We start from the raw sequence: 115,343 nt of genomic DNA, 5'->3' as shown, positions 1-115,343 counted from the left end.
CCTCCGTTGGTGGAGAACGTGAATCCGAGCGCATCATCAAACCCAGAAGCGTCACCCACGCGCAGCGGACTGGAGCTGGACAGCGAAACCACATGCCCACCGGTCAACGTATACACACCTACCGCCGGCTGATCAGCGTCGAGCTTGATATTCGAATCGGCATCCGAATAATCAACGCCATCGCCGGTCACCTTCAGGCTATATCCCGAATTACCGTCGCCCAGCGTCAATCTGATGCGATGCACCAGCATGCCACGGTCTTCGTCACTGAGTGCATTGATGCCTCGAGTAAGGCTGACTTCCACCGAACTGTCTTGTACCGGCACTGAATCAACGGCCAAAGACACCGTATTCGCGCCGGATTCCTTCACTGCATCCTTCAGCCAGCTTGGTGCATTGCCCAATACTTCACGTACCGCCTGAGTACGCCAATTGCGCCAGCTCAGCCAACGCACGTCCGGCACTAATTGTTTGCCGGAGGAAGCCACCTGATAGACGGAAACCTGTCGGAACACCTGATCGAAATCCGCAGTGGAAATCACCACTCCGTTTTCCAGCGAGGAAATACGCCACTGCCCTTTGCGCTTGATCAACGTGTACGACAGTTTTCGAGATTGCGTATCATGCACTGGCGTATACGAACCGTGTGAATCCAGTGTGCCTACCACTTGCACGTTCACTTCTACGATGAGCGAGCTTTCCGCGCCTTGCGGAGCGGTCATTGTGTTGGCACGGCGGCGAAAATCAGGAGTGCCGCTGTAAATCACTGCGGAGCCATCACCATTCCATGTGGTAGAGGCTGAGGATGTAAGGAATTCACGGGCCACACGGTACCCATCCGACTGCACGCCAGCCGGCATGGCATCATAAAAACCTTCAACGATGCTTTCTGGCTGCGCATCATCATTGGGCCCTTGTGGATTGGTATACACGCGCTGAGTCTGCTGCTGCACCGGGGCGAGCGTCTGAACGCTGCCGCTGGTCGGTAAGGCGAATGGGCTTGAGCAGGCGGTCAAAACCGCTGTGCATAGAAACGCTGCAATGGAGGCGACGATGGACCGTATGCGCTTGTCTTTCATTCGTCACCATCCTCATCATCGGTTGTATGCGCGCCATTATCCTGAGCGGATGACGCGATGGCTACCGCATTGCTGCGCTCTGCAACCGGACTTTCCGCCACACCGAATCCACCGGAAATCGAGAAATCATCCGGTGCCTCACTAGCGAAAGTGAGGGGAAGATCACCATCTGGCACTCTTCCGTTCAGAGGATCGCGTGGCAGCATCACCAAGAACCATGTGCCCTTTCCCAATGCCGAGCGCACACGAATTGAACCGTGATGCAAGAGCGCATCGGTCATGGAAATAGACAGGCCCAGACCAGTTCCTCCGGTGATGCGGGAGCGAGATGGGTCGCCTCGCCAGAATCGGTCGAACACATGGACCACAGTGTTCGCATCCATGCCTACACCGTAGTCTCGCACGCTGATGACCACGGCCTTGCGATTGGCTGCAATGCGCACATCAATGGGTTTGTCTTCAGCGAAATCAACCGCATTGGCCAAAAGATTGCGAACGATACGGGTCACACGGCGAGCATCGACTTTGGCGAGCACCTGCACATTGGGCAGCATGGCACGAATATCCACATGTTTGGCCGCCGCAATACCAGTCACCTGTTCGACAGCATCGTTCACTGGATCGCGCATATCAGCGTCCACCAAATCCAATGCGGCATAGCCAGCGTCGTATCGGGAGATTTCCAATAGGTCGGCGAGCAAATCCTGGAAACGATTAATCTGACCGGACAGCAGTTCAACCGTGCGCTTCGTTGCCGGATCAAAATCATCTTTTTTCATTTCCAGCAAATCGGAAGCCATACGCATAGTGGTCACTGGGGTACGTAGCTCATGGCTCACATCGGAGACGAACCGTTTCTGCGAGGCACTGGCCTCCTCAAGCTGATCGATTTTCTGATTCAATGAATCAGCCATGCCATTGAACGAACGCTGCAGCACACCAAGCTCATCCTTGCGATTCACTTCTACGCGCGTATCGAGGTTGCCAGATGCCAAGGTTTCCGCCGCATACGCCACATGCTCCACCGGGCGAACGATGCCGCGAATCACCATCCACATCACCACGCCTACCGCTATGGAAAGCAGTGCGCAAACAGCCAGCAGACTGAGCTGAATCTGCGTCAGCGACTGCTGTTGCAGCGCATAGGAGTATACAGCGAAGAATTCCAGATTCCCGGCTACGCCATAGTCCAATACCGTGCCCAGCACGGCACCTGGCGTGTGCCCATTCCATGCATCAGAGGCGCTGGGCAGATTCACCGGCTGATAGAACACATTGCCGTCCACATCGGAGGCCACTGCGGAATGCATATCGGCGGTGATGATGTCCTCATATGTAGGCTCGGTGGAAATAGGAATGATGGAACGCGCAGTGGATTCTCGGCTCCACATATACACGCCCACCAGATTGGAGGCACCGTCGGATTGCAGGTTCGAGGCCAAATCATTGACAAGCTGCTGAATCTGCACCGTGGTGGTGGCATCAGAGGCATCCAAACCGGTTTGCGCCTGCTCCACCATATTGGAGAAATCCGCTTGAGACTGGGATGTGGTTTGCGTAAGCAGTGACGCGCGCACCGAAATCATCGAAACCATAGAGAACACAATGACCACAGACAAGGTGAGCAGCACTGTCAGGGCCACGGTTCGAGCCTGCAGTGAGCGGCGTACTTCGGAACGCCCATGCCTGAGCAACCGTCTGAAGCTGAAACGGAAGCTGTGGTGAGGCATGACCAACGTGGTGCGTGTCTTAGGTGAGGTCTCCGGGGTTTGCAATGGTGCCGAATCAGTCACGATCAGTTCTCAGGAGTCACGTATTTGTAGCCAATACCGCGCACCGTTTGAATGATTTGCGGATTCTCGGGGTCGTCCTCCACCTTGGCGCGCAAACGCTGCACATGCACATTCACCAAACGGGTATCGCCGGAGCTCTCATATCCCCAGACATCATGCAATAGCGTGGAACGGCTAATGGCCTCCCCTGCGGCTTTGGAGAGCACGAACAACAGCTCGAACTCCATTGGCGTCAACCCCAGATCCTTGCCGTCCTTGGTTGCCGTATGCTCCAAGCGATCGATTACGATGCCGCCACGTTCAATATGGTTTGTAGTGGCGTCCTTGGCCGACGAGCCGGATTCCTCGGCTGCTGCGGGGCGCGCAATACGGAAGCGAGCGCGGATTCGAGCAAGTAGTTCGGCCACTTTGAATGGCTTGGGCACGTAATCGTCGGCACCTGCTTCAAGGCCAGCCACAACATCAGTGGTATCCGACTTTGCGGTGAGCATGATGATTGGCACGTTGGAAGTCTCACGAATACGACGGGCCACTTCGGTGCCGTCCAAGCCGGGAAGCATCACGTCAAGAAGAATCAAATCCGGCTTGACTGTGGGGAACATTTCCACAGCACGCAAACCATCCATGCAGGTGACTGTTTGGAATCCCTCATTTTCCAGCACCAGACTGAGCATTTCGCCAATGGCCTGATCGTCGTCAACAATGAAAATGACCGCCATGCTTTGTTCACACTCCTTATCTTGTGCCGCCAACCACACCGCAGGCGTTTACCATTCTGTAATACTCTACTCCTACTCCTTGGTCTCACCTTCGCTATGCAGAATAGGACGTATTTTGGCAAGCCTCTGGCTCACTTCATGCTCATAGCCGCGATCATTGGGATGATAGTATTCCGTACCGCGCAGGATTTCGGGCATGTATTCCTGCGGAGCCACCGCACCAGGCCAATCATGCGCGTACTTGTATCCCTCATGATTGCCCCATTCTTTCATCAGCTTGGTGGGAGCATTCCTGAGATACAGCGGAACAGCACCAATCTTGCCTGCGTCCACATCGGCAAGCGCCTGATTGATGGCATTATAGCTGGCGTTTGATTTTGGTGCGGTAGCTACGGCGATGGTGGCTTCGGCCAGAATAATGCGCGCTTCCGGCATACCGACTAAGGCTACGGCCTGTGCTGCGGCTACGGTGACTTGCAAGATTTGCGGCGCGGCCATACCGACCTCTTCGCTGGCGGCAATCATGATGCGCCGGGCGATGAATCGCGGGTCCTCACCAGCCCTGAGCATACGGGCAAGATAGTGGATAGCCGCATCCGGGTCGCTGCCACGCATGGATTTGATGAATGCGGAAATCACATCGTAATGGTCGTCACCATCTTTGTCGTAACGCACGGTGGCGGTGTCCATTACATTGGCGACTACTTCAGGGGTGATAATCGGCCTGCGCGCGCCTTTTTTGCGGGCTTCGTCTCCGGTGACCGCTCCAGCCGCCGCTTCAAGAATGGTTAATGATTTACGCGCGTCTCCTCCGGCCATGCGCACGATATCCGCAATGGCTTCGTCCGTGGCTTTGACTTCGCCCTTGAGACCGCGCTTATCGGTAAGGGCTCGTTGCACCAGTTCGGTGAGCTGTTCGGGCTCCAATGATTCGAGTTTGACCACCACCGAACGTGACAGCAATGGTTTGATGACCGAGAAACTGGGGTTTTCGGTGGTGGCGCCGATGAAGGTTACATCACGGTTTTCCACGGCTGGCAGTAGAGCATCCTGCTGGGATTTAGAGAAACGGTGCACCTCATCGATGAACAGCACGGTTTCTTGGCCTTTGGCCACCAGCCGTTCATGTGCTCGATTGAGTACGTCGCGCACGTCCTTGACGCCGGAGGTCACTGCGGAAAGTTCCTCGAATACACGGCCGGATTGGACGGCCACGATAGTGGCGAGCGTGGTTTTGCCAACGCCCGGAGGCCCGAAGAGAATCACTGAGCTTGGAGCGGTGAGGCTGCCGCGGCTGGCCGGATTGGCGAGGCGACGCAAGGGGCTGCCCTCCCCCAGCACATGCTTCTGTCCGATGACCTCGTCGATCGTGCGCGGCCTCATGCGTACAGCCAGCGGACGAGTCATCGACTCCGGCGCATCCATCGCTCCAAACAGATCATTCTCAGTCATACTTGCATACTACTCCAGCATTCGAACATGCGTTCGACATTGAATCGGCCTCAGTTACTGACCTTGTAGTCGTAGAAAACCACTTCGCCGGTGTCTTGGGTGGCGTCGAGATCCACGATGCCTTCGATGGCCCAGTCGTGATCGCCATCGGAGTCATCGATAATCTGGCGAACCTTCCACGTATGCTCATCCTGTTCATGGCTGTCGTCCAGCATAAACAGTTTCGGCGAGCGGGCGTTGGCGGAAATGCCCACGTACTCGTGCTCGTCGTAGTAATCGTCGAGCACATCCTCCCATTCGTGCACGCCATAGCCCCAGTCCTTGTCAAGGGCACCGAGCTTGTCCGGATCATCCAAATCCATCAGCTGTACACGGCGGAACAGTGCGTTCCTCACCAGCACGATCAGGCCACGGCGATCTTCCACCACCTGATTCTTCTTGCCGGGCGCAGCCAGGGATGCAGCCGCCTCGGACTGGTCCGCATTGTCACCCGCATTCTCCCATTCATCCACCAGCGAGGAATCAATGGAGCGCACGAGCACACGCAGCCAGGAAATAATATCCTTCAACTGTTCGTCGCGCTTTTCCGGTGGAACCGTGCGAGCAAGCGTACGGTATGCATCGGAAAGATAGCGCAACAGCGTGCCTTCCGAACGGGCAATGTTGTAACGCGCGATGTACCCGGTGAAGTCGGATGCGGTTTCCACCATGTCTCGCACCACCGATTTCGGGCTCAGATAATAATCGTTCGCCCACGGCACATCGTGACGGTACTGGTCGAACGCGGATTCAAGCATGTCTTCCAGCGGCTTCGGATACGTGATTTCCTGCAGCTTATCCATGCGTTCGTCGTAATCGAGACCATCCGCCTTCATGTCTGCGAGCGCCTTGTCTCGAGCCTGACGTTCCTGCGCGCGCAATACCTGCTTCGGGTCTTCCAGCGTGGCTTCGGCCATTGAAATCACGTCCAGCGCATAGGTCTCGGACTCGGGGTCCAGAAGTTCCAACGCAGCGAGCAGGAATGGCGAAAGCGGCTGGTCGAGCGCGAAGTCGTCCGGCATATCCAAGGTCATGTAATAATCCTTGCCACCATCCGAGCGGTCTTCGGTTTCAATCACCTCGGTGTCGAACAGGGTTTGGAAAATCTCGTCGGCACGCTGGTGCAGATGCTCCTTCTGCTCCGGTGTCTGTGCACTGTCGTCGATGAGGTCTTCCACGCGGGCTCGCGCATCGCCACCTTGTGCCACTTCGTTCAAAACCATCGAATGCGTGATCTTCAGATGCGGCACCAAGGTTTCCGGCTCGGCGTCAATGAGTTTGTTGAACGTGTTCTCATTCCACGTCACAAAACCTTCGGGTGCCTTCTTGCGCTTGATCTTCTTGAGTTTCTTCGGGTCTCCCCCAGCCTTGGCGATGGCCTTCTGGTTTTCGATCTCATATTCGGGCGCCTCGGCAATAACCAGACCCTCTGTATCGAAGCCCATACGGCCGGCGCGTCCTGCAATCTGATGGAATTCACGGGCCCTGAGCCTGCGCATCTTGGAGCCATCGAACTTAGTCAATGCGGTCAGCACCACCGAATGAATCGGCACATTAATGCCCACACCAAGCGTATCAGTGCCGCAGATTACCGGCAGAAGGCCTTGCTGGGCGAGCTGTTCGACCAGTCGGCGGTATCGCGGCAACATGCCGGCATGATGAATGCCCACGCCGGTGCGCAGCAGTCGTTGCAGAATCTTGCCGAATGCCGTCGTGAATTTCACGCCTTTAATGGCTTCCGCAATGGCCTGGCGCTGCTCCTTGCTGGATACGCCGGTGGATGCGAGCGCCTGTGCGGTTTCCAGAGCGGCATCCTGAGAGAAATGCACCACGTAAATCGGGGTTTCACCGTTGCGGAAGGCGAGTTCCACGGTTTTCTCAAGCGGGTCGAGCGTGTATTCGTAGCTCAACGGCACCGGGCGCGGCGCATCGGCAATCACATCCACATCCGGGGTGTCGTTCAAATCAGCGAGCTTATCCGCCACGGCATCCACATTGCCGAGTGTGGCGCTCATCAGCAGGAACTGGGTTTGCGGCAGCGTCAAAAGCGGCACTTGCCATGCCCAGCCACGCTCCGGGTCACCGTAGTAATGGAATTCATCCATCGCTACGAGCCCCACATCGGCGTGCGTGCCTTCACGCAACGCCTGATTGGCCAGAATTTCAGCGGTGCAGCAGATAATCGGCGCATCCGCATTGATGTGGCTGTCGCCGGTAATCATGCCCACATTGTCACGGCCAAACACCTCAACCAGATCGAAGAACTTCTCCGAAACCAGCGCCTTAATGGGAGCCGTGTAATACGAACGACGGCCCGTGCACAAAGCGGCAAAATGCATGCCAAGCGCCACCAGGGATTTGCCGGAACCGGTCGGTGTATTCAAAATCACATGGTCTCCGGCAAGGAGGTCCATAATGGCCTCCTCCTGATGCGGCCACGGTTCGATGCCTTTAACATCTGTCACCCAGCCGAAGAACCGCTCGTAAATATCATCGGCGGTAAGGTTACGTTCGCGCTCGTCGCCATCCCATTCAGGCGCCAAACGCCCCAAAGAGCCGTATGCTTGTTCCTTCTCGTCAGTCATAATCCTCTAGTCTAGCTGCCGGCGTACGTCTTCTGGATTTACTCCGGGCTCAAGCGGCGGCCAAGTCATGTTCATATTCTTCAACGTGGTGCGCAACAGTTCGGATACCACAGCTCTTGAATACCAGCGATTATCCGCAGGCACCAGATACCAGGGCGCTGCCGGAGTGCTGGTCTTCTCGAATACTTCCTGCCACGCGGCCATGTAATCATCCCAGCGTTCACGAGCATTCACATCGGAAACGTCGAATTTCCAGTATTTCGTTGGGTCGGTCAAACGGCCCAAGAAATGTTGCTTCTGCTCTTCTCGGCTCACCACCAGGAATATTTTGAGAATCGCGCAACCGGAAACCGCTAAATCCCGTTCGAATTCGTTAATCATGTCGTATCGGGCTCGCCATACGTCTTCCGGATATGTGCCATAGACATGCGGCATCACGATGTCTTCATAGTGGGACCGGTCGAATATGCCAATCCAGCCCGGTTGAGGCAGCTCACGCTCCACACGCCAGAGGAATCCGTGATTCAATTCCTCTTCGGTGGGCTTGCCGAAACCGTGGTAGTGAATGCCCATTGGGTCGCCTTGCCGGAACACATGGCGCACAATGCCGCCTTTGCCGGATGCATCCATGCCTTGCAGCACGATGAGCAGTCTGCGCGGCGAGCCTTTGACACCATTGGCGTACATCAGACGTTGGTAACGGGCGATTTCGGAAGAGCTCAAATCAATGAATCGTTCGCCGTCGAATTTGTCGCCATCGAATCCCGGCGTGGAGTCACCGTCGATATCGGTCACATTCACACCGTGATGGAATAGCAATCGTTGTGCAGGCGGCAGTGACCATACCGCGCTCAATAATTCGCTGGCTTTGGCTGCGTTCGCCATTCGTTCCGCCAACGTGGCGCTTTCCTCGATCATGCCGATCCGGTCTTCGGCAAGTTTGAGCGCTTTATCAATCTGCTTGCCTTGCTTGCCGGCTTTAACGGACTTGCCTGATTTCTTGTCTTCCTTGACCATGCCTTTGATTGTACGTCCGCATACTGCATTTCATCGAGTAATCGACTATTACCGCTTACGGCGTACGCGGAGCAGAAAACCAACGAGCAGAGCCGCCACTGTGCCTACAATCACCGCAGTCAACGCCGGCTGTTGAGCGGCATGCAGCACAGCGAGGTCCGGTCCGGCCGCTTCAGTGCTGTTCTGCCCTGCCGCCACATCGGAGGCTGGATGATTGCCTTTATCCGCATATTGCGCGCTGATCACACTCGGACCGGAAAGAGCTACCTGATCCGCGGTTTCCACTTTGACCACATCACCGTTCGTGTTGAGCGTCACTCGCGCACATAACGCTTTGGCCCAGTTGATGCGCTGCCAGCCCTCTGAAGACTCCCATAACGGATAGCCTGAATCAATTGCAGTGGCTTTCAAAATCGCATTGCGCTGATCGACATGCAGCTGTGGGTAAGCGAGCCGCAGCACGTCTGCTGCACCTCGAGGAGCTTTGAACTCAGCGCCGGCCTGTGCTTTGACTTGCGGGAAAGTGTAGGTCATACGTGCGGTGTAGACACGTACCGCCGAAGCTTGATCTTTCACCGGCTCGGTAGCCACAGGATCCAGGAAATCATTGGTATAACCGGCCGTTGAGTTGGCTTTCACATTGGAGATGCATTCGGTGAGCGTATCGCCATGATGGTCGGCTTTGCAGCGTTCGGTTAGATAATCGCGCAGCTGGCGGGCCGCGGGCACAATCGAAGAGGCGAACTCGTTATGCCAATACTGGCCGTTTTGTGCCGAAGCGCCAATGCGGCCGCCCATGATGTCAAGCGGATAATGCACGCCGAGCACGATGCGATTGTTGCCGGCTTCCGAAGTACGCGCCATGATTTGTGGCGCAAGCTCCGGCAATATGCCGGCGAGTGCTATACCCCACGAATATGCGCCTGTCGTATGCCCGGACGGGTAGGAGCTGTTCTTTTGCAACGTGGAGTAACCGGGAATATGCTCCAGCCATGATGGTGATTCTTTGATATCAAGCGTGGACGGTAGACCAGCCAAATCATTGGTGCCGCCCAACGTGCTTTGCGAACGGTCCAAATACGGCCTCGGGTGCATGGCCGCGCGCTTGGATTGGAAGGTGGAGGCCACATTGAATTTGAACAGGTCAGAAATCTGATTCAGTTTGCCTTGTTTGAATCCTTCGCGCATGTATCGGCCGAGCACGGGGCCGAGCGCATCCGGCAGCGTCTCCTCGCCGTATAGATCCGAGTCGATCAGCGCGCGTTTACGCTGGGCCGTCAGTCCGTTCTTATCGGCATTCTCAGCACCCAAATGATTGATTTCGACCGCCAAATCTTCATCAAGCTTCATGGTTTTGGCATCCAGCACTTTGCCGCCATGTTCGGCATCCACAGGAGCCTGCCAATAGTTTTTCTCATAGTCGGAAAGCAGGGCGACCCAATCAGGATTAGGCAACTGGTCAGCTTGCGCGGTAACGGGTGCCGCTGCCAATGCCAGCGGCAGACATACGGCGATAGCAAAAACGGAGGATAGGTTCCGGAACGTCTTCATACGTTCCAACCTATCCTCCGTTTGGCTACGTAGCTTCAGGCTCGGTAGAACACTCGGTGAACTCTTCGTGCCACCTTAGCCACGGATTAGCGAGGAGCAGCCAATCAGATCTTCGGCTTGCCTCCGAATTTCACATGACCTTTGCCGATGTCGTTGCCGTGCTTGAACACGGTACCGTGATCGGATTGCTCATGCTCGTTCGAGGATAGCTTCGGATCATTGGTCTTGGGACTTGCCGGCTTGCCGTTCTCACGCTCACGCTTGGCTTCCGACTCCGGATGAGTCACGTCATAGCCCTGCTCATACTTGGTCCTACGCCAGTTGCGAATCGAAGCGTTGGTGCCACGGTGGTGTACGTGGTACTTACGCGGCGTACCGCCCAGCGGCAGCTCTTCGACTTCCTTGGCCACTGCAATCTGGTTCACGTTGGAAGCGTCACCAGCAGCAATCGGCGCGACCGGCTCAGGTTCGGCCGGCGCTGCTGTACGCTGCTGCATACGCTCAGGCAGCCATTCGGCAAGCCTGGAGAGCAGCCAGCAGGCGATGAAGTAAACCACCGCAGCCATGACCAGCGTCTGCAGAATATTGAAGTACATCGAGCCAAGTCGGCGAGATTCCTGTAGCAGATCGGTGTACATGATGATGGAACCCAATGCGGTATCCTTCAGCACCACGACCAGCTGAGTGACAGCTGCCGGCAGCATGGCGTAGACGGCCTGCGGCACTTCAATTTCCATCAGCGACTGGGTTTCAGTCAGACCCAAGGCAAGAGAAGCCTCACGCTGACCGCCCGGCAGATTGCCAACGCCGGAGCGCACCAGCTCGGCAACCACGGAACCGTTATAGAGCACCAAGGCCAGCACCACAGCCCAGTAGGAGGGGCTGGGCAGGCCGGCGAAAGCGAACCAGCGCCAGAAGAAAATCATGAGCAACAGCACCGGCACAGCACGGCAGAACTCGACGATAACCGCGGAAACACCGCGCAGCAGAGGGTTCGGCAGCAGTCGGCCGACGCCGAACACCAGACCGAATGCCACAGCACCAATCACTGCGAGTACGGTGGCCTTGATGGTCATCCACAGGCCAGGCAGGTAGAAATCGGTCCATGCTTCTCGCTCGAGTGCGGGTTTCCACAGCTCCCAGCTCAGCTGATTTTCACCGTCCGGCGGATTGTGCAAGCGCATCAGAATCAGGACGAGCACCACGGCGAACGCGAAACCGGCCAGCCAGTTGACAATGCGGATGGTGCGGCGGCCCTTGGGACCAGGAGCGTCGAACAATACGGAATTCGAAGTATCTGCCATGATGTCACCTCCTCACAGCGAGCTTGTTAGACAGGTACGTGGTGAGCATGCCAATCGGAATGATCAGAATCACATAGCCGAATGCGAAGATCAGGAAGATCTGGATAATCACATCCGGACGGAATTCAATCATCTGGCTCATCAGCGATGAAGTTTCAGTGGAAACCGATGCTGCTGCGGCCACGGTGGAGTTCTTCAGCAATGCAATCAGCGTGTTGCCGAGCGGCGCTACGGAACCGCGGAAGGCCTGCGGCAGAATGATTTCGGTGGCGGACTGCATGAAGCCCAAGCCCAGCGCGCGTGCGGCTTCGGCTTGGCCAAGCGGCACGGTGTTGATGCCGGAGCGCAAGGATTCGCACACGAACGCTGCGGTGTAGAGGCTCAAACCGGTTACGGCCAGCCAGAAGAAGTTCGTGGCGAAGGTGTCGGAGAAGCTGAGCTTCAACTGAGCGTAAGCGCCGAGCACCATGAACACCATGATGATGGTCAACGGCAGGTTCTTGAACAGTTCCACATAGGCACCAGCCACAGCTCGCAGCGAAGAAATCGGCGAGATGCGCATCACTACGAGGATGACGCCGAGGATCAGGGAGAACAGCGCGCTCCACAAGGTCAGTTCGATGTTGACCAGGAAGGCGCCCAGCACATCATACTGGGAGAATAGTTCCAGGAATCCGTTCATCAGTTGATCTCCCCCTCATCCGGAGTGGGCGGGTTGTAGCGCACGTCAGGCGTGTAATTGGTGCCCTTGGTGTTGTCGCTGATGGCGTTCTCCCATGAACCGTCCTGAATCATGTCCACGATGGCGTTGTTGATCTTGGTGGCGAATTGCGTATCGCCCTTCTTGATGCCCACGCCATAGTATTCCTGAGTGAACGGCTTGCCGACCACACGCAGCTTGCCACGGGAAGCGGAGGCGAGACCTGCGAGAATGATGTCATCGGTGGTCACAGCGTCCACAATGCCGGAGAACAGTGCAGTAGCGCATTCGGCGTAGCCGGGCTGTTCCATAAGCTGCACTTCGGAAGCGAACTTCTCCTTGACGGTTGCCGCCGAGGTGGAACCGGTCACGGAGCATAGGCGCTTACCATTCAAATCTTCCGGGCCGTTGATGGACTGATCGTCCTTGCGCACCAAAAGATCCTGGCCGGCCACAAAGTATGGGCCCGCGAAGGAGACGGCCTTCTTACGCTCGTCCGTAATGGAGTAGGTGGCGAGAATCATATCCACGTCGCCGTTTTGCAGCATGGCTTCACGCTGCTTGGAAGGGGCTTCCTTCCAGATGATCTCATCCTCGGAGTAGCCGAGCTTTTTAGCGATGTATTTGGCCACGTCCACGTCGAAGCCCACATACGTGCCGGACTTCTTGAAGCCCAGACCCGGCTGGTCGAATTTGATGCCGATGCGGATTTTGCCGGCTTCGTCCTGCCCGCATGCCGCCAAGGACATGGTGCAGGCCAAAGCGCAGGCAGCCGCGATAATGCGCCCGGCTGTGCGCTTGAATCGTTTGCTCAATGTCATGCGTGCACCCTCTTTCAGTGGGTGAGAATCTTCGAGAGGAAGTCCTTGGCACGGTCGGTCTTCGGATGTTCGAAGAACTCGTCCGGAGTGTTTTCCTCCAAGATCTGGCCGTTGGCCATGAACACGATACGGTCGGCGGCCTTGCGGGCAAAGCCCATCTCGTGGGTCACGCAGATCATCGTCATGCCTTCGTGAGCGAGCTCGACCATAACGTCAAGCACTTCGTTCACCATTTCCGGGTCGAGTGCGGAGGTCGGCTCGTCGAACAGCATCACCTTCGGACGCATGGCGAGTGCACGGGCGATGGCCACACGCTGCTGCTGACCACCGGACAGTTGAGACGGCATCTTGTTGGCCTGGCTGGCCACGCCAACGCGGTCGAGCAGGTCCATAGCAAGGCGCTCGGCTTCCTTCTTATCCATGTGACGCACCTTGATTGGGGCAAGGGTCACATTCTCAAGAATCGTCTTGTTGGCAAACAGGTTGAAGGACTGGAACACCATGCCCACTTCAGCGCGCAGGCTGGCGAGCTCCTTGCCTTCCTGAGGCAACGGCTTGCCGTCGATACGAATATCGCCGGAATCAATGGTTTCCAGACGGTTGATGGTGCGGCACATCGTGGACTTACCGGAGCCGGAAGGTCCGACCACCACAAGCACCTCACCCTTGGTCACAGTGAGATTGATGTCTTTCAGGACATGGAGATCGCCGAAGTGCTTCTCCACATGAGTCAGTTCGACCAGCGGTCGTCCTGCAGGTTCATTGCCCGGCACCAGCGGTGTCACAGGGCGCGTTTCTTCTTGTTTCTCTGACATAAGCGGTCAGTATAACCGCATTGTGTTACCGAAATAACACCCATCGGACGAATGGCGTTCATAATGTGAGACAAAATTCGTCAGCACGTGCAACGTCAATAATCGTGAACGTTCACATCGATACTGTGACAAACGCTATGCAATTCACCATAGCTATAGTGTGACTATCTTCTCTTTATCTCAGCCGCGCGGCTTGCCAAGCGCAGAGACGAACTGCACACCGGGAATATCAGCGAAAATCGAGCCGTCCACTACAAGCTTGGATGGGCGGATACCGGAACCCAGGTACAGCTTCGGAATCGAAAGAATGTGCTGATCGACCAACAGCGGCCAGCCATCCGGCAAACCAATCGGCGACATGCCACCGGATTCCATACCAGTGGCCTCCACCGCGGCATCGATTGGAGCGAAGCTCACCTTGGACACCTCCAACGTGTGCTTGACCACACCGTTCAAATCGGCGCGCGTATCAGCCGTTACAAATGCTGCCGCGAACTCAGGCGGCGCTTTACGGGTCTTATGCGTGTGCACCACCACGACGTTGCCGGTGATGGCGAATGGAATACCATACTTCGGGCACCATAGGTCCGTGTCTGATTCCTCATCCGTGTTGATGGTTACACCCAGAATCTTGCTCTCCGGCACCCCAGCCGCCACTAATGCGTTCAGCTTGTCAAACACCGGCTTGGCCAGCAAATCGCCGTCGCGCCAATCCAATATTTCCAACGTCATAAGAATCCCCCTCATTATCAAATGAACTGGGGCCAGAATAACGAAAGCGCCAGCAGCACATGCCACTGGCGCTATTCGCATTAGCTATACAGCGTTATTACTCATGTACCAATCCTCCCACTGTGTGGCAATTCCTCCACGGTGTGGCAATTCCTCCACGATGTGGCAATTCCTCCACGATGTGGCAATTCTTCCACGATGTGGCATTAGCGAACTTGACAACAATCCAAAAAGCCTGAAATTCCGCCATTTTCCAAAACCACACCGTGTGCAGGTTGCCACACCGTGGGAGAATTACCACACCGTGGTGGAATAGTTGGAGCGTTAGGGCCGATATCGTCACAAGCATTCAATGTGGATAACCGAATTACAACACGCCGATAATCGCCCGATAAACACCGATAGTTATCCACATTTTTCTATTTCACGCTTCCCACACATGCCACTCCGCTATCCTGCTCGCATGAGCAACGACGCATATATTCACAATGGGGAAATCAACGATTATGTAAGGCGCAATCTTGCCGAGCAAGCTGCAGCTAAGGCCTATGCTTGTAAGAACTTAATCACACGTATAAGAACAGAACAGCCATTCTGTTTCTCCTTGCACACAGCCCTGGAGTTATACGCCATTGAACGACCGGCCCATTGCAAACTTCCCAGCAGCGATTTCTACATCACGGTACGCAAACAACAGCACCGGTCCAGTATCCGCAACGTAAGCTACCAGACCTGGAGTCAGCCTTATGAAACATATGCTTTTCCCAACGGCTTAGTCTGCATGCATCCCATAGATACGTGGATTCAGTACGCTCAACACCTTAGTCTCACTGAACTCGTAGTTCTCGGCGAAGCAATAATCAGACGATTCGGTTACTCCATCGACAGCTTTCGCTACAAGCTCACGGCCTTTCACCGTGTTACAGGAAGAAAGCGTTGTGAAGAAGCCCTAAAACTCATGCAACAGTCTGACTCCGTGCAGGAGACACGCGCCCGCCTCGCACTGTTGCGCTTTGGTCTGTCGAATCCGGTCATGCATTACAGCATCACCAACCCCCAAGGCAACACATACATTGTTGACATGGCTTACCCGGATCGAAAAGTCGCTATTGAATATGACGGCGATCACCATAGACGCTTCCGAAATCAGTATGTAAGGGATCAAAGAAAACGTCGAGAGCTTCGCGCTTTGGGTTGGATTGTAATTGAGGTGTTCGCAGAAGACTTGAAGAATGAAGCCGGTCAGCGGGCCTTTGCAAATAATGTAGCTTCCGCCTTACAGGTGCCATTAATCGGCACGCCGCAAAAACAATTCTGTGCTTTAGTCGACCCAAAGTTGCGCGTTAACGCACGTCGCGGAGAGCGTCGGCGATACAACGCGCATGCCGGCAAACGGCCATGACTCAATTATCTTGATGCGTATTTCTTTTCTCCTCCGTGTGGCAATTCCTCCACGGTGTGGTATTAGCGAACTTGGCAACAATCCAAAAAGCTTGAAATTCCGCCATTTTCCAAAACCACACCGTGGAAGATTTACCACACCGTGAGAGAATTGCCACACCGTGAGAGAGTTGCCACACGATGGAGGCACAATAAGGCAGTGGATAAGCATTGAAGGCCTATCCCATTGATATAAGTATCTCCAAACAAAAAAGGAGGCTCTCCATATTGGTGGAGAACCTCCTCAGACATCTATTTCAAATCTGAAATCAGTCTTCGTCCGGGTCGTAGTCGACGCCAGTTTCAGCGCGCTGCTCGTCCGTAATCGGAGCCGGGGCGCCGGTCAACGGGTCGCGGCCGCCGCCAGCCTTCGGGAAGGCGATAACGTCGCGGATGGTGTCGGCACCGGCCAGGATGGACACGGTACGATCCCAGCCAAGGGCGATACCCGCGTGCGGCGGAGCGCCGTACTTGAAGGCCTCGAGCAGGAAGCCGAACTTCTCCTGGGCTTCCTCCGGGGAGATGCCCAGCACGTTCAGCACGCGATCCTGAATGTCATCGCGGTGAATGCGCACGGAACCGCCGCCCATCTCCTCACCGTTGCAGACGATGTCGTAGGAGTCGGACATGGCGTGCTCAGGATCCTTGTCGAACTTGTCGATCCAATCCTTGCTCGGCATGGTGAACGGGTGGTGCATGGAGGTCCACTTGGAGTGGCCGACTGCCACGTCATCATCATCCGGGTCGTCGGTGGGCTTGAACAGCGGGAAGTCCACAACCCAGGTGAAGGCGAACTTCTTCGGGTCGAGCAGGCCTTCGCGGCGGGCGAGCTCCACACGGGCGGCACCCAGCAGCAGCTGGGAGGATTCACGAGAACCGGCGGCGAAGAACACGGCATCGCCCGGCTCAGCGCCAACGGCTTCGCGCAGACCAGCGCGCTCTTCCTCGGAGAGGTTCTTGGCCACAGGGCCCTTCAGCTCGCCGTCTTCAGCGAAGACCACGTAGGCGAGACCCTTGGCTCCGCGCTGCTTGGCCCATTCCTGCCATGCGTCGAACTGACGGCGAGGAGTGGAGGCGCCGCCCTTGAAGAGCACGGCACCCACGTACGGAGCCTGGAACACACGGAACGGGGTGTTCTTGAAGTAATCGGTGAGTTCGACCAGCGGGTTGCCGAAACGCAGATCCGGCTTGTCGGAACCGTACTTATCCATAGCTTCCTGCCAGGTGATACGCGGCAGCGGCAGCTGGACTTCGTAGCCAGCGGTCTTCCAGATGGCGGCAATAACCTTCTCGGCCATAGCCATCACGTCTTCCTGATCCACGAAGCTCATCTCCATATCGAGCTGGGTGAACTCAGGCTGACGATCAGCACGGAAGTCCTCATCACGGTAGCAGCGGGCCAGCTGGTAATAACGCTCAACGCCGGAAACCATGAGCAGCTGCTTCAGGAGCTGCGGGGACTGCGGCAGAGCGTACCAAGAGCCCGGCACCAGACGGGCCGGCACCAGGAAGTCGCGAGCGCCTTCCGGAGTGGACTTGATGAAGGTCGGGGTTTCCACCTCGGTGAAGTCCATATCCTCGAGGGCGTGGCGAGCGGCCTTGGCCATGTCGGAACGCAGCTTCAGATTGTGCTGCATGGACGGGCGGCGAAGGTCGAGGTAACGGTACTTCAGACGAACGTCCTCACCCGGCAGCTTGTTCTCGGACTCGTTCTCGAGCGCGGTGGAGACCTGGAACGGCAGGGCGTCGGCCTTGGCCAAAATCTCGATGTTTTCGGCAACGACCTCAATCTTGCCGGTGGCAAGGTGGGTGTTCTCGTTGCCATCCGGGCGCAGGCGCACCTCACCGGTGACCTGAATCACGAACTCGGAGCGGAGCGGACGGGCCACTTCCTCGTCATAGATAACGACCTGCACCAAACCGGTGTTGTCGCGAAGGTCGATGAAGGCCACGCCGCCGTGGTCACGACGACGGTCGACCCAACCGGCGAGGGTGACCTTCTGGCCCACCAAGGCCTCGGTCACGTCAGTGGCATGATGTGTTCTGTAAGCCGTCTGGCTCATTGTCTTGTTTCTCCTCGATTTTTCGCGCGAATTCGTCAGATTTCGACGGTTTGCTGGGCAACCACAGTATCCGGCTCCCACGACGTGCAATCAGCGGCAACCTGCTCACCGGTGACGATGTTCTTGACCTCGTCTCCAGTGGCTTCACCGTTCTCGCTGTCTGCGGCACTGGCCGGGAACCATACGTACGGAATGCCGAGCTTATCCGCATACTTGATCTGCTTACCAAGCTTGGCTGCAGTGGGTGCCACATCGGTAGCGATGCCGCGAGCGCGCAGCTGGGCAGCGATACGATTGGCAGCCGGACGATCTTCCTCATTCCACACAGCCACAAGTACGGCGGCCGGGGATACACGGTTGGCGTGAGCGCCCGCGGTGTGCAGCATGTAACTCACCAGTCGGCTCAAGCCGATGGACAGGCCTACACCCGGGTACTTGCGATTGCCCTGGGAGGCCAGATTGTCGTAACGGCCACCGGAGCAGATGGAGCCGAGAGATGCGGCACCGTCAAGGAAGGTCTCGTAGACGGAACCGGTGTAATAATCCAAGCCACGGGCAATCTTGAGGTCGGCAATCACGGAACCGGGGCGAATCACAGCGGCTTCGTCCACAATCATAGCCAGCGTATCGAGACCCTGACGAGCCAACGCATAGGCTTCCGAATCCTGTGCAATGCCATGTGCGGCGCACAGCGCATCGAACTTTTCCGCCAGTTCCTTGCCATCGGCCGCGGTCAGTTCGGCGAGTTCAAGGCAAGCGCGGGCCTGAGCCTCACTAGCCCCGCAGGACTCGGTGAGCAGTCGGGCCACTTCATCGGCACCGATCTTGTCAAGCTTATCGATTTCGCGCAGCACGCCCTCGATGTCGGTCAAGCCAAGGCCACGGTAGAAACCTTCGGAAAGCTTGCGGTTGTTGGCGTGCACGGTTGCCTTCGGCAGACCGAATGCACGCAGCTCTTCCAATGCGGAAACCATGACCAGCGGCAGCTCGACCTCATAGTGGTCCGGCAGGTCGCCGGCACCAATCACGTCGATATCCGCCTGAACGAACTCACGGAAACGACCTTCCTGCGGACGCTCGCCACGCCATACCTTCTGAATCTGCCAACGCTTGAACGGGAAAGTCAATGCACCCGAGTGCTCGACCACATACCGACTCAGCGGCACGGTCAAATCGAAGTGCAAACCCAAACGCTCCTCAATGGGAGTGTCGGATTCGTGACCGACTTCCTGCAGACGGCTCAGCAGATAAATCTCCTTGCTGGTCTCGCCCTTTTTCAGCAGAGAAGCGCCAGTTTCCACCGCTCTCGTCTCAATGCCGATGAAGCCATTGAGCTCAAAAACCTTACGAAGCGTGTCGATAACACGCTGCTCCACAACACGTTCGGAGGGGAGCCACTCCGGGAATCCTGATATTGATGCACCTTTAGCCACGAAATCAATATAATAGGTGAGGGTTGCGTCAAGCCATGCGATTTTCCAGCATGCGAGGCGCTTCCACTCACTCACACTACGCTTGTAAGGAGCTGGCCATGTCCGACGAGACTGTCACCGAAACCGAAAACACCGCTGCAACCGAAGAGCAGGCAACGACACCCGCACCCGCGGTCAGCGAGGCCAAGCCGACTCCCGCTTCAATGCCGAAGCCGCATGCTCCCTCCCCTGCTGCATTCGCTAAGAAGACCCCGGCCAAGCAGCACACTGCAGCCCCGGCCAACACCTCCGCCTACTCCGAGGAGGATGTCAAGGCAGCCGAGGCATTCGGCCGCGTGGACGATAACGGCACCGTGTTCGTAAAGGACGGCGACGCCGAGCGCGAAGTCGGCCAGTTCCCGGATGTTTCCAAGGAAGAAGCCTTGGCACTGTACGCCCGTCGCTTCCTTGATCTGAAAGCCAAGCTTGACTTGCTCGCCAACCGTCTGACCTCTCCGAACGTCAAGGCTCGCGAGATTGACGAATCTCTCAAGCTTTTGGGCGAAGAGACCAACGAGCCGGCTGTGGTGGGCGATATTGCCGCCCTGAAGGCTCAGTTCGAGGAGCTTAAGGCAGCCGGCGAAGCCAAGAAGACCGCACTGGCCGAGGCCCGCAAGGCCGCTGTTGCCAAGGCTGTTGCCGAGCGCACCGCCATTGTCGAGAAGGCCGAGGCCCTGGCCGCATCCCTGGGCGACAACACCAACTGGCGTTCCACCGCAGACAAGTTCCGCAACCTGTTTGACGAGTGGCAGAACCACCAACGCACCACTATTCGCATTGACAAGCCGGAAGCTGAAGCCTTGTGGAAGCGCTTCTCCGCAGCTCGTACCACATTCAACCAGGCTCGCCGCAAGTGGGCTCAGGCTCGCGACAACGAACGCAACCACGCCAAGGAAGTCAAGGAAGCCATCATTGCCGAAGCCAATGAGCTCAAGGATTCCACCGCTTGGGGCGAGACTTCTCGCAAGTTCAACGATCTGATGGATCGTTGGAAGAAGGCTGGCCGCGCAGGCCGCAACGAGGACGATGAGCTGTGGGCCAAGTTCCGTGAGGCCGCGGACGCGTTCTTCAACGCTCGCCAGGCCGACCGCGACCAGATGAACACCGCAGAGAAGGAGAATCTGGCCAAGAAGGAAGAGCTGCTGGTCCAAGCTGAAGCCCTGGTGCCGGTCAAGACCGATGCCGAGGCCAAGAAGGCTCGTCAGGAGCTGGCCAAGATTCAGGAAGAATGGGATCAGATCGGCTACGTGCCGCGCGAGGATATGCGCCGCATCGAGAACCGTCTAGACGCTGTGGACAAGCAGATCAAGTCCGTTGAGGATGCCGCTTGGAAGCAGTCCGACCCTGAGGCCGATGCCCGTAAGTCCAGCTTCGAAGAGCAGCTAAACGCTCAGCTCGCCGAGCTCGACGCCAAGATCGCCGCTGAGTCCGATCCGAAGAAGAAGGCGAAGCTCGAGGCCGAGAAGGCCACCAAGGAACAGTGGCTGAACGCCATTAAGTAATAGGCAGTAGCCACTACTACTTGCTAAAGTAATGGGCTTCCCTCCACAATGAGGGAAGCCCATTCTCGTTTTACAGGGTCCGTTTTCCCCTTTCTTCTAGGCCCTCATACCGGTTTGTGGCAGTTTTACTGGCGCGAGCGCAGGATGTGCGGCGAGGTACTGCTTCAGTGGCTCACTGTATGGCATATTGAGCTCGCCATAGTTCGTTCCTGCGCGGAAGGCATGGTAATCATCACCACCCTGCAGCAGATATGAGTTAGATGCCGCAATCACCAAATCATCATCAGCAATCGGTTTGCCATCGATGAACAAATCAGTAATATCAACCGCACGATGATTATCATCACCATCAAAACTGGTATTTGCTGGGTGGCTGCCGGCCTTATCCTGGGTCTCCTCCCCCGCTTCGGTTGATTGATATTCCACAAATCGATAACTCACATTTGAGGAAATTCCAATCCACCGACGTTTCAACTGCCCATCCTTGAATCGGAACTGCTCAGCCAAGACATTTTTCAGATCTTTGCCAGTCAAGGTTTCATGTGCGGCTTTGAACTGCAGAGCCATCAGGGAATCCACTTCGCGTACGCTGACCTTACCATTGCCGTCCATGTCAAGTTTCGCAGTGCGCAGGCTGCCATCGTTGGAAAAACCGACTACAGGCAAACGCTCGCCAGCATAAAGGGTTCGCTGAATCATGGCGCGATTCGCATCCGCCACCAGCCGGCCCACTGAATCTTCCTGACCGTTTTCGATGCGCTTATCAAAATTCGTACCAGCAGCCAGCGTACCGACAATAGTGCCACCTACCTGTGCTGCATGCGCCTGCGCAACCGCATACACATGCTGGGCATGATCAACCATGCCTTCGCCCGTTGAACCGGCAGACATCCAAGCCGATTGCGTGGTATGCGCATCAAGACCTTCCACCCGAATCACGCCGGGAACTGTAGACGATGCCTGTTCAGTGCCATTGCCAAGATCCACGTTCTGCACTGCAACTCTGGATCTGCGTCCGTATCCGGTAATGACCAGATCCTGCACCGCCATTGCACGTCCGAAGCTACCGGCTTCATAAATCGGGGCTCCACCATCCGTGCGCGCGTATTTCACCGCATGCGTATGGCCTGTGTACACCACATCCACATCCTTGCCCAATCCTTGCGCAGCGGAGGCATCAGCATGAATCAGCGCAACTACCGCATCCACCTTGCCGGATTGCTTGAGCTCATGCGCCACTCGATTGACTGCATCAACCGCCCGCTCATCCAAATCAGCATCTTTCGTGATTTGCGGGGTAGCCACCGAGCCCAGTGCATCAGTCAATGCACCAACGAATCCAATACGCTTTCCATTGACTTCTCGAATCGTATAATCCTTGACCCGACTCAGTTTGCCACCCGGTGCCTTGTTGCGTGCCGATACGTTAGCGCATAGCCAATCAATGCCATTAGCAGGTGAGGCAATCCGGTTATTGAAGTCAGCCACCGAGCGATCGAATTCATGATTACCGACTGCGGAAATCGTCAATCCCCAGGATTTCGCCATATCCAATGTCGGCTGATCTTTAGCCACAGCGGACTCGTATGGAGAACCGCCTACTAAGTCGCCAGAGGAAACAGGCACCATATTGCCTGGATTATGGCTGTCTGCCAATGTAAATGCGGCCGCATTATCCGCTCCGCGTTCAATATGGCCGTGGAAATCGGTGATGTCCGCGATGGTCACCGTTCTGGTGCCAGTAGCGGCATCATTTCCGGAAAAAGGAACAGTTCCTGCAGCTCCAGCAACAGCATTGGGAACAAAAAGAATCGTAAGTACAGTCGCGATGATTACCGCTACGGCGACCTTAGGCCGCCTGCCGGCCCACTGCCGGCGATTCATGCCCTTGCTCACACTGTTACGCTAAGACGGCTAGTTGAATGAATTTCCACGCCCATTCAACGCCTAAGTTAACTCTTAGCGGCTTCTTTGTCTCAGCAATCCCCACCGTAATCGCGCGAACCGGCGCTATGTATGCGGCCGAACGAAGCATCCGCATACATAGCGCCGGTTTAGACCTCCGAATCCTCACTATGTATGCGGCACCTTGGTTCCCATGCATACATAGTGAGGGAAAAGGCACATTCAGGCTCTTTGCCACCCAACATGCCTTGCTGATGTTCGCATATCCCGACTGTTAGACTTCCCTAGCGTGAATACACCGACTCAGAACACCGATCACATCCGTACCGTAGCCGACCTGTTCGTGGAATGTCTTGTTAATGAAGGCGTTGAGACCATGTACGGCATCCCCGGCGAAGAGAACATTCCGCTGATGGAAGCCATTGAGCGCGACGGTCGCATTCGTTTCATCCTGACCCGTCATGAGCAAGGTGCAGGCTTCATGGCCGCCACGCAAGGCCATTTGACAGGCAAACCCGGCGTTTGCCTGGCTACCCTTGGCCCGGGCGCTCTGAATCTGACGCTTCCGGTGGCACAGGCGAACGCCAGCACCACGCCAATGGTGGCCATCTGCGCGCAAGGCAACGTGAGCCGACTGTATAAGGAATCGCATCAAATTGTTGATCTGGTGTCTGTATTCCGCCCGCTGACCCAGTGGACTTCGATGATTGTGGAACCGGCTTCCGTGCCGGAAATGGTTCGAAAGGCGTTCTCCATCTCTCAGCGCAACCGCCCGGGTGCCACTTGCTTGATTCTGCCGGAGGATGTGGCCGAAATGCCCGCTCCCGAGGATGCTCACCCGCTGCCGCTGCCGAATCCGATGAGCTTCGCTCCTACTGCCGACACGATCTCTCGCGCTGTGAGCATTATTCGCGGTGCCAAGCATCCGATCATCTTGGCCGGCAATGGCGTGGCCCGCGGCCATGCGGAGAACCGTCTACTGGCCTTGGCCGAGCAGCTTAATGTGCCGGTGGCCACCACGTTCGAAGGCAAGGGCGTGATTTCCGATCGCATTCCGCTGGCGCTCGGCGTGGTGGGCTTCATGCGCCATGATTACGAGAACTTCGCGTTCGATGAGGCTGATCTGATTATTGCCGTGGGCTTCTCCATCCAGCAGTTCGATCCGAAGAAGATCAATCCGAATGATGATAAGACCATCATCCACATCAATACCTTCATTGAAGATACGGATGCGCATTACTCCACCGCATTAAACATCATGGGCAATATCGACGCCACGCTGCAGGCGTTGATTGCCCAACTGCATGCGGAGCATGTGACATTCGGCGTCTCGCATCCGAAGATTCACGAGCTGCTGGAAACCGAATACACTTCGTATGCGGATGATGATTCCTTCCCGATGAAACCTCAACGTATCGTGGCCGATACACGCCGTGCAATGGAAACCGATACCGATATCGCTTTGGTGGATACCGGTGCCTTGAAGATGTGGATGGCCCGTCTCTACCCCACGTATTATTCGAACACCTGCGTGATTGATAACTCCCTGTCTACGATGGCCTGGACGCTGCCGGGTGCGGTGGCTGCCTCGCTGGAAAATCCGGGACGCCCGGTGCTCGCGGTCATGGGTGACGGTTCGTTCATGATGAATGTGCAGGAAATCGAAACCGCCGTGCGTGTGGGCGCCCGCATCGTGATTCTGGTATGGGTTGATGAAGCCTATGGCCTAATCAAGTGGAAGATGGATATTCACGACGGCACCCATGAATATGTGGATTTCAATAATCCGGACGTGGTGGAACTTGGCATGAGCTTTGGTGCCAAGGGCCATCTCATCGAATCCGCCGACCAGCTCTACCCCACGCTGCGTTCGGCATTGCGTTCCGGTTCCGGCATCGACATCATTGCCTGCCCGGTTGACTACTCCGAGAATATGAAGCTCATCGAAAAGCTCGGTGAAGTCGACTTCAGCGGCTGAGCCTAGACAATACGCACACGACGAATCCTTGTGAACATTAATACCAACGTATTAGTGTTCACAAGGATTTTATTAAAACATTAATTTTCCCAATAAGGACGTATTGCTATTTTTACATTTCTCAGCTTTAAACAAGGCACTCCAGTAGGATCAGTGAAATCATAACCTGAGCCATATGCCGCTCTAAGAAAAGCTTTTCCTCCAACCATAATATTGGGATCTGCTTCAGTAAAAATTTTATATGTGGATCTGTTATTATCATTTATATTACGGCAAATCATTACCACTTTTTGTTCTTTTGTCTTTTTGTCAACATAATTATGAAATGACATTATTTCCAGTGGTTCTTTTTCTTTTTTATAATGTGAATTAATAGCCATTGCCATGATATCATTATATTTTAATCCCTTAGGCTCATACCTCATGATTTCATCATATTTAGACTTTAAATCACGCATATGTATAAGAGTTTCATCAGGATTATTAGCCATGTCCTGTTTAAAATTTCTTTTAATATCTATTAAATATAAAGCCTTCTCTCCTTTATTAGCCAGGTAACATGATGACATCATCACATGACGCATATATTCATTGAATTCATCAGGATATTTTTTAACAAAATCATGGAAACGAGCATCCTCATCGTCTTTTATATCCTGTATTAAAACCATATCTGCTGGTGAAGCACTGCATTTTTCTGAATACTTACTACCCCTGCATTCAGGACATTCAATATCCTTGTTTTCCTTATCATCATGGATTGTTCCTTTACCATGACATTTCTCACATCTTTTAGCAAAATTAACTGTCAAATCATAATTATAAGGTGTGAATTTTTTAACAGTTGGCATATATCTCGCATTACCAATATACAAACTATTAAAACTGATTATTGTAGAATGTAAATTACCTTTAAATAACGAGCAATTGTCATATTCACTCGGCAAAACGGTATTTGGATTCCTGTTTTTGCTCTTTTCATGTTCGTTATACAACGATATTCTTCTGTTGACCTCTACCGTTGCCTCATACTCGTTCGCAGCAATTACATCGCAGGCACCATGCTTATCGCATGGCGTATTATCACATGGAACCATCCTGTTTTGCTCAGCAGAGTAATGCCATGACATCTTACGAACTGCGTCGTTCTCTTCATTGAATAAACCGAACATTGAAACAACTCCCCTCGACACTGATAATGCATCTAGTATAGCTTTTCATCAATGTATGAACAGTATCCCACTACAGCATAAAATATCAGGTTGCGTTATCATGCCACAGGGTAGTTGTGACATAGCAAAAGGGTCTTGATTCCTTATGGAACCAAGACCCTTACTTATATGCATTGTCAGCGGCGATTATTCAGCAGATTGCTCACCAGCATCGCCGGTATCAGCAGCCGGTGCGGAGTCATCCGCAGCCTGGGCACTGACCAACTCAGGCTTGTCGCCTTCACCAGTTTCGGCGTCTGCGCCTTCTGCCTTGGCAGGCTCCTCGAACTTTTCACCCTTGAAGGTGAATTCACCCAAGATGCCTTCGCCTTCGGCGTCCACCACCACGCGCTGACCATCTTCGAGATCGCCCATCAGAATCTTCTCGGAGATGGCGTCCTCGATGTCGCGCTGAATCACACGACGCAGCGGACGTGCACCGAGCAGCGGGTCGAAGCCCTTCTGCGCGAGCAGATCCTTGGCAGCGTCGGTGAGCTCGAGCGACATGTGACGGTCGAACAGACGGTCATTGAGCTGCTTGACATCGAGATCAACGATCTGACGCACCTGCGGCTCGGTGAGCTGCTTGAAGACAATGATGTCGTCCAAACGGTTCAGGAACTCCGGACGGAACTGCTGCTTGAGTTCGGAGCTGACCTGGTCCTTCATGCGCTGGTAGCTGGACTCGTTGTTGGCGCCCAGGTTGAAGCCCGTATTGGCGGCCTTTGCGATGTCACGCGTACCAAGGTTGGTGGTCAGAATGATGATGGTGTTCTTGAAGTCCACCTTGCGGCCCTGACCATCGGTCAAGTGGCCGTCATCCAGCACCTGCAACAGCGTGTTGAAGATATCCGGGTGAGCCTTCTCGATCTCATCGAACAGCACCACGGAGAATGGCTTGCGACGCACCTTTTCGGTGAGCTCGCCGCCCTCTTCGTAACCCACGTATCCCGGAGGTGCACCGAAGAGGCGGGAGGCCGCGTACTTCTCGGAGAACTCGGACATATCCACGCGAATCAATGCGTCTTCATCGTCGAATAGGAATTCGGCGAGAGTCTTGGCCAACTCGGTCTTGCCCACACCGGTCGGACCGGCGAAGATGAACGAACCGGACGGACGCTTCGGATCTTTCAGGCCCACACGGGTACGGCGAATCGAGCGAGACAGTGCGGACACCGCTTCATCCTGACCGATGATGCGCTTGTGCAGTTCGGCTTCCATGTTGAGCAGCTTCTTGGATTCGGCCTGGGTCAGCTTGAACACCGGGATACCGGTGGTGGAGCTGATGACTTCGGCGATCACATCCTCGTCCACAACCATCTTGACGTCGGACTCGCCTTCGCGCCAGGAATCTTCCTTGGCCTTGCGGTCGACCTCGAGCTTCTCCTGGCTGTCGCGCAGCTTGGCGGCGTTCTCGAAGTCCTGAGCCTTGATGGCTTCATCCTTCTTGGCTGCCACCTTGGCAATCTTCTCGTCTAGCTCCTTGAGCTCCGGCGGAGCGGTCAAGCGCTTGATGCGCAGGCGCGCACCTGCCTCATCGATCAGATCGATGGCCTTATCCGGCAGGTTGCGATCCTGAATGTAGCGGCTGGAGAGTTCGGCTGCGGACTGCAGCGCACCATCAGTGATGGTCACATGATGATGGTTCTCGTAACGGGAGCGCAGACCCTTCAGAATCTCGATAGTTTCAGCAATGGTAGGCTCGTGCACCTGAATCGGCTGGAAACGACGTTCCAGAGCCGCGTCCTTCTCGATGTACTTGCGGTACTCGTCGGTGGTGGTGGCACCAATGGTCTGAAGCTCACCACGGGCCAGCATCGGCTTCAACATATCGGAGGCGCCCAGAGCACCATCCGCGGAGCCTGCACCCACGATGGTATGGATTTCGTCGATGAACAGCACGATGTCGCCGCGGGTCTTGATTTCCTTCAAGACCTTCTTCAGGCGCTCCTCGAAATCACCACGGTAACGGGAACCGGCCACCATAGAGCCAAGATCCAGCGAATAGACCTGCTTGCCCTTCAGGGTTTCCGGCACATCGCCAGCGTTGATCTTCTGGGCCAGGCCTTCGACCACTGCGGTCTTGCCCACGCCAGGCTCACCAATCAGCACCGGATTGTTCTTGGTACGGCGAGAGAGCACCACCATAACGCGCTCAATCTCGTTGGTACGACCAATCACCGGATCCAGCTTGCCCTCAGCTGCCTCCTGCGTGAGGTTGCGGCCGAACTGGTCAAGAATGGCGGAGCCGGACTTATTTTGCTTGTCGGCAACGCCACCTGCGTTGGCCAGGTCGCCCTTGCCATCGCCGGAAGTACCGGAGTTGCCACGAATCATATCGATAGTGGCGCTACGAAGCTCGCCCAGATCAACACCCATCTTGATGAGCACCTGAGTGCCGACACCTTCGCCTTCGCGAATCAGGCCGAGCAGAATATGCTCAGTGCCAATGTAGCTGTGCCCCAGCTGAAGGGCCTCACGAAGCGAAAACTCCAGCACCTGCTTGGCGTGCGGAGTAAAGGGGATGTGCCCGTTCGGAGCAGCGTTGCCCTTGCCGATCATCTCTTCAACCTGCTTGCGGGTGGGGTCAAGCTCCACGCCCTTCGAGGCCAGCGCCTTGGCGGCCACACCCTCGCCCTCACGAATCAGGCCGAGCAGCAGGTGTTCGGTGCCGATGTAGTTGTGCTGAAGGGACCTTGCCTCTTCCTGCGCCAACACAATCACGCGCCGTGCACGGTCGGTAAACCGTTCGAACATGCTTGTCCTTCCTCAATAGACATTCCGTTTTACTCTACCGATTCACGGTGACGTTTATTCACCTGATTCCATGAATTGCGCCGTAAGCAGGAAAGAAAACGATATGCTGGACGTATATTCATCATTCACACTATGCCAAAGGAGGTTGTGATGGCTGAATTGAACACTAAGGCCGACATCGTGGTTGGCGTTGACGGCTCGGACGAGTCATTTGCCGCATTGAAGTGGGCGCTTGAAGAGGCTTCTCTTACCGGCCAGAGCGTCAATGCTGTATTCGGTTGGACGCATTCCTGGGATATGGGTGGCGAGCCTGATAGCGATGAGGCTTGGGCCAAGGTCCGTCATGATATCGCTAACGAGTTGCGTGAATGGGTGGAGCGCGCTACCAAAGGTATCGACTTTGATCCGGCGAACTTGAAGCTCACTTCCGTTAAGGCTTCTGGCACTACTGCCCTGCTGCAAATCGGTCATGATGCACAGCAGATTGTGGTTGGTCGCCGTTCGTTGGGACGTGTGGCGCGCTGGTTCCTAGGCTCGTTGTCGGCGTCTCTTGCCGAGGAAGCCGAAGTGCCGGTTACCGTAGTGCGCTTGAGCGGCAGCGAGGAGGAAAGCGTCACCGATGCCATCGCCAATGCGTTGACTCCCGGCGACGAACCAGTGCATTATGAGCAGCCGGAACCCCAGGCTGAGCTGAATGTTCGCCCGGTTGTGGTCGGCGTTGATGGTTCCGAAACGTCTCGCCGCGCTTTTGATTTCGCGTTGGAGGAGGCTCGCATTCATCATCGCCCGCTCCATGTGATGTTCTGCTGGCAGTTGCGTGATCTCGGTGTGGTTCCCGGATATGAAAATGCCGTGCCCTCAGTTGAGGTTGGACAGCAGCGTGCCGAGGAAATACTGAACGGTTTGATGGCCAAGGCTTCCATTCCCGAAGACGTGCCGGTAACCGCGAACGCCTTCCATATTCGCGCTTCCAAGGGCCTGATTGCGGCTTCTCGTTATGCCTCACATCTGGTGGTTGGCTCGCGTGGACTATCTGGTTTGGACGCACACTTCCTCGGATCGGTGTCTCGCCAAATCGTCAACTTTGCCGAATGCACGGTGACCGTGGTGCACTGAAGTCATTAGGAGGTGCGAGCCACTGAGCCGCTTTAGCAGCTTCAACACCAAATGAAATTAATTGGGCGGTGAGATTACCCCCTTCATGGTCTCACCGCCCTTTTTTATTGTAATTCCACAGAACCTCAAAGGTAAGTTTTGTATGGAACATCACAGTTTTCCAATCACGCCTATCACCCATCACTTACCCCCCTCTAATACCCCCTTATCCTCTCTCAGCGTCCATAATTTGGGGAAAAGCCGGATAGGGAGGAGTTGCGTCAGAGGTTACTTTAGGGACGCGGATACCTATGGTCAGATAGCAACCTTTGGTTCAGGCATTATTGTCGTCAATGTCTTCTGCACCTTCAGCATCGCCAACACCGGGTTCCAAGGTAGGTTCACCGTTGTCACCGGATTCATTCTCGACACTTTCGGTATCAATATCGATACCGGTGTCGGCGTCGGTATCAGAATCCTCATCGGCGCGATTTTGGCGCAGTTGTTCGATCAGATCGATGACAGTTTCCAGCTCCGGAGCCACATTGTCACTCACTTCGGAATCGTCATCGTCAAAATCGTCATCATCAGTGTCAACAGACGTGTTATTAATGATGTCTTCTTCAGTAGCCTCATCATCATCGAGGTCATCATCTTCACCGAAATCGGTGTCAATAACGTCGGTGTCGGCATCATCAGACGAATTGACGAGGTTATCCTCAAGGGTTTCCCCCTCCTCCGAAGAGACAACAGCAACGTCGCCGCTCATATCATTGCCGCTGAAGGAATCAGCCTCATTCGCCACAGTTGCAGCAGGAACCTCTGTACTGTCTGCGTTCTCGATTCCGAGACCTTCGGATGCGGATTCCGAACTCTGAGCATCGGCAACACCAGAAACTACCGTACTTTGAGGAGTCTCACCGCCAGATTTCTCAGCACCATCGGTAGCCTTTGCGCCAGACTGAGCGGTCGCACTTCCGGCACCATCAACTGCATCCGTTGACGGTACAGAAGATTCAGTTGCCGGCGCATCGGCAACGGCAGCGACGTTCTCTGCAGCATCAACCACAGTTTCGCCGTCAACGTCGGCAGACTCGGACTCGGACTCGCTTTCCTCAGCCTTATGGGCCTTAGGTCGAGCGATAACGTCAATATGCAAGTCATCCAAGGCCGGCTTGGACTGCACCCACAAATGGCTCGGCTCAGGAGGTTCGATTTCGGAGTGTTCGCCGCAACCGTGATCCAAAGAGACCACGCGGCCGTCATCCGGGCTCCACTTGTTGGCGCATACACCGAACATGCGATCCAGTTCGCCGGTCAACGGTACGAAGAAGCCACAATCGGAGCACAGGTTGCCTTCCGCGGTTTTGGTGCTCAAAGCCTTAGGGCCGCGTGGTCCCTCATACCAACGCTTGGCGGCCTGTGCACGACCTAAGGGGCTCAGCACATGGCGTCGCGTCAAACGAAAAGTCTCAGCTGCGTCATTAACATCCTGCAGCGAAGATTCTTCCACTTCCCCGGGTTCAAGACGCTCGTCATCAGGATCCGTACCGATTGAATCGGTAGGCGAAAGATCCGTGGGCTCGAGACGGTCCTTCCAAGGAATCCACTGCGGCGGCATTAACGCATCTTCGGTGGGGATCAGCGAAGATTCATTCACGGTCCAGGAGTTCAACTCCACGTCGTGATAAAGCGTCACCGACCACTGCCAGCCTTCATAACCACGAATATTGGCAGCAAAGCGAAAATCGGTAACATGATCTTCAAGCTCGTTGGCAACAACGAACTCCCCCACTTGCTCAGGTTCGTCGGCCACTTCGAGTAGCACGGCATGTGCTATGGCGCGAGGATCCGGCGTCACAGTGGTTTCGATGGTGTCAGTCATGGATGGAATCAGCCCCGTCAGTCCTGTACATCAAATTGATCAGCCACAGCGCGCAGCAGCGTGGCCAGCTTCTTGCTCTCAACGGAAGAAGGGTAACGGTGACGACGCAACGTATTGCCTGCGGAGTCCAACATCTTAATAAGGTCCTCGCAAATAGCAGCCATATCATCCGGCTTCGGGCGAGTTGCCTTAACCAGGCTCGGCGCGGAGGCAATCAGCTGCACGCCCATAGCCTGCGGACCGCGGCGACCATCCACCACGGAATACTCCACCTTGGCACCCTTGCGCAACGTAGTGGCGCCAGCGGGCAGGGCCTGAGCCGGCAGGAACACATCCTTGCCTTCCTCATTGGTGATGAAACCATAACCCTTGGCTGCGTCAAACCAACGAACTCGACCGGTGGGCATTGCAAAACCTTCCTTAGTGCATAGGGAGTAATGAACTGAAGGAACAGTGTACCTCACAGGCCTTGACCGGCGCTACTTGGAACGAGCGTCTTACGCTTTGCGCTCACCACCGAACCATGATGTCTTCGATGTCTTCTGCCGATTTTCCTTTGGCTTGCCATTCGGCTGCTGCACCGGCAGCTGCGCGGAAGCAATTCGTTCGACCGGCAGAATCACCGTAAAGGTCAAGCCGCCACCTTCGGTACCCGTGGCACAAATGAATCCATGATGGGCTTTGACCACGGACTGCGCAATGGCCATGCCAAGGCCAGTGCCGCCCTTTTGCCTTGCGCGTGAAGGATCTGCGGTGTAGAAGCGTTCAAAAATCTTTGAACGGGATTCAGGCGGCACACCCGGCCCGTGATCCACGAATCGCAGCACGGCATACCGGTATCCGGTCTGCATCGATTGCCCCACTTCGGCGGCATCAACGAAACGCCTCATCGAGGCTTCAGCGGTTGGCATTTGTGCGAGTTGCCGCGGATCGATAGCAGCCGGCACAATGCCCAACGCCACTTCGGCTGGAGAATCAACCGGCGTATAACGGTGGATGTTGCCCACAATGTTGGTGACCACCTGGCGCAAACGCGAGGCATCACCCGGTAAGGTGACGGCATCCCAATCACCAGTTTGAAGCTGTAGCGATGCAGGATGAGACAAATCTTGGCTTGGAGCCAATACCAGGCGGTCGCGAGTGATTGCACGATCCGGGTCAAGCGCGTGCAGATCATCTACGGCATCGGTCACCAGGGAAGACAGGTTGACGGTACCGGTAATATCGATGCCTCGACCTTCATCCAAACGCGCCAGCGACAGCAAATCTTCTACGAGCACGGTCATACGCTGGCTGGAGCGTTCGATATGCTCGATGGATTCGTCCGCACGCTCCAACGCCCCAGGCATGTCCCGCTGCATCTTATACAGTTCCGCATACCCGTGGATGGCCGCCAACGGCGTGCGCAATTCATGGCTGGCATCCGAGACGAACCGTTTCATTTTCTCGGTGGTCTCTTCTTGCTCATGGAAACTGACTTCTATTCGCGTCAGCATGGTATTGAGCGAAGCCGCGAGCGAGCCCACCTCAGTGTTCTCGGGAGCGGAGGGAATACGCTGGCTCAAGTCGCCCGCAGCGATTTTTGCCGCGGTTTTCTCCATGCGCTTCAACGGCTGCAATGTGTGCTGAATAATCAGGGTGGAGAGCGAACCGCCCAGCAATACCACAGCGATGCCCACCACGATGCAGTAATAGGTCAGCGTCTTCAACGTGTCGATTTGGTCGGACATGGATAGTCCGATGTACACCACGCCGCGCACTTTTTCGGAACCATTGCTTTTAATGGTCCATTCTTTGGCGATGATGCGCCACGGTGCGCTGGCGGCAGTCACCGCAGCATGATTGGCACCAGGCTTTGGGCTGGAGAGCACCTTGGTTACCGAATCAGAGGAGCTTGAGCTGCCCGGTGCCGGGCTTCCGGATGAGTCGGGAGCAGGGTCGGTATTATTACTGCTGTTGCTGCCATTATTGCTTTGGCTATTGGTACCCTCAGAGGACGAGCCGCTATCCGATTCGCTGGCCTGTACTTCTACAACTTGACGTGCGACCGCGGGGGCGGTGAACACCTTGCCTAAGGTAATGCCATCAGTATTGCCATACGTAGGCAATACCGGTACCGAAACAATGCCATCCTGCAGCTGCGGCAGCAATGGTGTGACTACGAGCGGTTTGCCATCGGCATCGGTAGTGCCATCGGTGTATTGGATCTGCAGGAAATACGAATTCGGGCCGGAAAGTCCGCTGGAATTATCTGTTTTGGACAGCCAATCAATGTTGTTGAACACCAGATTGGCTTGCTGCGACAGCTGACTATCTGTTTTCTCCAGCATGTAATTGCCTACTAAGGCACGCAGTGAGAAGGAGATGACGGTAATGCCCACCAGCAGCACGGCGATGGTAGCAGCCATGAGCTTGCCGCCCAATGAAATGCGGTCGAAATGCTGGAAGAAAATGTTCTTCTTGCGTTCGTGATGCTCTTTCAGGCGATCCTTGACCTGAACTTGGATTCCAGGATTGCCTTGCGGGGACTGTGGCGGCTCTGGAGCCGAAACTGCCGGCTGTTGCTGCGGATTGCTCATGGTTTACAACGTTCTCAGTGCTTAGGCTCGCGAATCATATAGCCGATGCCACGCTTGGTTTCGATGAGAGGGGTCACCTTGTGCTTTTCGCCATTCTCATCGGTGACTTCCACGCCATCGACCTTCTTGCGTAAGTAGGAGATATAGGATTCCACGATGGCTGCGTCTCCGCCCCAATCATACTGCCAGACGTGATCCAAAATCTGCGCTTTGGATAGCACTCGGCCTTCGTTATCCATCAGGTAACGCAGCAGCTTGTACTCTGTTGGGCTCAAATCGATAGGCTGGCCGGCACGAGTCACGTCGTGGGAGTCTTCATTGATTTCGAGATCGGCCACACGAATAATCGGGTCGTCTTCGACTTGTTCGCGGGTACGGCGCAGAATGGCGCGGATGCGAGCCACAACCTCTTCCAGGCTGAATGGCTTGGTCACGTAATCGTCGCCGCCCACGGTCAGGCCCATGATCTTGTCCTGAGTATCGTCACGCGCGGTGAGGAACAAAACCGGAGCGTCGATCCCCTCTTGCCTGATACGGCGGGTCACGGTGAAACCGTCAATATCAGGCAGCATGACATCAAGCACAATGAGATCGGGCTGGACCTTTTCAATCACCTCAATGGCCTCGGAACCGGAGGCCGCGGTGTTCACCTCAAATCCGGCGAAATGCAGCGAGGCAACCAGCAGTTCACGGATGGACGGCTCGTCGTCAACAACAACAATCGATGCTTCAATAGGCTTACTCATGGTTCCTAGAGTGGCGCGCTCGTCTGAGCGTTTCCTGAATGCCAGCTTGAAGTTATTCGTTCTTTTGTGTTTTCGAACTCTCTTCAGCGACTGCTTCAAGACTATCTACAGAGCTTTTTGCAAGGTTTTCTCCAGATGGCACTTGAGCATTATCTTCAGTATCCTCAGCCGCTCTTTCGGCTTCCCTGGCCTTACGCTCAGCCTTTCGCTTGGCAATCTGCGCCTTACGCGCCTTCTTTTCCGCGCTGGTGAGCGCCTGTCGATTCGCGCGACGTGGCTTCTTACCCTTGCTGCGTACGCGTATGACAATCATGAGAGCAACCACGATAAGCAGCACCACCAACACCACAATCATGGCAATAACACCGATGGTTACCGAGGAGCTTGAGGTGGAGGTCTTCTTCGACTGCACAATCTGGTCCATCATGGCAGTTGCCGATCCGGGCCAATCAGGAGTGCTTTTCATCAGCGGTTCCTGTGCTGCTGCCGACAGTTTGTCTACCGTGTCCTGGCTTTTCAGCCATTCATCAGAGTTGGATGATACCGCGACCACCAGGTTGCCGTCATTCGATGCCACTGCCAGCAGTACTGTATTGGGCTTTGGCTTGGTGAATTCAAGAATATTGCTCGCCCATTTCTGCGGCGTCTGATCGCTGTTGAAGCTGGATACATACAGCAGATGGACGTGCACGCCGGTTTCCTGCTCCGTTTTGGCAATGGCGTCGGTCACTTCAGCCGCGTGCGAACCGAGTAGATTCTCCGTATCGGTGATGTTATCGGTAATGGTGACACCGCTGTTCGAACTGTTCGAATCGCTTGAGCTGCCGTCAGAGTTATCCCCATAGGCATTTACGGTTATCCACATGCAGCTCAGTGCCAGTGCAACCAGCATAGAAATGGCGCAAACAAGCCATTTTCTGGCTTTGCTACTACGCAATGGAAGCGAGTAAGCCGAAGCTAGAACCACATTGGTCGTACGAACGTCTGCCCAAGTCGAATTTGCCATATGCTCCACCTTAGCGTCCGGTATTCGCAATACCGAGCGCGGTACAACAACAAGATTCATGATGAAAGGAGTATCCATGCCCCAATATCAGGTGGATTCGGAACGGATTCAATCGTCCTCAGCTGCCGTGGCCAGTTCGGTCTCGCAAATCAGGCAAGCGGTAAATGGCATGTACACCCATCTCAACGCGCTGCAGGAGGCGTGGCGAGGTTCTGCAGCCACTCAATTCACTTCGGTGATGGCGCAATGGCGCGCCGCACAACAGCAGATGGAGGCCTCGTTGGAGACGATACAGCGTTCGCTGGCTTCGGCATCCACCGTGTACGCGGATGCGGAAACGGCGGCCTCACGATTATTCATGCAATAACAAAGCGGGGATTCCCGAAGGAATCCCCGCAATCAGTCAACTTGAGCTATCAGCTAACCTATTTCGGATCAGTAGCCCATGTCAGCGCCAGCGGCCGAGGCAGCAGCCTTCGGCTCCGGCTTGTTGGCCACGACAGCCTCGGTGGTCAGGAACAGACCAGCGATGGAGGCAGCGTTCTGCAGAGCGGAACGGGTCACCTTGACCGGGTCGGTAACGCCGGCAGCCAGCAGGTCCTCGTAGGTGTCGGTGGCGGCGTTGAAGCCTTCGCCGTCCGGCAGGGAACGAACCTTGTTGATCACCACGTCGCCGGACACGCCAGCGTTCTCAGCGATCTGCTTGATCGGGGCTTCGATGGCGCGGAACACGATAGCGGCACCGGTAGCCTCTTCGCCGGTCAGAGAGGTCACGGCCTCATCGGACTCAGCCTTGGCAGCAGCCTGAACGAGGGCCACGCCACCACCGGGCAGCAGGCCTTCCTCGATAGCAGCCTTGGCGTTGCGCACAGCATCTTCGATGCGGTGCTTGCGTTCCTTGGCCTCAACCTCGGTAGCAGCGCCGACCTTGATGACGGCCACGCCGCCAGCCAGCTTGGCGAGACGCTCCTGCAGCTTCTCGCGATCGTAATCGGAATCGGTGTTCTCAATCTCAGCGCGAATCTGAGCAACGCGAGCGTCGATGTCTTCCTTGGAGCCAGCGCCCTGAACGATGGTGGTCTCGTCCTTGGAAACGATGACCTTCTTGGCGTGGCCAAGCACGGACACGTCGATGGAGTCGAGCTTCAGGCCCAGCTCGTCGGAAACGACCTGAGCACCGGTCAGGATGGCCATATCCTGCAGCATGGCCTTACGACGGTCACCGAAGCCCGGAGCCTTGACAGCGCAGGACTTGAAGGTGCCGCGGATGTTGTTCAGGATCAGGGTCGGCAGAGCTTCGCCGTCGACGTCCTCAGCGATGATCAGCAGCGGCTTGCCGGTCTTCATGACCAGCTCAGCAACGTGGACGATGTCCTGCTGGGAGGAGACCTTGCCGCTCGTCAGCAGGATGTACGGATCCTCGAGAACAGCGGTCTGATCGTCAGCGTTGGTGACGAAGTACGGAGCGATGTAGCCCTTATCGAAGCGCATGCCCTCGGTGAAGTCGAGGTCCAGGCCGAAGCGGTTGTTGTCTTCAACGGTCACAACGCCGTCCTGACCAACCTTGTCCAGAGCTTCCGCGATCTTCTCGCCGACCTCAGGATCAGCTGCGGAAATGGTGGCGGTAGCGGCGATCTGGTCCTTGGTCTCAACGTCCTTGGCAGCTGCGACGAGCTCCTTGACGATAACCTCGGTGGCCTTCTCGATGCCGCGACGCAGAGCAATCGGGTTGGAACCGGCGACCACGTTCTTCAGGCCCTCGTGAACCAGGGACTGAGCCAGCACGGTTGCGGTGGTGGTGCCGTCGCCAGCGACGTCGTCGGTCTTCTTGGCGACTTCCTTGACCAGCTCGGCGCCGATGCGCTCGTACGGATCCTCGAGATCGATCTCCTTGGCGATGGACACACCATCGTTGGTGATGGTCGGAGCGCCGTAGGTCTTGTCAAGCACGACGTTACGGCCCTTCGGTCCCAGGGTGACCTTGACGGTGTTGGCGAGCTTGTCGAGGCCCTCCAGCATGCCCTGACGGGCTTCCTCATCATAAGAAATGATCTTTGCCATGGTTGTGTGTTCCTCCAAATGGCTATGTATACCGGTTATCACCCGCAAGCGCCGAGAACGAGTGCCGGCCGTCAGCTGCCGGTTATCACTCTCGACCTCCGAGTGCTAACTGAGACATTAGCACTCTCGGGTAGAGAGTGCCAACAAGCGCGTTTGCGATTGCGCTATGGGCATGAAATCAGCAAAGAATCAGGTAGCCGAGATACAGAAAAAGCCTCGACTGTAACCAACCAGTCGAGGCTTTCAGCGTCCTACGAGGCAAAACCACTCACTCGGGGCGTTCTTCGCCAGAAGACAACTTGACGACGTCCTTAGCCTGAGTACCTTTACCGGACGAAACAGGCGTGTACTCCACCCGATCGCCCTCATACAGCATCTTGAACTTGTTGTTGCTGCCGTCGTCCTTGATTTCCGCGTAGTGCACGAAAACGTCCTCGCCTCCGCCGTCCGGCTGTATGAACCCGAACCCCTTCTTGGCAAGGAAGAACTTTACGGTACCTTGTGCCATATTTGATCTTTCCTTTGTTCCCTAGGCGTCGCGAAAAATGCCAATAGGGAACGTAGAAAGAACCGCATCGCGCTCCCCCTACCTCGCGACTAGTGAAAGATTGTACCGTGATGAGGGAACATTACAAATCAAACAGTAAGTGAATAGGCCAAACCGTCTCATTAATTGAGCTATGCACTCGTATTCGACAGCCCGTAGAACTTATGAAAAATGCCGCCTTCGCTCTCAGGCGTAGACGGCATAGAAACTATTCCGCTATTCGATATGCACTAGTGCATAGAATCCGCTGCTAGTTCATCAGCACAACAGTAATAGGTGCAGCCAAACCCTGTACCTGCTGAACCGTGCTGATGCCCAGCGTATTGGCCACGTCCTGAGCCGTGGCCTTATCGGATTCATTCTGATACCACACCACAGTGGCGGAAGGCAGTGAACCGGTCGGGTTAGCTGCCTCCACGCTGGTGTATCCGGCCGTCTGCAGCACATCGGCCTTTTGCCCGGCGTACCCGGAGACACCGGTGCCGTTCACCACACGAACCTGAGTGGCCTTGTTCACGGTGGCGGCCTGCTCACTCTGCTGTGCACTCTGATCGCTGGTGGAGGAATCAGAGGATTCGGTGGACGTGTTCGAAGAATCCGTGCTGGTCGAAGAATCCGAGCTCGAAGAATCCGTGGAATCAGCAGTGGAGGAAGAATCGGACTTGGTCGACTTGGACTTCGTCTTCGACTTAGTCGTGGCGCTAGTAGTCGAGGAAGACTGGCTGGACTTCAGATTCAGCAGATTGGCGTATTCGCCACTGCTTACTGCCCAAGCACCAGCTCCCAGCAACGCCGCCACCACAATCACGATAATGAACGGAGCGATTCGAGTGATCACCGGGCGAGATCCACGGTGAGCGCCCACCGGACCGGACGGTGGATTATCGAAGACGTCCTGCTCATACGATTCGTAGGTCACCTTGTCGCGCGCCATAAGCTGCTCTCCTTCATGCAAAACTACCCACGAGTGTAACCGTCTGACTCGAAATGAGCCACCGTACAGCATGCCATGAGCTGGACATGCACCGTATATGCACGTTTGGCTACAGTATTGAGCCATGATCAAACCGTTGAGCGAACTGGTTGAGCCAGGTTGGGCCAAAGCATTGGCCGATGTGGAACCGAACATTCATCAGATGGGTGATTTTCTCAGAGCTGAAAACGCAGCCAATAGGCCTTGGCTGCCGGCAAGCCACAACATTCTGCGAGCCTTCACCATTCCTTTTGATTCCATCAAGGTTCTTATCGTGGGCCAGGACCCCTACCCTACTCCGGGTCATCCGGTTGGATTGAGTTTTTGCGTGGCCCCCGATGTGAGGCCACTGCCGAAAAGCCTGATCAATATATATAAGGAACTTGTCGATGATCTCGGTGTTCCCATGCCCCCTAATGGCGATCTAACACCGTGGACCGAACGCGGCGTCATGCTGCTCAACAGGTGCTTGACCGTGGGTGTCGGACGCCCGAATTCACATCAGGGCAAAGGCTGGGAGCAGGTTACCGAAGCAGCCATCCGCGCGCTGAACGCCCGTGTTGACGCCGATGGCAAACCGAAGCCATTGGTCGCTATTCTCTGGGGGCGTAATGCACAAAGTCTCGAACCATTGCTGACGAACGCATACATCATCAAGTCACCGCATCCGAGCCCACTGTCCGCATCCCGCGGATTCTTTGGCTCCAAGCCGTTCTCTCGCGCGAATCAGGCTCTGGTATCTATGGGTGCCACTGCCGTGGATTGGCAGCTGTAAGTCGAAACGTCGTCTTGGGGAATCCAACCATTCCCCAAGCTTGCAGTCAGTGTAGGTAGTTACAGTGGTGGACATGACTTTGTTCCCCACGCAACCAAAATTGCCTCCGCAGCCGTCTGTTCAGCGCCCATTGGCCACGCCTGTGGCGCCTCCGGCAACCGCTGCAGTTCCAGGAGCCGCAGCTCCCCTGGGTCTTGATGACGCCAAGCGTGCACGTATGCTGGCGGATACCATTCGTTCGCGTTTCTCCCAAACCTTGGTTGGTCAGGATAATCTGCGCGAATCCCTCATCGTCACGCTGGTCGCAGGCGGTCATATTCTTATCGAGTCCGTACCTGGTTTGGCAAAGACCACTGCGGCACAGACGCTGGCCTCTTGCGTTTCCGGCTCGTTCAAGCGAGTGCAGTGCACACCTGATCTGATGCCTTCCGATTTGACCGGTACACAGGTGTTTGATTTCGCCTCGCAGAAGTTCACCACGCAGATCGGCCCGATTCACGCCAATTTCGTGCTTCTGGACGAAATCAACCGTTCCAACGCCAAGACTCAGTCAGCCATGCTCGAAGCTATGGCTGAAGGCGCCACCACCATCGGCGGTCAGCGCATCGCCCTGCCCAAGCCGTTCATGGTCATCGCCACGGAGAACCCCATTGAGGAAGAGGGCACGTTCAACCTGCCCGAGGCCCAAATGGACCGTTTCATGATGAAGGCCGTGATGACCTACCCCACCGCGGATGAGGAGACGCGCATGCTGGCCATGCTCACTCGTCGCGGCTCGGATATGATCGGCCCGGATACCATCACCGGCGAGCGTATCACCGTTTCCGATGTGGAATTCCTTCGTCAGGCCGCACGCCGTGTGCATGTTTCGGATGCCATCATGAAGTATGCGGTTGATATTGCAGCCACATCTCGCGGCGCAGGTTCTCGCCCGATCAAGGGCTTGTCTGCTCTGGTGCGTCTGGGCGCTTCCCCGCGTGCCACCATTGCGTTGACTCGTATCGGTCAGGCTCAGGCATTGCTGTCGGGTCGCGATTACGTGGTGCCGGAGGATATCAAGGCCTTCGCTCACGAGGTGCTTCGCCACCGTATCGTGCTCACGTTCGAGGCTCTGGCCGATGGCGTGGTCAGCGATCAGATTGTCGATAAGATCGTCGAAACGGTTCCTGTTCCGTGAGTTCAGATTCTATTCGCAGGAAGATCGAGACTCTCGGCACCCAGATCAGTCTGCCTACGGTGCGTAAGGCATTGGGTGTGTTGGAGGGCGAGCATGCATCAGGGCGCCGCGGCGGTGCCGGTGATGTTATGGACGTGCGCGTCTATGAGCCCGGCGATGAGTCTCGTTTGATTGATTGGAAGACCAGCGCAAGACAGGGTCAGCCTATGGTGGTGCAGCGTGAGAGGCTATCCACTTCCCGTGTCTGGCTACTTATGGATGTGGGCCGTGAGATGACCGGCGTCTGCCCGTCCGGAGAGCAGGCATGCGAAGTGGCGGCCAATGCGCTGCGCATGTTCGCGGCCTTGTCGCTGCGCCGATCCGATGACGTTTCCATCGTGTTCGGTGATGAAGCCGCTATTACGCGTATCCCGTTCAATGGTGGATTTGCACAATTCGAACGCACGCTGGATAAAGCGCTGACTCGTGAATGGAACCATAAGCGCAACATCGATGCACTGCTTGAGTACGCCAGGCGCATCAAAGACCGCCACGCTCTTATTGTGCTGGCCACTGATGAACTTGCCATGACAGAGCACCATATTCAAGAGTTTCGCCACATTGCACGCACGCATCCCATCGTGCTGATTGATGTGGCTACGCTGAACCCGTTCAAGCCGCTGGCCAAGGGGCAAAGCGCCCCGCTAGATGGCGTGACCAACCGCCGAGTGCCAGCTTTTCTGCGTTCGTCGGCAAGCGCCCAGCAGGTCGAAACGCATCGCCACTATCTTGCAGCCGCTTTGGAACAGGAGTTGAATCGTGCCGGCTCGTTCATGATTCGCGCCGGCTCCAGTGAAGATATGTTCAATCGTTTTGTGCAACTGGTGTCCGTGGCTTTGGCAAGGACCACACGCAATCAGCTGGGAGCTTCGCCTGAACTGAATCTGGGTCTGGCAGGTGATCGCCGATGACATTGTCTTTATTGTCTCTTGCCGTGGACCCTAGCGATCTGCATCCTGTGGAATCGTTGTCCATCACCGGACCTTTGATTGCCGCGATTGTGGTCTTTCTGCTGCTTGCCGTGGTGTTGGTGATTGTGGCAGTGATACTGTCTCGCCCGGCCCGCGCTTCTCGTGCTGCTGCGCAATTGCGTGGCGCTCATCGTAATGCCAGTGCCAAAGCACAGTGGCATGCGCGTATCGATGATGTGCTGGACCGTTACGCCAACGGCACGCTGACCCGCGAGGATGCGTTCGTGGAGCTCGCATTAATCGCACGCGAATTCGCTACAGCGGCCAGTGGCAAACCACTGAAATCCAGTACGCTCGCTGATTTGACGCGCATCGACCGCACCTTGGTGAACCGTCAAGGATTGGATACGCTGCGTCAAACCATCGAAGCATTGTATCCGCCTGAATTTGCCAATCCCGCATTCAACTATCAGGCACAAACGGTAACCGTGGACCAGGCTGCGGAATGGGTGGCTAATCTCGTGGAAAGGTGGCGAGCATGATGCTGGCATGGCACTGGCCTTGGGCCGCACTCGCCGGCGCTCTGACGGCATTGGCGATTGTCGTGCTGATTATCGTGTTCGCCCGCCATGCGAACACCTCTCATGAGGCTGTATTCTCGCTTGATGACGATCTCAATACGGAGCGCGCCTCCCGCATGTTCCGCCAATGGCGCGCATTGAATCGTACAGCTGTGGCGATGGTGGTTGTTGCTTTGGTGCTTGCGATTGCACTGGTCGCCAGGCCCTCTCAAGTGGATTCCAGCAGTGAGCAGGCATCCAGCAGAGATATTGTGCTGTGCCTGGATGTATCCGGCTCCACGCTGCCGTATGACCGTGAAGTCATTGATACGTATCTGGAACTTATCAAGCATTTCCAAGGCGAACGTATCGGATTGAGCATTTTCAACTCCACTTCACGTACCGTGTTCCCGTTGACCGATGATTATGATTTGGTCACCGAACAGCTCACGGCAGCCAGTAAGGCGCTCAAGGGCGTGGAAACACAGGATGATATCGACAAGATGTCTGACGCCGACTACCAGAAGATCGCCGATTGGTTGGAAGGCACACAGAACAGGAAGGACGCCACCTCGCTGATTGGAGACGGCGTAGTGTCTTGCGCTGCCATGCTTCCCGGTTTCGCTTATGGTTCGGCCACTGAGGCGAATGCGGAGCGGCAGCGTGCGGCTTCCATCGTATTGGCCACCGATAATGTGGTGTCCGGCAAGCCTACCTATTCGCTTTCTGAGGCGCTTGACCTGACTCAGCAAACCAAGATTTCAGTGGATGGCTTGTATTCGGGGCCGCAGTCAAGCGAGAACGATCAGGCCACGTTGGATATGAAGTCGGCGATTGAATCTCATGGAGGCGTGTTCCTGACCCAGTCAAATGGACAGTCCGTCAATGAGCTGGTCAAGGATATCCAGTCGCGCAGGGATAGCGAATCGGCAAGTAAGGCGAAGGCTTCGATGTCTGATGCTCCCGGTTGGTGGACCTTGGCTTTGGTGGTGGCTCTTATTGCCGCTATGGCGTGTGCATGGAGGTTGAAGCGATGAGTGGATTCACCTTCTCCCCTGCTTTGGGTTGGATCGCAGGCGGCATTATTGCCGGCCTGCTGGTGGTGTTGGCCGTGGTCGAAGTCGTGCAGTTCGTACGGCGGAATAATGCTTATGCCACGGATGAAACCGTATGGGCGTGCGTGCGCCGAACCTTGATGCTGGTGGTAGCCGCATTAATGGTGCTGACCCCAAGCGTGGTGGCGCCTACCACATCGCGCGCCATTAACGCCACTGATGTGATCATCGCCGTTGACACCACTGGTTCTATGGCGGTATCTGATGCGCATTATGGCTCCGATGAGACCATCAGCCGTATTGAAGCCGCACGCAAGGCCGTCCATGATGTGACTGCATCGTACTCCGACGCGAGCTTCGCCGCTTTGCGGTTCGGCGCCTCCGGCACACTGGACGTACCGCTCACTCCCGATGCGCCGGCCATCGATAATTGGGCGGATACGTTGAGCGTGGAATCCACTTCCGTGTCTTCCGGTTCAAGCTTGGATGCACCGATTGATCAGCTGTTGGTTACGGCCAAATCGATTCGTGACGCGCATCCTGATGATGCCATCGTGTTGTATCTCATTACCGATGGCGAGCAAACATCGAATGTGGCCAGGCGTTCGTTCTCCTCTCTGAGGCAGTATGTGGATGATGGCTTCACCGTTGGCGTGGGTTCCACCCAAGGTGGCAAGATTCCGGTCATTGCCGATGGCGTTAGCGCCGGCGACTCCTCTACCACTGATCAATGGGTAACCGATCCGGACACCGGCGAACCAGGCATTTCCAAAATGGATGAGACCAATCTCAAGGATATTGCCGACGAAATCAGCGGTACTTATATTGCCGTGAACGAATCAAATACCCTGGCCGATCAGACTTCTGATAAGACTTCCGGGCAGTGGCGAGTCACTACCACTGCCAAGGAGCGCACCAGAACAACTGCAGTAGTCTGGCCTTTGGCCATAGTGATGGCTGTACTGTTGGCGTGTGAGCTTGGCGCTTGGATTGCCGCATCAAGGAGATTGCTATGACAACCGATGCAACAACCGTACATCATACGAAGCGTGCGCGAGTGCCGCTCGGCGTGCGCATCGCACTGATTGTCACTGCTGTGCTATTGCTGGCGGCAGCAGGCGTTACGGCGGTGAATCTTTCCGCTGCGCTCGCGTTCAACCAGGCCACGGCATCGTTGAGCGCGAATCTTAAAGCCGCACAGGATACATCCACTGATGTGACCACGCTGAACGCCCAACAGCAGCAAACCGATGCTCAGTTTGCGGAAGCCGGCCAGATGCGTGCAGTGTTGTTGCCTCAAATCCGTGATGCAATCGACACGAATGCTTCCATCTCTTCGGAGTTGACGAAAATCACATTGAAGCAGGCTGAAGTGCAGCAGAATGGTGAAAGCTCTCAAGCTCAAGCCGCGCAACAGTCGGATAGCTCTTCGAAGTCAAATGCCAAGAAGGGCGGAGCATTGACCGAAGAGCAGAAGAAGCAGGTGGAGGAGCTGATGAAGGCGAATCAGCAGTCCACTGACACGCAGTCCAATACCAAATCTGAACAGAAGACCTCACAGAACAAAGGCAACGGCACCACCAAACCGTGGTGATATGCATATCTGGCATCGCAGCCACTGTGAACAGTTTGACTTGAAGTATCGTTCAAGCATTCGGCAATACAGTAAAGGCATGATGCTGCCCTGACGATGCCAAGCAGGCTGGTTTATCCACATTTGTTGTGCATAAACCAGCCTTTTTTCAATAAGCTAGAACCACATAGGTCGATTGGGCTAGACAACTGAATCAGCTATCCCTTTAGCTGAGTACATGAGCACTTTTACTACGAATTCACAGCCTACTGCAGCCGCACCTCTTGACCATATCGGAGGGTTTGCCGGCAACACCGTGACACCGTTCGATTACGGTTCATGCCCCTGTCACAATGCTGTGGAGCGAAGCCGCAATCTTATAGGAGTTCAGCAAGCCGCCACCATCATGGTATGCGAACGTTCTGCTACGGCCTCAGCCTCAGCACACGATATTGTGTGGACCGGCAATGCCGCCAATCTCTTTAGAACCAAACTGAGCCGGATAGCACAGGCCTCTCAAACACTGGTGGATGACATAGCAACCACACACCGACTCGTCTGGGGATAATCATGGCTGAAACGCAATATTACTGGCAGGTTGAATCCTCGATTTACGGTGGTGTCGGTTATGCGCCGGCCACATTGGAGGAATATACGGCGATCGCCAAAGCCTTGGATGATGAGGCTGCAGGCTTCGACGCGCTTGCAACTTCATGGAGCAATGCCGCATTGCAATTGTCATCGCAGCGCACCAGCGCACCGATGTGCCCGGCATTATCCGGTGGAGATCCTCTCACAGCTCCGGCCGGGCACGATACGGTGGCGTTTGATGCTGTAGGCGAGCGCTGCCACGAACATGCACTGGCGTGCCGCAAACTCAGCATCGACTTATCTGCAACGGCAAGCCTGCTGATTCGAGCACATGCGCTGTATTCCGAAGCCGAACTATCCGTTCGTAGAACGTTTACCGAAGCGGTTCAAGCCGGCACTCAGTTCAAACCGGGACATGCCATCATCGGCACCGCGGCCGTGGCTCTTGGCGGCCTGATTTCCGGCTGGGTGGTTGAAGGCAAACCGAATGCTTCCTGGATGTCGACGTCCACGTATCCATTCCAAGAGGGGGTAATGAGTGGTATCGGCGCGTTGGCGGGCGGCATTGCCATTGGCAAAGGTGTGGCCCATACCGATGAAGTCAATAAGGGAGCCGGCAAGATTGCGAATGTTTCCGGGCCGGTGAAAGACATTATTCAGGGCAATCATATTGACGTCACTGAAGTGTACGCGCACAATGACGTGGTTCGCTCCAGCAACAGCGTGGGCAGTGCGATGGAGAATCTACGACGGTTGGCCGAAGAAAGATTGGGCAAAATCAATCTTGATAGCGGGCTTGACTATGGCACCATCGCCATTCAACGGTATGAGAAGTCAGATGGTTCCAGCGCATGGCTGGTCACCATTCCCGGCACGGACGGCAAAGCTGATTCCCCGTTCGGATGGGAGCAGAATGTGGAACTTATGAGTTCAGACAAGGAACGCCGTATGCGCGCGGACAGCGTACGCATGGTCACCGAAGCCATGCAACAGGCCGGCATCAGCAAGGATGAGCCAGTGGCTCTGATCGGGCATTCACAAGGCGGCATCGTTGCCGCAACCATTGCATCCGATTGGTCGGAGGATTACAACATCGAACATGTGGTTACCGCAGGTTCCCCGGTGGCTAATCATCCCATTCCATCCGATACGTGGGTGACCAGTGTGGAGATTGACGACGAATTGGTGGCGGCATTGGATGGGGCGGCGAATCCTCATACGAAAAATTGGCTGACGGTGCGAGGGCATGTATCCCCCGCTCCCACAGCCACACCCAATACCACCAACGCCGATGGATCCTGCTCCCCCGGCGCCACACCAATCTATGGGCAAACAGTATATGACGCCGCGCCTGTGGCGGGTGGAGCCACTGATGGGCGAGAAATCAGCCATTGGATCAAATATCATCAGGCCGCCTACCAGAACGCCACTGATCTGGGCTCTCCGGCATTGCAAAGGCATGAGTCTCATTTCCAAAGCGTCATCAGCGGCGATCTTAAGGAAACCCGATATTTCCAAGGGCGTATGACCTCAAGTACCACGCTGGCTCCCGCTGACTATTCAGCGCAAATCAATACGTTCCAGTGAAATAGCTATTACCACCATGTCAATAAGGCTAATCAGCCGCCCAACACAGACAACACTGCCGCTCAATTCGCCGGTTCACGGCTGGAAGTACCCTAGGAGACTATGAAGCTTACTGATATTTCCCCCGCCATCGCATTGACCCCGCTTGATGGTCGTTACCATAACGCCACCGCCCCGCTCGTGGAATATTTGAGCGAACCCGCCCTGAACCGCGAACGTATGCGCGTCGAGGTCGAGTGGATGATTCTTCTAGCCAACGGCTTTGAAGGCAACGGCAACCAGCCGATTGTGGACGGCGTCCACCCGTTCACCGAGGAGGAGAAGGCATTCCTGCGTTCCATTCCTGAGGATTTCGGCGCTGAAGGCATTGCTGCTCATGCCGCTCACGAGGCCGTGACCCACCACGATGTGAAGGCTGTGGAGTACTACATCGACGACCAGTTCGCCAAGGCTCCAGCTGACATGACGAACATCAACGATGCGTTGAAGACCCTCGTGCACTTCGCCTGCACCTCCGAAGACATCAACAACCTCTCCATCGCCCGCTGCGTGAAGAACGCAATGGAGAACGTCTGGACCCCGGCGTTCAAGGAAATCATCGATCACTTGGCTGAGAAGGCCGAGGAGTACAAGGACAAGGCGCTCCTTTCCCTCACCCACGGCCAGCCGGCCACCCCGACCACGCTCGGCAAGGAACTTGCCGTCTACGTGTACCGCCTGAACCGCCAGCTGAAGCACATTGAGAATCAGGAATACCTGGGCAAGATCAATGGCGCCACAGGTACGTTCGGCGCTCATCTGGCCGCGTGCCCGGATGTGGACTGGATTGCCGTCTCTCGCGAGTTCGTAACCAACCGTATGGGACTGACTTGGAATCCGCTGACCACGCAGATCGAATCCCACGACTGGCAGGCCGAACTGTACTCCACCGTTTCCCATGCGAACCGCATCATGCACAACCTGTGCGTGGACGTGTGGATGTACATCTCCCGTGGCGTGTTCGCCCAGGTTCCGGTCAAGGGTGCCACCGGCTCCTCCACCATGCCGCACAAGGTGAACCCGATTCGCTTCGAAAACGCCGAAGCCAACTTCGAGATTTCCTGCTCGCTGCTCGACACGCTCTCCGCCACCCTCGTGGAATCCCGTTGGCAGCGCGATCTGACCGACTCCACCACCCAGCGCAACATCGGCTCCGCACTCGGCTACTCCCAGCTGGCCCTGTACAACCTGATGGGCGGCTTGAAGTCCATCCATCCGAACGATCATGTGATCTCCCGCGAACTGGACGAGAACTGGGAGGTGCTTGGCGAGCCGATTCAGACCGCCATGCGCGCCTGCGAACTTCGCGGCCTGCCCGGCATGGACAAGCCGTATGAGAAGGTCAAGGAGCTGATGCGCGGCCATGAGATCAACAAGGAACAGGTCGAGGCTTTCATCGACCAGCAGTCCTTCGACCCCGAAACCGCTGCTCGTTTGAAGGCATTGACCCCGGCTACCTACACCGGTGTGGCTTCCAAGCTGGTAGCGTTTGACCGCTGATCGCATAAAGTCTTGATAAACACACACTAAGGCGCGTGCGCGATTGCGTACGCGCCTTACCATTAGAAGCACAATTCCCCTCATTTCAGCATCGAACAGGAGTTCAGGTGGCAGAACCGGTTATCGACGACGTAGCACCTCGTCGCACCCGCGATTTCGCAGATTTAACCAGAGCCGCAATGTCTCTGCTGACGGCGGCCATCGTTATGGTGTTCGCCGTATTCATGGGCGGCATTACCCGCGGCGTGGAATCCGATGCCCATACTGCGGCACAAGCCATCAATTGGCTTGCCAACTATCCTTCCACCGTGCTGACTCAATTGGTGACCATCATTATGGTGGTTATCGTACTGGCTCAGATTCTTGTTGCTCGAGAATGGCTGCAGGCCGCCGTTTCTGCTATCGCCATGCTTGCCGGCTACGGCACCGTATGGGTTATTTCAACGCTTATCAGCGGGCTTAACGATCAAACGCTCGCATTGGCACTGGTTTCCGCTGCCACCTCATATGGTTCGGGTCTTCTGCCGGACATGTATGCCGGCATGGCGGCTTTTCTGACGGCAGCCGGCCCTCGCCGCACTCGCTCCAGCGTGAAATGGAGTTGGAATATCCTGTACGTCACCGCAGTGGTGATGGTGGTGCTTTCCTGGCACTCTGTTACCGGCATGCTGGTTTCCATGACCGCAGGCCGTACGGTGGGCATGCTGATTCGGTTCATCGTTGGCACGCAGAACAAAGGCGTTTGGGGCATGCCGTTGGTTACGGCGCTCAAAGGCATAGGCCTTGAAACGGCTTCACTGATTCGGCATCAGGAACCGGTGATAGTTAAGCGCGGATCTTTGGCCGCCACATTGGAAGACGATCTGACCGCAGGTTCACGCCTTTATGACCTCGAAACCACCGATGGTCGTAAGTTCATTGTGTCGGTAATTGATGCCCAAACCCATACAGTTGGCTATCTCAAGCAGGTTTGGGATCAGATTCGTTTCACCAGCGTGTCCATTCGCCGAGACAAATCCGTGCGAGATGCCGTGCAGCATCATTTCTCCATGCTGTTGGGACTGCACAATATCAAACTGCCAGCCCCCTCCCCCTACGGCATCGCGGATACCGATGAATCCGCCATTCTGGTGTTGGACGCGCACACGATAGCCATGCCCGCCAATCTCAAAACATTGACCAAGGCTGATGCCGTGGCCTATATGCGGTACCTATCGGTGGCCAACCGTCGCGGATACACCCATCGCCGCATCACGCCGGACACCTTGGCCCGTCTTGAGGACGGCACTCCGGTCATCGCCGGATGGCTGAACGGCGATAATGCTTCCAGCTCTGCGAACACCGCACTGGATAAAGTACAGCTGCTCGCATTGCTCGCCGCATTGATTGGCGTAAAGCCGGCCATTGAGGCTGCCCGCGAGGCTTGGGGCGATTTGACGCTCGCCAGCATTGCCCCATTCATTCAAAAAGTGGCCGTCCCCTCCCCTACTCGCGCGTTGGATGCTTGGGATAAGCAACTGCTCAAATCCTTGCGCGGTAGTGTTGCCTCATTGTCTGACGACGATACTGCCGAGACCGCTGAACCGGTGACCTTGGCTCGTTTCTCTTGGCGTTCGATGATTACGATGCTGCTGGTGATTGTGGCCGTGATCGTGGTCTTCACCCAGCTCAAGCCAGAGGAAATCATTGATGCGCTCACCAACGCCAACCCTATTATGGCCGTAGTAACCCTTACTTTCGGCCTATGCGGTTGGATTGGCTCTTCCATTTCGCTGGGCGCGTTAATGAATCGCGGCAATCGCAACAATACCGGCGTATTTATGAGCCAGGTGGCAGGTGGTTTCGCCACCGTATCCATGCCTGCCGGCGTGGGGCCCTCCTTTGTGAACCTACAGTTCCTGAGGAAATCCGGGTATCGCAACACCACCGCCACCGCCATTATGAGCGCAGCCTTGGTGGTGTATTACATGGTGTACTTTGCCATGCTGGTGCTCATTGGTATGTTTACCGGCCGCAACATGCTCTCCGGTGCAATCCCCACCAATACATTGGTGATTGTGCTTGGCGCAGTGGTTGTGGTGATCTCCATCGCCATGATGATTCCTCCTGTGCGCCACTGGGTTATGCAGCAGCTCATGCCATTGGCCAAAACCTATATCAACCAACTGTTTGATGTACTGTCTCAACCAAGGCAGCTGGCCATCAGCTGCGCAGGCGCACTGTTCCAGAACATCACCACCGGTCTTGCGTTCTGGGCCGCATTACAGGCATTCGGATACTCCACGAATCCCGTGGAGACCACGTTCGTGTTTATGCTAGCCTATGCGCTGGGTTCCGCAGTGCCCACCCCGGGTGGCTTGGGCGGTGTGGAAGCAGCGTTGACGTTCGCATTCGTCGCCGTGGGTGTTCCTCAGGCCGTGGCATTGTCCGCGACGTTACTACACCGTGTGGTGTTCTACTGGCTCCGTATTCCTCTGGGCGCCGCCGCAATGAAATGGTTGGATCAGCATAATCTGGTGTAGCGGCTCAGAAACCGTTGTTTTTTGAGCTTTTACGGGCCGGTAATATGCCAAAAACAGCCGAATCGTCAATAAATCCGCGCGTGAGAGCCTCCCATATTGGGCGAACTTCCATGTAGTGAGCGAATTTAGCCGAAAAACGCGGAAAAAAGATGTGAAAAGCCTTATAAAATGCGGGTTTAGGCAGGTCTATGCGCTATCATCATGTGATGAACACGGACAGGCAACCGTGCCTGCCCACTGACTCAAGAAGGATGCTTTATGGCATACAACAAGTCTGATCTCGTCTCGAAGATTGCCCAGAAGTCCAACCTGACCAAGGCCCAGGCCGAGGCTGCTGTTAACGCCTTCCAGGATGTGTTCGTCGAGGCTATGAAGTCCGGCGAAGGCCTGAAGCTCACCGGTCTCTTCTCTGCTGAGCGCGTCAAGCGCGCTGCTCGCACTGGCCGCAACCCGCGCACCGGCGAGACCATCAACATCCCGGCTTCCTACGGCGTGCGCATCTCCGCTGGCTCCCTGCTGAAGAAGGCTGTCACCGAGTGACCCTCCGCTCCTAGCGAGCCTTTACGCATCAAGCGAGATAGAAAACCCCGACCATGATGGTCGGGGTTTCGCTTATTTCAGGGATTCCATCAACGCCGCAAATTCCGGAGTGGGTTTGAACGCAAACGGGTCAAGAAGTACGGCTTCATGGCGTTCCGGAGCGGTTACGGTCAGGTGGGTCCAGTCAGCGGAGAATTGTGATCCTGAGGCGAGGGCCGCTTCCACGAAGCGTCCACGCAAGGCGGCACGAGTGTCCTGCGGGGCCTCGTGAACCGCATGTTCGACCTCGTCAGCGGCCAGCAATTGCTTCATCTGGCCTCGCATAGTAAGCGAACCATACAGGCGACCATTGGCAATGTCGTGGTAATCCAATTCAAGTTGCTCCAATTGAGCTAGCGAGATATCTGGCTTACGACGGCGCATCGCATCGAAGACGCGCTTCTTTGCCGCCCAATCCACGCGGTCGGCAAGCGCATCATAATCGCCTTGCGCCAACGTGTCCAATGCTCGGTTCCACTCCCCCAAAACCACTGCTGTTGGCAAGTCCGCAGTGGCATCTTCCGAATGTTCCGTAACCGACGCACCGGCAGTAAACGCAGCGTCCATCGCTTCCCGATGAGCGGCCACAAATGATTCGGCTGCAGCATAGTATCGACGTTGCAACGCCAGCGCACTCACTGACTCACCCGATGCAAGCGCCAGTGCGGCATTCGGCTCATCCAAGAATCGGCTCACTGCACGGTTGGCAGCAGCCGGGTCGGCAAACGCCCATTCTTCGAAGCCGGATGGCTCACCACGGCGGAATGACTCCTCAATCACGCACAGCACCAGATGGGTTACGGCAAGTTTCATCCACGTAGCCCACTGCGAACGGTTCGAGTCACCGATGATTACATGCAGACGGCGGAATGAATCCGGGTCGGCATGTGGCTCGTCACGCGTATTGACCATTGGACGCGAACGCGTGGTGGCCGAAGAAACAGCCTCATCCAAGAAGTCTGCTCGCTGTGTGATTTGGAAGCCATCCTGGGCCATGCGTCCGGCACCGGTGAATAGCTGGCGGGTAATTAGGAATGGCAGCAGTTGATGTTCGATGGTTTCCAATGGTACGAAGCGACGGACCAGATAATTTTCGTGGCATCCGAAAGCATGGCCTGCGGAATCGACATTGTTTTTGAATACGTGAATCGTGGCCTGCTCGCCATAGGATTCACGCAGTTTAGCCTGGGCTTTTAATGCCAGATGGCGCATCACCCGTTCGCCGGCCAAATCCTGAGCCAATGCCTCACGAGGGTCACGCGCCTCGGCGGTGGCATATTCGGGATGTGAGCCGACATCGAGGTAGAGGCGTGAACCATTGGCCAGATAGGTGTTGGTGGATCGGGAGCGGGAAACGATGGGCTGGAACATGGTCATGGCCACTTGGCCCGCATCCACTGGCTTATTGGCTCCGGTTACCGCCACACCATATTCGGTTTCCACGCCGAAAATACGGCAGAACCCGTCCATCTCAGCGGATGGCACGGGTTCTGTAGCGTGGAGGGTACGAGTACCGCTATCACGCAATTGGGGCATCACTCGCCGCCTTTTTGCACGAAGCTATTGACGTATTCCTCAGCATTGGTCTCGAGCGTGGACTCGATGTCGTCCAGAATGCTGTCCAACACATCGGACTGGTCTTCGTTCTGCTGCTGCGCATTGCTCTCAGTAGCAGCGAGGATGTCCTCTTCATGAGTTTCCTGCGGCTGAGATTGCGGTTGTTCGAATTGCTGCGGCATGATTTGTGTCCTTTTCGACTCCCCTCCGTGTACGCAGCCATAAAATACACGTTCACGAAGGGCAGTCATCATTCAAGGTTTATGCAGATTGATTATGAAGTGTGGTGAACAATATGCCCAAATGTATTTCAGAGGTTTACAGCATGCTGAGATACCGCATGAGCTCGCGTGAAATGAGACCGTTCGTGGCCACCACGTCGTTGTCATGACGCCAATGGATGCGATCGCCATCCCAACGGCTCAATGTACCTTGGGCTTCCCATACCACCACGGTGCCCGCGGCAATAGCAGGAATATCCCACACATGCAGCATCGGCTCAAAGTAGGCATCGTACGTACCATCCGCCACCTTGCACAAGTCCAAGGATGCCGGACCGACGCGCTTAATATCGGCGGGACGACCCGCCAACGCCGATGCTACATCCAACGCACGTTGGGATTCCTTAGGGATGAACGACATACCGTAGCTCAGTACGGAACCATCCAACGAAGAAGTCATGGATGGCACTACCTTGTCTCGCTTCTCTCCGACCGCAGTCTTATGAATGCGCACCGCACCCGCACCCTTGGCTGCCAAATAGGTCAGACCCAACGCCGGGGCATGCACTACGCCCAGAATCGGCTTCGGCTCATTGTTCTCATCGAATTCGAACAATGCCGCAGTCAATGTCCATTCGCTCATTCGGCGAACATAGTTAATTACGCCGTCGATCTTGCCGATATACCAGTATCGCTGGCCTGGACGGCTTTTAGCGGGTCGTGTAGACCAGAAGCCATCGAAATGAGCGATATCGGCCAGACGCGTACTCATAAAGCGCAGGATTTTACCGTCGGTTTCGAGCTTGTAGCGATTACCGTTACCGGACTGGTCGGCATCTACCGACTGCACGATATTGCGAGGATTAATCTGATCATGGAGGGCATGCTTGCCGGCCTCTTCAAGGAGAGCGGCTACCGTGAGCGCAAGACTGCGCAGTTCCTGTGGACTCTGTGTCTTTGTGTCTTCCATAACTGTCTAGTCTAACCTTCCGTGGTGATGGCCAAAGCCTTCAGCAGATCAATGGCGTGTTCCGCCGCATCAAGCTTGGTTTGGCAATCCTGTTTGGTGAATCGCAATGGATTGGAGATATCCAAGGAAAACAGGTTTGCGGATGAGGAGGCAGCATGACTGGCGTTACCGTAGAATTCGGCAGAGTCATCCGCGGATACAGTTTGCGGATCTCGCGCAGTCAGTTTGGACCAGCTGACAGCGGCGACTTCACTACCAAACTTGCTGACCAGCTTGCCTCTCAGCCATGCGCGGGTATGTTCGGGAGGCTCTGTTGCTGCCTGCGCAACGTCTTCTGCACGCACCACACGCTCAGTTCGCGATTCCAATTTGGCGAACACGCTGGTTTTCGAATCCAATGCAGCCCAAGACAAATCAATGACCTTGAGCTTCGGACTATCCCAGCCAAACAATGGGTTTGCCGCAGCCGCAGCCGATGCAGCAGCAATCTTGCGACGCATTTTCTCCAATAACTGCCATTTGAACAGCCATTCCACACGGCTGGCTTCATTGCTCAGCGTCAGTCGCGCATCATCATTGTCGGCATGACGAATGGCGGCAACATCGGCGAGCGCCTGCCCCCACATCGCCATGACCGAGGTGGTGGACTTATCAGGCCAGGCTGGTTCGCCCGTGGTATCCGTGCCGTCAATCAGCGCCGCCACCTGATAGACAGCCTGACGCAATTTCAGCTGAATCAACCAAGCGTTGGTTTCCCCGCCGTGCTCGAGCTCGAGCGGAGCGGCAAGCGTTAAATCATGCGAGACCGTGTGCATGGCTTCCACCGGGTCTGCTAGTTCCAGCTCATCGAGGAATGCATCGATATCAAAATCCGCTTCCTCGGCATGTTCCAGCAGCCATAGCAGCATGCTGGTGGTGCCGAGTTTCAATACCTGCGGCACTTGCATGCGGTTGGCGTCGCCTACGATCACATGGAGACGGCGGAATTCGTCGGTGGAATGGGATTCATCACGCGTGTTGACGATGGGGCGCTCAAACGTGGTTTGCAAGCCGACTTTGGAATGAATGTAGTCGGCGCGCTGACTCAATTGGAAGCCGGCCGTCTCACTGTGTTCGCCAATCCCCACGCGCCCTGAACCGGCGTAAATCTGGCGGGTGACGAAGTGCAGGGTCATGAGCCGAGCTACCTGGCTGAATGGCACACTGCGCAGCATCATGTAGTTTTCATGCGTACCCCAGCTTGAGCCTTTGCCGTCCACATTATTGCGATGTAGCACAATCGGAGTTCCAGTGGCTTCGGAGGCGCGCTCAGCGGCGGCTTGCATGATGAGGTCGCCAGCATGGTCGTAGCGTACGGCTTCGAACGGGTCTGTGGTTTCCGGAGCGGAGTATTCGGGGTGTGCATGATCCACGTATACACGGCCACCGTTAGGCGCAATCACGTTCGTGATGTTGAGCTGCGGAGAGTCGGTCAACATGTCCGGTCGGGCGGCGGCTCGTTCAAGACGGGTACCACGCGCATCGTTGACCGGATCCTCCTGACGGTAGTCCCAACGAATCGACTTGCTGTGCTGATTTGCCGCCCCATTGACTACGTCGAAGGAAAGCTGCACCGGATTATAGTGACCACCTGCGGCTTTCAGCGAGACTGCATATTCAGTCTCGGTACCCATCACTCGTTGCACGCTCATGTCTGCTCCTAACTCCGTGCTCCCGATCATCGCGAAACCGTAGGATGGCGAAGCCTCTGTTCCTCATCCTGCTGATTTGTCCCACCGACTGTAGGTTTTTCTACATTGACTGTAGGTTTCCTGACATTGACTGTCGGTTTTTCTACATTGACTGTAGGTTTTCCAACAAAATACGTTCAAAAACCTACAGTCAGTGTTAGGAAACCTACAGTCAGTGTTAGAAATCCTACAGTGAAGTGGTAGTAGGAACATGATTAAACATCATGACACCGCACGAATACGGCGAACCGGGTCCATACCGTTGATGCGAGACCATTGTTCAGGATCCACATCCGCCATAGAATCCCGGGTCTCCCGGAATTCGTCTTCCACGGCGGCGGCCAACAACGGTATGGTCAACGCCACATCCTCGCCGGATTCAATCGACTGTTTGACAGCACGCGTTTTGGCTCGGTCCACAATGTTTTTCAGCATTGCGCCAGAAACCACATCGGCCAGGAACAATGCGGACCACTGACCGGATTCACCTTGCACATCGCAAATATGCCGACGTTCCGAAGTCTCGTAGATATCACGCACCAGCACTACGGAAAGCGCATGGGCATCCACACCGGATTCCAACGGCAGATCGTCGGTCAGGTAATGGCCGACAATGGCCACAGCTTGATCCCTCTGAGGCCTACCAACACGGATTTTCACATCGAGTCGGCCAGGACGCAGCACAGCCGGGTCAATCATGTCCACACGGTTGGAAGCGCCGATTACCATCACATTATCCAACGATTCCACACCGTCGAGTTCGGAAAGGAATTGTGGCACAATCGTGGTCTCCACGTCCGAGGAGACACCGGAACCGCGGGTGCGCAGCAGCGAGTCCATCTCATCGATGAACACCACCACTGGCCGACCTTCGGCGGCACGTTCGCGGGCACGTTGGAAAATCAACCGAATCAAACGCTCGGATTCGCCCACGTACTTGTTGAGCAGTTCCGGACCTTTAACGGAAAGGAATACGCCTTTGACCATGCGTTCGGTGTCATCCACCGTACCGTTGCCATCCATATCGTATCCACTTTCGCACAGCGCATTGGCCACGGCTTTGGCGATCATCGTCTTGCCATTGCCAGGCGGACCATACAGCAGCACGCCCTTCGGCGGCTTCAAATCGTAACGCTCGAACAGAGCACGATGCTGGAATGGCAGCTGCACGGCATCGCGAATACGACTGATTTCAGCATCAAGGCCACCGATATCCGCGAAGCTGACATCCGGGGTCTCCTCTAGCACCAGATCCTTATCGCCTTCCACCGGCAGCACTTCCAACGCCAAGCGCACGGATGGGTCCACAATCAATCGATCACCTTGGTTGATGGCCGTATGCGCCAATGCTCCCGCCCTACGAATCAACGTAGGATTGCCAGAAGCGTCGGCTACCACCAAACGCCCATCATCAAGCGCTTCCTTGACTGTACGCATCTGACCAACGGTATCATTGTCGCGCTGTTCGACCAAGACCAGCTTCTCGTTCAACATCACCGTGGCGCCGGAAGTCAGTCGAGCCGCATTCACGTTGGCTGCGACCGGCACCACCATGCGGCGAGTACCGGCAATCACTTCAGCCGAGGCATGCTGCACACCATCAGCATCGATATGCGAGGAATCAACCTTGACCATTGTGGCGAAAGTCAGCGGAGGCTGAGCCAATTGCGCCAACTGTGATTTGGCTTTGGTCAGTTCCTTGCCCGCGCGAGACAATGCCTCGGCGAGCGCATGATTACGCGCCATCAACCGATCATTCAATGCGGCAAGATCTTCTGCTTCGCTCATTCGACTTCCTTGACTGCACGCGAACAATGCTTCGTGCGGCTCGGCTTATTGTTGTTTTCGACTACGCACCACACTACGCACTTTGCGTGCCGCGAACCAAACGATGACCACAATCACCGCGGCAATAACCACATCTTCGAACACGCCAAGCGCACCTTGAATCGAACACCATTGGTCGCCCAGCAGGTATCCGGCAGACACCAGAATCGTGTTCCAGATGGCGGAGCCAAGCAACGTCCAACCGGTGAATTGCAGGAAATTCATGCGATTGAATCCAGCGGGAATCGAGATCAGCGAGCGCACCACGGGAATCACACGGCCAATCAGTACTGACCATGTGCCGTACTTGGTGAACCAGTCATTCGCTTTGCTTACATCATTGCGGCTGACACCGGGAATCTTGTCCGCGGCGCGGTTGATGCGATGTAATCCAACCCAGCGGGCAATGCCGTATAGCGCCCATGCGCCGAGCACGGATCCGATGGTCGCCCAGATGATAGCGCCAGGCAAGCTCAGAGTTCCGCGTGCAGCCGTGAAGCCTGCGAGTGGCAGAATCACTTCGGAAGGAATAGGAGGGAACACGGATTCGAGGGCGATGGCAAGCGCCACACCAACGCCACCGATGGTTTCCATTACGGCGATGAGCCATTCGGTGATGGCACCAATCAATCCGCCATCGGATGCAGTACAGATAGGGGTAGGGTCTGCCGCGAGAGTGACGACAAGCTCAGGGGAAAAACTCATAGCGGGTATTGTCCCAAGGTTTTTCGACAATCTAAGGCATGACTGCAGAAGATGTGCACTTTGTTAACAAGTCCGATGAGACTGAGGCTGGGGATGTCTCGATGGATTTCGCGTGCCCTACGTTAAGCAAGCCAGGTCTGCTGGTGATGGATGTGGACTCCACGCTGATTGATGAAGAGGTCATCGATGAGTTGGGTGAGGCAGCCGGTAAGGGCGAGGAAATCTCTGAAGTGACGGAACGCGCCATGCGTGGCGAGTTGGAATTCTGCGATGCTCTGCGCGCCCGCGTGGCATTGCTGAAGGGGCTTCCGGTTTCGGTGTTCGACACTGTGCACGATAAGCTGCATTTCACTAATGGCGCATTGGAATTGATTGACACGTTGCATGCGCATGGTTGGAAGGTCGGCGTGGTGTCTGGCGGCTTCCATGAGGTTGTGGACAGGCTTGCCGCTGAAGGCAATATTGATTTGTGGATTGCAAATCGTCTGGAAACTGCGGATGGTCAGCTTACCGGCAATGTGCTTGGTGAGATTGTCTGCAAAACCGTGAAACTGCACGCGCTGAAGGCTTGGGCTGAGCGTCTTGGTGTGCCGATGAGCCAAACAGTGGCTGTTGGCGATGGCGCGAATGATATTCCGATGATTCAGGCTGCAGGTCTTGGTTTGGCGTTCTGTGCCAAGCCGAAAACACAGCTTGCCGCCGATGAGGCCATCAATACGCGCGATTTGCGTCTGGTACTTGACTACCTGAGGTAAATATTTTCCCTCCCTACAAACCACGCTTATAGTGGTGCCATGACTTTTGAGGGTGCTGAACAGTTGGCGTTTGCGGGGCTTGCCCCACGCAAACGCCGCAAACGTGCGCCCGCAGAGCATACGCCTGCCGAACATCATCCCATTGCCCAAGTGGTGTTGGAAGTGCAGGCTCTGCATTTAGGGCAGACATTCGATTACCTCATTGATGAGAAAGACAGTGATGCCGCACAGCCCGGCGTATTGGTTCGCGTGCGGTTCGGCGGGCAACGCGTCAATGGCATTATCTGGGATCGTGTGCCCACCAGTGCTACGCCGCGTTCTTCTTTGCGCTATCTGGAACGCGTGATGAGTCCGGATGTGCTGGTTCCTGCTTCAATGCGGGAGGATATTGCGCTTATCGCCAAGGCATACGGCGGCACTCGTGCGAATATTCTGCGCTTCGCTGTGCCTCCGCGCGTGGCCAAAGTCGAAGCGGAGCAACGGCTGGCTGCATCGTTCGCTCGTCAGCTTGGCCCGCAGGTTGTCAAAGGTGCTGAACAGGGGTACAAGCGGATTAGCACTCATTATGGCGATGCGCATGTGCTGCAGGAATCGCTGATCGGTAATCGATTCCAATCGTTTGTATTTGATCTGATGCCCGGCGCGCAGGAATGGCAGAAGGATATGGCGTGGATGGTGGCCACAGCGTTGAGCGCGGGCAAGTGTGCCGTCGTGGAGTTGCCGACCATGCGGGAAGTGAACGATCTGCTTGCCGTGCTGCGCAATTATGGTTTGATGCCGTTTGCCCCGGCTGCGAACGGCGGCTGGGTGGGCGATGTGGCCGTGCTCAATGCCGAGGCAATGCCCGCATCCGACCGGTACCGTACCTATCTGGCGGTGGCATTGGGCCAAGTCAAAGTGGTGATTGGTACGCGCGCCGTAGCGTATGCACCGGTTGAGGGACCTGCACTGTTTGCGATTCTTGAGGATGCCGCTTATCAAAACATGGATGGCATGATGCCGTATCCGCAGGCTCGTGGTGTGATGCGATTGCGAGCCAAGGCTCACGGTGGCGTGTTCGTGGCTATGGCCAATGCTCGTACACCGCAAAGCCACTGGGAAAATACCGGGCCGGATACGGTGGAAACCCCGGTGAGCGGATTTTCCACGGCAATTCACCCGTTGGCTTCTCCACTGAAGGATGCGACGCCGTGGGTACGTTGGCTAAACCGTGAGGAATTGACTCGACTTGCTGACCCCACTATCGGGGCACGCGTGCCGCATACCGCCGTACGTGTGCTCAGCAAGGCTTTGGAAAGTGGCCCCGTGCTGCTTTCCATTCCGCAGGACAGCATGAGCGAGACCTTAAGCTGCGCAAAATGCCACCGGCAGGCTCGATGCCCGAAATGTGCCGGACCATTGCAATTACCGTCAGATCGGTCGGATAATACGCCGCGATGCCGTTGGTGTGGCGCTCCGACGTTGAATTGGGAGTGCCCGGCCTGCAAGCATGAGCATATGCGCGTGGTGCGCGTGGGCGCGGCCGGCACCGCACAGGAGCTCGCCGGCCTGTTCCGCGGTGTTCCGGTGGTGGTGTCCAGCAAAGCACGAGGCTTGGTGGCAGATGTGCCGGCCAAGCCGATGATCGTTATTGCAACCCCGGGATTCGAGCCACGCGTGCGCCCAGTGGAAGCTTCGCAAGGTGCGGCAGGGCGCGAATATCGTGCCGTGGCGATTCTCGACGCGTGGACGAGTCTGTATGCCTTAGGCGTGGATGCCCGCTTGGATACGCTGACCGCATGGATGCGTGCGGTTTCACTGTGCGCACCGAGGTCTCGTGAGGGCCAAGCGCTGATCCTGGGCGAAACGGATCCTGCGATAGCGCAATCGCTGATGGCGTGGGATTCACGTATTCTTGCCGCCAAAGATATGGAGGAACGCGTGGAGACAGGCATGCCACCTGCTGTGGCAGCGGCTTGCATATGGGGTCGGCGTGACGCGGTGATGACGCTGACGCAACGTATCGGTGCGCTCGGCAGCGATTGGGCTGTATGCGGTGAACTGCCCGGCATGTTGGGGCCGGTTCCTATTCCCCAGCCGGAAACCGTGGATGCTCGCGAATTGGAGGCCACAGCTGATCGGGTGAAAGCTGTGGTACGCGTGCCGCAAACCGAGCGCGCTGAACTTGCCGAACGCTTGCAGCGAGAAACGGCTCGTCATGTTGCGGCGCGCGAACCGGGCGAATTGCGATTCCGAGTCGATCCAAAGGATTTGATTTAAACGGTGGCGCAGCAGTCGCCTACACATGGAACCATAGAATCTGATACATATCCACTACCACAGGAAAGAGGCTGTAATGAAGGGTTGGCCCGGAGAGCCGGATATGGAATACGACGTGCTGGTTGCGGACGGCGAGGCAGCCGCGAACGCCGGCAAACCGATTACCGATGTGATCTTCGACTTCGGCAACGTACTGATTTACTGGGATCCGGCAGCTGTGCTCATCCCCCGCTACAGCCAGAAAACCATCGACGAATTCTTGGATAACGATATTTCCGGTTTCTACGATGTCAACGATCTGATGGACGGCGGCATGAGCACCGACGAGGCCATCGCCGTTATGCGCAAGGATAAAGGCGATAAGTGGGCGGACATGCTGCAGTACTACATCGATAACTTCCGTGATTCGCTGACCGGCATCGTGCCGGGAGCGCGCGTGCTGGTGAACGACTTGAAGACTGCCGGCATTGGCGTATGGGGCCTGAGCAACTGGGAAGCCAGCCTGTTCCATGTGGCTGAGGAGCAGTGTGATATTCTGCAACAGCTCGACGGCAAGCTGGTTTCCGGCTTTGTGAAGCTGCGCAAGCCGCATAAGGAGATTTATGAGGCCGCGTTGAAGGAGTTCGGTATCAAGGCAGAAGGTGCCGTGTTCATTGATGATAAGGCCATGAACATCGTGGGCTCTAACGCTGTGGGTATTCGTGGCGTGCGCTTCCAGGATCCGGTGAAGCTGCGCCAGCTGCTTATCGCCAACGGCGTCAACATTCCGAACGTTCAATAAACCATAAGGAGATTTATGCTGAAACTGGTGTTTGCGGGTACCCCTGATGTGGCTGTGCCTTCGCTGAAGGCGTTCGCCGCCGATTCACGTTTTGATGTGGTGGGCGTTATCACCCGTCCGGATGCGCCTACCGGTCGTGGCCGCAAACTGATGCCCAGCCCGGTTAAGGCAGCGGCTTTGGAACTAGGCCTGCCGATCATCGATTCCAAGCCGCGCTCCCCTGAGTTCTTGGATGCGCTCAACGCGCTCGGCGCGGATATCGCCGCCGTCATCGCATATGGCAATATTCTGCCGAAGAACGTGCTTGATGCGGTGCCGATGGGCTGGTATAACCTGCACTTCTCCAACCTGCCGAAGTGGCGTGGTGCGGCTCCCGCGCAACGTGCCATCTGGGCAGGAGACGCCACCACCGGCGCTGATGTGTTCAAAGTTGGCGAAGGCTTGGATGATGGCCCGATTGTAGCTTCGATGACGGTGGCGCTCACCGGTCGTGAGACTTCCGGTGAATTGCTTGATCGTCTGGCCGAAGAAGGTGCCCCCATGTATGTGGACGCACTGGCCGCCGTGGGCGATGGCACAGCCACGTTCACGCCGCAGCCTGCCGAAGGCCTGGAATACGCGCACAAAATCACCGTTGAGGATGCGCGCATCAGCTGGGCTGATTCAGCCGAGGCGATTGACCGTCAGATTCGCGCCTGCACCCCGCACCCCGGTGCTTGGACCAAATTGTATGCAGAAGGCTTGCCAGAAACCGCAGATATCGAATCTGCTGGGGCTGCCGCTCAGCCGCTCATGCTGCATGTGCTCGCCGCACAGCCGGCTGATAGTACCCATCCGAACACTCCCACCGACTTGCAGCCCGGTGAAATCAAGGCTGGCAAGAAGAACGTCTGGGTTGGCACTGGCACCACAGCCCTGGAACTCACTCAAGTCAAGGCGCAGGGCAAGAAGGCCATGCGCGCCGCCGACTGGGCCCGTGGCGCCCGCCTCAGCGAATCCGCCTGCGTACAGTAGGTAGTACTTTCGCCATATCGATGTACAGTCAAAGCGGTTACACATTTTCCACCGCTCTGACTGTACATTTTACGCCACTTTGGTTGTACATTTTCCACTGCTTTCCTTGACGCACTTGCTCAGGCTATGGGCAAACGCGCATCCGTCATCATCTCTTGATTGGTATTGTTTAGGCTCCTACTTCATTAGACATATCAACATCCTTACCCATCGATTTGCCTAATTCCGTACTGAAATAACGATGTACTTAACGGATGCGAAGTACCGCTTTGCAACAATCAGATCATCAATCATTATTGATGCTTGTCATGCTAAATTTATAGCACTATCTTTTTCCATTTTCTGATTTTTGTTCTAAAGGTTCCAAATGGTGCAACAGTATTCACATGTATGAACTTATAGACTTCCCATACTGCTGTTTTAGTTGCCTCATCAGCCCATTTTCTCATGTGTGGAGCAAATAATTCCTCTTCGCTCATCGAATCAATCAACGCATATAAAGAATTAACGTTTTCTTCTAATTGAGCTTTTAAAGCATTGAGTGAAAGATGAGCATACTCGTCATTAAACCACTGATATAGCTCACCAAGCTGATTCCATTTAAAATCATCCGATGGAGTGTGTACTTGGAGTCCGTTTCTTTCATCCTTTTCCCACTTAAGGACCAACGTCGTCCATCCAACCTGATAAGCGAGGTTCTCAGCCGGAGTCCTATCAACGTTATCGACTATCTTATCTTTCAAAGATTCCGGTATATTATCAAATTCCGAAATATATTTTTCAAATGATTTTTTTATTTCAGCTTTCAATTCCTCTTTATTTGCATATTTTCTCACATAATCACCCTTTACAAATTCATAGTCTCTTCAATATACGGTACAAAAATAGCCTTTCGCGACTTGGCGAAAGGCTATTTCAATGGAGCGTCACGCAGCTGAACTGCAACACGCTAAAGCTATCAGGCGAGACCGGAGAGCTTGTTAATCAGGTCAGGATCCCTAGTAGCGCCCTTATCGGCGGAGCGGGCGAAGGCGGCGTAGGCCTTCAGAGCCTGGGAGACCTTGCGGTCGCGGTGGGCCACGTAGCCGTCTCCGGCTTCGAGCTCGGCGCGGCGCTCGGCCAGCTGCTCGTCGGTCAGCTCCACGTTCACCGAACGGTTCTCAATATCGATGTTGATGATATCGCCGTTCTTGATGAGTGCGATCGGACCCTTGTTGGCAGCCTCAGGAGCGATGTGACCGATGGCCAGACCGGAGGAACCACCGGAGTAACGGCCGTCGGTGAGCATAGCCACCTGCTTACCGATGCCCTTGCCCTTGACGAAGGAGGTCGGGTACAGCATTTCCTGCATGCCCGGGCCGCCCTTCGGGCCTTCGTAACGAATCACCAGAGCCATACCGGGCTTGAGGGTGTCGTCCAGAATCACCTTGATGGCTTCCTCCTGGGATTCGACCACCAGAGCCGGGCCACGGAACTTCCAGATCTCCTGCGGCACGCCTGCGGTCTTCACCACGCAGCCGTCGGGAGCCAGGTTGCCACGCAGCACGGCGAGGCCGCCTTCGTGAATCTCCGGGTGGTTGATGTCGTGGATGGCACCGTTCTCACGGTCGGTGTCGAGCGTGTCGAACAGGGTGGTGTGCGTCCACGGTTCCGGGGAGATGATGTGGCCCGGAGCGGCCTTGTACATCTGCTTGGCTTCCTCGGTGCAGGTGTCGCGCATGATATCCCAATCGTTGAGCTTGTCCTCAAGGGTCGGGTAGTCGATGGAGTGCACGTTGCGGTGCAGCTTGCCGGCACGATCGAGCTCACCCAGAATACCGGTGATGCCACCTGCACGGTGAACATCGGAAATCTCCCACTTGCCGGACGGCGAAGCCTTGCAGATGCACGGCACAGTGTGAGAGATGCGCTCGATGTCATCCAGCGTGAAGTCCACGTCTGCGGACTGGGCCATTGCCAGGATGTGCAGCACGGTGTTGGTAGAACCGCCCATAGCCACATCCATAGTCATGGCGTTCTCGAAGGCTTCCTTGGTGGCGATGGAGCGCGGCAGCACGGAATCATCGTCATCGCGGTAGTACTGGTTAGCAATCTTGACCACCTGTTCGGCAGCACGCTTGAACAGGTCCTTACGGTAGGAGTGGGAAGCCAGGATCGTACCATTGCCCGGCAGTGCCAAGCCGATGGCTTCGGTTAGGCAGTTCATCGAGTTCGCGGTGAACATGCCGGCGCAGGAACCGCAGGTCGGGCAGACGGTCTTCTCATAGTTGAGCAGATCCTCTTCGGAGACGTTGTCGTCCGCGGAGGCGTACATCACGGAAATCAAATCCGTGTTCTTCTTGACTGTGCCGTCGGCCAGCACAGTGGTGCCGGCTTCCATCGGGCCACCGGACACGAATACGGTCGGGATGTTGAGTCGCAGTGCGGCCATCAGCATGCCCGGCACAACCTTGTCGCAGTTCGGGATGCAGATCAGAGCGTCAGCGCAGTGAGCGTTGCACTGGTATTCAACGGTGTCAGCGATGATATCGCGGGAAGGCAGGGAGTAGAGCATACCGGTGTGGCCCATGGCGATGCCATCGTCCACGGCCATCGTATTGAACTCGCGGGGGATGCCGCCAGCTTCTTTGATGGCTTCGGAAACGAGACGACCAACCTTGTTCAGGTGGACATGGCCAGGCAGGAACTCATCGAAGGAGTTCGCGATGGCGATGATGGGCTTCTTGCCCATGTCGTCGCCGCTGACGCCAGCGGCACGATACAGGGCGCGCGCGCCTGCGAAGACGCGGCCGGACATGAGTTTTGCAGATCGCATTTCAGTCATAACTCCATTCAAGCCCTTGCACGGGACACGTCACTTGTCAAGAGTCGAATAATGGAATTTTCGAAAATGTAACCTTTTTCACACCTCACCACGGCACTTCTTGCGTCATGCAATGGTAGGGAAAATCACAGCACCAAGCTCCTTACCTGCCGTAATCCTTCTGAAGTCCCGCCACAAGGCTACACTTCAATCGGTTGAGATAGATTTTCCAACGTTTGGAGACACATACTTATGGCAGAAGATACCGAGGTCAAGGGTAACGAGGCATTCGGCACTGACCCGCACCCCACCGGTCTTGCAAATCCGCCGATTGACGACCTGATGAAGCACGCCGACTCCAAGTACGCGCTGGCCATTTTCGCCGCCAAGCGTGCCCGTCAGATTAACTCCTACTTCACTCAGCTCAACGAAGGCCTGCTGCAGAACGTTGGCCCGCTGGTGGAATACCAGAACAACGAGAAGCCGCTGTCCATCGCTTTCCGCGAGATCGACGAAGGCCTGCTTGAGGAAACTCTGGGCGAGGACGACGTCAACGAAGGCAACTGATACCGGTTGTTTATCGAATCCGAGCGCTTGATTTGCCAGCATTTTTAGGCTATAAATCAAACTCAGGAGCAAACGTGTGAGAGGGCTCGCGCCACCACTCTGGTTGGCACGAGCCCTTTTGTATGTCTTCTCCCCTAATAATCACAATTCAACATCGACGTATCATTGTGCCTCGCATCCTGTGCGGGGCGATAAGTCCTCACATGAAAGGGATGATATGACTCAAGAGAAGCGGCTTATTTCCGCAGAATCCGTAACCGAAGGCCATCCGGACAAGGTTTGCGATCAAATCTCCGACGCCATTCTTGACGACCTGCTCACCCAGGACCCCACGAGCCACGTTGCCGTGGAGACTTCCGCCGCAACCGGCGTATTCCTGGTCTTTGGCGAGGTCAATTCGGAAGGATACTGCGACGTTCAGTCCAAAGTCCGCGAAACATTACGTAATATCGGCTATACCTCATCCGAAGTTGGCCTCGACGCCGATTCCTGCGGTGTGATCGTGGCCATTACCAATCAGAGTGCCGAAATCAACCAAGGCGTTTCCCGTCTTTCCGCCGCCGAGGAGACTGCCGCCAGCCGCGAAGAGCGTTACGAAGCGCAGGGCGCCGGCGATCAAGGTGTAATGTTCGGATACGCCACCGACGAGACCCCGGTACTGATGCCATTGCCGATCTATTTGGCTCACCGTCTCGCCTACCGCTTAACCGAGGTGCGCAAGTCCGGCGAAGTGCCGCATCTGCGCCCGGACGGCAAGACTCAGGTGACTGTGGAATATGATGACAACGACCAACCGGTTCGTTTGGATACCGTCCTGATCTCCACCCAGCATGATCCCGAAGTCAGCCAGGAATGGCTGAAGGCTCAGCTCAAGGAGCATGTCATCGACCCGGTGCTTGGGGAGGTGCTGGGAGACAAGGTGCCGTATGAAGGCTACCGTGAACTGGTTAACCCCACTGGTTCGTTCGTTCTTGGCGGCCCTGCTGCCGACTCGGGTCTGACCGGTCGCAAGATCATCGTGGATACCTACGGTGGTGCGGCTCATCATGGTGGCGGCGCGTTCTCCGGCAAGGATCCGTCCAAGGTGGATCGTTCCGCTGCCTACGCAACCCGCTGGGTGGCGAAGAATATCGTGGCCGCAGGTTTGGCGCACAAGGCTGAGGTTCAGGTTGCCTATGCCATCGGTGTGGCCGATCCGGTGTCCATCAATGTGGAGACCTTCGGCACCGAGCAGGGTGTGACCCGCGGCCAGATCGCCGCCGCAGTGCGTAAGGTGTTCGATCTGCGCCCGGCAGCCATCATCGATGAGCTTGATTTGAAGCGCCCGATCTATCTGGCCACCGCCGCCTACGGTCACTTCGGCCGTACCGATGTTCAGTTCCCTTGGGAGCAGACCAACAAGGTCGAGGAGCTCAAGGCCGCCATCGCCGAGGCGTGAGACGGTTCTCTAGCTGAGATGACTCCCCTCGGTCAGCTTCGCTGACAGCCCCCTCTCGCGCTGCCTGTGCACAGCTCACTGCTAGTGCCACGGCAATCCCCTCAGGGGGGAAGCCAAGCAAGGCTTGCTCTCGTCGTTTCCGGCGAAAGCAAGCCTTGTTCATTTGTTGACTACTTCGCGCCCTTGCACCCACACAGTACGGATGTTTTCCGGCACAACAAGATTGACGATCTTCTGGAAGATATCCGATGCCGGTTCAGCCTCCCCGAAAATAGGCAGGCGAGCGCTCGGGTACTTGGCATCCACCACTTGGGCATCCCACGCATAGCCGGCTTCCAAGCGCCCGATCGGCAGACCGAGTGATTCTCCGCCGCCAGCCGTGGCCAGATAGAACGCGTTGTTCAGAGTCAGGGCGCTATTCGCTACTCCCCTCTCCCCTGCCGGCGCATCGCGGTTCACGCCGGTTTCCAACATGCGTGAAGATGTGACCGCCTGGCGAATCGCGCCATACAGGTCAGGATTGTAACCACCGGAGATATCACTGCCCAACGCCACGTGCATGCCGGCGTCCATGAATCGGCGAATCGGCGCCACCGCACCGGCGAAGAACGCGTTCGACAATGGACAGTGCACGGCAATCGCCCCGGTTTCCGCGAAAACGCGCATATCCTCTTCGCTGGGATACACACTGTGAGCCAGAATGCTGCGCTCGGTGAATAATCCAAATTCACGGAGCATCTGGGTGTCACTTCGCCCATACCGCTCGTAGGCATATCCATGTTCCCAATCGCTTTCGCTGCAATGGGTTTGGATATAGGCGTAATCCTGGTATCGCGCGGCCAATTCTCCGAGCCCACGCAACGCCTCGTCGCTGCAGCTGGGTATGAAGCGCGGGGTAATCACCGGGTAGATGCCCTGTGCACTGTGCTCATTGAGTTCGGCGACCTCGTTGATGAATCGCTCGGTTTCCCGGACGGCAGCCTGAGCGGAAGCGTCACGATAGTAATCCGGATTCGCTTCCTTATCATCCATGACTACCTTGCCCACCAGCGCGCGCTGTCCCAATCGATTGGCCTCCTGCGCCAGAACCAAGGAACCTTGACGGTCGACCGTGGCGTAATACGATGCCGTGGTGGTGCCGGTGGACAGCATACGAGACACCAAATCCCCATACACCATATGCGCATAGGTCTCATCTGAGAATTTGGATTCCGTGGGGAAGGTGTATTTGCCGAGCCAGACTTCCAGCGGTTCATCCAGACCGGTGCCATCCTGCGCCCATTGCGGGGCATGCACATGCAGGTCGATGAAACCAGGCAGCAGATACGAGCCCTCGGCAATGGCTTGATAGATGCCGCGTTCCTGCGCTTGAGTCTTTTCGGCATCATACTGTTCATCATCACTCTGAAGCACGGATTGAATCATGCCGTGCTCATCAATCAGGAACAGTGCACGCTCGAAGTAGCGTACCTCGTCGCGAGATTGCGAAGTAAAGCCTGAACCTTCAATCGCTAAGGTAATGGTCATCAATAATCTCCTTTATTGCTCGTCTCAGATGGAAAAGGCTCGCACACCACTGGAGAACCGGTGAATATGCGAGCCTTCAATCAACCGAACAATCAGTTCTGGCTGTAGATCTTCTTGCGGAAGAGGAGGAACACGATCAGGCCGAGCAGAATCACGCCACCGCCGATGAGCAGCAGGTTGGAGTAGCCTGCAGCGGCATCGGTGGCACCAGTGATAGACGAGCCGGCCAGAGCCTGCGAGCCCATCAGACCACCGATAACGGTGATGCCGATGGATGCGGTGACGTTCATCACCAGATCGTTCATGCCCACACCACGACCGGATTCGGACTGCGGCAGCGTGTCAATCACCGTGGAGACCACCGGGGAATACAGCAGACCCACGCCGCAGTAGAACACGCAAGCGGTAAGCGTCAGCACCAAGAAGCCAGCGTTGACAGCGAAGGCAGCACCCACGAAGCCTGCAACCATCAGGCAGGCTGCAATGATCAGCGCAGTCTGGCGGCCAATCTTGCCGATAATCCAGCCGGAGGAGGTGCCCAGCACTGCGGCGCACACGAAGGCCCACACAATATAGGTGGAGACCTGAGCGGTGGTCATGCCGTAGATGGAGGTACCAATGGCGTTGAACAGCGGGGAGATGCAGTAGTTGGTGAAGTAGAACACCAGAATCAGACTGATGGCTGCCAACCAACGCGTGTTCTTGAAGAAGTCAGGTGTAATGAACGGGTTGGAAGCCTTGTGAATGTACACGGCGAAGATGACGAACAATGCCACGGCCACACCGAGCATCCACCATGCCATGTAGGAGAAGAACAGGGTGAGGAAGGCGCTGGCGAAACCAAAGATCGTGAAGCCGATCCAATCAACGTACTCGTTACCACCCTGGCGACCAGGCAGGTTCTTCAGCAGCGTCGGCAGGAAGAAGATCGTCACCACGGGGATGAGGAACAGGTACTGCCAGGCGATGGAACTCAGGATGCCTGCCGCGAACACGCCGATGGATGCGGACAGCTGGTATGCGGCAGTGTACAGACCGAAGAAGATGACCTTGAGCGACGGCTTCAGGTACTTGGTGGCAATGACCAGGAACACGGAGCCGGCCACCTGCTCACCTGCAGTCTGCAGCACGCGGGCGATGATCACGGTCCAAATGTTCGCGGTAAAGAAGAAGTTCGCCACGAAGCCGAAGATGGAGCCGACCAGCAGGGTGACCAGACCGGCAACGACCAAGCGCTTCAAAGAAACGAAGTCGCCAAGCGAGCCGTAGATGAAGCACACGATGCCGAGCACCAGCGAGGGGAACGCGGTAATCAGTGAAGCCTGAGCCGGAGCGCCGACGTCTTCACCAACCTGAGTGAACACCAAATTGAAGCCCTGCAGGCACAAGGTGCCGAGGATGAAGGTGATGAGCAACAGAATCAGGGCCTTGATGGCCATCTTGTTGCTGGTTTCCGGATCGGTCCACGGATCGGCAACCGGAGTTGCTGTGGTTTGTGTCATTATTATTCCTTTATTTCTTTCTCTCTTTTGGGGAAAAATGGAAAATCTATTGGAAGCCTTGACGGACGGCTTACTGCGCGTTCTTGGCAAGTCCCGTGATACGGGTCATGAATTCGTCGAGGAAGCGCGGCACGTCCACCTGGACGGCGGCCTGCATGGTTTTCACCGGATCGTTCAGGCGCGTGTTGTCGCCGATGGTGCGGCCGCGGGTCGGGCCTTCTACATCCACCTTCAGGTTGACGGGCAGCGCGGTGATCAGCGTGGGATCGACGGCAACGCCGACCGCGAGCGGATCGTGCAGGCCGCAGCCGCCCAGATGCGGGGACGTGGTCTCATATGCCTTGATGTAGTAGTCGGTCATGTCCGCGAGGAAGGCGCCGGCCTTGGTGCCGAGATCGCGCCAGGTCTGGGTTTCCTTGTAGGTGAGCAGCGTCTGCAGGGTGACATCGAGGCCCACCATGGTTGCCGGGGCGCCGGAGCGGAACAGATAATCCGCGGCATCCGGATCCTGGGAGATATTAGCCTCCTCCCAAGCGTTCACGTTGCCGCATACGGTAAGAGCTCCGCCCATGAGCACAATCTTGCCGATTTCGTCCTTGATTTCGGGCGCTTTCTTCAGAGCGGCGGCAATGTTGGTCATCGGGCCAGTCGGCACATAGATCAAATCCTTGCCATAGGTTTTAACCGCATCGATGATGAAGTCCACCGCGGATTCGGTTTCCGGCTCACGGTTGGAATCCGGAATATCCACATCGCCAATGCCGTTCTTACCATGGATGAACGCGGAAATATCCAGCACCTCGAAGGAATCGGTGGTGCTGGAATGCGGAAGGCCCTTATAAACCTTGACTTCAGGATGGCCGAGCAGGTCGGTGATGGCCAAGGAGTTGCGCACGCCCTGATCAAGCAGCACATTGCCATACGTACCAGTGATGCCGATAAGCTCCACTTCCGGGCTGCCAAGCGCATATGAGATGGCGAGGGCGTCATCCACACCGGTATCGAGATCAAGAATCAGTTTCTTAGTCATGCAAGTGCCTTCCTATGCTTGTCGATCATGGTCAGGATGGCCATTGATTTACCTTGTTAATAGTAACGAGAGCGTCGCATTCTTGCCGAATTGCTGGGCGTGGCTTGACTGTGCGCTGCCGTCGATGGGAACGCGATAGATGTACTGCCGAATGCGCTACCGCACGCAGCAATAGGAAAACCCGCAACCTCAATAAGGCTGCGGGTTTGGTGATGTTGGATTACGCTATGGCGCGAATCCAGGTTTGCTTGGGATTAGTTTTCGTCTGCGGCAACACGGGAGCGGCTGTAAATCATCTTCATGGAGCAGATGAAGATGACCAGAGCACCCAGAATGATGATGCCGCCGATCATGAAGACATTGGCGTAAGTGGAAGCCGGACCGGCGTCAGTGCCGAACAGCGAGCCGCCGCTCATGGCGCCATTGGCCATGAGCTGGCCAAAGATCGCCACACCCACAGAACCGGTGATGGCCTGCATCAGATCGTTGAAGCCCAATGCACGTCCGGATTCCTCGGCTTCCACGGTCAGCGTTGCGGTGTCCACAATCGGCTGGTAGAAGAAGGAAGTACCGAAGTAGTAGATGCACGGGGCCACGGCAAGAGCCCAAATCTGGCCCATCGGGATGAGGAACGCCACGGCGATCAGACCGCCGCCCATGCAGGCGAGAGCCAGAATGATAGAGGCCTTGCGGCCAATCTTCTGGATGATGGGTCCTGCGGCAAAGCCCATGATGGCTGCGAGGATAATCGACCACACGAGCAGGTTGGAGACCTGGGAGGAGTCGATGCCGTACACGTTCAGACCGATGGCATTGCAACCAGCGTTTAGGGTGTAGCTGAAGAAGTAGCCGACGAAGATGACGATCATGGTCATGGCGAAGGCCGGGTTGGTAAGCATCTTCGGGGTGATGAACGGGTCAGTGGCCTTGTTGATGTAAACCACGAATGCCACGCCGGTGATCAGTACAGCAGCCCCCCAGAAGATATTCATATCGGTGAAGAACATGGTCACGGAACCGGCGAACAGGCCGATGAGGGTGAAACCGATCACATCGATGCGAGCGCCCTTGGCGTGCTCATCCGGCAGGTTCTTGGCAAGAATCGGAATGAAGAAGATTGCGATAATGCCGATACCGAAGAGGATGCGCCAATCAACGAGGGTCATGTAGCCGGCGAGGAAGACGCCCAATGCCGCGGCGATGCGGAAGACTGCGACGAACACGCCATACCAGATGACTCGCTTCTTCTTCTCGATGTACTTGGAGACGAGAACCAGGAAGATGGAACCGGAGACCTGCCAGCCTGCGGACTGCACGGTACGCGCGGCGATAACGATCCAGATGCTCAGATCGCCGAAGCAGCCGAGAATCGAACCGAGGACGAACACTATCGTGCCGAGAATCATCATCTTCTTCAAGGACACGAAGTCGCCGAGCGAGCCGTAGACGACGCACACGATGCCGAGCACGATGCCCGGAATCGAGGTGATCAGCGGGGCGAGATTAGCCTGGCCGAGCTGGTCACCGATATTGACGTAGATCATGCCGAAGGCCTGCTGCTGCAGCACGCCCATAGTGAAGATGATCAGCACGATCGGGATGGCTACCTTTGCCATCTTGTTCATACGGGCGAATTCCTCGGTACCTTCCTCGGGCACCGGGATGCCGTTCGCCTTCTCCTTGACAGCGGTTTCTGCCATGGTAATTCCTTTCTATTGATTGCAACATGTAATGCAACGAATGGATTGTTTTATGAGCGCATGCTCGGAGTAAAACCAGCAACCTCCTCTCGCATGGGGATTGAAGGCGCTGCGCCTTTTTTCGACACCGCAAGAGCAGATGCGCGTGCGGCGAAGTCCAGTGCATGAGCGATAGGTTCACCGCCCGCCAAATCGGCAAGTAGGTATCCAGTGAAGGTGTCACCAGCCGCCGTGGTGTCGACGGTTTCCACAAGGTATGCGCGCTGAGCGAGAACCTCGTCGCCGCGCATATACATCGATCCGTCTTCGCCTAAGGTGAGCACTATCTGCGCATGGGGGAAACGCAGATGCATGGCATTGAGAAGATGCTCGCCATCACCGTTGGTTCCCGTCAGCGCAGCCGCTTCGCCTTCGTTCAGCACAAAACAGTCGATGGCATCAAGATCCACGCCGTCGAGCAATGCATCGGCCGGCGAGGGATTGAGTACAATAACCATGCCACGCGCCTTGGCACAGGAGACGATATACGGCAGTTCGCTGATTTCATTCTGCAACAGCAGCCAATCACCTTGGCCGTATTCGGCAAGCGCCTGATCGACGAAATCACGGTCGATGGCACGATTCGCCCCCGGATACAGCACGATGCAGTTGTCTCCCTCGGCATCATTCTGAATGATGGCATTACCGCTGCGTACATCGTCACGAACCTTCACCGATTCGACGCCCACCCCACAGGATTCAAGCAGTTCACGAAGGAACACACCATCTTGGCCAACTTGGCCGGCATGATGCACATCGGCGCCGGCCCGGGCCAATGCAATCGACTGGTTCAGCCCTTTTCCGCCCGGAAACACGTCAAGCGAACGAGATGTGATGGTCTGCCCTTTGGCGGCAAATCGATCAACACCATAGACATAGTCAATGTTCAACGATCCAAAGTTCAATATGCGCATCAGGACTCCTTTCCTTGAGCGGTTTTTCCCGCCGCCATTTCATAGATGGAACGACAGTCGGCACGATTCAGATGGGCGATGGAGCCGATGGTGTTGTCCGGACCATAGAAATCGATGTTGTCGAGCATCTGTTCGATACCATCGGTCGGTAGGTTGAAATCAGCAAAACTGATGGGCATATCAAGCGACTGGAAAAACGCTTCGGTTGCACGGATGCCGCGTTCGGCAAGTTCGGCTTCGCTCAACGAACCGGCTTCAATACCGAATACTTCGCTGGCATAGCGGGCAAAGCGCATGGGTGCGCGCTCAGATGCCACGCGCATCCACGATCCCATAATGATTGACAACGTCGCACCATGAGGGGTGTCATACAGTGCGCTTAATTCGTTGGCGATCAGATGGGTGGACCAATCCTGTTCCCTACCTACGCCCAAGGTGTTGTTTTGTGCGATGGTGGAAATCCACATGATCTGCGCCCTCAGATCGTAGTCGGCAAGATTGGCCAGCGACTTTGGGCCGATATCGACCAGTGTGCGCAGCGCACCTTCGGCCATGCGATCGATAACGCCGATCTCCTCGTCAGCGCTGAAATATCGTTCGCAAATATGGGAGAACATGTCTACGATGCCGCAAGCTGTGGGGAATGCAGGCACTGTGGTGCTGAGTGCAGGGTTCATGAAGGCGAACGCCGGGCGAAGAGGAGGCTCGCTTAAGGTGATTTTGACGTGGTCCTGTTCGTTATTGATCACGGTGACTTGGCTTGACTCGCTACCGGACGCAGGGCATGTCAGCACCACGGCAACGGGCAGTGTACGTTCCACTGGTGCCATGCCAGTAAAGTAGTCCCATACCTCGTGTTCGCCGGCGGCTCCCAAAGCGATGGCTTTGGCTGAATCGATAACGCTGCCGCCGCCTATGGCCACGACTGCGTCAACATTGAAGGCTTTGGCGATGGCGATGCCCTTGCGCACCAATGCCAGTCTGGGATTAGGCTCCACGCCACCAAGTTCCGTATAGGCGATGCCTGCTGCATCAAGGCTTTTGCGCACAGTATCGAGTAGCCCGTTTGTCTCAAGATAGGCTCCGCCATCGTGGTGGATCAGCACATGGGTGATGCCCTTCGCGCCGAGTGAGGCACCGATTTTCGTTTCGGCATCATGGCCGAATACGAATGTGGTGCCGATGCAAATGGTGAAATCGCGCATATCATGCTCCTTTGCGCATAACGACATCGTTGATGATGTCATGCAATTGGGTGACGTCACGTGCCACATAAACGGGCCCGCTGTTGAGCAGTGCCATTTCGTCACCGTCTCCGTAAGCAACCGCAATTGACGCGACGCCGTTGTCCCGCGCCGCCTCGACATCACTGAAGGTGTCCCCCACATACAGGCATTGTCGTGGCGTAATGCCGTGCTTCGTCAGCATCTGCGCAATCATGTCGGTTTTGTTCGTCTCATTACCAGATGTGGAATCCGGGCAAATCCAATCGTCGAATAAGTCCGTCCAGCCTTTATTGCCAAGAACGCGCGTCAACGCACGTTCCGGCTTATTGGTGACAATGGCGTTACGAATACCCTGCTCAAGCAATTCATCCAATATGAGTCGAATTCCCGGGTAGAACTCGGTGTGTGAAAAATCATTGATGGTGCGGTAGTGCACTCGCACGTCCTCGTCGAATGTCTCCAGATACGCATCCCCGGGATAAGGATGCACATGCTGGATGATTTCCGCCATGGAATCGGCTAGGTTGGCGTCATCGCGCATGTAGGAATCTTCCATTACTCCACCTGAACGTTGCGCGGCATACACAAGTGAAGCCCATACGTCATGGCTGGTGTCGGCGAGGGTACCGTCGAAATCCCATAGCACATATCGGCAATCCATGAGGTGCTCCTTTCGCGTGTTCATCGTGTTGTAGTGGAGTGGGAAAGCGCAGCCGGCCGATACAGGGTTGGATGCGTCGACCGGCGGCGCAGAGGGGGAATTCAGAGGGGTAAGACTTAGTCGTAGTTTTCGAGCGTGCTGTTCAGCAGGTCGACGAAACCGGGGAAATCGAGTTCCAACGCGGCCTCTGCATTCGGTTGCTCACCGCGGTATCCCATGGTTGGGGTTCGTTCGAGATCCACAGCCGGCTTGGTGCCGCGCAGGTGGCGGTAATCGCATACGGTCATGCCACGAGTGAGGGCGCCGTGCAATTCCACATCGATGTGCATCGGCACTGCGGTGATCAGCTTGGGATCGATGATCCAGGCCACGGCGCATGCATCGTGCATGGTAGCACCGGTCAGCTCGGATTCCTCCTCGCATGCCCCGATGAAGAAATCGGTCAGATCTGCGGCAAGGTTCGCCGCCTTGGTACCGATTTCGCGGAACTTGGCCACATGCTTGGCAGTCAGTTCGCATTGACGGGTCAGGTTGATGCCGGTCATCTTTACATGCATACCAGAATTGAAGACGCGGGATGCAGCCTCGGGATCGACGAAAATGTTGAATTCGGCGGCAGGCGTCCAGTTGCCGTAGGTCACAGAACCGCCCATGATGCACAGTTCCTTGACACGATCGACAATACGCGGTTCACGGTTGATGGCGGCAGCGATATTGGTCAGCGGCCCGGTTGCGATCAGAGTCACGTCGTCGGTGTTCATCACCGTGTCCACGATGAAATCGACCGCATGCTTGTTTTGCGGCGCATGCGTGGGTTCGGGCAACACCGGGCCGTCAAGTCCGGTCTCACCATGGAATTGTGGTGCCGTGACCAATGGTGCCACCATCGGGCAGCTGTGCCCCGGATACACACCGATGCGATCGGCGGCACCGAGCACTTCCAAGACTTTGATAGCGTTGCGCGTCACGTTCTCCAATGTGCAATTGCCACCGATAGTCGTAATGCCCAGCACGTCGAGATGCTGCACGGCAAGCATGATGCCGAACGCATCATCGTGCCCGGGATCACAGTCGAGAATGACTTTTTTCTTATTTTCCATGGTGTTACCTCCGTTGGTTGTTTTCCTTGGGTTGCAAGTATTTGGGTTACGATCGCTCAGACGGCATGTTCGGCGAGGAATGCATCCAGCTGAACGCTATCAGGCGAGGAACGAGCTCCGCGACGAGCCACTTTGTAGGCGGAGACGGCATTGCCTTCGCACAGCGATTCAGCCAATGAGCGCCCGGCAAGTCTTGCTGCGATAAAGCCCGCGTTGTAGACGTCTCCCGCACCAATGGTGTCTTCGACATCCACGTGGAAAGCGGCGCTTTCCGTGCGATCATCCCGAGTGAGCGAAACCGAACCGCGAGCGCCGTCTCGAACGATGACGGTTCGTCCATCTGCTGCATAAGCCGCGGCATTGCTCATCATGTCGCCATCACCGAGATAGGCGAATTCATCCGGCCCTGATCCCAGCAAATAGTCGACGTTCGGTATGATGCGCTCAAGTGCACTCGCGAAATCGGGGTCGAGTACGCCGTTATCGACGCGCAGGTTCAGGTCGAAGGAGGTGGGAACCCCGGCTTCATGAGCCTCACGGAAGATGTCGATGATCGTTTCCCTGGCACTGGTGTCATGGACCAGGCACATGCCTGAAGAGTGCACCCAGTCGGCTTCGCGAATCATATGCATCGGCACCAAGTCCTCATCGAGTACCGCGAACGACTGGCGTTCGCGGGGCCAACCCCACAGGTATCGTTCGCCATGCTCGTCAACAAAGGCGAATACGCCGACCGTGTTCAAGGTGGAGTCCGATACCAGACCGGTTACGTCGATGCCCTTGTCTTTGAAATCCTGGATGACGAAACGTCCATACTGGTCATCGCCCACAGTGCCGACGAACGAAACATCCACGCCGAGTTTGGATAATGCCACCGCCGTATTCGCCGAGGTGCCGCCTCCTTCAATGGAGATCTGCGGATACTCGACCCGTGTGCGTTGCTCATTGAGAAAGCGCGGGTATGGCACGATGATGTCCACATTGGCATCACCGACAACAACGACCTTAGGCATCTTTAGCCGCCTTGATGAAGGCTTCCACCTTGGCCGGGTCCTTGCATCGATCCGTGTTGGCGCGCTCATCGTCATAGTTGGTCAGCGAGAAGGAATCGACGCCATACGGATGGGTGTCGTAGATTGCCTCGGCCACGTTGGATGCGTCCAATCCGCCTGCGATGATGCATGGCACATCGGTGGATTCGATGATGTCACGGTCAATGGCACGGTCATGGGTCAGTCCGGTTGCCCCGATATCGCCTGCGGCTGGAGCCTTGGTGTCGATGAGGAAGAAGTCAGAAACGGATTCGTAGTCCTTCACATACTGCATGACCTTCTGCTCTTCGAGCGGCACACCGGCCAGTACCGGAATGGCCTGCATGATTTTGAGCCCGGGGAACCGGCTTTTGAGCTCCGCAACCTCAGCGGGAGAGATGCCCTCGATATCTCCTGACAGGTGCAGCACATCGGGCATTGCCTCGCGCAGGTTCTCGCTGATTTCATCGATGTCTTCAGCAACGGTCAGACCGATGCGCACGGCTTCAGGCTGTACGCCTTCGAAAATCTCCTTTGCTCGTGCACAATCCAGCTGGCCTGGCGTACGCTTGATTTTGCCGTAGGAGACCCCGATATGTTCGCCGCCCAAATCAATCACCATGCGCGCATCCTCGACGTTCCTTATTCCATAGATTTGAGCAATGACATCAGCCACGATGGTTCCTTTCCTGAGTAATGGCGTTGATGAACGCGGGGACGGAGAACACCGTCTCCTTGAGGCCCGCACCCTGGGCAACCCGGGTGACGGGCGGCGGCGTCACAAAGGAACGCCGAAGTTGATCGGTTTGGGCAAACACGTCGGTGCTCGGGCCGTCCAACAGCACACGGCCGTGACACATCACGATGACACGGGAGAAGTTCGCAGTGACGAATTTCATATCGTGCGAGATGGTGATGCACAGCTTGCCCTGCTCTTTCAGCTGCTCGATGATGTGCGCAAGACGGGTATTGCCCACACGGTCCTGGCCACAGGTCGGTTCGTCGAAAATCACCACTGACGGATCCATCATGATGACGGCTCCGATAGTGCAGAATTTCTTTTCGGTGGGCGTTAGGTCGAACGGATGCACGTCGAGTTTTTTCGTGAGCCCTACGAGCTCGGCTATGGCGTCCACACGTTTCCCGATGGTCTGATCATCCATGCCGATCTGACGCGGACCGAATTCGAATTCTTTGCGAACGCTTTCCAAAAACAGCTGGTCATCGGGGTTCTGGAACACGTACCCAACGCTTTTGGACCATTCGGCGGTGCTGCGCTCGTTGATGTTCACGCCATCCACCAGTACTTCGCCGCCCGTCGGTCGCAAAATACCATTGAAATGCTTGACCAACGTGGTCTTGCCAGCACCGTTCTGCCCGATGATCGCCACCGGCTCATTGCCCTCAAGTGTCAGATTCACGCCATCAAGGGCTTTATCCGATCCGGAATAGACGTGCTCCAGCGCCTTCAGCTCGATTTTCATGAGAGCGCCTCCTTGGCCATACGGATAGTGGGCTCCTCGGTCACCGTAATCGGACCGCCGAGCGCACGGGAGAGCCGAACGTAATCGGGAACATCCACACCGCGCTCCTCGATTGCGGGGTCAGAGAACACCTCCATCGGCGTGCCAATGGATACGACCGCTCCCTTTTCGAGCACCATGACGGTGTCTGCGTAACGAGCCACACGTTCCATATCGTGGTCGACCATAATCACAGTGACGCCATCCGCGTTGAGCTGCTTGACGATATCGAAAATCTCTTCACTGCCCAGTGGATCAAGTTGCGTGGTGCATTCGTCCAGCACCAGGATGCGAGGCTCCATAATGAACGTCGATCCGAAGGCCACACGTTGCACCTGTCCGCCGGAAAGTTCCAATGGATTTTTGTCGAGAATATGATCAATGCGCATCAGTTTTGCCACGGCTTCGACACGTTCGATCATCTGCTCCCTGGGTACACCGTGATTGCCCAAGCCATAGGCCAGTTCCTCGGCAACGGTTCCCGCCGTGTAGGACAGCTGATTGAACGGGTTCTGGAATACCAGACCGATGGTTTTCGACAGTTCGGCAATGGTCGAATCGGCGACATCGATGCCATTGACCATGATCTTTCCAGCTCTGGCGCCGACAAAATAGTGCGGGATCAAGCCAACGAGCGCATTACACAATGTGGATTTGCCTGAACCGTTCGCACCGATGATGGTGAAGAAGCTGCCTTCCTCAACTTGGAAACTCACATGTTTTACTGCTCTACGCTTGGTGTCACGATATTTGAAGGAGAAATCCTTCACTTCCACTATCGAGCTCATTTACTGGCCTCCCCACACTATCGGCGATTGAAGTACGCCGACGCGGATGCATACGGATACGGCGACCACGGCAATCAACATCACCGCGAATATCCAGTTAAGGATTTTGTCGATGGTGTGCCAGGTGACCTGCACATAACTGGTCTGTTTGACACCGACGATGCCGAATCCACGGGTTTCAAGGGTCATGCCGCGCTCTTGCGCATCGGTCAGGGAAGACATGACCACCGGACCAAGCAGAGGAACATACGCTTTGATGCGGGAGATGATCCCACCTGACGAATCGAGCCCTCGTGCGGATTGCGCCTCCTGTATCACCGCCATACGCCGTTGCATCTGAGGTACAACGTTCAAGCTGGCCAGCACCAGATAACCGACTTTGGCGCTCAGACCCACCGAGGTGAGCGCAGCCACCATGGAGCCGACATACGTGGTTTTGTTCATGATGTAGAAGCTGCCGAGGAACACCAGCAGGCTGACCACCACTTTGGCCGCGTACAGCACTCCCTCAAGCCCTAACTGTGCAAAGCCAAAATCCATCAAAACGGTATGGTTTTTGGGACTGTACAGTCCTTGGATGAACATCAGCATGATGGTGACGGGAATGCCGAAGCCGAACATGATTTTGGCGAAATCAGTTTGAATCCGCGCCAGAACAGCGGCTACAAATAACAGCACCACAAGAATCAGGCCGAGCGTGAAATCCGGCCACGCCAGTGCACAAAGCCCTAAGGCGAACACCGCCACGATTTTGGTGATCGGATTGAGTCTGCCGATGATTGTGTCATTGGTTGCGGGCATATGCATTGCCATAGCTCACTCTTCTTCATCGTCATCATCGTCGCTCAACGTTTCCTCGGCATCGCCGCCCATGGCGTCCGCGGCATACTGGCTTAAGAAACGACGAGGAATCTTCTGCACAATCACCCAAGCGATTGCCACGGTAATGCCCTTGTCAACAAGGTTTTCTATCAACGACGAGGAGATGACGGAAGCCAGAATATCCTTCATAGCCACCACCAACGTTGCCGTGAGCACCGAAGTTCCGTTGACTCCTGTGGCACCGCCGTACACGAATGTGGTAATCAGTGAAGCGGAAATGGCATTGACGAGCGTGCACACCAGCCAGATGACCACAACGCCCCATTTTTTGCGGAACAAACCGGCCTTGACCATATATCCGACGACCAGACCGCAGAGCACGGATACCACGGCGTAAGGCAGGTACACCGGATTGGCCACCAACGCCAGGAAAAGGTTGGTGAGCAAGCCGGTCAGCGCGGCAACCCACGGGCCGGAGAGGCATGCGACGACGATGGTGCCGATCATGTCGAGGAACAATGGCAATTTCAGCGCCGAGCACAGCGTTCCGCCGATGAGGTTAATACCCACCGCGATAGGAATCAGCACCAGCGATTTCGTTGAGAACTGCGCCTTGATCCCTTCCCAGAACGATAGCTTCCTTGTCATTTCGGCCCTCCTTATTCCAACCCTTGGCCTTTGCGGTTTGAGCGTCGCTGCTCGCCCGCCCCATCTTAAGAAAATGATTTCCTAAAATGTTTTCTTAAGGCTAGATTAATCACATGAACCAATATCGTCAAACCGGCGGGTCGAAATCACCAAGACCATGGGGACACATGCCAGAACCATGAACGGCCAATGCTTTGAACGCTTGTACACTAATAGCAAGCCACGCAAGCAGGAGGGGGACATGAACATCAAAGACATCGCCCGAATCGCGGGCGTCTCCACCTCAACGGTCTCAAAAATCGTCAATGGCAAAGATTCCAGCATCAGCAAGGAAACCCGCAGGAAAGTCCTGAAGATCGTCAAGGAATACCATTACAAGCCGTATGCCGCCGCTTCGCAACGCACGCGTAGTTATACCATCGGAGTGCTCCTACGCTCCCCCATCTCCTTTGACAGCACGCTCGACGGTATTATTCAGGCCGCGCAAAATGCCGGCTATGCGACGGCCGCCTACAACAGCTACTCCGACCCGGAGCGCGAATTAAAAAACATTGCGGCGGTATGTGGGCGCAACGTTGATGGCGTTATCTGGGAACCCGCCACAGCGGATAGCCTGGACTACGCCTCATACTTCCCCGAAGGCACACCGTTGCTCACCATAGGCCCCAATGGAGGAGACCAATCACTGTTGCTGCCATACAAAGAAGCAGCCTACAAACTTACCAACGAACTCATCGAACATGGGCACCGCCATATCGCCTGTCTGATGACTCAGGGAAGACGCACCCACGATTTCCTTGAGGGGTTCCGAACCTGCCTGTTTGACCATCAACTACCCTACAGCGACGATCTGGTCTATTACGATCTCGACGAATCGTTGTCCAGTAAAATCGGCAGCCGAACCATCACCGGCTTCGTATCATCGCATTATCGGCGAGCGCTTGAATTCACCCAAATGATCCGCCCGTTACACTACCGCCTGCCCGAAGACGCTTCGCTGGTCTCCATCAAAAACGACACCGCCGAAGCATTGGCATACCCCGGCAATGCGGAAATCTCCACCTATACCATTCGTAACGCGGATTTCGGTGCCTATCTATGCAACAAACTCATCGCCGAAATTGAACATGACGACGAGAGTCACCCTTCGTTTGTGCAGGATTTCCGCCTCGACAACACCAGCACGCTTTCCAGTCCGCCAACCACTGCCGTCAAACACATTCTGGTGGTAGGCAGCATCAACATCGACCACTACCTATCCGTATCAAGACTGCCTCATACCGGAGGAACGGTATCCACCCAGTCGGCTACACGATATCCAGGCGGCAAAGGCGTCAATCAGGCCATCGGAGCCGCTAAACTCGGACACCGCGTAACCCTTATCGGCAACGTGGGCGTCGACAATGGGTCCGACTTCATTTTCAAAGCCATGGAGCAGCACGGGGTTAACACCGCTGGGGTCAAACGATGCAACGGCGAAGACACCGGATCGTCATTTATTTTCCTCGACCCCAGCGGAGAATCGATCATCGCCATTCTTTCCGGAGCGAACGCACAACTCACACCGGACGACATCAAGGCCAACGAGCAACTGTTCGACAATGCGGGATATTGCCTAATCCAGACGGAAATACCGCTGAAAACAGCCACAGCCGCAGCGCTGACCGCCCATCAGCACCATGTCAAAACCATTATCAAGCCTTCTTCATGCGATTACCTGCCCCAAGATCTTGTGGCCAATGCGGACATTCTGGTACCGAACGAGCATGAGCTGGCAGTAATCGAAACCGAGGGAAACACCCTAGAGGAAAAGGCCGATCATCTTATCAAACGCGGCGTCGGATGCGTCATCGTCACCAAAGGCGAGCATGGTTGCATCCTCTTCGGCCCAGACGGCAGGAAGACCTATCCGGCCACCGATTTCCCACCAGTGGATAGCACAGGCGCCGGCGACGCCTTCATCAGCGCGCTTGCCTCATATTTGATGTACGGGTACACCTTGCAGCAAGCCGTGAAGATAGCCACGTATGCCGCCAGCTACTCCATTGAGCGAAAAGGTGTTATCCCCTCGCTGATCGATCGGCTTTCACTCGACACATACGCGCATCAAGTCGAATAACAACGGCAGTACTATCGCACCACATAAGATAGAGAAACATCGCGAAAACAATTGGAGCCCCTTATCATAAGGGGCTCCAATGCAATGCACACAGACGTTCCGGCGAGTCGATCAACCACCGGCGACCGACTCAGGCCATCAGTTACTTACTCCAGTTCCACCGCTCCGGTGTACAGCTGGTAGTACTCGCCCTTGAGCGCAATCAGTTCATCATGCGAACCACGTTCGATGATGTTGCCATGATCGAGCACCATGATTACATCGGAGTTGCGCACGGTGGAGAGGCGGTGCGCAATCACGAACACCGTGCGCCCCTTCATCAGCGCATCCATACCGGCCTGCACCACTTCCTCGGTACGCGTATCGATCGAGGAGGTGGCCTCGTCGAGAATCAACGCCGGGGAATCGGCCACCGCGGCACGGGCGATGGAGATCAGCTGGCGCTGGCCTTGGGACAAGCCTGAACCATCGCCTTCCAGCACGGTCTGATAGCCCTGCGGCAGCATACGGATGAAGCCGTCCGCGTTCACCAGTTTGGCGGCCTCGATGCATTCCTCATCGGTGGCGTTCAATCGGCCGTATCGTATGTTGTCCATCACGGTACCGGTGAACAGGTTCACATCCTGCAGCACGATGCCGAGCGAACGACGCAGATCAGGCTTCTTGATGTTCTTCACATCGATGCCATCGTAGAGAATCTGGCCTTCCTGAATATCGTAGAAGCGATTAATCAGGTTGGTCACCGTGGTCTTGCCTGCGCCGGTGGCGCCTACAAGCGCCATCTTCTGGCCAGGCTTGGCGAACCAGGTGATATCGTGCAGCACGGGCTTGTCCGGATTGTATCCAAAGGTCACATTGGTGAAGCGCACATCGCCTTGCAGCAGGGTCAGGCGACCGTCCGACGAGGTGATTGCCTGCTCCTTGGCCTTCAGTGCCACTTCACGTGCGGCGCCATGCAGCTTTTCGGCGGCCTTCAACGAACGGGTGCCGTCATCGCCGGCCTCGCGCTTCCATGCCCAGTGGCCGGTTTCATAATCGACCTCACGCATCGTGCGGCCATCTTCACCCAGCTCCACGTTGACCAAGGTCACAGTGCCGTTATCGGATTCGACCGGCTCATCCATCAGAGCGAAGATTCGGGAGGCGCCGGCGAGCGCCATCATCACCATGTTGAGCTGCATGGAAACCTGACCCAGCGGGTTGATGAACGAGCGGGAGAGGGTCAGCAGGGAAATCAGCGTGCCGAGGGTCAGCGAGCCGAAGCCGCTCAAGCCAACATTGCCCACACCGGCGAGCGCCATGGCGCCTCCCACGATGGCGAGCAGAATGTAGAGCATGTAGCCCATGTTGCCCACCACCGGCATCGTGACGTTACCCCAGGTGTTGGCTTCCGCGGAGGCTTCGAAGAGTTCCTGGTTCTTCTCGTCGAAGGTTTTCTGCGTGGCGTCCTCGTGGTTGAAGACCTTGATGACCTTCTGGCCGTTCACGGATTCCTCCACGAAGGCGTTCACATCACCCAGCCACTGCTGCTGCTTGACGAAGAACCGGCCAGCACGGCCCACGATCTTCTTCACCACGAAGAACAGCAGCACGGTGAACAGCAGCACGAACACGGTGATTGGAATGGAGAGCCACAGCATCGAGATCACCGCGGCAATCGCGGAGATCGCGGAGGCGAACATCTGCGGGAATGACTGCGAAATGGCCTGACGCAGCGTATCCGTGTCGTTGGTGTAACGGCTCATGATGTCGCCGTGCTCGTTCGTATCGAAGTATCGAATCGGCAGGTACTGCTGATGGGCGAACATGTCGTCGCGAATCTTCTTCAGCGTACCCTGTTCCACGGTGACGATCAGCCACTGCCAGAGCCAGCTGGCCACGATGCCGGCCACATACAGGCATCCCATCAGCGTAATGGCTTGCAGCAACGGACCCCAGTCAGGGTTCTTGGCACCTACCATCGGCAAGATATAGGTGTCGATCAGGGACTGAAGGAAGAGCGCGGAACCGGCTTGTGCTGCGGCGCCGACGAGAATGCACACCACGATGGCTACCACACGCCACTTGTATTGCATGATGTAGCCGAAGATGCGCTTGATGGTGCCGGGCGCTGGCTTACCCATGGCGGGCTTGCGGTTCTTGAAGCTTTGCTTATCGCTCATCGTGCCTCTCCTTTCTCGGCTGCGTTCTTCATGTTCTCTGCTTCCTTGGCGGCGGCTTCAACGATTTCCGCCTGCCCTTGAGCGGTGTTCTTGGTCTGGGATTCGTAAATCGAACGGTATTCGTCGCAGGTCTTCAACAGCTCGTCGTGGGTGCCACGAGCCATGATGCGACCGTTATCCATCACAAGAATCATGTCGGATTCCTGCACCGAAGCCACGCGCTGGGCGATGATGATCTTGGTGGTGTCCGGAATCTCATGATGGAAGGCTTCACGAATCAGCTTGTCGGTTTTGGTGTCCACTGCGGAGGTGGAGTCATCCAGAATCAGAATCTTCGGCTTTTTCAGCAATGCGCGTGCGATGCACAGGCGCTGGCGCTGGCCACCAGAAACGTTGGTGCCACCCTGTTCGATATACGTATCGTACTTATCCGGGAATTCCTGGATGAAACCATCCGCCTGAGCGAGCTGGCATGCGTGACGAATCTCTTCATCGGTGGCATCCGGGTTGCCCCAGCGCAGGTTTTCGGCGATGGTCCCGGAGAACAGCACGTTCTTCTGCAGCACCATGGCCACCTGATCGCGCAGGACTTCGAGATCGTAGTCGCGCACGTCGAGGCCGCCGACCTTGAGCGAGCCTGCGGAGACATCGTAGAGCCTCGGGATAAGCTGCACCAGCGAGGATTTCGCGGAACCGGTACCGCCGACGATGCCGACTGTCGCGCCGGAGGGGATGGCAAGGTTGATGTCATCCAGCACTGGGCTTTCGGAGCTGTCGGAGTAACGGAAGGTGACATCATCGAATTCGATGGAGCCATCGGACACGGTTTTGACCGGGTGTTCCGGGTCGACCACAGTGCTCTTCTCCTGCAGCACCTGGCAGATTCGTTCGGCGGAAGCCTGGGAGATGATGAACATGACGAAGATCATCGACAGCATCATCATGGCCATCAGAATCTGCATGGCATAGGTGACCAGCGCGGTCAGGTCGCCGGTGGTCAAGCCCATTGCGGCATTGTTGCCGGAGGCCACAATCTGCTGGGCGCCCATCCAAGAGATGAGAATCATGGATGCGTAGATGCAGAACATCATGATCGGGCTGTTGAAGCTCATGATGCGCTCGGCGAGCGTGAAGTCTTTGAAGATGCGCTTGGAGATGCGATCGAACTTGTTGATTTCGAAGGATTCACGGTTGTAGGACTTCACCACGCGCACGCCCTGCAGGTTCTCGTCCACCACATTGTTCAACGCGTCATAGGTGTGGAACACGCGCTCGAACACCGGGTGCACGAGTACGGCCAGACCGCACAGGCCAATGGCCAAGATCGGGATGCAGGCAAGGAACACCATCGAAATCGACGGGCTGATGCGGAACGAGAAGATCCATGCCACAACCACCATGATTGGGGCACGCACGCCCATGCGCACCATCATGCCGTAGGCCATCTGCAGATTGGTCACATCAGTGGTGAGGCGGGTGATGATGGAGCCGGTGGAGAATCGGTCGATGTTAGTGAAGCTGAAGCGCTGCACCTGTTCAAACTGGTCGCGGCGCAGGTTCTTGGCGAAGCCGGCTGCGGCGATGGCAGCATACTTTCCGGCCAGGAAGCCGCAGGCCAGGGAGACCAGCGAGCAGACCAGCAGAATCAGGCCGAACTTGATGATGGCCGGCATGCTGCCACCGGTGATGCCCTGATCGATCAGGGTGGCCATCACCGTGGGAATCACGATTTCCAGAATGGCTTCGATGAACACGAACAGCGGGGCCAGCAGGCTTTCCCTGGTGTATTCACGCATCGATCCCAACAGTGTGCGGATGATGTGCTTCGGACGAGCCGGTTCCACGGCTTTACGCGAGCGTTCAATGGCTGCTTCAGTGGCAGCCGCGCTGTCTTCCACGGTCGCATTGCCAGCCGAAGCAACACGCTTGGTTGCGTTAGTGCTCATTTACTCTCCTCCTTCATATCCTGTTCGTATTCTCGTTGTGCGGCATCGATGTTCGCCCGCATGCGTCTGACACAATCACGCAAGGCGGCTTGTTCGCTATCCGTCAGGCCTTCAACCAGCAGATGTTCCACACGCTCACCATTGGCTTTCAGGTCGGCCACGATGGAATCCGCCTTGTCGGTCAAAACGATGCGTTTGAGTCTGGCATCATGGGCCACCGGCTCGCGCACAATCAGACCTTTCTTTTCCATCAGCGTCAATACGCGGGATGCAGTGGAACGCGTGATGCAGAATTTCTGCTCTATGGTGTGCTGGTAGATGTCGCGGTCGCGATTGCGCGCCAGAAAGATGATGATATGGGCGTTGCCACCGGTCGCGATACGCGCGGATTCCGGCATGCTTTCACCTAAATATCGATCTACGGCTTTGCTTAGTGAGCGCATTTCGATGCTGAGAGCATGATGATCCATATCGCTCCCCCATTCGATTGCCTTATTGTTTGTGATAGTTGCGCTGCATCTGCAACTGTTGTATATGCAACGAAACAGTGTAATGCGCACCACATACAACAGTTGCACATGCAACAATCAGCGTGTCGCAACAGCACAACGAAACACAGAGCAGAACAGAACAAAAGGCTCCCCTCAGCGAGGGGAGCCAAATCGTGCGTTCCTTACTTATTCAGTTCGGCGTAGCCGTTCAGCAGGAACTTGGTGACGTCCTTGCCGGCTTCACCCATCAGCGTGGGCAGCGAGTTAATCGGCATGGAGTTCAGGAACATGCGCATCATGGCGTTATCGGTGAGCTTCGGCAACTTGCCGGCCTCGCCTGCAGCGGTCAAGTCCTCGACCACCTTGGAGCCGACCGGATCGGCGGACCATTCGCCGAAGGTGGACCATTCGGTCAGCGGCTGGGTCTTGCCGTCGCCGTCGAGCTCCACGCTCACCGTTGCGGCGATGTCACGAGAGCTCGTGCCAATTTCGATGCCGTATTCGCCGGCTTCCACATGCCAGTCGTTGAACTTCTCGGACCAGTAGGCGAACGCGCGTTCGTCAAGGTCGATGGTCACGGTTGCGGATTCGCCGGCCTTCAGGAACACCTTCTTGAAGCCCTTGAGTTCGTGTACCGGGCGCGCAACGTCCGCCTTGCCGGGTGCCACGTAGACCTGCACGGTTTCGGCGGCATCCACCGCGGAGGTGTTGGTCACGGTGGCGGTTACGGACGCGGTGTTGGCGCCGGTCTTGGCGGCAGAGATATCGGAGACCTCGAAGGTGGCATAGCTCAGGCCGTAGCCGAACGGGTAATCGACGGCCTTCTTATAGGTGTCGTAGTAGCGGTAGCCCACGAACACGCCTTCGCCGTAGTCCACATGGCCTTCCTCGCCCGGCCAGTTGAGCATGCTCGGGTCATCATTGATGTCCAGCGGAATGGACTGGGCAAGCTTGCCGGAGGGGCTCACCTTGCCGAAGATCACATCGGCGAGCGCCGGGCCACCGGCCTGGCCGAGCAGCCAAGATTCCAGAATGCCCTTGGCATACTGGGCCCACGGGTGCACGGAGACCACGGAACCGTTGGAGAGCACCACGGCCACGTTCGGGTTCACTTCGGCAACGCGGCGCAGCAGTTCGATCTGCTTGGCCGGCATGTCGAGGTTTTCGCGGTCGAAGCCTTCGGATTCGGCGGCTTCCGGAAGCCCCAGGAACATGAGTACCTTGTCGGCGGTCTTGGCGGTTTCAATGGCTGCAGCTTCCAGCGCCGGGTCCGCAGGCTCAAGATCGAGCGTGAAGCCGGGGGCGAAGCTGGCCTCGATGCCGCGCTCGGCAAGCGTGTCAAGGAAGCTGGTCATCTTGGTGGGGGTGATGTGCGAAGAGCCACCGCCCTGGTAGCGCGGGGTGCGTGCGAATTCGCCGATGACCGCGATCTTCTCGCCTGCGCTCGGGTCGAGCGGCAGGATGGCTTCATCGTTCTTGAGCAGCACCATAGATTCCACGGCGGCCTGATGGGCCACTTCGTCGTGTGCATCCACGTCGAAACGGTAGCCGTCAATGCTCATGGCGGCACGGGCCTTGTTGGTCAGATCGATCATGCCCTGAGCCATACGGTCCAGTTGGGCCGGAGCGATGCGGCCGTCGCGGGCGGCGTATACCACCTGATCGTCGGTGTAGCTTGGCGGCATTTCAAGGTTCAGACCGGCGTTCAGGGAGGCCACGCGATCGTGGTCGGCGCCCCAGTCGGACATGACGATGCCTTCGAAGCCCCATTCGTCGCGCAGTACGTCGGTCAGCAGCCAATGGTTCTGAGAGGAGTGCACGCCATTGATACGGTTGTAGGAGCACATGATGGTCCACGGCTGAGCGGTTTTGACGATGTGCTCAAATGCCGGCAGGTAGATTTCACGCAGAGCGCGCTGGCTGATGCGAGCGTCCACGCGCAGACGGTCGGTCTCCTGATTGTTGGCTGCGAAGTGCTTCAGGGACGTGCCTACACCCTTGGATTGCACGCCGGCAACGATGCCGACCGCTTCATGGCCAGCCAAATACGGGTCTTCGGACCAGTATTCAAAGCAGCGGCCTCCGAGCGGGTTGCGCTTGATGTTCACACCGGGGCCGAGGATCACGGCCACCTTTTCTTGAATGCATTCCTCGGCCATTGCCTCGCCGACCTGATGAATGAGTTCCGGGTTCCATGAACTGGACAAGCCAGCGGCCGGAGGGAAGCAGGTGGCCGGCACGGAGTCATCCAGATCGGTTTCGCCGGTGCTGGAAGCCAGGGATTTGCGCAGACCGTGAGGGCCATCGGTAATCATGTAACCGGGGACGCCCTTGGACTCGACACCCTGCAGATGCCAAGCGTCACCGCCGGAGGTGAGGGATGCTTTCTCTTCGAGGGTCAGGTCCTTGACGGAAGGGTAGGTCTGCTCGCTCATGGGAACCTCTTTCTTTGAGTTGTGCGATATCAGTCAGTCCGTGCGGCCCGGAATCAAGCACCATTGCGCAGCGCTTAACTATCCGTGGTATTCACCCGTGGCAATCATCCATGAATCCCAGATGGTGAATTCCAGGTCGTTTTCTCTCGACCAACCGGTTGGTAGGTAGATTATCAAATTCAGAACCACAACACGCCAGAATCATTTGAAAACACTACTAACCAACCGTAAGGTTACCTTCATGAACAGTACCTCTCCCACTACGCAGACCGATGATCGCCGCAATGCCATCATCGAAGCCACCGTCGAATCATTCGGCAAACTCGGCTACTACGGCACTTCCCTGCAGCGCATCGCCACTGAAGTGGGACTCACCAAAGCCGGGGTATTGCATTATGTGGGCAGCAAGGAAGGCCTGCTCAGCCTGGTGCTCAGTGAAGTCTACGACAAGGAAACCGTTGCGCTTACCGCTGGCATGGTGACTGAAGAACACCCACTGATACCCGATATGTTGCGCCGCGTGGTGGCAGTCAATGCAAAGCGACCCTCACTGGTGCACATGTTCTCCACCTTGAGCGCCGAAGCATTGGACCCCGATCACCCTGCGCACGCCTACTTCGCCGATCGCGAACGGCAGACCGTGGCCAATGCGCAGAACATCAATTGGTTCGTGCCGGACAACGTGAACGTGGAGCATATTCTGCAGGCGAGCTTCGCCATGATGGATGGTATTCAGTTGCGCTGGCTGCGCTCCCCTGGGCAGGATCTCAATGCCATGTGGAGCGATTGCGAGGCGGTGCTATTCCCGCTGCCGCAATGGAACGGGTATCGGTAAACCGCAGCGCCCTAGCGGCAACCTTCCCATTCCGGCAATGGATAGAAGAAGTCCTCGCACACTTTCCAGTGCTGTTCCAAATCAAAATCATTCTCACCCAGCCAACGCATCTGCAGGCCATCAAGCGCACTACCCATCGTGAGGTACAAATCCACGATCGCCTTGGGATCGCGATACCGCTCCGGTACATTCCACTCAATGTTCGCCACATTATCGCGGCCCCTCAAACCACGTTGCGCAAAATAATCGTGGGCAGGATGCCGCGGATCCATAGCCTCGGCGCGCAGCACCAAATACAGTTGCGTCAGCCGCGGATTATCCAGCGCCTGCTTAACCGACGTGCGATAAATAGCGGGGAAAGATTGCGGCCGACCGGTCTCGCGATAATCGCTGAACATGGCTTCCAAGCATGCCTGCGTGGGATTATCGGATTCAAACTGCCCCAGTACCAGCAGCAATAGTTCATTCTTGTTCTTCACATGGCGAAGCATGCCGGCTTGGGTAATGCCGATGCCATCGGCGATCTCTTGCAGCGAGGCTCCATAGAATCCGCGCTCTGCAATGACTTTGGTTGCCTCGCGAATGATCTCCTGCCGTCGTTCATCACCACTCTTGCGTCGACGAATCGCGCGTCCGGTATCCGGAGAGGCAGCGGCAGCCATAATCACCCTTTCCCTGCATGAAATTTCACTCTCACGCCATCATAGCGGAGTCAGAAAACCCTTGCATAGCAACGGAACACGCCGACCACCGCAGTCTCATTGCCGAAAAGTGCGCCCCTCGCTATCATCTCCTTTTGTAAGTAAGTACTTACTTACTTGAGACAACGGGGTTCTCAAGTTTTACAAGGAGGTTCACAATGTCCACCAACGCACCAAAGACCAAGGCATGGAGGCCGTGGTTCGTATTCGCAGGCTGCTGCGTGCTCTCATTCATCGGCTTCGGCCTCATCGTCAACACCCAAGGTCTGTACTTCAACGCACTGTCCGCGGAATTCGGTGTCGGCCGTTCCCAGGTCTCCCTGCCGCTTTCCATTGAGCAGATCACCGCAGCCATCACCATGCTGTTCGCAGGCGCACTGCTCAAGAAAATCGACTCGCGCATCGTAATCAGCGTCTGCATCGCACTTGCCGGCGGCGTGTTCATCTTGGGCTCCACTTTCACCGCCATCTGGCAGTTTGATGTGGCCTTCGCCGTGCTCGGCGTCGCCTACGTGATTCCCATCGCTTTGACTCCGCCGGTACTGCTTTCGAACTGGTTCAACAAGAAGCTTGGTACGGTTATGGGTATCGGTATGGGCATCTCCGGCATCGGCGGCGCCATCTTCAACCCGGTCGTCTCCAACCTGATCACCGCCCAGGGCTGGCGTACCGCCTACCTCATCACCGGCATCGCCGTGCTCGTGTGCATTCTGCCGTTCTCCATCTTCGCGCTGAAGTTCGCTCCGGATCCAACCAAGGGTGAACTGCCGTACGGCTACGAGGAACAGGCCGGCAATGGTACCGCCACCAACACCGCCGCCCAGGGTCTCGACGCCAAGAAGGCCTTCATGACCCGCGCCTTTATCTTCCTGTCCATCGCCATCATCATCCAGCAGTTCTCCAACTCCCTGCTGCAGCACATCTCCGCTCACGAAGTGCAGTACGGCTTCACCCTCTCCCAGGGTGCACTGGTGATGACCGGCACCCTGCTCGGCGCCGCCACCGGAAAGATGCTCATCGGCATTCTGCTCGATCACCTGAAGCCGGCCGTCGTGGTCTCCCTGTTCACCTGCATCGGCATCCTCGGCTGGGGCGGTCTGCTGATCTCCCACATGCAAGCGCTGTCCATCGTGGCGGGTCTCTTCGCCGGCATCGGCCAGGGCTTCGTGCTGGTCGGCATCCCGTGGGTCATCCGCAACTCCTTCGGTCCGAAGGACTACAGCACCATCCTGTCCATCATCTCGATGTTCGGCTCCTTCGCCAACGCGGCATTCACCACGCTGCACGGTACGCTGTTCGACTCCACCGGCAGCTACGTGGTTTCCATCTCCGGCGGCATCGTCATCTACGTCATCGCAGCCGCACTGGTCATCGCCGCATACACCGGCCGCCCGTTCCGCGAGAACAAGGAACTAGCCGAAGCTCAGTAATGAGCCGCATGCATCCGCTCCACGAACTGTAACGTATTACTCAACGAACTGAAATATAAGGAATAACCATGATTGTCGATCGTCAGGAAGCCATTGATCTGCTGGCCGAACGCGCCGCGCTGATGGCCAAGAACGATGCGCCGCATCTTGCCGCTCAGATTCTGCCGGAAGGCATCGAATCCATTAAGGATCTCCCCTATTTAGAGGATGGCCTGTCCGATCACCTGCTGGATATCTACCGTCCGGAAGGCGCTGCCGAAGGCGAGCCGCTGCCCGTGTTCATCGATTTCCACGGCGGTGGCCTCTACTACGGCACCAAGGAGAACAACCTGTGCCGCGACATGATTCTGGCCGGCAAGGGCTTCGTGGTGGTCAACGCCAACTACCGCCTTGTGCCGCAGGTGAGCTTCTTCGACCAGATTGGCGACGCTCTGGCGGTCATGGCTTGGGTCAAGGATCATGTTGCCGAATATCAGGGCAACCCTGATCAGGTGTTCGTTACCGGTGATTCTGCAGGTGCCACACTGGCCATGTATGCACTGGCCGTCAACAATTCCAAGGTGGTGCGCCAGCGCTGGTTCATGCAGCCCAGCGGATTGGACGTTCGCGGCTTCGTGGCAACCTCCGGCATGTTCCGCCTGGAAGGTGGTGTCTATGAGCCGTTGATCAGCTATTACACCGCCGCCTACTTCACCAAGCCGAGCGAAATCATCGCCATCGCGCCATACAAGAACGATCTCGATCGCCTCATCGTGGACGGCAACCTGCCTCCCACCTATCTCATCACCAGTGATGAGGATGTGCTCGCCGACAATTCCCTGGAATTGGCCCGTATCATGGTGCACCGCAATCGCGATTGCGAGCTGCGCATGTGGCCGCTCGGCCAAGGTAAGGTTCTGGGCCATATCTTCAACGTGACCCAGGCCGGCGATGCTTCCAACGCCGAGGCTTTGGAAGTCATTGACGATATCGCTCGATTCGCACGGCGGTACCTGTGAGCGCCGCAGCATGCGGCATGAAAATCGCTAGCGCCACACCGCTTCCCCAAGCTGGTGTGGCGCTAGCCGCTTTTTCATACGGAAATCTTGCCGCTTCTCTACTGCCGGAATTCTGGTGGACTCCGATACATATTGTGAGCGCCATATTAGGTTTGATGCTGCTGATACCGGTATTAGCCAAACATTGCATAGCCATCCGCAGCACCACGGTACGCACCTGTCTAGCTACCGACTATCGCAATCCAATGATTGCGCCATTGACTACTACCATGCCGATGGCTCTTATTACTTTGGGAACGTACTTCGCTCACTTTGGTTCTTTTGGATTGCGCTGCGCACAAATCATCTGGTGGTGCGGGGTGCTGTGCATCGCTTCGCTAATGGTCTATTTTGCTTGGCGGTTCATAGTGCGTGAGTTCCATTTGACGTCTGTGTGCCCTGCATGGCTGGTTGGATTCGTTGGCATTCTGGTGGCCGCTGTGACTTCCGGAACCGTTGGACTCGCATGGGCAGGTCATAGTATTTTTGTCATCGGTTTCGTCATCGATATCATCATGCTGGTGTTGATTTCCAGCCGTATCGCCTGGCATGGTTTGCCAGCTGGCATCAGACCGACGATGACCATTTACAGTGCGCCCATCAGTCTTTTGGTTGCCTCGTATTACAGCACAAGTGCCACACATAATCCTATATTTATGCTGATGCTGCTCACTTGTTCGCAGTTCTTATTTGCATTCGTCGCGGTACTGCTGCCGTGGATGCTGGCCACTCCCCCATCTCCCGCGTATGCGGCGTTCACCTTCCCCTTAGTGATCACCGCCACTGCTCTGCAGGATGCGCTGCTTGTTTTTAAGCAGGCTGGTTGGCATGTACCACTGTGGGCACATGGGGTGCAGCTTGGTGAAACCGCTCTTGCCGGAGTCATGATCATCTTGGCAACGGTGGTATTTGTGCGCATAGGCAAACGCGCGGTGCTTTCGTGATGCGAGTCGCATATATATGATGATGCCCTGTTCCTTGATTAAGGAGCAGGGCATCATCATATCCGAGGATTCTCGGTGACTACTAGCCGATTGCTATGCCACGGTGAAGGTGGTGCGCTTCAGGTCTTCACGGCGGGATGAATGACCGATGAGCAGCTCGAATTCGCCGGGCTCCACAATGCGGTTGGCTTCGGAATCCACGATGGTGCAGTCGGCCACCGGGATATCGAAGGCAACGGTCTTGGTCTCGCCGGGTTCAAGTGCCACACGCTGGAAGGCCTTCAGTTCGCGGTCGGTCCAGCTGTAGGAAGTCACGATGTCGCCGATGTAGGACTGCACGACCTCGGTGCCGGCCACTTCACCCGTATTGGTCAGGGTGATTTCGGCGTGCACGGTATCGGTTTCGGTAAAGGTACCGTCTGCGTTGGATGCGCTACCCGTGATGGTTGGCTCGCCATATTCGAAGGTGGTGTAGCTCAGGCCTTCGCCGAATGCGAATGCCGGATCCTGGGTGAGGTCAGCGTAGCGATCGCCATGCTGGCCGCGCACCTGGTTGTAGTAGACGGGCAGCTGGCCGGCGTGACGCGGGAAGGTGACAGGCAGGCGGCCAGATGGGTTGGTAATGCCGAAGATGATTTCGGCGATGGCCTGACCACCCTTCATGCCCGGGTTAGCGGCCCACAGAATCGAGCCGGTGCCGGTTTCAGGGTCGCTCACACGCTTGGCGAACACACCGTTCTCCCCCACGATGGATGCAGGCAAGATCTGCGGCTTGGAGCTCACCAGCACGGTGACCATCGGCTTGCCGGTTTCCTTGGCCACAGCTGCAAGCGCGTTGAGCAGCGCGTTCTGGCCACCGAGCAGTTCGAGGGTGGCGGTGGAGCAGGTTTCGCCGGTGAGCTGCACGGTATCGCCCACCACGGCCACGATCAGGTCGGACTGGCGAGCGTTGGCCACGGCTTCGTCGAGCATTGCCTGATCGACTGCGGCGGAGACACCGATCTTCGGGCGAGGCTGCCCATCTGGGTAGAGTTCACCGGCCGGATCGGTAACGAGGTCCACGATGTTGGCGCCGCGGGAGTACACGACTTCAGTGTCTTCGCCGGCAAGCTGCTTGATGCCGTCGAGCACGGTGGTGATCATCTCGCGCGGCTGTCCGTCCGGCATCCAGGAGACCTGGCCGGAGTTGCCGGTCCAGTCGCCGAGCTGGTTTTGTGCGTCATCGGCCAGTGGGCCGACCACGGCGATGCGCTTGGCCTTGTTTGCAGCGAACGGCAAGTTGCCGTCGTTGCGCAGCAGTGCCACGGCTTCGCGAGCCAGTTCGAGGTTGATGCGCTGGTGTTCCTCGGAGCCGATGATGGTCTTGATGCGTTCGGCATCAGGCAAGCGCGGGTCCTCGAACAGGCCGAGGCGGAACTTCAGGGCAAGAATGCGGGCGACGGCTTCATCAATCAGGGATTCGTCCAGCAAGCCGGTCTTTACGGCTTCAATGGCACCCTCGTAGAACTGCGGGGTGGTCATGACCAGATCGTTGCCGGCCTTGACCGCGTCTGCGGCAGCGTGCACATAATCCGGCTTGACCTTCTGCTCCCAGACGGAGCGGCCGACGTTATCCCAGTCGGTGATCAACGTGCCGTTGTACTTCCATGCGCCGCGCAGCTTATCGGTCAGCAGCCACTTGTTGAAGGTGACCGGCACACCGTCGATGGATTCGTAGCCGAGCATGAAGGTGCCGCAGCCTTCCTTGGCCACACGCTCGAATGGCGGCAGGAACCAGGATTCGAGCTTGCGGTGAGACAGGTCAGCCTCGGAAGCATCGCGTCCGCCTTGGGTTTCGGAATAACCGGCGAAATGCTTGGCGCAGGCCAAAATCGCATCCTTCGGAAGCTTCTCGCCGGCCTTGGCGCCACCCTGATAGCCCTTGACCATAGCGGAGGCGAGCTCACCAATCAGCGTTGGATCCTCGCCGAAGGTTTCATCCACGCGGCCCCAGCGGGTGTCGCGGGCGATGCACAGCACTGGGGAGAAGGTCCAGTGCACACCGGTGCAGGAGACTTCCTCAGCGGTGGCGCGGCCTGCAGCACGCACCTTTTCAGCATCCCAGCTCAGTGCCATGCCGAGTTGCGAAGGGAAGATGGTGGCTCCAGGCCAGAAGGAGTAGCCGTGGATGCAGTCATCTCCGATGACCAGCGGGATGCCGAGGCGGGTTTTCTCGTTGACGGTTTTGACCGCGCGCGGCAGATCTTCCGGACTGGTGTGCAGGATGGAGCCGACGTGCTTATTGACGATGAGGTCATCCAGATCGCCACCGCGCGCGTCAAGCTGCATCATCTGGCCGACCTTCTCTTCCAGCGTCATGCGGGAGAGCAGGTCTGCGATGCGCTCGGACGCAGGCAGTTCAGGATTCTTGTAAGGCAAGGTTTCGGCGGTTGCGGTGTTTTCGGTCATGGCAGTTTCGCTTTCTTCGATGAAATCGAACATCTTTAATTACCGATTGGTAGTTTAACGCGATATGAGAAACAACACGCGGAAAATAGCGAAAGCTTTGCCCCAGGGAGGCATAACGAAGCAGTAACTGCGCGTAATCAGCGATAGCCGTCCCACAGGGGCGACGGGAACAGCAACGGCTCGAATTCAGCCCACTCCTCGTTCAGGTCAATGGCGGGTTCGCGCAGCCAGCGCAACTGGATGCCATCCATGACCTCCAGCGCTTTGCGCACCGTGGGGCGTACTTCATCGAACGAAGAGAATGATGGAGGAATGCGCCAGTCAAAGCCGGAATAGTACTCCCAAATCGAGTTCTGGCGATCGGCAAACTCCTCATGCAGCGGGTGATCGGGGTTAAAGGTTTCCACCTGCAGCACGGAAAATAGCTGCACCAGCATGCGACGCTGGGAATTGTAATGCACCAGATATCGCAGATAGGCCGGTAGACGAAGATCGTCAACAGTGGATCCCGGAAGCCCGGAAGACTTGAATTCGCTGACGTTGCCGCCCTCGTTATAGTTCTCGAGGTACACCATCGAAAGCATATTGTCTTTGCTGCCAATGTATCGCAGCACGCCCTGCTTGGTGACGCCTACTGCATCCGCCACATCCTGCACCGAAATGCCGTTGTACCCACGTTCAGAAATCAGGCGCACTGCGGCATCGAGAATCTCACGTTTGCGCTCAAGCGGCGATTTACGAACTCGTTTGTGATTGGAAGTGGTTTCTGCAGCCATAGCTGCCTAGTGTATCCCACTTCATTACCAAGCGGTAATGAAGGGCTCCCACTGCGAAATGCAATGGGAGCCTGCTTTAATGGTCATTAGATTGCCGCGGATTCGTCACACGGTGCGCAACAATGGCTCAGCCACGGCCTGAATCACTGAAATCGGCATATGCGAGTCATCGAAGTCGTGGCGAGGATGGCTGCTGGCCTTGCTTTCCAGCGTATGCAATGCCCCTAATGCCCCGGCACCGTTCTCGCGGATAAGCGAGTATGCACGCTCTTTGGTGAGGTAATCGATCTGCGCGTCGTACAGTACACGGAATGCGTCTTCGATGGCCGGATCTTCCGCAATGCTCAATGCGCCCGAAACCACAACCCGCGCAACGGTCGGAACATCGGTGAGGGTAACCGTCAGACCAAATGTATCCGCATCATACGAAGTCTGGATTTCAACAGGCTCACCATCTACAGTAACCACAAGATCAGCCTGCGCCACACCTTGGAAGGTGATGCTCCAGGCGCGATATTCGGGGACGGCTGCAGTATTGCCAGCCGCCGGCTCGATGACGAAACTGGAGAGACCATCAGCCTCATGCCAAGCAAAGGTCATGGCGGTGGCGGCCAATGCCGATTCGTCTGGGCGAGCCTGATTGGAGCCATCGTCTTCCTTGAGCGTAAACGCGCCAGAAGCACCAGGGAACACCAACACCTCGAGATGCACCGGATTATCGACGGAGTTCTCGCGACCATTCAGCTCATCCAGCTGCTGCAACGGCACGATGCCGCCCGCCTTGGCAAACACCGGCATACCATCAAGCCCGCGCCACACCTCGAATTTACGACCGTTGGCCGAACGGGATTCATAGCGACGCCCGGTAAAGAAGTCGAACCAGGTGCCCTGCGGCAACCAGACATCCGCTTTGGCCAACTGCACATCACGGTCGGCAGGCGTGACAATCGGAGCTACAACCAGTTCCGTACCGAAGCGGAATTCCTGCTCCACACCGTAGGCGTTCGCATTCTCAGGAGATTGCCAATACATCGGCTCAACCAGAGGGCGGCCTTCAGCCGCAGCACGCCAATTCATCGTGTACAAGTACGGCAGGAGCATGTGGCGAAGTCGCAGCGCCATATCCATTGCCGCTTCCGCCTCAGCATGGAAGTTCCAGGGTTCCTTGCCATTGAACGGCGAATCAGTGGAGTGAAGTCGGTTAATCGGGCTGAATGTGCCGAGCTGATACCAGCGGGCTTCGAGCTCCTCATCGCGGTAGCCGAACATGTGGCCGCCGATGTCGTGGCTCCACCAGCCATAGCCGATGTTGGATGCGGTGGAGGTGAAGTACGGCTGGAATTTCAGCGATTCCCAGGTAACCACCGTGTCGCCGGAGAAACCGACCGGATAACGATGCGAGCCCGGGCCTGCGTAGCGGGAGAAGGTGAGCGGCCAATGGCCATCACGCCCAGAATCAAGGTAATGCATATGGTTAAGCATCCACAATGGATCCAAACCCTTTTGACGGGTCACACCGCCCTGCTGCCAGTCAAGCCACCAGAAATCGGTGCCCATGTTTTCAAGCTTATGATGCAGCCGGAAGTACGCATCCATGAATCGTGGGCTGGTCAAATCGAATTCCACCGGCTCTTCGCTCTTGGGGTCGATTCCCATATGCTCAGCCACTTCGGCGTAGCCATCTTCGAAAGCACGAATGCCATCGCGCGGATGAACGTTCAGCGTGGTTTTGAGGCCGTGCTCGTGCAGAGTGTGCTGGAATCGTTCGGGATCGGGGAAGAACTTGCGGTTCCAGGTGTATCCGGTCCAACCGGAACCGTATTTGGAATCCACGTCATCCACGAGATGCCAATCCATGTCGATAACGGCGGTGGTGAACGGCAAACCCTCCTGTTCGAAGCGATCTACCAGCTCCAGATATTCGGCCCCGGTGTAGCGATGGTAGCGGCTCCACCAGTTGCCAAGAGCGAAACGCGGCAACAGCGGAGTCGGACCGGTCAGGCGATAGAAATCCTGCACAGCTTCAATGAAATGGAGACCATAACCAAAGAAGTACAGGTCGATGCCATCGTTGTCACGCGGAACCACCCAAGTGCCGAACGGATTGGTCTCGCCTTTGACTTCGGCAGCCTCATCGCCATCAACGATGATGTTGGAAGCTGAGTCGTCGATAACCGCCCAGCCATCATGCGAGATCACGCCGAGGCCAAGCTCCGTCTCGCCATTCACTTCATCGAGCGTGCGAGCCGTTCCCCTTAAGTTACCGCGCTGCACATCCCCGTAATGCCAGGTGTTCATCTGGGAGTTGGACACGCCTTTGACCACAATGCTCAGGCCTTCCTTGCTGAAAGGCCGCATATCATAAGTCAAACGCAAAGACGGCGTATCAACGATAAGCAGCCCATCGCGAACGGCTTGAGTGAAGCATGGGGTCTCACCAGCAAAGTTACGGTCGACGACCATTTGCGTGGCATGATTCTCGAAGTGGCCGTCGCCTTGCCATTCGAGGCGGATAAGCGATTCCGTAAGGATGCCAATACGCCAGTGGTCACCTTGAATCACCGCAGCCTGGTTCATGCCGGGATTAGTCGCAAGTTTCGGAAAGGCCATGCCGAGCTCCTTCGCATAGTGACGCCTGAATTCATGACAACGATATCATTCACAGTCGCCAAATCATGGCATCAAACATATCGCGCAACAGTGCAACTCGATTATAAAGTTGTTCATCATATTGTTCAATTATCCTGCATATAGTAATATCAAATAATATATTTGACATTTTATAAAATCAGGAGGATAAAATGAATCAGCTCAATAACCCTATTACCCCTGGTTACATTCCCCGCCCGGATTTATTGAATCGAGTGCTCGCCCATCGAAACACACCGGATATCAAGGTCATTATCGGAGTCAGGCGCTGCGGTAAATCGACGGTGCTCGCCATGCTGGCCGACGCTTTGACTTCCGATGGCGTTCCGAGCCAAAACCTGTTCTACAAGCGATTCGACGCATTCGACATTCCTCTTGATTACGATGCCACAGATTTACATGAGGAACTTATCCAGGCGACCGAACGCGCCGATACAGCCTACCCCTTTACCGTAATGCTCGACGAAATCCAAGACGTCCCCGGATGGGAAAAGGTCGTCAGACGTCTGCATACGCGCGAAAACACTGACGTCTATATCACTGGATCCAATGCCAACCTGCTTTCCAGCGATCTGGCCACCTATCTCACCGGTCGATATATTGAAATTCCCACATTCCCTTTGTCGTTCAGCGAATACCTTGATTTCTCGCACAGCACCAAAGAAGCACAGGACCGTTCCCAAGACGATTTACTCGCCGACTACTTACTCTATGGCGGCATGCCAGGCCTCTTCGCACTGCGAGAAAGAACCACGGAATCCATAGGAGCCGAGCTACGCGATATCTATCAATCTATCTTGTTCAAAGACGTTGCCCAGCGATACAACATACGCGATCTTAATAGTCTAGAAAAACTGAGTCGGTTCTTGTTCTCCACCTCTGGTTCGCTATTTTCCGCGCGCAACGTGGCCAATACCATGACCAGTGCCGGACAGTCCATCAGCGCTGGAACCGTCATCACCCAAGTTGATGCTCTATGCCGCGCATTTCTGCTGTATCGGGCCAACCAAGAAGGCATGCAAGGTAAAACAGTGCTACGCCCGCTGAGCAAATACTACCCAGTCGATAATGGTTTCAGGGGACTCGCAACAGGATTCTCTCCACGCGATGTTGGCGCCCGTTTGGAATGTGCCGTGTACATGGAACTAATCCGCCGTGGATATACGGTCAGCATCGGGACCAGCGATACATCGGAAATCGACTTCATCGCATCGCGCATTGCATCAGGTGGCATGCAAAAGCAATATATTCAGGTCACCGCAAGTTTATTGGACGAAAACACCCGTGCACGTGAATTTGCCCCACTTGTATCCCTCACCGACGCCTTCCCCCGAATCATCATCACCCTTGACCCGTACTCGGCCGGAATCAGCGAGGAAGGCATCACCGTGGTCAACGCTAAAGATTGGCTACTCCGCGATTAGACAATATACACATACTGCCCATAAGAAACTGCGCCCTGATTGTTGGGTCGCAGTACTGCAACAACAATCAGGGCGCGGTTCATTCAGGATGCTGAAATCAATCAGTCAAGCACGAAGGTGTTGAAGGAGCGCGGAGCGAGCGTGACCTTGAGGCCGCGGGATGCGTCGGTCGGGTCGGCGAACTCGAACGGCATCTCGTTTTCGAGTGCGTTCTGGGCCACCACGACCACCGTGCCGTCCGGGTTGCGGAAAGCGATGGCCATTGAGTTGAAGTGGCCGGTGGTGCCGAGCAGCTTGGCGCCTGGACGCACGTACTTGGAGAAGTGGCGCATCACGTAGTATTCGGGGTTGCGGCGCACTTCGTGCGTGTCGGCGGTGATGGTGAACAGGGAGTTCTGCCACCAGCCCCAAGTGGAATCCTGATCGTCCAGGATCATGTTCCAGTAGGTGTATGCGGTGGCGCCGTTGCGGAAGTAGTGGTTGATCAGGTGGAATACGTATTCCGCGTACTCCCAAGTGTTCTGACCGTCGCCGCACTCGGATTCGGACTGGATGAGCTCAATCTCCGGCCAGGATTCGTGGGTGCGGGCGATGCAGTTCTGGCCAGCCCACTGGTAGGCAATGCCCTTGATGTAATGGCGGGCGCCGTCATCGAAGAGAATGTTGTCCACAAAGCGGTTGTAGTTGTTGAGGGCCATGCCGTAGCCGCCGCCGGTCCACTTCATGTCTTCCGGGCCGTTGAGGGTGCCCAGCCAGATGTCGGTGTCGAGGCCGGCTTCATCGAAAGCGGGGCCGAGGTAGTCGCGAATGAAGACCTTCAGGGCTTCAGCGTCCCACAGGGCGCTCGGGAACTTCTGGTCGGCAAACACCTCGTTCTGCACATGCAGCTGGTTCACGGTGATGCCGTGCTCGGCGTAGGCCTGAATGTACTTGACCAGGTACTTGGCGTAAGCCTTGAGGTTCTCCGGAGTCTGGATAAGGCGACCGTAGTTGTAGGCCTTCGGGCGCTTCATCCAGGTCGGCGGGGACCACGGGCTGGAGAACAGACGCATATCCGGCTGCCATTCCTGAGCACGGTGGATGTATGGAATCAGAGTTTCCTCGTCGCGCTCGACGGAGAAGTGCTCCATGCCATAATCACCTTCGACCTCGTCGTAGCTGTACCAGTGGTCAGCGAAGTCGTTGGCGGCCACGGGTGCGCGGTTGAACGTGAAGTTCATTTCTTCGGGGTCGAAGAGCTCCTTGATGATCTGATCGCGTTCAGCTTCGGTCACGGTCTGCAGCGGCAGCCAGCCGAGTTCGTTGAAGCAGCCGCCGAAGCCGCGCAGCGACTGGTATTCGTTGCCGTCGAGCTGCAAATCGGCAGCGGCAGTCGCACCAGTGGCTGCGACTTCGGCCGAACGATCCACAAGCTTGGCGTCCGGGGTGGTGGCGATCCATGTGGTCATGATGGATTTCCTTTCTTTGGATGGTTACGCGGTTATTCCAGCCGCGCTGCTCTTCATTGAGTTATGCTTCTTCGCCGTCAGGTGACTTCTTTATCTAACAGCTACTAGATATATGATAGCGCAAGGTACAACTAGGAAACACCAGCATGTCTTAATTATTGTGAATATCTTATGTTTTATTTATCTACCTTTTAGTAGTTATTAGACATCGCACACATTGCCGCACACAGCAAAAAGGCTCTCCTTCAATCGAAGGAGAGCCAAAAATCACAGGGACCAATCAATCATCAATCAATGATGATAGCCAGGTTCCAGCGCGGAATCGTCAGCTCCTCACCAACCTGAACGCTCTTGCCCGGACGAACGGCGAGCGCAGCGGAGGCCGCTTCATCCACAGTGCCATCCGAACCAATAACCTGAGGTGCCACGACCACCGAACCGGCCACCGGGCTGGGGAAGGTCACCGTATCGGCAGAATAATTGAGCAGGTAGGTCACGGTTTCGCTGGCCTGGTTCACACCTTGGCGCACGGTGATGGTGCCGGCGAGCGGCAGACCGACCGGACGGATACCAGCATGTTCCACAGCCTCGCGCACCACCGCACGCATGGTATCGGCATCCAGCAAGGTGCCGATCCATTCGGCGCTGCCCTGACCGAATTGATGACGGGTCACTGCCGCATAGGATTCCCATGCATAGTGGCCGTAGCGGGCAAGCACTTCGGTATTGGCGGCGGCATCTACCTTCAGCAGTTCGATCAATGCTTCGGCCTGAGCTGCCGCGGTGCCGGCCAGTGTGGCATCGTCTGCAAACTCAACGGCAACACGGTTCTTCGGGCGGGTGAACTGGTTGTAGGTCAGGCCGAATACGTCTGTCAGGTTGTGCGGTGCGCGATCATCCCAGACCGTGACCTCATCATCGGTGACGAACGAGCGCATCGTGGAAAGCAGATGGCCACCGTTCGCCACGAAGTCGCGCAGGCGCGCAATAGTCTCCTCCGGCGTGCAGTAGAGGGCCGGGGTCACAATCATGGCGTACTGCGCAAGACGCTCGGCGGGGGCGTCCACCGGCAGGAAGTCGCACTCCACGTTGAACTGGAAGAAGGCATCGTAGACGCGGCGCACAATGTCGTTGTAGTTGACGCCCACTCCATCCGGGAAACCGGTTTCCACACGGAACCATTCCAATGCGGAAAGCGACTCGTTGGAGACCATGATGGCCACCTTGTTGCGCTTGGCGAGATGCACTAGACGCCCGCCTACGGCAATGTCCGCAACCTCGCGGCCGAATACGCCGGCCTCTTCGTAGGTCGGGTTCGATTCCATGTCGTGGCTTAAGAGCCCCTTCCAATAGGTTTCGAAGGAGTTATGGATGGAGTGCCAATGCCAGTATTCCACCATATCCGCGCCGGATGCCAAGTGCGAGTAAGCCTGCAAGCGCAGCTGACCGGGGAACGGCACCCAGCCGTGCTGGCCTTGCGCCTCGGTCTCAAGCACCAGATAGTTGGCACCGTTCTTGGTGGAGCGGGTCACATCGCCGCCGAAAGCGATTTCGGTGCCGGTAAGCTCATCCTCGGTTGGATGGTAAATGTCCACGCCGGTGATGTCCACGGCCTTGGAAGCCTTGAAATGATCGACGGCCGGTTGGATGCCGTAGGAGTAGCCGCGCCATTCGAAGTCGAAGTTCTGGGTTACGAACTGGTCCTCGCGGGCGTATTCGCGCACGATATCCGCCTGCCATGCGAGGAATTCAGCCACCTGCGCACGGCGGAAACGGTCGAATTCGCCGCGCAACGATTGGTTGATCGTATTGGTCACATCCGGGAAGTCCTCCCAAGCGTCCACACGGTTGGACCAATAGTCGAGCCCAAAGTGGGCGTTCAACGCACCCAGATCATCATGGAACTTGCCGCGCAGGTATTTGATGAACAACGCCTGCATATCAGGGCTTACGGAATCGTAATACTTGGTTTCGTTGTCCACCTGATAGCCGATGACCGCCGGATGGTTGGCTACATGCTCAATCAGGCGGCGAATCACGCGTTCGCCATAGTACCGGTAGGCAGGGTTGACGATATCCATGATCTGGCGCGGGCCGTACTTACCGGGTCCTGCCGGAGTCTCGGCCAGTACATCCGGGTGCATCTTAACCAACCATGAGGGCACCGCGTACGTGGGTGTGCCGACGATCACGCTGATGCCGTGGCGATGTGCGGCCTCCAGCGCACGGTCGACATGGCTGAAATCGAATACGCCCGGCTGTGGCTCGCAGGTGCTCCAGGTTGATTCGGCGATACGAATCACGTTGATGCCGGCCGCATCCATCATGCGCATATCGGTTTCGATACGGTCCTGCCCTGCGGGCATGTATTCGTCATAGTAGGCTGCGCCGAACAGGATGCGGTCAACGCTGGTCTTGCTCATCGTAAGGTCACTCCCCTGCTGTGGTTGGGTTTGATTTGATTTGGTTGTACGTAATGCTGACTGGAATGTATGGAAACGGCCGGTCCACTGGATTGATTCAAGCGGACCGGCCGCAGCCGAGAGGGTTATTGCATGGTTTCGCGTTCTACGCGAGGCTTACTTGACGCCCTTGATCATCATGATGAACACGCAGCCGAGCAGCGCGAACACGATGGAGATCGGGAAGGCGGCGGCGTAGCCGAGGGTCATGGTGATTACGGACATGAGCACCGGGCCGAGCATCTGGCCCAAGGTGGTGGCGAGGTTCAGCACACCGAGATCCTTGCCTGCCTCTTCCTTGTTCGGCAGCACGTCGACGTTCAGGGCCTGATCCACGGAGGAGTAGACACCGTAGCCGAGGCCAGCGATGCCGGCGTAGAGGAACATGCCCAGCGTGGTCGGCATGATCCACGGCATAGCCATACCGATGGCGAACAGCACGGAAGCGGCAACGACCGGAATCTTACGGCGGCCGATGAGGTCGGAGATCGGGCCGGCGACCACGGAACCGCCAAGGGAGACGACCATAGTGATCACGGACATGGTGGCCATTGCGGCACCGGCAGCGGTGTCATCAAGGCCGATGTACTTCTGGAAGATGAGCAGCTGGTAGACGGTGATCATCTGGTAGCTCAGCAGCATGCAGATACGGCCGGCGAATGCCTTGTAGAAGTCGTGAGCGGTGGAGAACTTCGGCGGAATGAAGCTGCGGAGCACGTCGGAGGCCTTGCCTTCATCCTTGGGCAGGAAGTCTGCGGAGGATTCCTTCGGCACGATGATCACGGCAACGATGCCGCCGAGGAACATCAGGATGCCGGCGAGAATGAAGCCCGGGAACGACTTCAGGATGAAAGCAGAACCGATAAGGGTACCGATCGGAGCACCGCAGGTCTGGCCGGCGCCGAAGAAAGCGGACATGGTGCCACGCACGTTCATCGGGATACGGTCGGAGATCATGGCGACCAGCGGGGCAATCATGGCGTTCAGACCGAACATGCACAGGCAGTAAATGATGGTGATGGCCACAGCGTTGGTGACCATGCCGGTCAGGAACAGGGTCACACCGCCGAGAATGGCGCCGAGCACGATGAACGGAGTACGGCGGCCCCACTTGGAGCGGGAACGATCGGACAGGGTGCCAAACAGCAGGTTGGAAACCAGGGAGGCGACTGCAGTGCAGGCGTTGATTACACCGGTCAGGCCTTCAACATCCGGGCCGAAGATGGACTGCAGGTGCTTGGTGAGCAGCACGGCGGAAACGATGGCCAGACCGCTCATCCACAACAGGCCGAAGACCAGGAAGCCGGCGCCGAAACGAATCAACGTGACCTTATCCATCTGCTTGCCGGTTTCGGGAGACAGCGACGGATCCTTGTCCGCCGCTTCGATATTCGCGTTAAAGGCCGCCAGACGCTCGTCTGCGGGGATTGCGGTTGAAGCACTCATCCTTGAACCTCGTGTTCCTTATTTCTTCAGTGTCTGCTTTGACATGTATCTAACATGCATTAGATATGCCATTAGCATAAACCTGAAAACATTCTTTGTCAAATTGTTATATAGCAGGTATTAGATAGCTAATAAACATTGCAATTCCAACGATTATCAACCAGTAAGCGCCTTTTGCGACACGCGGAAATGATTTTATCTAGTAAAGACTCTTCAGTAGAACAGCAGCATGAGCGGCGCCGCCAACACCATTGTTGACGGCATTCCACTCATCACAGCGTCAACGATAGTTATCCCAGAGGGGTGAAGGGAAAATCAGCGCTTCAAATTTCAGCCATTCATCATACAAATCCACGGGAGGCTGACGCATCCAACGCAGCTGAGTTCCATCCATAGCCTCAATGCACAGACGAACTATCGGCTTCATGGAATCCTCCCACGAGCCCAGTTGAGAAGGAATCACCCACGGATAACGGCAATAATGATCCCAAACCGCTTCCGGACGATTCTCGAAGTACTCGAACAACGGATGCTCGGGGCTGAACGCCTCGGATTCAAGGCTCATGTACAAGCGCACCAATTCGCGCCGCTGCGCGTTATACCGAACCAAATACCTCAGATATGAGGGGAATAGCAGACGATTGGGGTCACTGCCCGGCAATCCTGATTGCATAAAGTCGTCAGGCGTGCCATATGTATCGTAATTGTCGGTGATAAGCATCGACAGCAGGCCTTCTTTATTGCCGATATAATGCAACAGGCCCGGCTGGCTCATGCCTACCGCATCAGCCACGTCTTTTAGGGATGTGCCATAATAGCCCTTCTCCCCCACCAGACGTACTGCGGCTTGCGCAATCTCGCTGCGCCTTTCCTCGGGACTTTTACGCACCCTCTTCTGCTTCGCTGCTACCATGCGAGCCATTATATCGAATGTTTATTCGATAAGCGTCATTCTCTACAAAAAGATGTGGCTCTCCTTAGACCGAGGAGAGCCACAAAGTCAGCTTTCAATCGTCAACTACAGACGAACAAGCTCGCCACCGTCCGCCGCCTGTTTGACGGCGTTCAGCACTTCCAATGTTTTAATCGCATCCTCAGGAGTGACCAGCGGCTCCTCCTCTGCACGAATCACACGCTCGAAATGCTTCAGTTGCAAACGGTGCGGCAGTCCTTCGCGCACGCCCTGCACCTCGCATACGAACGGCTTGGTCCAATCGCTCACGCCACCGGCATGAGAGAACAGGTGCAAGCGCGGCAGGGAAAGCGAGGCCTTGGTGCCCATGATGTAGTAGGCGTCGGTGTCATATGGGGCAAAGAATGGATTCTCGCGCGCGGTGGATTCCCAATTCCACGGGCTGGCCGCCGAATCAGACAAGGTAATGGTACCCAATGTGCCGTTGGCGAATCGCACGGTGGCCACAGCGGAATCCTCCACTTCGAAGCCACGCGCCGAATTTGCGGACATGCCTTGGATTTTCACCGGCTCGCCGATGAGATAGCGCATGAGATCCACATCGTGCACCATGTTCACCAGAATCGGTCCCGCGCCTTTTTGCCTGCGCCACGGAATGTCATAGTAGGTATCCGGCTTGTACAGGTTGTACAGGATTGCAACGGTCACGATTGTGCCGAGTGCACCAGATTCGATGATTTCCTTGGCACGGCGAACCTTGGGATTATGGCGGCGATGCTGGCCCACCAGCACCGGTACGCCGGAGGCACGTGCTTCGTCGGCAAACGCGCGGGCGTCATCCAAATCATCGCTGATCGGCTTCTCCACCAAGGTCGGAATGCCACGCTTTACGGTTTCGCGGGCCATCGGCACATGCAGATGGTTCGGGGATGCGATGACCACACCATCCAGTGCGGTGCATTCCAGCATTTCCTTATAATCAGCGAACCACGGCACTCCGGCATCCTTGGCCACTTGCTCGGTGGCGGGTACCGGATCGGCGATAGCCACCAATCGCGCGTCGGCATCGTCCTGAATGTAACGGATATGGTCGCGTCCCATAGCGCCTGCGCCAATAACGGCCAGTCGAAGTTGTTCTGTCATCATTGCTCCTTAATTGACACTTCTTTACTTCCTCACCGGCATCATCGTGCCGGCTTTCTTAACGTGGGCGGCAAGCAGCAGCACAATCACCAAGCCAAGTACGGTGATGCCGGCAGCCGCATAGAACGCGATGCGGTATCCGTAAGCTTCGGAGTGCAGGCCGGTGGCTAAGCGGGGACCAATCCATGCGCCGAGCGCATAGCCGAGGAACATGATGCCGTAATTGACACCAAGATGCTTGGTACCGAAAGTTTCACCGGTCAACGGCGGATAGATCACCAGCAGTGCGCCGAATGCGAAGCCGAGCACAATCACGCAGATCATGAAGAACACAGCGTTATAGGCGAACGACATGGCAATCATGGCGAGCGCGGTGACTACCAGCATGAGCGATAGGCATTTGAATGCGCCGAACTTGTCATACAGTGCACCGAACGTCAGGCGGCCTAGGAAATTGGAGATGGTGGAGATGGATACAGCCATTGCGCCGAATGCGGCCGCGGTCATGGTACCCACAGCTCCAACATGCTCCTGTGAGATGGAGGAGACGGCACCCACGAGCATGGTGCCAGAGGATGCCGCCATAGCATAGACGGCGAGCAGAATGTAGAAGCGCGGCGAGGCGAGCATGGCTTTGAAATCAAAGCTTCCATCATCGCCGGCCTTGGTCGAAGCAGCAGCTGCCGGCTTGTCGGCGACTGGCGGCTCCCAACCCTTGGGGCGGTAGTCTGCCGGAGCTGGATGCACGAACAGCGAGCCCAAGGTGATGGTCACCCAGAAGGTGACGCCGAGAATCTTCAGCGCATTGGATACGCCGAATGCACTGGACAGGGCGTTGGCCACCGGAGCAAGCGTAGCCGGTCCGATGGCAGCTGCGGCCAAGAGGATGCCGGATGCTTTGCCTCGAATATCCGGGAACCAGCGCTGTGCGGTGGTGAGCGCCGGGTTGTACACCAAACCGTTGCCCACAGCTGCAATCAAACCGTGGCAGATATACAGCATTGGCAGACTGTCGGCAATGCCGGTCAGGAACCAACCGAGACCGAAGACGAAACCGCCGACGAGCATGACTGTACGCGGGCCGAATTTATCGGAGATGCGCCCGGAGAAGATGCCGGTGACGGCCATAACCGTCTGGAAAATAGAGTATGAGAGGCTGACTTCGGCGGGCGTCCACCCGTGTTGTTCGGAAAGCGGGTTCAGGAAGACACTGAACAGTGCAATGGAGGCCACGAAGAACATGACCACGAATGCGGCAGACAAGACGCCGTAACGGTTGGGCTCATGTTTGGCAGCCGCATTGGAGCCGGAAACTGCTGTAAGGGAAGTCATTAAACAATCCTTTCTGCGCTGTGGTGGAATTGCGATCCAAGCGTTGACTTTGGTGGGGTGGATTACAGCAGTCCGCGCTGCTTCAGGGAATTGATGGCGAACTGACGGCGGCCGCCCGGCTTGGGTGTGAGATCTCCCATCATGAGATGGAATCCGCCGTCTACGCTGATTTCATCGCCGTTGACGAAGTCGGAGCGCTTGGATGCGAGGAACGCCACTGCATTGGCGATATCCTGAACTTCGCCGATACGGCGGGATGCAATCAATCGTTCGCGCTCTTCGGTCACCTTGGGGTCGGCGTAGAAGGATGCGCTCATCGGCGTTTTAACGAAGCATGGGCATACGCAGTTGGAACGAATGCCAAACGGTCCCCATTCCGCGGCGATCATTTTTGAGAGCATGCCAAGGCCGGCTTTGGCGCATGAATAGGCACCGGAGAAGGTTTCCGGCGAATGCGAGGCCACGGTAGAGATGTGCACAATGCGTCCGGTCTTATGCTCCAGCATCACTTTGCCGAAGGCTTGCGAAAGAATGAATGCACCAGTCAGATTCACATTGATGACATCCTTCCAATCGGAAAGCGGCAGATCTTCCAACGGAGCGAAACGCAGAATACCAACCGTATTGACGAGCACATCTACAGTGCCGAAATCCTCAACGACCTTATTTTTAAGAATCTCCACATCATCGGCATCGGAAACGTCGCAACCGTAGCCTCGCGCTTCAACACCATATTCGTCGGCAAGTTGCGCTGCATATGCGGCAGTATGTTCTTCGCTGATATCAACCAATGTCAATCGGGCTCCGGCGTGAGCCAGCTCGGCTGCAATAGCGGTACCCATGCCGCCTACCGCTCCGATGACTACGCATACATCACCGGATAATCCCAGCCAACTATTGTCTTTGTGCTCCTCCATGAGCGAACCTCCTGTGTTCGATCACTGTTGTCAGCGCACGCCACCGTGCGCTTATGTGCCAGGCTCGGCCGCATCCTCATTGATACCGAGGTGCCTCATTTGAAAATGAGCGCGTAATCCGGAGTGGTGCCTCACCTGTGGTGAGCGTGAAATCCTAGTCCGCGTCGGCTTGTGGGGTTTCGTCGTCTTCCGGTTCGACGCCCGCGATCCGGGCGAGCGTCTTGTTCAAGTATGCCATGTCCGGGCCCATGCGTCTGGCCAGCCGCGCGGTGCGCGGTGCCGCCAGTGCTTCGAGCCGGTCCTGGATGTCGTGGATGCGGCGGACGAGCTCGGCCGGGTTCACGGTCGCGAGCGTGTGTTCGATCTCCTCTCGCTTGTCGTCGGGTATGAAGCCGGGGCCGCCGGCGGCCCT

The 115,343-nt window shown here is 56.2% G+C and carries 89 protein-coding genes, 3 pseudogenes and 1 riboswitch (1 of these 93 running past the window's edge); of the genes and pseudogenes, 29 read left to right on the top strand and 63 right to left on the bottom strand.

Annotated features, from left to right (window positions below; genetic code table 11):
* The 12 genes from Tam1G_RS01700 to Tam1G_RS01645 all read right to left on the bottom strand — a co-directional run.
* A protein-coding gene (locus tag Tam1G_RS01700; protein WP_101625232.1) for an LpqB family beta-propeller domain-containing protein crosses the window boundary here: on the bottom strand, positions 1 to 1,079 show its 5' portion. 652 nt of this gene lie to the left of the window's left edge; only the first 1,079 of its 1,731 coding nucleotides appear in the window; it begins with the start codon at positions 1,077 to 1,079; the stop codon falls past the left edge of the window.
* Entirely contained in the window at positions 1,076 to 2,809 is a 1,734-nt protein-coding gene (gene mtrB, locus Tam1G_RS01695; protein WP_101625364.1) for an MtrAB system histidine kinase MtrB, read from the bottom strand. Before mtrB ends, Tam1G_RS01700 begins: the two co-directional genes overlap by 4 nt.
* 65 nt (positions 2,810 to 2,874) lie before the next feature.
* Positions 2,875 to 3,591, bottom strand: a complete 717-nt coding sequence (gene mtrA / locus Tam1G_RS01690) for an MtrAB system response regulator MtrA (protein ID WP_101625231.1) — start codon at positions 3,589 to 3,591, stop codon at positions 2,875 to 2,877.
* A gap of 72 nt (positions 3,592 to 3,663) precedes the next feature.
* Complete coding sequence (locus Tam1G_RS01685) at positions 3,664 to 5,043, bottom strand: replication-associated recombination protein A (protein WP_101625230.1); 1,380 nt, start codon at positions 5,041 to 5,043, stop codon at positions 3,664 to 3,666.
* A gap of 50 nt (positions 5,044 to 5,093) precedes the next feature.
* Complete coding sequence (locus tag Tam1G_RS01680; RefSeq protein WP_101625229.1) at positions 5,094 to 7,667, bottom strand: DEAD/DEAH box helicase; 2,574 nt, start codon at positions 7,665 to 7,667, stop codon at positions 5,094 to 5,096.
* Between the two features lie 6 nt (positions 7,668 to 7,673).
* Positions 7,674 to 8,684, bottom strand: a complete 1,011-nt coding sequence (locus Tam1G_RS01675) for a PPK2 family polyphosphate kinase (RefSeq protein WP_033890255.1) — start codon at positions 8,682 to 8,684, stop codon at positions 7,674 to 7,676.
* A gap of 48 nt (positions 8,685 to 8,732) precedes the next feature.
* The gene (locus Tam1G_RS01670; RefSeq protein WP_033890254.1) at positions 8,733 to 10,235 is read right to left on the bottom strand and encodes an acid phosphatase; all 1,503 of its coding nucleotides are present in this window, start codon (positions 10,233 to 10,235) and stop codon (positions 8,733 to 8,735) included.
* Positions 10,236 to 10,339: 104 nt separating this feature from the next.
* Positions 10,340 to 11,539, bottom strand: coding sequence for an amino acid ABC transporter permease (locus tag Tam1G_RS01665; RefSeq protein WP_237746083.1), 1,200 nt, complete (start codon positions 11,537 to 11,539; stop codon positions 10,340 to 10,342).
* A gap of 4 nt (positions 11,540 to 11,543) precedes the next feature.
* Positions 11,544 to 12,221 (bottom strand): amino acid ABC transporter permease, encoded by a 678-nt coding sequence (locus tag Tam1G_RS01660; RefSeq protein WP_033890253.1) that lies wholly within the window; start codon positions 12,219 to 12,221, stop codon positions 11,544 to 11,546.
* Positions 12,221 to 13,060, bottom strand: coding sequence for a glutamate ABC transporter substrate-binding protein (locus tag Tam1G_RS01655; RefSeq protein ID WP_033890251.1), 840 nt, complete (start codon positions 13,058 to 13,060; stop codon positions 12,221 to 12,223). The genes Tam1G_RS01660 and Tam1G_RS01655 overlap by 1 nt, the downstream gene beginning before the upstream one ends.
* Before the next feature lie 14 nt (positions 13,061 to 13,074).
* Complete coding sequence (locus Tam1G_RS01650; RefSeq protein WP_033890249.1) at positions 13,075 to 13,875, bottom strand: amino acid ABC transporter ATP-binding protein; 801 nt, start codon at positions 13,873 to 13,875, stop codon at positions 13,075 to 13,077.
* A 180-nt stretch (positions 13,876 to 14,055) separates the two neighbouring features.
* A complete protein-coding gene (locus tag Tam1G_RS01645; RefSeq protein WP_033890248.1) occupies positions 14,056 to 14,607 on the bottom strand; it encodes a YbaK/EbsC family protein in 552 nt (183 codons plus the stop codon).
* Positions 14,608 to 15,070: 463 nt separating this feature from the next.
* On the opposite strand from Tam1G_RS01645, the gene Tam1G_RS01640 reads away from it, so the two are divergent.
* The gene (locus Tam1G_RS01640) at positions 15,071 to 16,009 is read left to right on the top strand and encodes an endonuclease domain-containing protein (RefSeq protein WP_033890448.1); all 939 of its coding nucleotides are present in this window, start codon (positions 15,071 to 15,073) and stop codon (positions 16,007 to 16,009) included.
* 307 nt (positions 16,010 to 16,316) lie between these two features.
* Here the strand turns inward: Tam1G_RS01640 and aspS are convergent, their stop codons facing one another.
* Complete coding sequence (aspS, locus tag Tam1G_RS01635; protein WP_033890247.1) at positions 16,317 to 18,110, bottom strand: aspartate--tRNA ligase; 1,794 nt, start codon at positions 18,108 to 18,110, stop codon at positions 16,317 to 16,319.
* Between the two features lie 35 nt (positions 18,111 to 18,145).
* Positions 18,146 to 19,543: a histidine--tRNA ligase gene (hisS, locus tag Tam1G_RS01630; protein ID WP_033890447.1), complete on the bottom strand. Its 1,398-nt coding sequence runs from the start codon at positions 19,541 to 19,543 to the stop codon at positions 18,146 to 18,148.
* Positions 19,544 to 19,641: 98 nt separating this feature from the next.
* On the opposite strand from hisS, the gene Tam1G_RS01625 reads away from it, so the two are divergent.
* Entirely contained in the window at positions 19,642 to 21,084 is a 1,443-nt protein-coding gene (locus Tam1G_RS01625) for a DUF349 domain-containing protein (protein WP_033890246.1), read from the top strand.
* A 96-nt stretch (positions 21,085 to 21,180) separates the two neighbouring features.
* Here the strand turns inward: Tam1G_RS01625 and Tam1G_RS01620 are convergent, their stop codons facing one another.
* Positions 21,181 to 22,968, bottom strand: a complete 1,788-nt coding sequence (locus tag Tam1G_RS01620) for a bifunctional metallophosphatase/5'-nucleotidase (protein WP_101625363.1) — start codon at positions 22,966 to 22,968, stop codon at positions 21,181 to 21,183.
* A 310-nt stretch (positions 22,969 to 23,278) separates the two neighbouring features.
* On the opposite strand from Tam1G_RS01620, the gene Tam1G_RS01610 reads away from it, so the two are divergent.
* The gene (locus tag Tam1G_RS01610; RefSeq protein WP_193349251.1) at positions 23,279 to 24,967 is read left to right on the top strand and encodes an acetolactate synthase large subunit; all 1,689 of its coding nucleotides are present in this window, start codon (positions 23,279 to 23,281) and stop codon (positions 24,965 to 24,967) included.
* Positions 24,968 to 25,047: 80 nt separating this feature from the next.
* Here Tam1G_RS01610 and Tam1G_RS11480 read toward each other — a convergent pair whose 3' ends face one another.
* Both Tam1G_RS11480 and Tam1G_RS01600 read right to left on the bottom strand, forming a co-directional pair.
* Positions 25,048 to 26,139 (bottom strand): DnaJ-like cysteine-rich domain-containing protein, encoded by a 1,092-nt coding sequence (locus tag Tam1G_RS11480; RefSeq protein WP_034534879.1) that lies wholly within the window; start codon positions 26,137 to 26,139, stop codon positions 25,048 to 25,050.
* 186 nt (positions 26,140 to 26,325) lie between these two features.
* The gene (locus tag Tam1G_RS01600; protein ID WP_033890240.1) at positions 26,326 to 28,935 is read right to left on the bottom strand and encodes an ATP-dependent Clp protease ATP-binding subunit; all 2,610 of its coding nucleotides are present in this window, start codon (positions 28,933 to 28,935) and stop codon (positions 26,326 to 26,328) included.
* 150 nt (positions 28,936 to 29,085) lie between these two features.
* Here Tam1G_RS01600 and Tam1G_RS01595 point away from each other — a divergent pair, with 150 nt between their 5' ends.
* A complete protein-coding gene (locus tag Tam1G_RS01595) occupies positions 29,086 to 30,051 on the top strand; it encodes a universal stress protein (protein ID WP_033890239.1) in 966 nt (321 codons plus the stop codon).
* Between the two features lie 1,030 nt (positions 30,052 to 31,081).
* Here Tam1G_RS01595 and Tam1G_RS01590 read toward each other — a convergent pair.
* The 5 genes and pseudogenes from Tam1G_RS01590 to Tam1G_RS01570 all read right to left on the bottom strand — a co-directional run.
* Positions 31,082 to 31,915 (bottom strand): annotated as a pseudogene (locus Tam1G_RS01590) (DUF3027 domain-containing protein); the annotation flags it as partial.
* Between the two features lie 17 nt (positions 31,916 to 31,932).
* Entirely contained in the window at positions 31,933 to 32,322 is a 390-nt protein-coding gene (locus Tam1G_RS01585; RefSeq protein WP_101625227.1) for a cold shock domain-containing protein, read from the bottom strand.
* A gap of 90 nt (positions 32,323 to 32,412) precedes the next feature.
* Complete coding sequence (locus Tam1G_RS01580; protein WP_101625226.1) at positions 32,413 to 34,494, bottom strand: sensor histidine kinase; 2,082 nt, start codon at positions 34,492 to 34,494, stop codon at positions 32,413 to 32,415.
* 14 nt (positions 34,495 to 34,508) lie between these two features.
* On the bottom strand, positions 34,509 to 35,240 hold the full coding sequence (locus Tam1G_RS01575; RefSeq protein ID WP_033890236.1) for a response regulator transcription factor: 732 nt from the start codon (positions 35,238 to 35,240) through the stop codon (positions 34,509 to 34,511).
* A gap of 52 nt (positions 35,241 to 35,292) precedes the next feature.
* Positions 35,293 to 36,246 carry a TPM domain-containing protein gene (locus Tam1G_RS01570; protein WP_101625362.1) on the bottom strand — a complete coding sequence of 318 codons (954 nt, stop codon included), beginning with the start codon at positions 36,244 to 36,246 and terminating at the stop codon, positions 35,293 to 35,295.
* Between the two features lie 76 nt (positions 36,247 to 36,322).
* Between Tam1G_RS01570 and Tam1G_RS01565 the strand changes: the two genes are divergently transcribed.
* On the top strand, positions 36,323 to 36,613 hold the full coding sequence (locus Tam1G_RS01565) for a WXG100 family type VII secretion target (protein WP_101625225.1): 291 nt from the start codon (positions 36,323 to 36,325) through the stop codon (positions 36,611 to 36,613).
* Between the two features lie 68 nt (positions 36,614 to 36,681).
* Here the strand turns inward: Tam1G_RS01565 and groL are convergent, their stop codons facing one another.
* The 3 genes from groL to Tam1G_RS01550 all read right to left on the bottom strand — a co-directional run bounded on the left by groL (position 36,682) and on the right by Tam1G_RS01550 (position 39,788).
* Complete coding sequence (gene groL / locus Tam1G_RS01560) at positions 36,682 to 38,307, bottom strand: chaperonin GroEL (RefSeq protein WP_101625224.1); 1,626 nt, start codon at positions 38,305 to 38,307, stop codon at positions 36,682 to 36,684.
* Positions 38,308 to 38,575: 268 nt separating this feature from the next.
* A complete protein-coding gene (locus tag Tam1G_RS01555) occupies positions 38,576 to 38,815 on the bottom strand; it encodes a cold-shock protein (RefSeq protein WP_033890233.1) in 240 nt (79 codons plus the stop codon).
* 289 nt (positions 38,816 to 39,104) lie between these two features.
* On the bottom strand, positions 39,105 to 39,788 hold the full coding sequence (locus Tam1G_RS01550) for a LytR C-terminal domain-containing protein (RefSeq protein ID WP_101625223.1): 684 nt from the start codon (positions 39,786 to 39,788) through the stop codon (positions 39,105 to 39,107).
* A gap of 124 nt (positions 39,789 to 39,912) precedes the next feature.
* Between Tam1G_RS01550 and Tam1G_RS01545 the strand changes: the two genes are divergently transcribed.
* The 12 genes from Tam1G_RS01545 to Tam1G_RS01490 all read left to right on the top strand — a co-directional run bounded on the left by Tam1G_RS01545 (position 39,913) and on the right by Tam1G_RS01490 (position 52,696).
* On the top strand, positions 39,913 to 40,602 hold the full coding sequence (locus Tam1G_RS01545; RefSeq protein WP_101625222.1) for a uracil-DNA glycosylase: 690 nt from the start codon (positions 39,913 to 39,915) through the stop codon (positions 40,600 to 40,602).
* A 73-nt stretch (positions 40,603 to 40,675) separates the two neighbouring features.
* Positions 40,676 to 41,779 (top strand): AAA family ATPase, encoded by a 1,104-nt coding sequence (locus tag Tam1G_RS01540; protein ID WP_101625360.1) that lies wholly within the window; start codon positions 40,676 to 40,678, stop codon positions 41,777 to 41,779.
* Entirely contained in the window at positions 41,776 to 42,729 is a 954-nt protein-coding gene (locus Tam1G_RS01535) for a DUF58 domain-containing protein (RefSeq protein ID WP_165781862.1), read from the top strand. Before Tam1G_RS01540 ends, Tam1G_RS01535 begins: the two co-directional genes overlap by 4 nt.
* Complete coding sequence (locus Tam1G_RS01530) at positions 42,726 to 43,271, top strand: hypothetical protein (protein WP_101625221.1); 546 nt, start codon at positions 42,726 to 42,728, stop codon at positions 43,269 to 43,271. The genes Tam1G_RS01535 and Tam1G_RS01530 overlap by 4 nt, the downstream gene beginning before the upstream one ends.
* On the top strand, positions 43,268 to 44,326 hold the full coding sequence (locus tag Tam1G_RS01525) for a VWA domain-containing protein (RefSeq protein ID WP_101625220.1): 1,059 nt from the start codon (positions 43,268 to 43,270) through the stop codon (positions 44,324 to 44,326). The genes Tam1G_RS01530 and Tam1G_RS01525 overlap by 4 nt, the downstream gene beginning before the upstream one ends.
* Complete coding sequence (locus Tam1G_RS01520; protein WP_101625219.1) at positions 44,323 to 45,360, top strand: vWA domain-containing protein; 1,038 nt, start codon at positions 44,323 to 44,325, stop codon at positions 45,358 to 45,360. The genes Tam1G_RS01525 and Tam1G_RS01520 overlap by 4 nt, the downstream gene beginning before the upstream one ends.
* Positions 45,357 to 45,938, top strand: a complete 582-nt coding sequence (locus Tam1G_RS01515) for a DUF6466 family protein (protein WP_207553029.1) — start codon at positions 45,357 to 45,359, stop codon at positions 45,936 to 45,938. The genes Tam1G_RS01520 and Tam1G_RS01515 overlap by 4 nt, the downstream gene beginning before the upstream one ends.
* A 217-nt stretch (positions 45,939 to 46,155) precedes the next feature.
* Positions 46,156 to 46,485: a hypothetical protein gene (locus Tam1G_RS01510; protein ID WP_101625218.1), complete on the top strand. Its 330-nt coding sequence runs from the start codon at positions 46,156 to 46,158 to the stop codon at positions 46,483 to 46,485.
* 2 nt (positions 46,486 to 46,487) lie between these two features.
* Positions 46,488 to 48,095: a PGAP1-like alpha/beta domain-containing protein gene (locus Tam1G_RS01505; RefSeq protein WP_101625217.1), complete on the top strand. Its 1,608-nt coding sequence runs from the start codon at positions 46,488 to 46,490 to the stop codon at positions 48,093 to 48,095.
* 102 nt (positions 48,096 to 48,197) lie between these two features.
* Positions 48,198 to 49,634 carry an adenylosuccinate lyase gene (gene purB / locus Tam1G_RS01500; RefSeq protein ID WP_101625216.1) on the top strand — a complete coding sequence of 479 codons (1,437 nt, stop codon included), beginning with the start codon at positions 48,198 to 48,200 and terminating at the stop codon, positions 49,632 to 49,634.
* Between the two features lie 107 nt (positions 49,635 to 49,741).
* Complete coding sequence (locus Tam1G_RS01495) at positions 49,742 to 52,156, top strand: lysylphosphatidylglycerol synthase transmembrane domain-containing protein (protein WP_242689599.1); 2,415 nt, start codon at positions 49,742 to 49,744, stop codon at positions 52,154 to 52,156.
* Positions 52,157 to 52,414: 258 nt separating this feature from the next.
* Positions 52,415 to 52,696 carry an HU family DNA-binding protein gene (locus Tam1G_RS01490; RefSeq protein ID WP_003830278.1) on the top strand — a complete coding sequence of 94 codons (282 nt, stop codon included), beginning with the start codon at positions 52,415 to 52,417 and terminating at the stop codon, positions 52,694 to 52,696.
* A gap of 72 nt (positions 52,697 to 52,768) precedes the next feature.
* On the opposite strand, the gene pafA is transcribed toward Tam1G_RS01490, so the two are convergent.
* From pafA to Tam1G_RS01460, 6 genes are all read right to left on the bottom strand, one after another.
* The gene (pafA, locus tag Tam1G_RS01485; RefSeq protein WP_101625214.1) at positions 52,769 to 54,271 is read right to left on the bottom strand and encodes a Pup--protein ligase; all 1,503 of its coding nucleotides are present in this window, start codon (positions 54,269 to 54,271) and stop codon (positions 52,769 to 52,771) included.
* Positions 54,271 to 54,474, bottom strand: coding sequence for a ubiquitin-like protein Pup (locus tag Tam1G_RS01480; RefSeq protein WP_033890218.1), 204 nt, complete (start codon positions 54,472 to 54,474; stop codon positions 54,271 to 54,273). Before Tam1G_RS01480 ends, pafA begins: the two co-directional genes overlap by 1 nt.
* Before the next feature lie 136 nt (positions 54,475 to 54,610).
* Positions 54,611 to 55,483: an inositol monophosphatase family protein gene (locus Tam1G_RS01475; protein WP_101625213.1), complete on the bottom strand. Its 873-nt coding sequence runs from the start codon at positions 55,481 to 55,483 to the stop codon at positions 54,611 to 54,613.
* Positions 55,484 to 55,494: 11 nt separating this feature from the next.
* Positions 55,495 to 57,174, bottom strand: coding sequence for a depupylase/deamidase Dop (gene dop, locus Tam1G_RS01470; protein ID WP_101625212.1), 1,680 nt, complete (start codon positions 57,172 to 57,174; stop codon positions 55,495 to 55,497).
* Between the two features lie 261 nt (positions 57,175 to 57,435).
* Positions 57,436 to 59,001, bottom strand: coding sequence for a proteasome ATPase (arc, locus tag Tam1G_RS01465; RefSeq protein WP_101625211.1), 1,566 nt, complete (start codon positions 58,999 to 59,001; stop codon positions 57,436 to 57,438).
* Between the two features lie 45 nt (positions 59,002 to 59,046).
* Positions 59,047 to 59,745: a DedA family protein gene (locus Tam1G_RS01460; protein ID WP_101625210.1), complete on the bottom strand. Its 699-nt coding sequence runs from the start codon at positions 59,743 to 59,745 to the stop codon at positions 59,047 to 59,049.
* A 38-nt stretch (positions 59,746 to 59,783) separates the two neighbouring features.
* On the opposite strand from Tam1G_RS01460, the gene serB reads away from it, so the two are divergent.
* The 4 genes from serB (at position 59,784) to fmt (ending at position 64,554) form a co-directional block, all read left to right on the top strand.
* Positions 59,784 to 60,500 carry a phosphoserine phosphatase SerB gene (serB, locus tag Tam1G_RS01455; protein WP_033890213.1) on the top strand — a complete coding sequence of 239 codons (717 nt, stop codon included), beginning with the start codon at positions 59,784 to 59,786 and terminating at the stop codon, positions 60,498 to 60,500.
* A 39-nt stretch (positions 60,501 to 60,539) separates the two neighbouring features.
* Positions 60,540 to 62,759, top strand: coding sequence for a primosomal protein N' (locus Tam1G_RS01450; protein WP_101625209.1), 2,220 nt, complete (start codon positions 60,540 to 60,542; stop codon positions 62,757 to 62,759).
* Between the two features lie 76 nt (positions 62,760 to 62,835).
* A complete protein-coding gene (locus Tam1G_RS01445) occupies positions 62,836 to 63,540 on the top strand; it encodes an HAD family hydrolase (RefSeq protein ID WP_101625208.1) in 705 nt (234 codons plus the stop codon).
* A 15-nt stretch (positions 63,541 to 63,555) separates the two neighbouring features.
* On the top strand, positions 63,556 to 64,554 hold the full coding sequence (gene fmt, locus Tam1G_RS01440) for a methionyl-tRNA formyltransferase (RefSeq protein ID WP_101625207.1): 999 nt from the start codon (positions 63,556 to 63,558) through the stop codon (positions 64,552 to 64,554).
* A 317-nt stretch (positions 64,555 to 64,871) separates the two neighbouring features.
* On the opposite strand, the gene Tam1G_RS01435 is transcribed toward fmt, so the two are convergent.
* Both Tam1G_RS01435 and ilvD read right to left on the bottom strand, forming a co-directional pair.
* Positions 64,872 to 65,390 (bottom strand): ClbS/DfsB family four-helix bundle protein, encoded by a 519-nt coding sequence (locus Tam1G_RS01435; protein ID WP_101625206.1) that lies wholly within the window; start codon positions 65,388 to 65,390, stop codon positions 64,872 to 64,874.
* A gap of 122 nt (positions 65,391 to 65,512) precedes the next feature.
* Positions 65,513 to 67,378, bottom strand: a complete 1,866-nt coding sequence (gene ilvD / locus Tam1G_RS01430; protein WP_101625205.1) for a dihydroxy-acid dehydratase — start codon at positions 67,376 to 67,378, stop codon at positions 65,513 to 65,515.
* A gap of 231 nt (positions 67,379 to 67,609) precedes the next feature.
* Between ilvD and rpoZ the strand changes: the two genes are divergently transcribed.
* Both rpoZ and metK read left to right on the top strand, forming a co-directional pair.
* The gene (rpoZ, locus tag Tam1G_RS01425; RefSeq protein ID WP_033890206.1) at positions 67,610 to 67,924 is read left to right on the top strand and encodes a DNA-directed RNA polymerase subunit omega; all 315 of its coding nucleotides are present in this window, start codon (positions 67,610 to 67,612) and stop codon (positions 67,922 to 67,924) included.
* A 158-nt stretch (positions 67,925 to 68,082) separates the two neighbouring features.
* Positions 68,083 to 68,146, top strand: a riboswitch (SAM riboswitch).
* Complete coding sequence (metK, locus tag Tam1G_RS01420) at positions 68,142 to 69,362, top strand: methionine adenosyltransferase (protein ID WP_101625204.1); 1,221 nt, start codon at positions 68,142 to 68,144, stop codon at positions 69,360 to 69,362. Its footprint overlaps the riboswitch before it by 5 nt.
* Positions 69,363 to 69,521: 159 nt before the next feature.
* Here the strand turns inward: metK and Tam1G_RS01415 are convergent, their stop codons facing one another.
* The 14 genes from Tam1G_RS01415 to Tam1G_RS01350 all read right to left on the bottom strand — a co-directional run bounded on the left by Tam1G_RS01415 (position 69,522) and on the right by Tam1G_RS01350 (position 83,873).
* Entirely contained in the window at positions 69,522 to 70,889 is a 1,368-nt protein-coding gene (locus tag Tam1G_RS01415; protein ID WP_101625203.1) for an amidohydrolase family protein, read from the bottom strand.
* Positions 70,890 to 70,981: 92 nt separating this feature from the next.
* Entirely contained in the window at positions 70,982 to 72,391 is a 1,410-nt protein-coding gene (locus tag Tam1G_RS01410; protein ID WP_101625202.1) for an MFS transporter, read from the bottom strand.
* A 70-nt stretch (positions 72,392 to 72,461) separates the two neighbouring features.
* Complete coding sequence (locus Tam1G_RS01405) at positions 72,462 to 73,421, bottom strand: nucleoside hydrolase (protein ID WP_101625201.1); 960 nt, start codon at positions 73,419 to 73,421, stop codon at positions 72,462 to 72,464.
* Between the two features lie 254 nt (positions 73,422 to 73,675).
* Positions 73,676 to 75,121 (bottom strand): MFS transporter, encoded by a 1,446-nt coding sequence (locus Tam1G_RS01400; RefSeq protein ID WP_101625200.1) that lies wholly within the window; start codon positions 75,119 to 75,121, stop codon positions 73,676 to 73,678.
* 50 nt (positions 75,122 to 75,171) lie between these two features.
* Complete coding sequence (locus tag Tam1G_RS01395) at positions 75,172 to 76,074, bottom strand: ribokinase (RefSeq protein ID WP_101625199.1); 903 nt, start codon at positions 76,072 to 76,074, stop codon at positions 75,172 to 75,174.
* On the bottom strand, positions 76,074 to 77,279 hold the full coding sequence (locus tag Tam1G_RS01390) for an iron-containing alcohol dehydrogenase (protein ID WP_101625198.1): 1,206 nt from the start codon (positions 77,277 to 77,279) through the stop codon (positions 76,074 to 76,076). Before Tam1G_RS01390 ends, Tam1G_RS01395 begins: the two co-directional genes overlap by 1 nt.
* A gap of 1 nt (position 77,280) precedes the next feature.
* A complete protein-coding gene (locus Tam1G_RS01385) occupies positions 77,281 to 77,961 on the bottom strand; it encodes an HAD family hydrolase (protein WP_101625197.1) in 681 nt (226 codons plus the stop codon).
* A 116-nt stretch (positions 77,962 to 78,077) separates the two neighbouring features.
* Complete coding sequence (locus tag Tam1G_RS01380) at positions 78,078 to 79,061, bottom strand: nucleoside hydrolase (RefSeq protein ID WP_101625196.1); 984 nt, start codon at positions 79,059 to 79,061, stop codon at positions 78,078 to 78,080.
* 56 nt (positions 79,062 to 79,117) lie between these two features.
* A complete protein-coding gene (locus Tam1G_RS01375) occupies positions 79,118 to 80,074 on the bottom strand; it encodes a carbohydrate kinase family protein (RefSeq protein ID WP_101625195.1) in 957 nt (318 codons plus the stop codon).
* Complete coding sequence (locus Tam1G_RS01370) at positions 80,067 to 80,768, bottom strand: phosphoribosylanthranilate isomerase (protein ID WP_101625194.1); 702 nt, start codon at positions 80,766 to 80,768, stop codon at positions 80,067 to 80,069. Before Tam1G_RS01370 ends, Tam1G_RS01375 begins: the two co-directional genes overlap by 8 nt.
* Positions 80,761 to 81,576: an energy-coupling factor ABC transporter ATP-binding protein gene (locus Tam1G_RS01365; RefSeq protein WP_101625193.1), complete on the bottom strand. Its 816-nt coding sequence runs from the start codon at positions 81,574 to 81,576 to the stop codon at positions 80,761 to 80,763. Before Tam1G_RS01365 ends, Tam1G_RS01370 begins: the two co-directional genes overlap by 8 nt.
* The gene (locus Tam1G_RS01360) at positions 81,573 to 82,403 is read right to left on the bottom strand and encodes an energy-coupling factor ABC transporter ATP-binding protein (RefSeq protein ID WP_101625192.1); all 831 of its coding nucleotides are present in this window, start codon (positions 82,401 to 82,403) and stop codon (positions 81,573 to 81,575) included. The genes Tam1G_RS01365 and Tam1G_RS01360 overlap by 4 nt, the downstream gene beginning before the upstream one ends.
* On the bottom strand, positions 82,404 to 83,216 hold the full coding sequence (locus Tam1G_RS01355) for an energy-coupling factor transporter transmembrane component T (protein WP_101625191.1): 813 nt from the start codon (positions 83,214 to 83,216) through the stop codon (positions 82,404 to 82,406).
* 3 nt (positions 83,217 to 83,219) lie between these two features.
* Positions 83,220 to 83,873, bottom strand: a complete 654-nt coding sequence (locus tag Tam1G_RS01350) for an ECF transporter S component (protein WP_101625190.1) — start codon at positions 83,871 to 83,873, stop codon at positions 83,220 to 83,222.
* Between the two features lie 241 nt (positions 83,874 to 84,114).
* On the opposite strand from Tam1G_RS01350, the gene Tam1G_RS01345 reads away from it, so the two are divergent.
* On the top strand, positions 84,115 to 85,992 hold the full coding sequence (locus Tam1G_RS01345) for a PfkB family carbohydrate kinase (RefSeq protein WP_101625189.1): 1,878 nt from the start codon (positions 84,115 to 84,117) through the stop codon (positions 85,990 to 85,992).
* Positions 85,993 to 86,138: 146 nt separating this feature from the next.
* On the opposite strand, the gene Tam1G_RS01340 is transcribed toward Tam1G_RS01345, so the two are convergent.
* The 4 genes and pseudogenes from Tam1G_RS01340 to Tam1G_RS01325 all read right to left on the bottom strand — a co-directional run bounded on the left by Tam1G_RS01340 (position 86,139) and on the right by Tam1G_RS01325 (position 93,026).
* Positions 86,139 to 88,154, bottom strand: a complete 2,016-nt coding sequence (locus Tam1G_RS01340; RefSeq protein ID WP_101625188.1) for an ABC transporter ATP-binding protein — start codon at positions 88,152 to 88,154, stop codon at positions 86,139 to 86,141.
* On the bottom strand, positions 88,151 to 89,950 hold the full coding sequence (locus Tam1G_RS01335) for an ABC transporter ATP-binding protein (RefSeq protein WP_242689723.1): 1,800 nt from the start codon (positions 89,948 to 89,950) through the stop codon (positions 88,151 to 88,153). Before Tam1G_RS01335 ends, Tam1G_RS01340 begins: the two co-directional genes overlap by 4 nt.
* A 152-nt stretch (positions 89,951 to 90,102) precedes the next feature.
* A pseudogene (locus Tam1G_RS01330) lies at positions 90,103 to 90,570 on the bottom strand (MarR family winged helix-turn-helix transcriptional regulator); the annotation flags it as partial.
* A 203-nt stretch (positions 90,571 to 90,773) separates the two neighbouring features.
* Positions 90,774 to 93,026: an exo-alpha-(1->6)-L-arabinopyranosidase gene (locus Tam1G_RS01325; protein ID WP_101625185.1), complete on the bottom strand. Its 2,253-nt coding sequence runs from the start codon at positions 93,024 to 93,026 to the stop codon at positions 90,774 to 90,776.
* A 241-nt stretch (positions 93,027 to 93,267) separates the two neighbouring features.
* Here Tam1G_RS01325 and Tam1G_RS01320 point away from each other — a divergent pair, with 241 nt between their 5' ends.
* The gene (locus tag Tam1G_RS01320) at positions 93,268 to 93,861 is read left to right on the top strand and encodes a TetR/AcrR family transcriptional regulator (protein WP_101625184.1); all 594 of its coding nucleotides are present in this window, start codon (positions 93,268 to 93,270) and stop codon (positions 93,859 to 93,861) included.
* An 11-nt stretch (positions 93,862 to 93,872) separates the two neighbouring features.
* Here the strand turns inward: Tam1G_RS01320 and Tam1G_RS01315 are convergent, their stop codons facing one another.
* The gene (locus Tam1G_RS01315) at positions 93,873 to 94,523 is read right to left on the bottom strand and encodes a TetR/AcrR family transcriptional regulator (RefSeq protein WP_101625183.1); all 651 of its coding nucleotides are present in this window, start codon (positions 94,521 to 94,523) and stop codon (positions 93,873 to 93,875) included.
* 197 nt (positions 94,524 to 94,720) lie between these two features.
* Between Tam1G_RS01315 and Tam1G_RS01310 the strand changes: the two genes are divergently transcribed.
* From Tam1G_RS01310 to Tam1G_RS01300, 3 genes are all read left to right on the top strand, one after another.
* Positions 94,721 to 95,992 carry an MFS transporter gene (locus Tam1G_RS01310; RefSeq protein ID WP_101625182.1) on the top strand — a complete coding sequence of 424 codons (1,272 nt, stop codon included), beginning with the start codon at positions 94,721 to 94,723 and terminating at the stop codon, positions 95,990 to 95,992.
* A gap of 68 nt (positions 95,993 to 96,060) precedes the next feature.
* Complete coding sequence (locus Tam1G_RS01305) at positions 96,061 to 96,990, top strand: alpha/beta hydrolase (RefSeq protein ID WP_242689598.1); 930 nt, start codon at positions 96,061 to 96,063, stop codon at positions 96,988 to 96,990.
* The gene (locus Tam1G_RS01300) at positions 96,987 to 97,973 is read left to right on the top strand and encodes a TDT family transporter (RefSeq protein ID WP_101625181.1); all 987 of its coding nucleotides are present in this window, start codon (positions 96,987 to 96,989) and stop codon (positions 97,971 to 97,973) included. Before Tam1G_RS01305 ends, Tam1G_RS01300 begins: the two co-directional genes overlap by 4 nt.
* Before the next feature lie 93 nt (positions 97,974 to 98,066).
* Here the strand turns inward: Tam1G_RS01300 and Tam1G_RS01295 are convergent, their stop codons facing one another.
* From Tam1G_RS01295 to Tam1G_RS01285, 3 genes are all read right to left on the bottom strand, one after another.
* Positions 98,067 to 100,421 carry a glycoside hydrolase family 3 N-terminal domain-containing protein gene (locus tag Tam1G_RS01295; RefSeq protein ID WP_101625357.1) on the bottom strand — a complete coding sequence of 785 codons (2,355 nt, stop codon included), beginning with the start codon at positions 100,419 to 100,421 and terminating at the stop codon, positions 98,067 to 98,069.
* 137 nt (positions 100,422 to 100,558) lie between these two features.
* Complete coding sequence (locus tag Tam1G_RS01290; RefSeq protein ID WP_101625180.1) at positions 100,559 to 101,197, bottom strand: TetR/AcrR family transcriptional regulator; 639 nt, start codon at positions 101,195 to 101,197, stop codon at positions 100,559 to 100,561.
* A 105-nt stretch (positions 101,198 to 101,302) separates the two neighbouring features.
* On the bottom strand, positions 101,303 to 103,807 hold the full coding sequence (locus Tam1G_RS01285) for a glycoside hydrolase family 31 protein (RefSeq protein WP_242689597.1): 2,505 nt from the start codon (positions 103,805 to 103,807) through the stop codon (positions 101,303 to 101,305).
* A gap of 191 nt (positions 103,808 to 103,998) precedes the next feature.
* Here Tam1G_RS01285 and Tam1G_RS01280 point away from each other — a divergent pair, with 191 nt between their 5' ends.
* A complete protein-coding gene (locus tag Tam1G_RS01280; RefSeq protein WP_101625179.1) occupies positions 103,999 to 105,270 on the top strand; it encodes an ATP-binding protein in 1,272 nt (423 codons plus the stop codon).
* Positions 105,271 to 105,371: 101 nt separating this feature from the next.
* On the opposite strand, the gene Tam1G_RS01275 is transcribed toward Tam1G_RS01280, so the two are convergent.
* The 8 genes and pseudogenes from Tam1G_RS01275 to Tam1G_RS01240 form a co-directional block, all read right to left on the bottom strand.
* On the bottom strand, positions 105,372 to 106,718 hold the full coding sequence (locus tag Tam1G_RS01275) for a glycoside hydrolase family 30 protein (protein WP_101625178.1): 1,347 nt from the start codon (positions 106,716 to 106,718) through the stop codon (positions 105,372 to 105,374).
* A gap of 287 nt (positions 106,719 to 107,005) precedes the next feature.
* On the bottom strand, positions 107,006 to 109,141 hold the full coding sequence (locus Tam1G_RS01270) for a beta-galactosidase (protein ID WP_101625177.1): 2,136 nt from the start codon (positions 109,139 to 109,141) through the stop codon (positions 107,006 to 107,008).
* A 156-nt stretch (positions 109,142 to 109,297) separates the two neighbouring features.
* On the bottom strand, positions 109,298 to 110,626 hold the full coding sequence (locus Tam1G_RS01265; RefSeq protein ID WP_101625176.1) for an MFS transporter: 1,329 nt from the start codon (positions 110,624 to 110,626) through the stop codon (positions 109,298 to 109,300).
* Positions 110,627 to 110,906: 280 nt separating this feature from the next.
* Positions 110,907 to 111,539, bottom strand: a complete 633-nt coding sequence (locus tag Tam1G_RS01260) for a TetR/AcrR family transcriptional regulator (RefSeq protein ID WP_033891387.1) — start codon at positions 111,537 to 111,539, stop codon at positions 110,907 to 110,909.
* A gap of 105 nt (positions 111,540 to 111,644) precedes the next feature.
* The gene (locus Tam1G_RS01255; RefSeq protein ID WP_242689596.1) at positions 111,645 to 112,685 is read right to left on the bottom strand and encodes a Gfo/Idh/MocA family protein; all 1,041 of its coding nucleotides are present in this window, start codon (positions 112,683 to 112,685) and stop codon (positions 111,645 to 111,647) included.
* Between the two features lie 21 nt (positions 112,686 to 112,706).
* The gene (locus Tam1G_RS01250; protein ID WP_033891346.1) at positions 112,707 to 114,014 is read right to left on the bottom strand and encodes an L-lactate MFS transporter; all 1,308 of its coding nucleotides are present in this window, start codon (positions 114,012 to 114,014) and stop codon (positions 112,707 to 112,709) included.
* A gap of 62 nt (positions 114,015 to 114,076) precedes the next feature.
* Positions 114,077 to 114,931 (bottom strand): SDR family NAD(P)-dependent oxidoreductase, encoded by an 855-nt coding sequence (locus tag Tam1G_RS01245; protein WP_033891347.1) that lies wholly within the window; start codon positions 114,929 to 114,931, stop codon positions 114,077 to 114,079.
* A gap of 154 nt (positions 114,932 to 115,085) precedes the next feature.
* Positions 115,086 to 115,343, bottom strand: a pseudogene (locus Tam1G_RS01240) (integrase catalytic domain-containing protein); the annotation flags it as partial.

Source organism: Bifidobacterium imperatoris (genome assembly GCF_002860405.1).
Lineage (GTDB): Bacteria > Actinomycetota > Actinomycetes > Actinomycetales > Bifidobacteriaceae > Bifidobacterium > Bifidobacterium imperatoris.
This window is presented reverse-complemented; position numbering and strand designations above follow the sequence as displayed.

What these genes read in the sequence shown, in the direction of transcription:
- mtrB (WP_101625364.1), bottom strand. Translation starts at nt 2,809, where the DNA reads ATGCCTCACCACAGCTTCCGTTTCAGCTTCAGACGGTTGCTCAGGCAT.
- mtrA (WP_101625231.1), bottom strand. Translation starts at nt 3,591, where the DNA reads ATGGCGGTCATTTTCATTGTTGACGACGATCAGGCCATTGGCGAAATG.
- Tam1G_RS01685 (WP_101625230.1), bottom strand. Translation starts at nt 5,043, where the DNA reads ATGACTGAGAATGATCTGTTTGGAGCGATGGATGCGCCGGAGTCGATG.
- Tam1G_RS01680 (WP_101625229.1), bottom strand. Translation starts at nt 7,667, where the DNA reads ATGACTGACGAGAAGGAACAAGCATACGGCTCTTTGGGGCGTTTGGCG.
- Tam1G_RS01675 (WP_033890255.1), bottom strand. Translation starts at nt 8,684, where the DNA reads ATGGTCAAGGAAGACAAGAAATCAGGCAAGTCCGTTAAAGCCGGCAAG.
- Tam1G_RS01670 (WP_033890254.1), bottom strand. Translation starts at nt 10,235, where the DNA reads ATGAAGACGTTCCGGAACCTATCCTCCGTTTTTGCTATCGCCGTATGT.
- Tam1G_RS01665 (WP_237746083.1), bottom strand. Translation starts at nt 11,539, where the DNA reads ATGGCAGATACTTCGAATTCCGTATTGTTCGACGCTCCTGGTCCCAAG.
- Tam1G_RS01660 (WP_033890253.1), bottom strand. Translation starts at nt 12,221, where the DNA reads ATGAACGGATTCCTGGAACTATTCTCCCAGTATGATGTGCTGGGCGCC.
- Tam1G_RS01655 (WP_033890251.1), bottom strand. Translation starts at nt 13,060, where the DNA reads ATGACATTGAGCAAACGATTCAAGCGCACAGCCGGGCGCATTATCGCG.
- Tam1G_RS01650 (WP_033890249.1), bottom strand. Translation starts at nt 13,875, where the DNA reads ATGTCAGAGAAACAAGAAGAAACGCGCCCTGTGACACCGCTGGTGCCG.
- Tam1G_RS01645 (WP_033890248.1), bottom strand. Translation starts at nt 14,607, where the DNA reads ATGACGTTGGAAATATTGGATTGGCGCGACGGCGATTTGCTGGCCAAG.
- Tam1G_RS01640 (WP_033890448.1), top strand. Translation starts at nt 15,071, where the DNA reads ATGAGCAACGACGCATATATTCACAATGGGGAAATCAACGATTATGTA.
- aspS (WP_033890247.1), bottom strand. Translation starts at nt 18,110, where the DNA reads ATGAGCCAGACGGCTTACAGAACACATCATGCCACTGACGTGACCGAG.
- Tam1G_RS01625 (WP_033890246.1), top strand. Translation starts at nt 19,642, where the DNA reads ATGTCCGACGAGACTGTCACCGAAACCGAAAACACCGCTGCAACCGAA.
- Tam1G_RS01620 (WP_101625363.1), bottom strand. Translation starts at nt 22,968, where the DNA reads ATGAATCGCCGGCAGTGGGCCGGCAGGCGGCCTAAGGTCGCCGTAGCG.
- Tam1G_RS11480 (WP_034534879.1), bottom strand. Translation starts at nt 26,139, where the DNA reads ATGTTCGGTTTATTCAATGAAGAGAACGACGCAGTTCGTAAGATGTCA.
- Tam1G_RS01600 (WP_033890240.1), bottom strand. Translation starts at nt 28,935, where the DNA reads ATGTTCGAACGGTTTACCGACCGTGCACGGCGCGTGATTGTGTTGGCG.
- Tam1G_RS01595 (WP_033890239.1), top strand. Translation starts at nt 29,086, where the DNA reads ATGGCTGAATTGAACACTAAGGCCGACATCGTGGTTGGCGTTGACGGC.
- Tam1G_RS01585 (WP_101625227.1), bottom strand. Translation starts at nt 32,322, where the DNA reads ATGCCCACCGGTCGAGTTCGTTGGTTTGACGCAGCCAAGGGTTATGGT.
- Tam1G_RS01580 (WP_101625226.1), bottom strand. Translation starts at nt 34,494, where the DNA reads ATGAGCAATCCGCAGCAACAGCCGGCAGTTTCGGCTCCAGAGCCGCCA.
- Tam1G_RS01575 (WP_033890236.1), bottom strand. Translation starts at nt 35,240, where the DNA reads ATGAGTAAGCCTATTGAAGCATCGATTGTTGTTGTTGACGACGAGCCG.
- Tam1G_RS01570 (WP_101625362.1), bottom strand. Translation starts at nt 36,246, where the DNA reads ATGGCAAATTCGACTTGGGCAGACGTTCGTACGACCAATGTGGTTCTA.
- Tam1G_RS01565 (WP_101625225.1), top strand. Translation starts at nt 36,323, where the DNA reads ATGCCCCAATATCAGGTGGATTCGGAACGGATTCAATCGTCCTCAGCT.
- groL (WP_101625224.1), bottom strand. Translation starts at nt 38,307, where the DNA reads ATGGCAAAGATCATTTCTTATGATGAGGAAGCCCGTCAGGGCATGCTG.
- Tam1G_RS01555 (WP_033890233.1), bottom strand. Translation starts at nt 38,815, where the DNA reads ATGGCACAAGGTACCGTAAAGTTCTTCCTTGCCAAGAAGGGGTTCGGG.
- Tam1G_RS01550 (WP_101625223.1), bottom strand. Translation starts at nt 39,788, where the DNA reads ATGGCGCGCGACAAGGTGACCTACGAATCGTATGAGCAGGACGTCTTC.
- Tam1G_RS01545 (WP_101625222.1), top strand. Translation starts at nt 39,913, where the DNA reads ATGATCAAACCGTTGAGCGAACTGGTTGAGCCAGGTTGGGCCAAAGCA.
- Tam1G_RS01540 (WP_101625360.1), top strand. Translation starts at nt 40,676, where the DNA reads ATGACTTTGTTCCCCACGCAACCAAAATTGCCTCCGCAGCCGTCTGTT.
- Tam1G_RS01530 (WP_101625221.1), top strand. Translation starts at nt 42,726, where the DNA reads ATGACATTGTCTTTATTGTCTCTTGCCGTGGACCCTAGCGATCTGCAT.
- Tam1G_RS01525 (WP_101625220.1), top strand. Translation starts at nt 43,268, where the DNA reads ATGATGCTGGCATGGCACTGGCCTTGGGCCGCACTCGCCGGCGCTCTG.
- Tam1G_RS01520 (WP_101625219.1), top strand. Translation starts at nt 44,323, where the DNA reads ATGAGTGGATTCACCTTCTCCCCTGCTTTGGGTTGGATCGCAGGCGGC.
- Tam1G_RS01515 (WP_207553029.1), top strand. Translation starts at nt 45,357, where the DNA reads ATGACAACCGATGCAACAACCGTACATCATACGAAGCGTGCGCGAGTG.
- Tam1G_RS01510 (WP_101625218.1), top strand. Translation starts at nt 46,156, where the DNA reads ATGAGCACTTTTACTACGAATTCACAGCCTACTGCAGCCGCACCTCTT.
- Tam1G_RS01505 (WP_101625217.1), top strand. Translation starts at nt 46,488, where the DNA reads ATGGCTGAAACGCAATATTACTGGCAGGTTGAATCCTCGATTTACGGT.
- purB (WP_101625216.1), top strand. Translation starts at nt 48,198, where the DNA reads ATGAAGCTTACTGATATTTCCCCCGCCATCGCATTGACCCCGCTTGAT.
- Tam1G_RS01490 (WP_003830278.1), top strand. Translation starts at nt 52,415, where the DNA reads ATGGCATACAACAAGTCTGATCTCGTCTCGAAGATTGCCCAGAAGTCC.
- pafA (WP_101625214.1), bottom strand. Translation starts at nt 54,271, where the DNA reads ATGCCCCAATTGCGTGATAGCGGTACTCGTACCCTCCACGCTACAGAA.
- Tam1G_RS01480 (WP_033890218.1), bottom strand. Translation starts at nt 54,474, where the DNA reads ATGCCGCAGCAATTCGAACAACCGCAATCTCAGCCGCAGGAAACTCAT.
- Tam1G_RS01475 (WP_101625213.1), bottom strand. Translation starts at nt 55,483, where the DNA reads ATGGAAGACACAAAGACACAGAGTCCACAGGAACTGCGCAGTCTTGCG.
- dop (WP_101625212.1), bottom strand. Translation starts at nt 57,174, where the DNA reads ATGAGCGTGCAACGAGTGATGGGTACCGAGACTGAATATGCAGTCTCG.
- arc (WP_101625211.1), bottom strand. Translation starts at nt 59,001, where the DNA reads ATGAGCGAAGCAGAAGATCTTGCCGCATTGAATGATCGGTTGATGGCG.
- Tam1G_RS01460 (WP_101625210.1), bottom strand. Translation starts at nt 59,745, where the DNA reads ATGAGTTTTTCCCCTGAGCTTGTCGTCACTCTCGCGGCAGACCCTACC.
- serB (WP_033890213.1), top strand. Translation starts at nt 59,784, where the DNA reads ATGACTGCAGAAGATGTGCACTTTGTTAACAAGTCCGATGAGACTGAG.
- Tam1G_RS01450 (WP_101625209.1), top strand. Translation starts at nt 60,540, where the DNA reads ATGACTTTTGAGGGTGCTGAACAGTTGGCGTTTGCGGGGCTTGCCCCA.
- Tam1G_RS01445 (WP_101625208.1), top strand. Translation starts at nt 62,836, where the DNA reads ATGAAGGGTTGGCCCGGAGAGCCGGATATGGAATACGACGTGCTGGTT.
- fmt (WP_101625207.1), top strand. Translation starts at nt 63,556, where the DNA reads ATGCTGAAACTGGTGTTTGCGGGTACCCCTGATGTGGCTGTGCCTTCG.
- ilvD (WP_101625205.1), bottom strand. Translation starts at nt 67,378, where the DNA reads ATGACTGAAATGCGATCTGCAAAACTCATGTCCGGCCGCGTCTTCGCA.
- rpoZ (WP_033890206.1), top strand. Translation starts at nt 67,610, where the DNA reads ATGGCAGAAGATACCGAGGTCAAGGGTAACGAGGCATTCGGCACTGAC.
- metK (WP_101625204.1), top strand. Translation starts at nt 68,142, where the DNA reads ATGACTCAAGAGAAGCGGCTTATTTCCGCAGAATCCGTAACCGAAGGC.
- Tam1G_RS01415 (WP_101625203.1), bottom strand. Translation starts at nt 70,889, where the DNA reads ATGACCATTACCTTAGCGATTGAAGGTTCAGGCTTTACTTCGCAATCT.
- Tam1G_RS01410 (WP_101625202.1), bottom strand. Translation starts at nt 72,391, where the DNA reads ATGACACAAACCACAGCAACTCCGGTTGCCGATCCGTGGACCGATCCG.
- Tam1G_RS01405 (WP_101625201.1), bottom strand. Translation starts at nt 73,421, where the DNA reads ATGACTAAGAAACTGATTCTTGATCTCGATACCGGTGTGGATGACGCC.
- Tam1G_RS01400 (WP_101625200.1), bottom strand. Translation starts at nt 75,121, where the DNA reads ATGGCAGAAACCGCTGTCAAGGAGAAGGCGAACGGCATCCCGGTGCCC.
- Tam1G_RS01395 (WP_101625199.1), bottom strand. Translation starts at nt 76,074, where the DNA reads ATGCGCATATTGAACTTTGGATCGTTGAACATTGACTATGTCTATGGT.
- Tam1G_RS01390 (WP_101625198.1), bottom strand. Translation starts at nt 77,279, where the DNA reads ATGCGCGATTTCACCATTTGCATCGGCACCACATTCGTATTCGGCCAT.
- Tam1G_RS01385 (WP_101625197.1), bottom strand. Translation starts at nt 77,961, where the DNA reads ATGGATTGCCGATATGTGCTATGGGATTTCGACGGTACCCTCGCCGAC.
- Tam1G_RS01380 (WP_101625196.1), bottom strand. Translation starts at nt 79,061, where the DNA reads ATGGAAAATAAGAAAAAAGTCATTCTCGACTGTGATCCCGGGCACGAT.
- Tam1G_RS01375 (WP_101625195.1), bottom strand. Translation starts at nt 80,074, where the DNA reads ATGCCTAAGGTCGTTGTTGTCGGTGATGCCAATGTGGACATCATCGTG.
- Tam1G_RS01365 (WP_101625193.1), bottom strand. Translation starts at nt 81,576, where the DNA reads ATGAAAATCGAGCTGAAGGCGCTGGAGCACGTCTATTCCGGATCGGAT.
- Tam1G_RS01360 (WP_101625192.1), bottom strand. Translation starts at nt 82,403, where the DNA reads ATGAGCTCGATAGTGGAAGTGAAGGATTTCTCCTTCAAATATCGTGAC.
- Tam1G_RS01355 (WP_101625191.1), bottom strand. Translation starts at nt 83,216, where the DNA reads ATGGCAATGCATATGCCCGCAACCAATGACACAATCATCGGCAGACTC.
- Tam1G_RS01350 (WP_101625190.1), bottom strand. Translation starts at nt 83,873, where the DNA reads ATGACAAGGAAGCTATCGTTCTGGGAAGGGATCAAGGCGCAGTTCTCA.
- Tam1G_RS01345 (WP_101625189.1), top strand. Translation starts at nt 84,115, where the DNA reads ATGAACATCAAAGACATCGCCCGAATCGCGGGCGTCTCCACCTCAACG.
- Tam1G_RS01340 (WP_101625188.1), bottom strand. Translation starts at nt 88,154, where the DNA reads ATGAGCGATAAGCAAAGCTTCAAGAACCGCAAGCCCGCCATGGGTAAG.
- Tam1G_RS01335 (WP_242689723.1), bottom strand. Translation starts at nt 89,950, where the DNA reads ATGCGTGAATACACCAGGGAAAGCCTGCTGGCCCCGCTGTTCGTGTTC.
- Tam1G_RS01325 (WP_101625185.1), bottom strand. Translation starts at nt 93,026, where the DNA reads ATGAGCGAGCAGACCTACCCTTCCGTCAAGGACCTGACCCTCGAAGAG.
- Tam1G_RS01320 (WP_101625184.1), top strand. Translation starts at nt 93,268, where the DNA reads ATGAACAGTACCTCTCCCACTACGCAGACCGATGATCGCCGCAATGCC.
- Tam1G_RS01315 (WP_101625183.1), bottom strand. Translation starts at nt 94,523, where the DNA reads ATGGCTGCCGCTGCCTCTCCGGATACCGGACGCGCGATTCGTCGACGC.
- Tam1G_RS01310 (WP_101625182.1), top strand. Translation starts at nt 94,721, where the DNA reads ATGTCCACCAACGCACCAAAGACCAAGGCATGGAGGCCGTGGTTCGTA.
- Tam1G_RS01305 (WP_242689598.1), top strand. Translation starts at nt 96,061, where the DNA reads ATGATTGTCGATCGTCAGGAAGCCATTGATCTGCTGGCCGAACGCGCC.
- Tam1G_RS01295 (WP_101625357.1), bottom strand. Translation starts at nt 100,421, where the DNA reads ATGACCGAAAACACCGCAACCGCCGAAACCTTGCCTTACAAGAATCCT.
- Tam1G_RS01290 (WP_101625180.1), bottom strand. Translation starts at nt 101,197, where the DNA reads ATGGCTGCAGAAACCACTTCCAATCACAAACGAGTTCGTAAATCGCCG.
- Tam1G_RS01285 (WP_242689597.1), bottom strand. Translation starts at nt 103,807, where the DNA reads ATGGCCTTTCCGAAACTTGCGACTAATCCCGGCATGAACCAGGCTGCG.
- Tam1G_RS01280 (WP_101625179.1), top strand. Translation starts at nt 103,999, where the DNA reads ATGAATCAGCTCAATAACCCTATTACCCCTGGTTACATTCCCCGCCCG.
- Tam1G_RS01275 (WP_101625178.1), bottom strand. Translation starts at nt 106,718, where the DNA reads ATGACCACATGGATCGCCACCACCCCGGACGCCAAGCTTGTGGATCGT.
- Tam1G_RS01270 (WP_101625177.1), bottom strand. Translation starts at nt 109,141, where the DNA reads ATGAGCAAGACCAGCGTTGACCGCATCCTGTTCGGCGCAGCCTACTAT.
- Tam1G_RS01265 (WP_101625176.1), bottom strand. Translation starts at nt 110,626, where the DNA reads ATGAGTGCTTCAACCGCAATCCCCGCAGACGAGCGTCTGGCGGCCTTT.
- Tam1G_RS01260 (WP_033891387.1), bottom strand. Translation starts at nt 111,539, where the DNA reads ATGGTAGCAGCGAAGCAGAAGAGGGTGCGTAAAAGTCCCGAGGAAAGG.
- Tam1G_RS01255 (WP_242689596.1), bottom strand. Translation starts at nt 112,685, where the DNA reads ATGATGACAGAACAACTTCGACTGGCCGTTATTGGCGCAGGCGCTATG.
- Tam1G_RS01250 (WP_033891346.1), bottom strand. Translation starts at nt 114,014, where the DNA reads ATGACTTCCCTTACAGCAGTTTCCGGCTCCAATGCGGCTGCCAAACAT.
- Tam1G_RS01245 (WP_033891347.1), bottom strand. Translation starts at nt 114,931, where the DNA reads ATGGAGGAGCACAAAGACAATAGTTGGCTGGGATTATCCGGTGATGTA.